We start from the raw sequence: 113,514 nt of genomic DNA on the forward strand, positions 1-113,514 counted from the left end.
ATCCAGAATGTCGTTGATGATGACCAGCAGGGATTCCGCCGAATCCCGGATCGTCGTGGCGAAGCTGCGCTGCTCGTCGTTCATCCGGGTGTCGAGCAGCAGGCCGGCCATGCCGATGACGCCGTTCATCGGCGTGCGGATCTCGTGACTCATCGTCGCGAGGAATTCCATTTTGATGCGCTGGCCATCCTCCGCCCGGTCCTTGGCGTCGCGCAGGGTTTGCTCGGCGCGCTTGTTGTCGGTGAGGTCGCGCAGGATGGCGGCGTAAAGCGGACCGGCGGCGGTCTTCACCTCGGCGACCGAGAAGGAGAGCGGGAAGAGATCGCCGTTCAGGCGGGCCGCCGTCAATTCCCGGCTGAAGCCGGTGCGGTAACGCTTCACTCCGGCGGCCATGTCGTCGATGAAGCGGTTTTGCGCCTCCCGCATCTCCGGCGGCAACAGGTCGCTGATGGACCGCCCGATCAGGCCGCCTGGCGGGCAACCGAAGATGCTGTGGGCGGCGGGGTTGGCGCTTTCGATGACGCCGTTCGGCCTTGCCGTCAGGATGCCTTCGACCGCCGTGTCGAGGATGGCGTTGAGGCGGGCGTTGCTTTCCTCCAACGCCGTGGCTTGGCGCCGCTGCGTCGCCATCGAGCGGGCCAGCAGGACGCCGAACAGCAGAATCAACAGGATGAAGCCGCCCGACAGCAGGGCCGCCTGCCGAAAATTGTCCCGCCACCCGGCCAACTCCTCCGCCTCGTCCACGCTGACGGACAAAACCAAGGGCCAAGTCGGGGTCGCCCGATAGGCGGTGATTCGGGCGGCGCCGTCCGCCCCGGCCTCGTCAAAGACGCCATGTTCGGCGTTGGGGAGCTTTTTCTGGAACAGGGTGGTTTGGGCGGCGGAATCGCCGATCTTCGCGCCGTTGGGCGGCTCGGGCGGCGGCTGCGCGATCAGGAGGGTTCCGTCATAGCGGTGGAGCGCGACGCGCTCGCCGTCTGACGTCTGGACCGCTTGGTAAAGACCCTGGAAATAGTCCGGGTTCACAGTGGCGACGACCACGCCCGTCAGCGCGCCGTCGGCGTCGCGCAGCGCCCGGCTCATCGGCAGCAGCCAGCGCCCGGACAGCTCGACGCCGCGATTGGCGGTCAGCAGGGTCCGTCCGAGAATCGGGTTGCCGATGACCAGCCCAGCGTTGCGGTCGCGCATGTGGGCGCGAAAGACGTCCCGCTCGGTCAGAAACAGCGCCTCGCGCGGCGCCCCGTCGGTGCTCAGCAACAGGCGTCCGGCGCGGTCGAGCAGGGCCAAAGCCCGCAGATGCGGCGAGCGGCGCAGGCGCTCCTTCAACAGCGCGGCGATCTCCCCCAACGCGGGATCGTTTCGCAAGAGATCGCTCTCGCCGATGCCGTCGACGATGGACGACAGGGTGACGTCCACCGATTGGATGGTGCGGGTGGTGGACGCCTCCAGCGCGCTGGTCAGGCTGGCCAGATTGGCCCGGGTCTGCTCCAGCGTGGTCCGGCGGATCACGGTGAACTGGTAGGTCAGATCGACCAGCAGCGCCATCACCGCCAACAGGGCGAACACCAGCACGCCGCCCTTGTGCAGGAACAAGCCCTTCAGATCAAGGACCGGGTTGGCTGTGGGGGCGGGGCTGGACAGAACGGCGTTCCAACGGCAAAAGGGAGGCAGGGGCCGCGCCGGGAAAATCCCCAAACGACCACCCGCGATTTTAGCAGCGCTTTCAGAATTCCGCAAAGCATACACTGCCGGAAGAGGCCGGACGATGCTATCGTCAATGATCCGGCGGCGTGGAAATCGTGATTGTTTTCAATATAGACCAGAGTTTCTCGGGAGGCGTTGGAATGAGAAAGCAAGCCATGCGTTTTCTTTCGTTCGTGATGATATCGTTCATTGTCCTTTCGTTTGGCGTTGGCGACGCGCAAGCGGGCGGAAGGTTGGAAAAAATTGCCATCGACAAGAAACTTCGTGTCTGCATGTGGCCCGATTATTACGCGATTTCGTTCCGCAACCCGCGCACCAACGCGTTGGAGGGGGTGGACATCGAGCTTGCTGGGGCGTTCGCCGCCGACCTTGGCGTGGCGCTGGAGTTTGTCGAAACCAGCTTTCCCCGCTTCATTGAGGATTTTCTGGCCGACCGCTGCGACATCGGCATGTTCGCCATCGGCGCCACCCCCGCCCGCGCCGAGAAGGTGTCGTTCAGCCAGCCCTATTTGCGCAGCGGCATCTACGCCGTCACCACCAAGACCAACGCGCAAATCCGCCGCTGGGCCGACATGGATCAGGAGGGCAACGTCGTCGTCGTTCAAAGCGGCACCTTCATGGACGGTTACGCGCGCAGCGCCATGACCCGCGCCCGCATCGTCGCCGTCGCCCGCCCGCAAGAGCGTGAGGAGGAGGTGCAGGCCGGTCGGGCCGACGCCTTTCTGACCGACTACCCCTATGGTCAAAGGATGCTGGCCTTCCACCCCTGGGCGCAGTTGATCGTCCCCGACCAGCCGGTGCAGCCCACCCCCTATGCCTACGCCGTCGCGCCGGGGGACGAGGCGTGGTTGGCGCGGGTCAACGCCTTCGTCGCCGCGATCAAGGCCGATGGCCGGTTGGCGGCGGCGGCGGCGCGTTACAAGCTGACGCCGATCATCGCGCGGGATTGACGGCGCAGGGTTGCCCAGCGGGCATGACGGTTGGCCCTTGGGATGGCTGGCCCTGTGGTAACATCCGCCCTCGGATGCAATCTGACCTATGGAGCGTGCGGTGATCCTGATTGGCCAATACGACTCCCCCTTCGTCCGCCGTGTCGCCATCGCCCTGCGGCTGTATGGCATGCCGTTCGAGCATCGGCCCTGGTCCGTGTTCGGGGACGCCGACGCGCTGGCCGCCTACAACCCGTTGAAGCGGGTGCCGACGCTGGTGCTGGACGATGGCGACGTGCTGATCGACAGCGCGATCATTCTGGATTGGCTGGACGAGATCGCCGGGCCGGAGCGGGCGCTGTTCCCCCGCAGCGGCGTGGAGCGGCGCCGCGCGCTGAAAATCGCCGCTCTGGCCATGGGGCTGGGGGACAAGGCGGTCAGTCTGGTCTATGAGCGGGTGATGCACGAAACCTCCTCCCAGATTTGGGTGGAGCGTTGCACCTCGCAGGTGTCCGGCGTGCTCGACGCGCTGGAGGCCGACCGGGCGGCGCGGCCCGGTCCCTGGTGGTTTGGCGAGCGCATCGGTCACGCCGACATCGCCGTCGGCTGCGTCCTGCGCTTCATCGGCGAGGCGCACCCCGCCGTCTTTGATCGTCAGCGCTGGCCAACCCTGGCCGCCCATTCCGACGCCTGCGAAGGGCTGGAGCCGTTTCAGGCCATCGCCCAACCCTTCTTCGTCAGCGCGTGATCCGATGGAAAAAGCCGGTCAGCGGGCGTTGTGCCCGCTGATCTCGGCGTGCAGGGGCTTGGTCTCCTCGAACTGGCGCTGCTGTTCGGGGCTGGCCTCTTTCTGGTGTTTGGCCTTCCAGTCGCCATAGGGCATGCCGTAGACGGCGATGCGGGCGTCTTCGTCGCTCAGCGTCACGCCGCGTTCCTTGGCGGCGGCGGCGTACCATTTCGACAGGCAGTTGCGGCAGAAACCCGCCAAATTCATCAGGTCGATGTTCTGCACGTCGGTTCGCTTTTGCAGATGCGCGACCAGACCGCGAAAGGCTGCGGCTTCCAGCTCGATGCGGGTCTGGTGGTCCAGGTCGGCCATGGGGGTCTCTCTCTATGTAAGGCTTTAAGGCTGAGATATAGGGGGCCGGTGCAGCGTGACCATCCGGCCATGGGGGTGAAAATCGCGGGAGCCGCCGCCGTTGGCGATCACGCGGGCCACCGCCGCCCGATCCTCGGCGACGAAACCGGCCAGCGATTCCACGCCATAGCGAAACAGGCGCGGGGTCAACGGCGTGCCGGGTCCGATCATCGCCACCCGCGCGCCCACCGCCAAGCGCAGCAGCCGGGGCAGGGTGCGGTTGGCGAAGGCCGACGCGGTGACGGCGACGGCGTCCGCCCCCGGCAACAGCCAATCGCAGGCGGGTTCAGGATGCTCCCCCGCGCGCGGGTTCATGTCGATGATGTGGGCGCGCGGCAGGCGTTGGGCGATTTGCGGGAAGCCGCCGATCACCACCACGCGGCCCTCCACCGCCGCGAAGAGATCCAGCCCGTTGCCCGGCGCGCCGGTCAGGTCCGGGCGGTTGTAATGGGCGTTGAGCGCGGCGACGCCGACGGCGATGTCCAGCGGATCCCAGGAGCGGGCGGCCAGCGTCGCCAGATCGCGCAAGCCACGTCCGGCCCAGCGCATGGCGTCTTCCGCGCTGGTGTCGGCGGATTGCCGGGCGGCGACGCCCAAGCCCTCGGCGGTTTCGACCAGCACCCATTTCGCGCCGATCACCACCTTGCGCACGTCGGCGTCGGCCACCCCGTTCAGCAGATCGTCGTAGAGGCGCTGCGGCCCCCACCAGCGCCACAGCGCGTCCTCCGTCGGCGTCAGCAGATCGGTGAAGCCGCCGGTGAAGCCCTGCCATTCGTTGAGAAAGCGGCTGCCAACGCTGGTCAGCACCGGGATCCCCTCGGCGATGCCGGACAGCAGCTCGTCCGCCAACCCGTCGCCCTGAGCCTCCAGACCGGCGAATTTGTTGACCACCAGCAGATCGACCCGCTCGGCCACGGCGCGGCGCACCGCTTGGCTGGCGTCGGCGACCCCGGTCGGATCGACCCGGCAGGATTGCGAGGCCCGGCCCAGCCGCTGTGTGATGTCAAAGGCGTGGCCGGTGGCGACGTCCACCAACTCCATCACCTCGGCGCAATCGTCGATGGCCCCATGGTTGCGCTGGACCAGCCCGCCGACGCGGAACCCCCGGCTCTTCAGCTCCGCCGCGAAGCCGTCGAGCAGCGTGTCCACCCCCGCCGAACCGGGGCCATGGACGACCGCGCCAGGACGCAACGGCGGAAGGGCGGCGGGGGGAAGCGTCATGGGCGGCGGATCCTTGGGGCAAGGGAACGCCGACGCGGGGGCCTCAGCCGCCGCGACGGATGTGGTAGACGAACAGGGCGCCGTGCGCCGGATCGGGCCGGGTTTCATGGGCGATCAGCGCGTTGTCGGTCGTGTTGCAGAAATGCTTGAAGTCGATGACCGAGGCGGGATCGGTGGCGTGCACGATCACCTCCTCCCCCAGCGCCATCTGGTCGAGCAGGGCGCGGGTGCGTAGGATTGGCAGCGGGCAATGCAGCCCGGTCACGTCAAGCTCTCTCACCGGCACCGCGCCCGCTCCCTGATTGGTTTGCGTGAAAACCCTCAACGCGGCCATGACTGTAGCCGGTTCCTCCGGCCATCTCCAGCCGGTTGCGCCGGGGCGGGCGGTTCGGCGCGCGCGCGGCTTGGCCGAACGGGCGGCTTGATCCCGGGGCGATGAGCGTTTATAGGCTCGCCCCTTTTGCGGATCCCGGACGTCTGGGCAGGACCGACGGTCAAGGAATGAGGCACGAGCGATGACGGCATGCGGCTTGGATTTCGGCACGTCCAACACCACGCTTGGGGTGCATGACGCCACGGACGGTTTTCGCCTGCTGGCGCTGGACGGGACGCGCACCACGCTGCCCACCGCCGTCTTCTTCGATTTCGAGGCGGACGCCGTGACCATTGGGCAGGCGGCGGTCGATTCCTACGTGTCGGGGGTCGAGGGCCGCTTGATGCGCTCGATCAAGTCGATGCTCGGCACCGATCTGATCGACGCCGACACCGCGCTGCGCAAGGGCCGCATCAGCTTCCGCGCCGTCATCGGCACCTTCCTGGACACGGTGAAGAAACGCGCGGAAACGACTCTCGGCCGCGAATTGGGCGACGTCGTGGTCGGACGCCCGGTCCATTTCGTCGATGGCGACGCGGCGGGCGACGCGGCGGCGGAGGAGACGTTGGGGGCCATCGCGCGGGCGGCGGGCTTCCGCCATGTCTCCTTCCAGTTTGAACCCATTGCCGCCGCGCTGGATTACGAACAGCAGGTGTCGGGCGAAGAGCTGGCGTTGATCGCCGACATCGGCGGCGGCACGTCCGACTTTTCCGTGGTGCGGATCGGGCCGGATCGGCGCGGCAAGGCGGACCGGGCGGGCGACATTCTGGCCAACGACGGCATCCGCGTCGGCGGCACCGATTTCGACCGCGACCTCAGCCTCGCCACCGCCATGCCGGAGTTGGGGCTTGGCAGCGCCCTGAAGCGGGTCGGGCTGCTGGCCCCCAAGAGCGTCTATTACGATCTCGCCACCTGGTCGAAGATCAATTTTCTCTACACCGCCAAGGCGCTGGCCGAGCTGGAGCGGCTGATGCGCGATTCGGCGGCGCCGGAGAAGATCGAACGCTTGATCGGCATTGTCGAACACCGCCAGGGCCACGCGCTGGCGATGGCGGTGGAGCGGGCCAAGATCGCCCTGTCCGACCATGACGAAACCCTGCTGGCGCTCGATTGGGGCGACGGGGCGCTGTCCTTGCCGGTGGACGTCGCGGGCTTGAATCGGGCGACCGGATCGCTGGCGGCGCGCATCGGCGCGCGGATCAGCGATTGTCTGGCCGACGCGGGCGTCACCGCCGACCAGATCGACGCGGTGTTCCTGACCGGCGGCTCCACCCTGCTGCCGCAGGTCCGCGCGGCGATTTTGGCCGAAGCGCCCGACGCCCGCGTGGTCGAGGGGAACATTTTTGGTTCCGTCGGGTTGGGTTTGACGGTCGAGGCGCAACGGCGTTACGGGGCCTGATGACGAACATTGCGTCGGCGATGATGGCGGGCGTGTGACATTTTAGAAAATTTGCCACACCCCACTTTTGCGACAGTATTTCCCCGAATCTTCAGGTATTTTGCCGACCGGAAATTCTCACCTGGGAATGTCCCAAGGCCACCTTTTGATCGCGGAAACCCCTTCGCAATGACCGTCGTTGCCCAGGCGCAGACTCACGGCGCCCCCCAGTCGCGCACCGAAACCCTGACCCCGACCACGATTCTGTCAAGCGCCGCGCCATCCGGCGCCGCGCCCTCAAACGCCGCCAAGGACCGCAAGGCCCAGGCGCGGTTGTGGGCGGAACGGTTGGCCGATTACAAGACTCCGGTGGCAAGGCGCAGCATCGGCCAGTTGGCCAGCACGCTGTTGCCGCTCGCCGGGCTGGTCGCGGCCATGGGCTACGCGCTGGAGGTCGGCTATTGGCTGTCCCTGCTGCTGGCGGTCCCGGCGGCGCTGTTCCTGACCCGCCTGTTCGTGCTTCAGCATGATTGCGGCCATGGCTCCTTCTTCAAGGCGGATTGGGCCAACAATCTGGTCGGCCGTTGCCTGAGCGTCTTCACCGTCACCCCCTATGAGGTGTGGCGCCGCGATCACGCCATCCACCACGCCACCTCGGGCAATCTCGACAAGCGCGGCACCGGCGACATCAACACCCTGACGGTGCGCGAGTATCTGGCGCTCAGCCGCTGGCAACGCTTCCTTTACCGCGCCTACCGCCACCCGCTGGTGCTGTTCGGCATCGGCCCGACGCTGCTGTTCATGTGGAAGTTCCGCTTTCCGCTGAGCGGGCAGGAGCGCGACGTCAAGGCGTGGATCAGCGTTTTGTCCACCAACGTGATGATTGGCGGCGGCTTGACCCTGTTCATGCTGGCCTTCGGCGCGTTGCAGGTTCTGATGATTTGGGCGCCGGTGGTCATCCTGGCGGCGACCATCGGGATTTGGCTGTTCTACGTCCAGCACCAGTTTGAAAACGTCTATTGGCGCAAACAGAAAGAGTGGGATTTCCACGAGGCGGCGATTGAAGGCTGCTCTTTCTACGATCTGCCGCGCTGGCTGCATTGGATGACCGGCTACATCGGCTATCACCACGTCCATCATCTGGCCTCGCGCGTGCCGAATTACCGCCTGCGCGATTGCCATCTGGCGATCCAGGATTTCCAGAAAGTCGCCAAGTTGGGGATTTGGGAGAGCTTCGCCACCGTCAAGCTGGCTCTGATTGATGAAGACAACCAGCGCATGATCGGGTTCCGCGACCTGCGGGCGGCGGCGTAAGGGGTTTTTGAACGGCCCCCACCCTTCATTCCCTCTCCCGCAAGCGGGAGAGGGTGGCCCGAAGGGCCGGGTGAGGGGTTCGCAAGAAAAAGCGGGTTCGCGACGACGAACCCCTCACCCTCCCCACGCGGACGCGTGGGTCCCCTCCCTCTCCCGCGTGGCGGGAGAGGGCAGTCGCAGGGGTGAGGTTACGATCCCACCATGCCGCGCAGGCGGTAGAGTTCGTCCAGCGCGGCGCGCGGCGTCAGGCTGTCGGGGTCGATGGCGCGCAGGGCCACTTCCACCGGCGACGGACCGCTGGGCGGCGGGGCGCTGTCGGTGGTCGGCGCGGGGGCGCGTTTCAGGGCGGCGCTGAACAGCGGCAAATCTTCGGCCAAGCGGTGGATCGCCGCGTTCTGGTCGCCCGATTCCAACAGCTTCAACACCGCTTCGGCCCGTCCGACCACCGCCGGGGGCAGCCCGGCCAGCTTGGCGACGTGAATGCCATAGCTGCGGTCGGCGGATCCCGCCGTGACCTCGTGCAGGAACACGACGTCGCCTTGCCATTCCTTGATCCGCATGGTGTGGCAGGACAGGGCGGGAAGCTTGGACGCCAGCATCGTCAGTTCGTGGTAATGGGTGGCGAACAGCGCGCGACAGCGGTTGACGTCGTGCAGGCTTTCCACGCAGGCCCAGGCGATGGACAGACCGTCGAAGGTGGCGGTGCCGCGCCCGATCTCGTCCAGAATGACCAGGGCGCGGGCGCTGGATTGGTTGAGGATGGCGGCGGTCTCCACCATCTCCACCATGAAGGTGGAGCGTCCGCGCGCCAGATCGTCCGCCGCGCCGACGCGGCTGTACAGGCGATCCACCGCGCCGATGTGGGCGCGCTCGGCGGGAACGAAGCTGCCGATCTGCGCCAGCACGGTGATGAGGGCGTTTTGGCGCAGAAAGGTCGATTTGCCCGCCATGTTCGGGCCGGTCAGCAGCCACAGCCGGTTGTCGGGGGCCAGATCGCAATCGTTGGCGACGAAGGGACCGGCGTGGGCGGCGTCCAACACCGCCTCCACCACCGGGTGCCGTCCGCCTTGGATCGAGAAGGCCAGCGAATCGTCGATGAGGGGCCGGGTGTAGCGCCGTTCCGCCGCCAATTCGGCCAGCGAGGTGGCGACGTCCAACTCGGCCAGCGCGTGGGCGGCCAGCGCGATGGCGTCGGCGCGGGCCGTCACCGCGTCCACCAACTCGTTGAACAGGCCGACTTCGACGGCCAGCGCCTTGTCGGCGGCCTCCGAAATCCGGCGCTCCAGGTCGGAGAGTTCCACGGTGCCGAAGCGCACGGCGTTCGCCATGGTCTGGCGGTGCATGAAGGTTTCCCGCCCCTTGCCGGTCATCAGCTTGTCGCCGTGGGCGGCGGTGACTTCAATGTGATAGCCCAGCACGTTGTTGTGCTTGACCTTCAGCGTCGGCACCCCGGCGAGGTCGGCGTATTTGGTCTGCAACCCGGCGATCAAACGGCGGCTTTCGTCGCGCAGCGTCACCAGCTCGTCCAGCGGATAGGAATAGCCGCGCGCGATGAAACCGCCGTCGCGCGCCAACAAGGGCAAGTCGGGGGCGAGCGCCTGGGCCAAGGTGCCGACCAATTCGCCATGCTCGCCCAGACGGCGATCCACCAGCGCCAAGCCTTCGGGCAGCGGGCTGACGTCGTTCAACAGTTGGCGGACGATGGCCGCCTGAATCAAGCCGTCGCGCACCGCCGCCAGATCGCGCGGGCCGCCGCGCCCCAGGGTCAGGCGCGACAGGGCGCGCTCCAAATCGGGGCAGCGGCGCAGAGTCTCGCGCAGACCGCCGCGCAAACGCTCCTCGGTCTGGGCGAACTCCACCATGTCCAGGCGGGCGGCGATGGCGGCGGGGTCGGTCAGCGGGGCCGACAGATGGGCCGACAGCAGCCGCGCCCCGGCCCCCGTCACCGTGCGGTCGATGGTGGCCAGCAGGCTGCCGCGCCGCTCGCCGGTCAGGGTGCGGGTCAACTCCAGATTGCGGCGGGTCGAGGCGTCGATCTCCATGACCGCGCCGGGGCCGACGCGGCGCGGCGGCGACAGGCGGGGAACCCGGCCCTTCTGCGTCAACTCGACATAGCCGACCAGCGCGCCCGCCGCCGCCACCTCGGCGCGGGTGAACAGGCCAAAGGCGTCCAGCGTGCCGACGCCATAGAGGCTTTGCAGGCGTTGCTTGCCGTTTTCGCTGTCGAAACGCGGGTTGGGTTGGATGGTCAAACGGGATTTCCATTCGCCCCACAGCTCGAACAGGTCGGGCTGTTGGGCGAGTTTTTCGGAAATCAGCACCTCTTGCGGGTCGAGGCGGCCCAGCGCCGCGCCCAGCCCCACGCGCTCCACCGGCTGGACCACCAGCTCGCCGGTGGACATCTCCAGCCACGCCAGCCCGACGCCGCCCGCCGTTTCCGCGATGGCCGCCAACCAGTTCGAGGAGCGGGAATCGAGCAGGCTGTCTTCGGTCAGCGTGCCGGGGGTGACGATGCGGATGACGCCGCGCTTGACCACCGATTTGGCCCCGCGCTTTTTGGCCTCCGCCGGGTCCTCCATCTGCTCGCAAATGGCGACGCGAATACCCTGGCGGATCAGGCGTTGCAGGTAATTTTCGTGGGAATGGACCGGCACGCCGCACATCGGGATGTCTTCGCCCAGATGCTGGCCGCGCTTGGTCAGCGCGATGTCCAACACGGCGGCGGCCTGCACCGCGTCCTGGAAGAACATCTCGTAGAAATCGCCCATCCGGTAGAACAGCAGGCAATCCGGGTGCGCCCGCTTGATCTCCAGATACTGCGCCATCATCGGCGTGGCGTCGGGCGGGATGACGATGTCGGCGGCGGTGTCGGACACGGCGGGAAACTCGACCTTGAAAGGGTAAGGGGCGGCGATGAGGCGGCGCACCCTAGCACGCGGTCCAGGCGGCGGCGACACGCTGCGAAGGGCGGCGGGCGCTGGGACAATCAGACGCGCGCGAATGATTGCGATTTCATCGGCTTGCCATTGACGGGCGCGCGCGCCGGGTCGTTCAATGGGGTGGTTCCGGCGGCGCGGCGCGCGCGCCGGTTCCTGAAAACAACGAATCAAACGACCGGGAGTCGGCCATCATGACGCAATCGACCACAGACGGCGCCCCCCGCGAGGTGCGGGAGGTCGTTGCCTTGTTCACCAGCCGGGCCGATTTCGACCAGGCGGTCGCCGCGCTGCTGGGGGATGGATTCGACCGTTCGGATCTGTCGATCCTGGCCACCCACACCTCGCTGGAAGCCGCCGACCCCAAGGCGGCCAAGCCGCGCGACGAGGCGTTGACCGGGCTGGTGGGCGAGTTGAAATACGCCTTCCCGCTGACCACCGCCGGGCTGATCGCCATCGTCGGCGGCCCCATCGAGGCGGCGGTCGCCGCCCTGGTCGCCGCTGGTTTGGGCGGCGTGGCGATCAAGGATTATCTGGACGAGCTGACCAGCCACCCCAAGCCGGACGAATTCTCCCGCGCGCTGGAGGCGGGCGGCGTCATCCTGTGGGTGGCGGTCACGGACGACGAGCATGAGTTGCGCGCCACGGCCCTGCTGGAGCGCGAGGGCGGGCAGAACGTCCATCTGTCGGCGCGCGAGGCGTAAGGCGAGGTCGCAGGAAAGCGGCGAGGGGCGGGCGGCGAGGGGCGGAGGGTCAGGCGACCATGTTCAGCGCCGCCCCGCGTTGCGCGTCCTTGCCGCTCAGCTTGCGCTTGATCTCTTCGGCGATCTCTTTTTCGATCGCTTCCCGTTTCTTGGAATCCATCGACTGGAGGTCCTCTTCGGACATCTTGTGACGGGCCAGCCAATCGTCGCGGATGCGCTGGGCGGGCGTCTTCTTCGCTTCGGCGAGGAAGGCGTCGGCGGCGCTGGTTTTCGGCGCGGCGACCTCGCCGTTTGACGCGCCGCTCTCGCTCGCGCCGCTCTTGGTCGTGGAACGGGTTTGGGCGTAGGGATTGGTCGCGTAGCTGGAATAGCCGGTGATCTGCATGGCGGGCGTCCCGAAACGGCGGGGTTCGCGCCGCAACCGGAAAGCCGGGCGACGCGCCGAAACGCCAAGCAGACATCATGCCAAAACAGAAAACTCTGTTGGAACAGAGCGTTGACCGGATGGTGGGAGGTCAAAGCCGCCGCGCGCGGGCAGGATCGCGCCGGTTGTTTTTTCCGGTGGGAAATTTCTTCCCAAGCGTCGCTTTCTTGCGTGAAGGCTCAAGCGGCGCGGGCGTGGCGGTGAATCTTGGGACATCCGGCGACTTGCAGCCCATGGGCCTTGAACTCGGCTTGCAGGATGGAGGCCCAGCCCATGCGGATGACCACCAGCTTGAAGCTGTCGGCGATGTCGCGCCCGGCGACCAGATCAGTGATCTGCCACATCAGCGTCTCGTCCACCGCCTTTGGGTAGAGCCGGGCGACCCGCAGCAGGCGGGCCATCAGCGCGGCGGGCGATTGCTGGCCGTCCAGCCCGCGTTCGGCCATGGTCAGGGCGTCGCCCAAGCCCGCCAACTCCCGCCGCCCGCTCTCCATGTTGCCGACCATGATCCACCGCCTTCTCGCCAACGCTGCCATTCATCCTGGTCTGGAAATCCAGACCGAACAGTGACGGCGGTCACAGGCGGGACGAATTTCAACCCAGATCCGCCCCTCCGCCATCAGGCGTGCCAAGGCCGGACTTTGCCGTTATAGTTCAAACGGTCTGTCCAGCCCGGACAGCCGATGATGTGAGGTCGGTTCCCTTCATGCTGTCCGCACGCGCCGCCGCGCCGCTCGCCCCGCCCAAGCCCCACACGATTCCCAACAAGCGCGCGATCATCTCGCGGCGAAAGCTGTCGGGCGAGCTTGAGGCGTTGGTGGCCGAACATGGCACGGGCGACAAACTCCGCCCCGCTTTGATCGCCTGCCTGCGCCGCACGCTCGCGGACGGGCGGGAGGAGGTGCGCAAGCGCTTCGAGGCGGGCGGCTCCGGCGAAGACTGCGTGCGGGAGAATTGCTATCTGGCCGACCGGCTGATCGGCTCGCTGGCCGATTTCACCGTTCTGCACATCTTCCCCACCGCCAACCCGACGTCGGGCGAGGTGTTCGACATCTCGGCGACCGGCGGCTATGGCCGGGGGGAGTTGGCGCCGGCGTCGGACATCGACCTTCTGTTCCTGCTGCCCTACAAGCGCACCCCGCGCGTGGAGCAGGTCGTCGAATACATGCTCTACATCCTGTGGGATCTGGGGCTGAAGGTCGGCCATGCGGTGCGCAGCGTGGACGAGTGCATCCGCCAGTCCAAGGCCGACGTCACCATCCGCACGGCGATCCTGGAATCCCGCTATCTCTGGGGGCCGGGCAAGCTGTTCGCCGAGCTGCGCAAGCGTTTCGACAAGGACGTCGTCATCGGCACCGGCCCGGAATTCGTCGAGGCCAAGCTGGCCGAACGCGACAACCGCCATTTGAAGATGGGCGACAGCCGTTACGTTCTGGAACCCAATCTGAAGGACGGCAAGGGCGGCCTGCGCGATCTGCAAACCCTGTTCTGGATCGCCAAATACCTCTACCGGGTCGAAGGCGTCGATGAGCTGGTCGGCAAGAAGGTGCTGATGCCGGAGGAGGCGCAGCGCTTCGCCAAGGCGCAGAACTTCCTGTGGACCGCGCGCTGCCACCTGCATTATTTGACCGGGCGGTTGGAAGACCGCATGACCTTTGACGTGCAGACCTCCATCGGCGCGCGCATGGGCTACACTGACCATGCCGGGACCAAGGGCGTCGAACGCTTCATGAAGCATTACTTCCTGGTCGCCAAGGACGTCGGCGATCTGACGCGCATCTTCTGCGCGGCGCTGGAAGCGGAATCGAAACGCCCGCCGAAATTCAACCTGCTGCGTCTGGCCACCGTCGCCCGGCGCAAGGACGTGGATGGTTTCGTCGTCGATGGCGAGCGGCTGAACGCGCGCGACGAGCGCCAGTTCAAGGACAAGCCGATCGACATGATCCGGTTGTTCCACACCGCCCAGATCAACGACATCGACGTCCACCCGAACGCCCTGCGCTCGATCACCCGTTCCCTGACGGCCATAGGGCCGAAACTGCGGTCGGACCCGGAGGCGAACCGGCTGTTCCTCGACATTCTGACCGGGATGAAGGATCCCGAAATCACCCTGCGCCGGATGAACGAGGCCGGGGTGATGGCCCGCTTCATCCCCGATTTCGGTCGGGTGGTGGCGCAGATGCAATACGACATGTACCACGTCTACACGGTGGACGAGCACACCCTGTTCGCCCTGGGCATCCTGCACAAGATCGCCGCCGGGGATCTGGTGGACGAGCTGCCGCTGTCGTCGGAGGTGATCCACAAGGTCGTTTCCAAACGCGCGCTGTACGTCGCCGTCCTGCTGCACGACATCGCCAAGGGGCGCGGCGGCGACCATTCGGTTCTGGGCGCGCGGGTGGCGGAAAAGCTGTGTCCGCGTTTGGGGCTGACGGCGGAGGAAACCGAAACCGTGGCGTGGCTGGTGCGTTGGCATCTGGCCATGTCGCACACCGCCTTCAAACGCGATCTGGAGGATGAGAAGACCGTCCGCGATTTCGTCGCCCTGGTCCAATCGCCCGAACGCTTGCGCCTGCTGCTGGTGCTGACGGTGGCCGACATCCGCGCGGTCGGGCCGCAGCGCTGGAACAATTGGAAGGCCGCGCTTCTGCGCGAGCTTTACAACCGTTCCGAAGAGGTGATGTCCGGCGGCATGACGGTGGAGGGGCGCGGGCGCCGCATCCAGGCCGCCCAAGCCGCCCTGCGCGACGAGCTGACCGACTTTGACGACGCGGCTTACGAGCATCACAAGACTCTCGGCTACCCCGCTTATTGGCTGGCCTTCGACACGGAGACGTTGGCCCACCAGGCCCGCATCCTGCGCGGGGCGGAGCGTGACAAGCGCGAGCTGACGGTGGACACCCGCATCGACCGCAACCGGGCGGTGACGGAGGTGACGATCTACGCCAGCGATCACCACGGCCTGTTCTCCCGCCTCGCCGGGGCCTTCGCCGCGTCGGGGGCGGACATCGTGGACGCCCGCATTTTCACCATGACCAACGGCATGGCGTTGGACGTTTTCTCGGTCCAGGACGCCGGGGCGGGTGGGGCGTTTGAGAGCGGCGACAAGCTGGCCAAGCTGTCGGTGATGATCGAACGGGTGCTGTCCGGGCAGTTGAAGCCGTTGCAGGAACTGGCGACGCGCAAGACCTCCCACGCCAGCCGCACCCGCGTCTTCCATGTGCCGCCGCGCGTGTTGATCGACAACGCCGCCTCCACCACCCACACGGTGATCGAGGTGAACGGGCGCGACCGTCCCGGCCTGCTCTATGATCTGACCCGCGCCCTGTCGAACCTGACGCTTCAGATCTCCTCGGCGAAGATCTCGACCTTTGGCGAGAAGGCCATCGACGTCTTTTACGTGAAGGACGTGTTCGGCCTGAAGGTGACGCACGACGGGAAGCTGGCGAAAATCCGCGAGCGTCTGTTGCACGCGCTGGCCGACCCGTCGGGCGAAGCCCCGCCCCCCGCCCCGGTCAAACGCGCCCGGACCAAGGCGGCGGAGGAGGAGGAACCGGCGTGAGCGCGTCCCTCTATGACACCGACTTTTACGCCTGGGCGAACGAGCAGGCGGCGTTGCTGCGCGCCGGAAAGCTGAGCGACGCCGACATCGCCCACATCGCCGAGGAGATCGAGAGCATGGGCCGGAGCGAGAAGCGCGAGCTGGTCAACCGCTTGGTCGTTCTGGCGCTTCACCTGCTGAAATGGCAGTTTCAACCCGGCTTGCGCGGCAACAGTTGGCGTTTGAGCGTTGAGGAGCAGCGTTACCGCCTGTCCAGCCACCTCGACGACAACCCAAGCCTCAAGGCCCGGCTCGATTCCGCCATTCAGGACGCCTACCGTCTGGCCTTGATCGAGGCGGAAAAAGAAACCGGCTTGCCCCGGCGGGTGTTTCCGGTGGAATGCCCCTACAGCTTCGCGCAGATGATGGACGCCGGTTTTTGGCCGGAACAGACCGATTGATCGGGTCAGCCCGATACGGAACGAACACAGGAGCACGCCGATGGCGATGCGGAGTTTGACGACCGAAGGCCAGGAGCAGTTGGCCGGAATCGCCCGCCGTCGCGGCGTCAGCGACGACGCGGCGCGGTCCATGCTGGCGGCGCTGACCAACGGCGGCGGAACCATGGCCCAATTCAACCACCCGGAATTCGGCGGGGCGGGGCAGTGGATGCAGGGCGGCATGACCATGGTCAGCGACCTGTTCAACAACGCGCTGAAGGCCACCGTGGACGGGCTGTGCAACGACCTTGCCGCCCTGCTGCTGAACCCGGCCCCGGGGACGTGGCGGGAGGACGCGGCGGCGCCGGGCTTTGGAAGCGGCTCGGGCGGCGGCTCGGGTGGTGATTGGTGGCCAAGCGGGTTGGGCGCGCCCAACGCCAGCGGCGCGCAGAATGATTTGCGTTACGCCTATTTCGCCGACGCGTGCCGTTTGGCGGTGGAGATCGCCGGGGCCTTGACCCTTTACGACACCGCCGACCACCGGATTTCCGGGGTGTCGCAGCAGCAGGGCCATGGCTGGACGCTGACCTTCACCAGCCAACACGGAACCGTGCCGCTGTCGTCGCTGCGGGTGGTCGATGGCGGCGGGCAGGCCGCGTCTTTATCGTCGCCCCCATGGGCGGAGACGCAGCCGATTCCACAGCAAGTCATCCAGCCTCAACCCGTCCAGCCCCAACCAACCCCGAACCAACCAACCCAAACGGGCGGGCCGTTGATTCTGGAGAACAGCGTCTGGTCCTTTGGTCCGGCGGAAGGGCGGGCGGTGACGACGCTCGCCTTGGCGGCGGATGGCGGCGTCACCGGCGGCGACGACGCGCGGGTGCGCTATTGGTCGGTGGAGGATGACGGGCTGACCTTTTACGACGCCGATGGTCGGCCATCGGTGCGCTTCGCTCTGCCAAGCGGCGGGATGCCCGCGTCCGGCTTGACGGGCCAAGACCCGAACCGGCCCGGACAGACCTATTTCCTGCGCTCCCCCACGGCGGCGACGCTGGACTCCCCCGCGCCGGTCGCGGCGCCGTCGGCGGCCTTGCCGGTCGATCTGACCGTCGGGGCGTGGAGCCTGGAGGATGTCGCGGGAAACCGGCTCTGCGGCCTGCGTCTTCTGCCCGATGGCCGGGTCGAGGGCGGGCGCGTTGGCGAGGCGGCGTGGCGGATCACCGGCCACAGCCTGGTCTTTCTGCATGGCAGCGGTCGCCCGACCGCGCGCTTTGATCTGTTCCAGTTCCGCGCCGGGCGTTGGACGGTGATCGGCGCGCCGCTGAACAACGAATCCGTCTCGCTGTTCCTCAAGCAAGCCTGATTCGCCACCCTCACCGCCGTTTCGGGCCGAACCGTTTGCGCGGCGCGCCCCGGAAACCGGCGGCGGGCGGCGGTTCGCGGCGGCGGGCGCGGGAGGCGAGTTTCTCCGACAGGCGTTGGCCGATGGCGTCGCGGGCGGCGCGCACGCGGTCGCGGTCGGGCAGGGAGTCGGGGAATTTGCGGGCGGCCCAGAAATACAGGTCGCAGGCGCGCGAATAGGCTTCCAGCGCGTCGGCCTCCAACCCGTCCAGCCGGTCGGGCATCAGGCGGGCCAGCGGCAGCCGCTCCCCCGCTTCGATGGCGTCGAGGATGGCGGCGAAGACGCGGGCGTCCGCCGCATCGTCCAGATCGGCGGGGGCGAGCAGCAAATCCAGGCGCTGGGACAGGCTCAAACGCCGGGAATCCACCAGCAGGGCGGCGCGGCGCAGCGCCGACAGGTCGGACAGGCGGAAGGGCGACCCGGCGGTTTTCGCCGCGCTGTTGCCCTCGGTGAAGCAATCGACCAGCAGGCGGGTTTCGGCCCCGCCGAGATGCTCGGCCAACCGGGCCAGCATGGCGCGGGACGGGCGCACCGGCAACGGCGCGTCGGCGCGCAGGCGCGCGTCGGGCCGCTCCAGCAATTGGCGCAGCGCTTGCGGCGTGCCGCGCCCGATGACTCCGTAAAACCCCTCCTCATGCTGGCCGAATCGCCCGGCGCGTCCGGCGATCTGCTTCACCTCGGTGGCGGTCAGCGGGCGGACGGACGTGCCGTCGAATTTTTCCAGCGCGGTGAACAGCACCCGGCGACAGGGCAGGTTCAGCCCCATGCCGATGGCGTCGGTCGCCACCACGACGTCGGCCTCGCCCGACAGAAAGCGCGCCGCCTCGCGGCGGCGAACGGCGGGGGCCAGCGCGCCATAGACGGCGGCGACCGACAGCCCGCGCGCCAGCAGCGTGTCGCGCACGCTGTGCACCTCGCGCCGGGAAAAGGCGATCAACGCGTCGCCCGGCTCCACCTCCGGCCAATCCAGGCGGCGGTCGAGCGGGGTCAGCGGCGTCTTGCGCTCCAGCTCCACCACCTCCAGCGGCTCGCCCAGATGGGCGGCGGCGCGCTCCACCAGCGGGCGGATCTCCGGCGCGCCCAGAATGAACAGGGTGTCGGCGGGAACCCCGATCAAGGCGGCGGTCCAGGCCCAGCCGCGTTCCGGGTCGGCCAGCATCTGGATTTCGTCGATCACCGCGACCTCGACCGGGCGGTTGGGATCCATCAGCTCGATGGTGGACGCGGTGTGGCGGGCGCCGGGGGTGCGGATCTCCTCCTCCCCCGTCACCAGGGTGGTTGGGGTTCCGTCGGCGTTCAGCCGTTCCATCACCTCCAAGGCCAGCAGGCGCAGCGGGGCCAGATAAACCCCGTCGCGGGCGGCGCGCAGCGCGGCGATGGCGCGGTGGGTCTTGCCGGAGTTGGTCGGCCCGATCACCAGAACCAGCTTGCGTTTCAGGCCGCGCGCGGTCGGGAACAGATGCTCGAAGCGGGAAAAATCGAAATGGCGGCTGACATAGGCCCGCCCGCGCCCCTCCGCCCGGTCGCGCCGCCATTGGTCGTGCTCCCGCTCCCAACGGTCGAGCAGATCGTCGGCGTCGAAGCGGTTGCGGGCGGCGCGCGACAGGCGGTCGGCGAAGGCGGCGAAAGTCCAGTCGTCGGGCGGCTCGCCAATCTCCTCGGCGTAGCGGCGCAGGGCGGCGGCGACGCGCGACAGGGCGTCTTCCAGCGCCAGAGTCAATGTCGGGTCTTGGGTCAGCCGCGCGGCCAGCGTGGCATCGTCCAGATCGGCCAGTTCCAGCGCGTCGAGCGTCCGGCTGGCCTGAAGCCGCACCGGCAGCGGCAGGCCGGGCCAGCGCAAGCAATCCTCGCGCACCGCCCGCACGCGGGTGCGGTCGTCGGCGGACAGCAGCGCCGCGCTTGCGTCCGGCAACGCCCGGCGGGCTTGCGCGAGCAGGGCGTCGCGCCGTTGCGCGCGGTCAACCCGGCCTTGGATTTCCAGCAGGATCCCGGCCCGGCGGTCGGCGGGAACCAGCAGGTCGCGCTTGCCCTTGGGCAGCGGCAACCCCAGCGCGACCAGCCCGCGCCCCTCGGCGTCGGACAGGCGGAGCAGCCCGGCGGCCCCCAGCGTCGTCACCTCCGGATGGGCGAGGGCGAGGTCGTGGATCAGATGCGGGTCGGCGGCGGGGAAGGCGTCGCCATCAGCGTCTTGGGCATTGGGGGCGTCGTCGGTCATCGCGGGGCGTCCTGGTCGGCGGCGCAATGGTGCAGGACGATGCCGCTGGTCGTCGCTACGTTCAGGGAGTCGAAATCGCCCGCCATCGGAATCCGCACGCTGCGGGCGCGGGCCAGCAGGGCGGGCGGCAGGCCCGGCCCTTCCGATCCGAACAGCAGGGCGGCGCGCGGTGGCGGGACCATCCGCGCCAGGGTTTCCGCCCCGCTGGGGCTGAGCGCCACCCCCTCGAACCCCAGGGCGTCGAGCAGGGCGAGCGGATCCTCCCCCGCCGTCAGCCGGGCGGTGGGAACCAGCAGCGTCGCCCCGACCGACACCCGGATCGCCTTGCGGTAGAGCGGGTCGCAGCAGCCGGAATCCAGAATGACCCCATCGGCGCCAAAGGCGGCGGCGTTGCGGTAGATGCCGCCGAGATTGTCGTGGTTGCCGATGCCGAACAGCATGACCACCCGCGCCCGCGCGGGCATGGCGGCCAGCAGATCGGCGGCGCTTGGCTGCGGCGCGCGCTCCCCCAACGCCAGAATGCCCCGGTGCAGCGGAAAGCCGACGATGCGGTCGAGCACGGCCTGCCCGGCGGCATAGACCGGCGTGTCGGCGGGCAGCTTGGCGAGCAGCGGCTCCAGCGCCGTCACCCGCTTGTCGGCCAGCAGCAGCGACCGCGCGCGATGGCCGGACGCCATCACAAGACTGCGCACCACCACGGCCCCCTCGGCGATGAAATGCCCGTCGCGCCCGACCAGATCGCGTTCCCGCACGTCGCGGTAGGCGGCGATGCGCGGATCGTCGGGATCGTCGATGGGAATCAGGATCGGCACGGGCGGCGACTCGCGATGGTCAAGGGGCAGGGCGGGCGGCAGGGCAGGGCGGGCGGCCCCATGCTTAGAGCATTCCGCCAAAGCTTTCCACGCCGCGCGGTCATCGTATAAAACAACGCTTCGATCCGTCCCTGTTTCCCCGGCAAGCTGGAGAGCGATTGTGAGTGCGTGCCAGGATCATCCGATGCGCTTTCGTTCCATCCTGCTCGGCGCGCTGTGCGCGTTGACGCTCCAGCCGACGTTCGCCATGGCGGCGGACGCGCCGTCGCCGGACCCCTCGGCGGTGTTGAGCGGGGTTCTGACGGTTGACGGCAAGCAAATCCCGCTGCCGGATGGCGAGTGGCGGCTGACGGGCCGCGCGGTGTTCTCGCCGCCGACCCTGGACAAGCCCGGCGCCGTGACCAGCCTCAGCCTTGTGCGCGTGCGCGACCAGAGCGTGGACGGGGCGGCGCTGATTCAGGTGGCCAGCCCCGGCGCCGATCCGCTGTGGGGCAAGGCCCCGGCCTGCGAGCGCACCGATTTGCCGCTGGCGCGCGTTCGTTACGCCTCCGACCATGACGGGTCTTGCGCCTGGGTCAGTCTGGTGGGGGCGGCGGACCGCGACACGCTTGATCCCGCTTGGGTGCAGACCTTGGGCGAGGTGGAGCGTCAGGGGTGGCGGTTGCCGGAGCGTTGGGCGACCGCCAGCTTTCGCGTCACCGACCCGCGCGACGCCCTTCAGGTCCGTTACGCCTTCGATGGCGGGGTGGGGAACGGAGAGGTTCCTGGAATCGCCCCGTCGGCGCCGGATTCTGGATGGGTGGACGCGGCGTGGGATCAGGTTGAGCGGGGATTCCGCAACCGGCTGGACGGGGCCTCCGCTTTGCCCAACTGGACCGCGACGCCGCCCACCGACGCCGGGTCAACCGAAAACGCCGAGGGTGGCGGGCTTGGCCGCACGATTTGGAAGACCATCACCTTTCGCGGCATCGTCACCACGCTGGATTTCTCGACCAATTACGCGGTGATCGGCGACGTCGCCGCCGCCGCCGGTCTGTCGGCCTTCGCCTTCGTCATCGGGCCATTTGTGTACATTGGTCATGAGTTGGCGTGGGAGCGTTTCGGCGGCCCGGTCGTTCGGTCGGTCGAGTTGCCCGGTTTGGGCGCGGATGGGGCGGGTACGCTCTGACCTTTGTCCGAAAGGTCATAGCATTTCTTGTGACGTTGAAACAAGTTCCGCCAATTTATGGCGGAGCTTAAAAATATATTATTCATTATTTGTTGTATTCGATCCGACAAAGCCCCATCTTGGGTGTGTCGATGAATGACCATATGACGTGACGAGGCGCAGATTTGCGCGGTCGCGTCGTGAATATGATCGAAAAACGCGAATTCGACGGCCTGCAAATCTTGCAGGAACGCCACTCCATGTCTTGAAGGAGGTTCCATGACAACGGGAACCGTAAAATGGTTCAACGGCCAAAAGGGTTTTGGCTTCATCGCTCAGGATGACGGCGGCAGCGACGCCTTCGTCCACATCAGCGCGGTCGAACGCGCTGGGTTGGGCGATTTGCGCGAAGGGCAAAAGCTGGAATTCGAGCTGGTGTCCGACCGCAAGAGCGGAAAGATGTCCGCTGAGAATCTCAAGTCTTTGGACTGACCCTGATGACGGCGACTCTGGACAACCGGAGATCGCCGACACCCACCATCGCCTTGTCGGCGCCGACCACGGATGTACTGGCGGCCCGACGGGCGACGAACGGTCAGAATGACGCCCGGCTCCAGGCCCGGCAGCCTCGGCCCCGAACCGCGTGACAGCGGCGGGGCCGTTTTCTTTTCACCATGACAGGAGATGACGCTATGGCCAAAGGACAGAAGCGGAACAATCGCGAAGTGCGCAAGCCGAAGGCGGCCAAGCCGGTCTCAGCCGTGCCGGTGGCGACCTTCCTGACCAAAATCGACACGACCGCGACCAAAGCGGTCAAGAAGAAGACGTGAGGCCGCCTTGTGGCGGTCGAACGGGCGGAGATTGAGGTTGTCCGCAAACCCTGGGGCCGCGCCGATCTGCGCCCCTGGAGCGGCATAAGCGACGCCGACGGTCCGGTTGGCGAGTTGTGGTTTCAGCGGTCGGATCGCGGGGCGCCGCCGACGGCCTTGTTGCTGAAGCTGTTGTTCACCACGCAACCGTTGTCGATCCAGGTCCACCCCGACGACGCCTTCGCCCGCTCCCTCGGGTTGGATCATGGCAAGACGGAGGCGTGGTTTGTCGTGTCGGCCAAGCCCGGCGCCACGGTCGGCGTTGGGTTGAAGCAGCCGATGACGTCGGCGGACCTGCGGGCGTCCATCGAAGACGGCTCGATCATCGACCGCATGCGGTGGCAAGAGGTGCGGGCGGGCGACGTGGTGTCCGTTCCCGCCGGAACCATCCACGCCATCGGCGCCGGTCTGGTGATCGCCGAAATTCAGCAGCGCAGCGACGCCACCTTTCGCCTGTTCGATTACGGGCGGGCGCGGGAGCGGCATGTCGATCACGCGCTGGCGGTCGCCCATCGCGGCCCGGCGGAACCACAGCCGCCCTTCCAACGTTTGACTGACGCGCGGACCCTGCTGGCCGTCAGCCCCTATTTCGTTCTGGAGCGCCTCAACCTGCCGGACAGCGGGACCTGGACCCTGCGCGCCACGGGGGAAAGCTGGCTTCTGGTGTTGCAGGGGCAGGCTCGCGTCGGCGCGCTGACCGTCGGCGTCGGCGAAGCCGTCTTTCTGGACGGCGCGCAGGCCGACCTGACCGTCGGGCCGGAGGGTTTGACCGCCCTGTTGGCGTATGTCGGAACGGTTTCCGATCCGACTCTTCTCTTCAACCGTGATGGGCGACAGGCCGTTTTGCCGCTCCGCATTCTGGAGGCGCAACCATGATCCCGCCAAGCCGTATCGCGTTTATCGGAAACTCTCTGCCGCGCCATTGCGGCATCGCCACCTTCACCACCGATCTGCAACAGGCGGTGGCGTCCTTTTGCCCCGGCGTGGACGCCGCCATCGTGGCGATGACCGACCAGGGCCACCGTTACGACTATCCGTCCACGGTGATCGCCGAGATCCACGACGCCAAGGCGGCGGATTATCTGCGCGCCGCCGATCTGCTGAACGCGGAAAAATTTGACGTCGTCAGCCTTCAGCACGAGTTCGGCATTTTCGGCGGGTCCGCCGGGGACCGGATTTTGCCCTTGCTGTCCCGGTTGACCAAGCCGGTGGTGACGACCCTGCACACGGTTCTGGCCGAGCCGACCGCCAAGCAGCGCGCGGTGATGGAGCGCGTGATCGCCCGCTCCGCCCGTCTCGTGGTGATGGCGGAAAAGGCGCGGGGGCTGTTGCGCGCGGTCTATCAGACCCCCGATGAGAAGATCGTCGTCATCCCGCACGGGATCCCGGATTTCCCCCTGGTCGGGTCCGCTGGCGCAAAGGCCGAGCTGGGCTTTTCCGACCGCACGGTGATTTTGACCTTCGGTCTGCTGTCCCCCAACAAGGGGATTGAGGTGATGATCGAGGCGATGCCCAACATCCTGAAAAGCCGCCCCGACGCCGTGTATGTGGTGCTGGGCGCCACCCACCCCAACCTCATTCGCGCCCAGGGCGAGGCGTACCGCGAGGGGCTGGCGGCCCGCGCGCGGGAGTTGGGGATCGCGGAGCATGTCGTGTTTCTCGACCGCTTCGTCGATCAGCCGACTCTGCTGCGCTTCATTTCCATGTGCGACCTCTATGTGACGCCCTATCTCAGCGAGGCGCAGATGACGTCAGGCACCTTGTCTTACAGCTTTGGCTTGGGCAAGCCGGTCGTCTCCACCCCCTATTGGCACGCGCAGGAGCTGCTGGCCGACGGCCGGGGCATCCTGGTTCCCTTTGGCGATTCCAAGGCCATTGGCGACGCCATCGCCGGGCTGTTGACCGACGACGGCCGCCGCCAGGCGATGGGCGAACGCGCCCACGCCGAAAGCCGTTCGATGGTGTGGGAACGGATCGCCGGACGCTATCAGGGCGTGTTCGAGGAGGTTCGCGACGAGCGGCGGCGGGACCAGCGTTCCGTCCAACCCCCGGCCTTGCTGGAGTTGGCCCGCTTTTCGCCGTCGCGTCCCCAGCAGGCCCCGCCGGAGATGCGGCTCGATCATTTTATGGCGATGTGCGACGACACCGGGCTGTTTCAGCACGCCGTTCATTCGGTGCCGGATCGCTCGCACGGCTATTGCGTCGATGACAACGCCCGCGCCCTGCTGCTGGCCTGCGCGCTCAACGCGCCCGGCGAAACGCGGCTGGCCGACGACGTGACCAGCCGTCTGGCCTCTTTCGTTCAACACGCCTGGAACCCGGACACCAAGCATTTTCGCAACTTCATGAGCTTTGAGCGGCGCTGGCTGGAGGATCGCGGGTCGGAGGACAGCCACGGGCGCACCATGTGGGCGCTGGGCGAATGCGCCCGCAGCGACGTCAGCCCGTCGCGACGCTCCTGGGCCGCCGCGCTGTTCGGGCAGGCCCTGCCCACCGTCATGGGCTTTGGCTCGCCGCGCGCCTGGGCCTTCACGCTGCTGGGGCTGGACGGCCATCTTGCCACCGGCGTGGTCGACGACGCGGCGGAGGAGTGCCGCTTGCGCCTCGCCAACCGGCTGATGGCGCTGTTGGCCTCGGTCGAAAGCAAGGATTGGGTGTGGTTCGAGGAGGGGTTGGCCTATGACAACGCCCGCTTGCCGCAGGCCTTGATCGTCACCGGCCAAGCCACGGAAACGCCCGCCTACGTCGCGGCGGGGCTGCGCAGCCTGCGCTGGTTGATGGCCCGGCAAACCGCGCCCGAGGGGCATTTCCGCCCGATCGGCTCCGACAGCTTCGGCGCGATCCGCCAAGCCCCGGAACCGTTCGACCAGCAGCCGCTGGAGGCGACGGCGGCGATTTCGGCCTGTCTGGCCGCTTGGCGGGTCGATGGCGACGCCGCTTGGCGGGCGGAGGCGGGAAGCGCCTTCGCCTGGTTCCTGGGGCGGAACGACCTGTCCGAGACGGTCGTCGATCTGGAAACCGGAAGCTGCCGGGACGGATTGCACAGCGACCGCCCCAACGAAAACCGGGGCGGCGAGTCGGTGGTGTCCTATCTGCTGAGCCTTGCCGAGATGCGCCGCGCTGTCCGCTTGAGCGGCCAACGGATGGAACGCAGCCCGTTGCAGGCGCTGCGGGTTTGATGCCGGAACGCCAATGACGCTCCGTATTGCGTTCTGACGCCACGCAGGCTTTTCCGCGCCTATGGGGGCGCCGCCGCCGCCGCCCCACTGCCGACGCCAGCGGGCGCTTGAAAGGTCCTTTCAAGCGCCCGCTGCTCCAACCCCCGCGACCTCATCCCCGCCGTGCGACCACCGGGAGTTGTTCCGTGACCCAACCGACCTTCTTCAACCGCCAAGCCTTGTATCTGCGCCCCGACCCAACCCGGGTGGTCGTGCGCCCCTTCCGACCGGCGACGGAGCCGCGCGACTTCAACCCGACCGACCGCACGCGGGCCAACCACATCGTTGAACGAATCCTGGGGCTGTCCCCGGAGATGGCGGACAGCCAACTGGCTGATGTGCTCGAAAATTTTCAAGGCCGCCATCGCAACTTGTTGGCCAGTTTTGATCGGCGTGCGAACGACATGGAGGCGGCCTTCGCCCCCACGCCGACTTCACCACGGTGCAGCGCCAACTGGTCGGCGCCTATTTCCTGCACGAATATTCGTTCGAGGCGTCGGCGCTGTTCAACCCCAGCATCGTCGTCCATCCCGACCAGACCGGCGCGCCGCCGGGCGGGTGTCGCTTCATCCTCAGCCTGCGCGCGGTGGGGGAGGGGCATATCTCCTCCCTGACCTTCCGATCCGGGACGATTTCGGCGGACGGCGGCGTGTCGGTCGATCCAACGGCCCGTCTGGCCTCGATCCCCGACGTGGAAAGCTGGACCTCCGGTCCCAACGGCGACGACGTCCGGGTGGTTTTCCCGGCGGACGAGGACATCAGCGAGCGGATCCTCTTCCCCATCACCGCCTCGCAATCCCACGGCATCGAAGACGCCCGTTTCGTGGAGTTCATGGAGGAAGGGCAACGGGTTTATTACGCCACCTACACCGCCTACAGCGGCACGGCGATCTGTTCCGAACTGATCGAGACCAGCGACTTCGTGTCCTTCCGCCTGTCGCCGCTGTCGGGGAACGCCACGAAAAACAAGGGAATGGCGCTGTTTCCCCGCAAGATCGACGGGCAATACGCGATGATCGCCCGCCAGGACAACGAGAACCTCTATCTGGTCCAGTCCAATTGCCTGCACAATTGGGACGGCGGCGTGGCCATCATGAAGCCGCAATACCCGTGGGAGTTCGTGCAGATCGGCAATTGCGGCTCCCCCATCGAACTGGATGAAGGGTGGTTGCTGCTGACCCACGGAGTCGGGCCGGTGCGCCGATACTCCATCGGCGCGGTTCTGCTCGACAAGACCGACCCCAGCAAGGTGCTCGCCCGATCCAAGGAGCCGCTGGTGCGGCCCAACCCGTCGGAGCGCGAAGGCTATGTGCCGAACGTCGTTTACACCTGTGGCGTGATGCGCCATGGCGAGCGTATCGTCCTGCCCTACGCGGTGTCCGACACTTTTTCCAATTTCGCCACCATCCCAATCGCCCAACTGCTGCAATTGATGGAGCCGGTCTGACGGCGGCCTTGTTTCGACCGTGAAGACTCCCCATGCTGCAATGCAGCATCCATGAGGAGTTCCGATCATGCCGAATCTCACGACCTTCTGGCGGGGCCTGCGCCGCCGGATTGTGGGGGAGGCGGTCGCGCCAGCGGTTCCAACCGGGCCGCTGCTGCTGCCCTCGCCGCCGCCGGAGGAGCCGCCGCCGCCTGTGCGTCGGCTGGCGCTGGCGCTTCAGGGCGGCGGCGCGCATGGGGCCTTCACCTGGGGCGTGTTGGATCGGCTGCTGGAGGAGGAGACGCTGGAGCTGGTCGGCGTCAGCGGGGCCAGCGCCGGGGCGATGAACGCCGCCATGCTGGCGCAGGGTTGGGCGCGCGGCGGGCGGGCCGGGGCGCGGGCCGAATTGGATCATTTCTGGGAGCGCATCAGCGAGGCCGGTCGTCTGGGGCCGATCCGCCCAACCCTGACCGCAAGGCTGTTCGCCCGCTGGAGCGAGCGGGTGGCCAGCGACCGCTGGAACATCGACAACGCCTTTGGCAGCCATCTGGTGGAGTGGGCGCGGCGCTGGGTGACGCCCTATCAGACGCAACCCGCCGACTTTCACCCCTTGCGCGCCCTGCTGACCGAGTTGGTCGAGCCGGAGTTGATCCGAAAATCCGGTCTGCGGCTGTTCGTCAGCGCCACCAACGTCCGCACCGGCGGGCTGACCCTGTTCGACGAGACGCAGATCGGCGTCGATCATCTGTTGGCCTCGGCCTGTCTGCCGCATTTGTTCCGCGCCGTGAGCATCGACGGCGTCGATTATTGGGATGGCGGTTACGTCGCCAACCCGGCGGTCAGCCCGCTGGTCGGCGCCTGTCCCGGCGCCGACATCGCCGTGGTGACGATCAACCCGTTGACCGCGCTGGAAACCCCGGAAAACCCCACGGCGATCGCCGAGCGCCTGAATCAGATCACCTTCAACGCCCCCCTGCTGACCGAGTTGCGGGCGATGATGGCCGACGCTGACGGCCCGCGCCTGCATCTGATCGAGGCCGACGACGCTCTGCGCGGTCTGGGCGTCTATTCCAAGCTGGTGACGGATTGGAGCTTTCTGTGCTGGCTGCGCGAAACCGGACGCCAGACGGCGGAGTTGTGGCTGCGCGACAATCTCGGTGCGGTCGGCGCGGAATCCACGTTGACGTTGCCTTGAAGCCTTGTCCGAACGAGTCTTTGTTGCGATGGTCCTTGGAAACATGGTCCTGAAACAGGGAGCCGGGGCGTGATTCTGTCGGGTTGGGGCCGTTACCCGAGTCTGGATTGCCCGGTGTTCCAGGCCCGCCACGAGGACGACGTCCGCCGACTGGTCGATGGCCGCGTCAGCGTGATCGCCCGTGGCGCCGGGCGGGCGTATGGCGACGCGGCGCTGAACGCCGACGGCGTGCTGTCGGCCTTGCCGATGAATCGCTTTTTGGCGTTCGATCCGGTCGCGGGGGCGCTGACCTGCGAGGCCGGGGTCGCTCTGGACGACATTCTCGACACGTTCGTTCCTCGGGGCTGGTTTCCTATGGTGGTTCCCGGCCTGCGGGCGGCGACCGTCGGGGGCGCGCTCGCCGCCGACGTTCACGGCAAAAATCACCATCGCGACGGCTGCTTTGGCGACCACACGCTGTGGCTCGACCTGTTGACCGCCGATGGCGGGGTGACGCGCTGCGGCCCGGATCGGGAGTCCCGCCTGTTTCGCGCCACGCGGGGTGGGATGGGGTTGACCGGAGTCATCCTGCGCGCGGCCATTCGTCTGCGCCGGATCGAGACGGCCGTGATCCGTCAGGAGACTCTGCGTCTGGCCGATCTTGATTCCGGTCTGGACGCGCTGGAGGCGTCGGACGATTGGACCTACAACGTCGCTTGGATTGATTGCCGGGCCAGCGGCAAAGGGTTTGGCCGTTCGGTGTTGACGCGCGGCGAGCATGCCCGCGTTGAGGAGTTGCCGCGCGCCCTGCGGGCCGACCCTTTGCGGCGGTCGCCGCCGCGCCTTGGCACGGTTCCCTGTGATCTGCCGCCGATTTTGGCGTTGAACGCCGTCGCCGCGCGGCTGTTCAACGAAGCCTATTTCCGGGCGTCGCGTCCGGGCGAGGCCCTGATCGGGCTGGACCGCTTCTTCTTTCCGCTGGATGGGCTGTCGGCGTGGAACCGTCTCTATGGTCGGGCCGGGCTGCTCCAGCATCAATGCGTGTTGCCCAGGGCGAGCGCGCGCGCCGGGCTGCGAGCGCTGCTGAATCGGATCGCCGCCACCGATTGCCGACCGTTGCTGGCGGTGCTCAAGCGGATGGGGCCGCGCCGGGGCGGCTTCCTGTCATTTCCGATTGACGGGCATTCTCTGGCGCTGGATTTTCCCGTTTCCCCGGCGTCGTTCGCCCTGTGCGACGATCTGGACGCCATCGTCGCGGATTGCGGCGGTCGGCTTTATCTGGCCAAGGATGCGCGCATGAGCGCCGCGACGATGCGGAAAGGCTATCCCGAGCTTGAGCAATTCGCCGAGGCGCGGGCGGCTTGGGACGCCGACGGGCGCTTTCGCTCCCGGCAATCGGAAAGGTTGGGGCTTTGAGCGGTCCTCCGTTGGCGTTGATCGTGGGGGCGACCTCCGACATCGCCCGGGCTGTGGCGTTGCGCTGGGCCGCGATGGGATGGTCGTTGATCCTCGCCGGTCGCGACATGGCCTTGTTGGAGCGTGACGCCGAGGATCTGCGCCTGCGTCATGGCGTCAGCGTCGCGACGCGCCGGATCGACGCCCTGGACACCGCCAGCTTTCCCGCCTTCGTCGCTGGGCTGCCGGGATTGCCGGACGTCGTGGTCTGTCTGGTCGGCGCGCTGGAGGACCAGCGCTGCGCCGAGGCCGATGGCGCGGTGGCGGAGCGACTGATGCGCGGCAATTTCATCGGCCCGGCCCTGTTGCTGGGGGAGATCGCCCATCGCATGGCGGCGCGGGGATCGGGGGTCGTGATCGGCGTCAGCTCCGTCGCCGGGGATCGGGGGCGCGCGGCCAATTATGTGTATGGATCGGCCAAGGCTGGCTTTTCCGCCTTTCTGTCCGGGCTGCGCGCCCGGATGAGTCGTTGCGGCTTGCGGGTCGTCACCATCAAGCCCGGCTTCGTCCGCACCCGGATGACCGAAGGCATGGCGTTGCCCCGTTTCCTGACGGCGGAGGCCGACGAGGTGGCGCGCGTGATCGCCGACGCGCCAACCCGTGGCCGCGACGTCGTTTACGCGCCCGGAATTTGGCGCTTGGTGATGTTCGTCATCCGCGCCCTGCCGGAAACACTGTTCAAGCGGCTGAGGCTGTGACCGGAATCATTGGTCGGCGTCGCCGCTCACCACCGCGAGGGCCGCTCACCAGGAGAGCATGGCGGCGGCCACCCCGCACAGCGCGATGAACGCCCCGCACAGGTGGCTGACCCGGTCGGACAGGGCGAAGGCGACGGGATCGTCGGGAAGGGCGTTCCGGTGGGCCAGCGCCAACAACCGACAGGTCCAAAAGAGAAAGGCCAAATCGGCGGCCCAAAGGATTTTTGGCGACGCGTACAGCCTCGCCGCCGTTTGACTTTCCGGATACAGAGCCAGAATGACGACGGCGGCGAAGCACCCGAGCGCCGCCAATCTTTCCAGCAACGGGCGGTCGCTCAGTCGGTAAGGGCGACCGGGCGGATCGCCCAACCCGGCCTGTTGTCGGATCGCGATTTCCGAAACCCGTTTGACCAGCGCCAGCCCGAAAAACAGACAGGCCGAAAAGGCGATCAACCAAGACGACAGAGCGACGCCGCACGCGACCGCCCCAGCGGCGAGCCGAGCGCCATAGAGGCAGGTCAGCGTCAGCGCGTCGAGGATGAACACCCGCTTCAGAATCGTGGAGTAGGCGATTGCGACGACGGCGTAGCCCCCCATGACCAGGGCGACGCCCGGTCCGGCCAACCACCCCAACGCCAAGCCGACGCACAACGCCGCCATCGACGTCGCCAAGGCCGAGGCGGGGGATATGATTCCAGCCGCCAGCGGTCGATGGCGTTTTTCTGGATGCGCCTGGTCATAGGGCAAATCGAAAAAATCATTGATGATGTAAATCGACGACGCGCAAAAACAAAAGCCTAAAAAAACCACGGTTAAGGTAAAAGCATCGGGAAAATTAAAATTGTGCGCGGCAAAAATCGGGATAAATACCAAAAAATTCTTTGGGAAATGGTGAATTCTGAATAATTTAATATAAATACTCAGTGGTGTAGAGTGATTTTTTTTATTTTCTCTCTCGAAAACTCCAGAATTTTCCATAGCCTCTATCATGAAAATTCACCATTTTTGGAATGCTGAGTTCAGCGTCTGCAATCGAACGATAGGATGATCGGTTGGGCGCCCGCTTCCGCGCAAGAGGGAAGTCCACATTCATGGCGTTAGCCGCCCGGTGTGTGAAGGTTGCTCTGCGCGTCGGGGTCGGCGTGGGTGAACCAGCCTTTGACCCGGCGCGACAGCCCGTCCAGATAGGTCAGGATCACCGGCACCACCAGCAGCGTCAGGATGGTGGAGGAGATCAGCCCGCCGATCACCGCGTGGGCCATCGGCGCGCGTTGCTGCGCGCCCTCGCCGATGCCCAGCGCCAAGGGGATCATGCCGAAGATCATCGCCATGGTCGTCATGATGATCGGGCGCAGACGGATGATTCCCGCCTCGATCACCGCCGCGCGCAGGTCGGCCCCCCGGGCCTGGGCCTGGTTGGCGAAATCCACCAGCAGGATGGCGTTCTTCGTCACCAGCCCCATCAGCATGATGAAGCCGATGGCGCTGAAGATGTTCAACGTTGATCCGGCGACCAGCAACCCCAAAAACACCCCGATCAAGGCCAGCGGCAGCGAGGCCATGATCGCCAGCGGTTGCAGGAAGCTGCCGAACTGCGAGGCGAGGATCAGGTAAATCAGGATCACCGCCAGCGCCAGCGCCTGGGCGGCGTAGCTGCTGGTTTCGGCGATGTCCTTGGTGGAGCCGCCGAAGACGATGCGATAGCCGGGCGGCAAGGCGATGCTGGCGATGGCCGCCTGCAAATCCTTGCCCGCGTCGCCCGCCGCGCGGCCCTGGACGTTGGCGTTGACGTTCACCTCGCGCTGAAGATCACGGCGGTTGATCTGCGAGGCCCCCAGCGTGGTGTTGACTTCGCTGACCTGCGACAGCGGGATCATGCGCGGCGTGCCGTTGGCGTCGACGCCGCCCGACAGATAGACGCGGTCGAGGTCGGAGCGGCCCACCCGGTCGCCTTCGGGCAGGCGGACGAGCACGTCGTAGCTTTCGCCGTCCGGCGCCTTCCAACTCGACACCTTGTCGCCAGCGAAGAGCGGGCGCAGGGTGGACGCCACCTGCGCGGTGCCGATGCCCAGATCGCTCGCCAGATCGCGGTCCAACCGCACCGACAGGGTGGGTTTGGCGGCTTTCAGGCTGCTGTCCACATCGACGAAGCCGGGGATGCGGCCCATGGCGGCGCTGACCTGTTTGGCGATGCGGTCCAATTCGGCGATGTCGCGGCCCTGCACCGACACCTGGATTTGCTTTTGCACGCCGCCGACGCCGGGAATGCCGACGCCGATGGTGATGCCGGGGATCGCCGCCAGCCGTCCCCGCAGCAGCGGGGCCAGATCGCTGGGCGAGCGTTTGCGCTGGTCGATGGGCTTGTAGCGCAGGAACAGGCTGCCCCGGTTGCGCCCCACCGACACGCCGGTGTTCACCGTGGCGTAGGTGTAGGCGATTTCGGGAAACTCGCGGATCGCCGCCTCCACCTGCCGCATCTTGGCGGCGGTGTAGTCGAGGGAGGAGCCGACCGGCGCCTCGACGTCGATCACCTGCTCGCCCAGATCGGCGGCGGGCACGAACTCCACGCCGATGCGCGGCACCAGCAGGAAACTGCCGACGAAGACGCCCAGCGCCAACAGCAGCACCAGCCAGCGCCAGCGCAGCGCCCAGCCCAACAGGCGGCCATAGCCGTGGGACACCGCGTCGAATCCGCGCTCGAAGGCGCGGGCGAAGCGTCCGAAGGGGCCGTTCCCGTGCCGCCCATGGGCCGCCGGGTCGTACCACAGGCTGGACAGCATGGGGTCGAGGGTGAAGGACACGAACAGCGAAATCAGCACCGCCGCCGACACCGTGATGCCGAATTGCAGGAAAAACCGCCCGATGATGCCGCCCATGAAGGCGACGGGCAGGAAGACGGCGACGATGGTCAGCGTGGTCGCCAGCACCGCCAGCCCGATTTCCGACGTGCCGTCCAACGCCGCCTGCCGGTGGCCTTGCCCCTTGCCGAGATGGCGCATGATGTTTTCGCGCACGACGATGGCGTCGTCGATCAAAATGCCAATGGCCAGCGACAGCGCCATCAGCGTCATGACGTTCAAGGTGAAGCCGAAGGCGGCCAGCACCCCGAAGGTTCCCATCACCGCCACCGGCAGCGTCAGCGCGGTGATGACCGTGCTGCGCCAGGATCCCAGAAAAATCATGACGATGAAGACGGTCAGGGCGCCGCCCTCGATCAGCGTCTTTTGCACGTTGTTCAGCGAGTTGGTGATCCCGCGCGAGGTGTCGCGCACCACCTCCATCGTCACGTCGGCGGGCAGGGCGCCGCCGCTTTTCAGCTCGGCGATGGCCTTGTAGAGACCGCGCGCCACCTCCACCGTGTTGGCGCCCTGCACCTTGACGATGTCCACCGCCAAGGCCGGGGCGCCGTTGAACAAGGCCAGGGAGTCTTGCTCCTCCTGCCCGTCGATCACCTCGGCCACTTGGCCCACACGCACCGGCGCGCCGCCGCGCCGGGCGACGATGAGGTCGAGCAGTTGGCGCGGCTCGCTCACGCGGCCATCGACCTGGACGACCCGCTCGGCCCCGTTGCCCGACACGGTGCCCGCCGGACGATCCTGATTTTCGTTGGTGACGGCGCGGATCACCTCGTCAACGCCGACGTTCAGCGCCTCCAGCCGTTCGGGCTTCAACCGCACCTGGATTTGCCGCTTCACCCCACCGGCGATGGTCGCCTTGCCGACGCCGCGCACGTTCTGCATGCGCTTCAACACGATCTGGTCGGCCAGCGTCGTCAGGTCGCGCAGGCCGCGCAGGTCGGATTTGACGGCGAGGGACAGGATGGGCTGATCGTCCGGGTTGAAGCGGGTGATCTGCGGATCCTTGACGTCGGCGTTGAAGGTGGCGCGGATGGCCGACACCTTTTCGCGGACGTCCTGAAGCGCCTGGGTGGAGGCGGTCTTCAGATCGAACTCGGCGATCACCACCGACTGGCTTTCGTAGGAGCGCGAGGTCAGCGTCTTGATGCCGGCGATGGTGTTGACCGCGTCCTCGATGGGCCGGGTCAAATCGGTTTCGACGGTTTCCGGGCTGGCGCCGGGATATTGGGTGGACACGACGACGATGGGGAAATCGACGTCGGGGAATTGATCGACGCCCAGGCGGTTGTAGGAAAACAGCCCAAGCACCATCAAGGCCACCATCATCATGGTGGCGAAGACCGGGTTGTCGACGCTGATGCGGGTGATCGGCATGGCGTTACGTTCCGATCACGGTGACGGCGCGCCCGGCGGTCAAGCCGGGCAGGTTGCCGCTCACGACGCGGTCGCCCTCGGCCAGCCCATCGACCTGCACCAGATCGCCGCGCGCCCACAGCCCGCGTCGGGTGACGGCCCGTCGCTCCGTGCGCTCGCCCGCGATGACCAGGACGAAATCGCCTTGCCCGTCGCGGCGGATCGCCACCGGGGGCAGGGCGAAGGCGGCCTCGGCCTCCGCCACCTGAACCTCGCCGCTGGCGAACATGCCGCCGCGCAGGGCGCCGTCGGCGTTGTCGGCGCTGATGTAAACCGGGATGGCGCGCGATCCCGCCCGCGTCATCGGGTTGATGCGGGCGATGCGGCCGGGAAAGACGCGCTCGCCAAAGCCCTCCACCCGCAACCGCACGCTCTGGCCGGTTTGCAGGCGGGCGACGTCGTCGGCGGGGACGGTGGCCTCGACCTCCACCCGGCTCAGATCGACGATGGTGAACATCGGGGCGTTGACCGCCAGATTTTCGCCGGGATGGACCGCGCGCGCCGACACCATGCCGTCGATGGGGCTGAGAACCACGGCGTCGCGCAGCGCCTTGCGCGCCAATTCAACCTGCGCGCTCAGCGCGCCGACCTGGGCCTGTTGGAACTGAAGGCTGCTTTGCGCCTGATCCAGATTGGTTTCCGACACGATGTCGTTCCGCCGCAAGGCCGCGCTTTTGGAACGGGTTTTTTCCGCCAACACCAACTGCGCCTTGGCCCCGTCCAGGTTGCTGAGCTTTTCGTTCAGCTTGGCGGTTAGGTCGGCGGTGTCGAAGCGGGCGAGAATCTGGCCCTTTTTCACCGCTTCCCCCTCGCGCACCGTCACCTCGACCAGCTTGGCGGCGACCTCCGATTTGACCGCCGCTTGCTCCATCGGGGCGACCGAACCGCTGAGCCGCGCCGTGTCCGACAGGCGGCGCGGGACCATGCGCGTCACCTCCACCGCCGCCAGCTCGACCGGGCGTTCAGCGGGGGGCGTGGCGGCGGGCGTCGTGGCGGTGGGCGGCGTTGTGGCCGCCGCGTCTCCGGCGGATCGGGCGCGCCAGGCGGCCCCGCCGCCCAGCGCCCCGGCGCCCAGCAGGGCGGCGACGAACAGAACCATCCACAGCCAGCGGACGCGGCGGCGCTTGGCCGGTGGGGCGGTCCGGGAGGGGGTGGTCATGGTCGGCGTGGTCATTGGGAACGTCCTGCGTTGACGGCGGCGGCCAAACACGGGCCTGTGGGACTCTGAATTTCGCCCGGATAAAAACAGATCCCGCGAAAAATCTCCACTGAATAGGTGTGATACGGATCTTCCGTCAAGGTTCCCATGAAATCGGAAGAATCGTCGGAGCGACAATGAATGCCGAACATTTGTCGAAAATTCCTATGCGCGTATGACGAACCAACGTGATGGAAAGTCTTCGACGGCCCCGGGGACGTTGTCGCTTGACACCGGGAGGCTCTGCATCGAAAAAGCATCTCGGCTTTTGCTTTCCAGCGCCCACAGCTATGGATGTGATCTCGTGATGAAACGTCCTCTTGCGACTCTTCCGGCTGTCGGCGCCTTTCTGTGTCTTGCGTTGGGGCTTGCGGGCTGCGCGACGGACGGCCAACAGGCGATGAATTCCTCGACGGAAACGGCCTATGTGCCTGATCCCAAAGATCCGTTGGGCCGTTGGGTGCCGTTGATCCGCGAGGCGTCCGAACGCCACGACATGCCGGAAAAATGGATCCGCGCCGTCATGATGCGGGAGAGCAACGGACGGGCGACCGCGAACAGCGGCAAGCCGTTGACCAGTTCGGCGGGGGCCATCGGCCTGATGCAGGTGATGCCCGGCACCTATGAGTTGATGCGTTTCCAATATGGCTTGGGGCCAAATCCCGCCGACCCGCGCGACAACATCATGGCGGGGACCGCCTATCTGCGGCAGATGTATGATTTGTTCGGCGCGCCGGGCTTCCTCGCCGCCTACAATTGCGGCCCGGCCTGCTACGCCGGGCATCTGGCGGGCAAGCAGAAGCTGCCGCGCGAAACCCGTCAATACATCGCCAGTCTGACGCCCGTGCTGCGTGGGTCCGCCCCGCGCACGCCGTCGCAATCGGCGGGCGCGTCGGCCATCGAGGTGGCCGTGGTTCCCAACGACGCGCCCAAGCCGCAGAAGGGCGAGGGGCAGGTGGTGGTGGCCATGGCGGTTCCCGACTCGGCCCCGATGGCGAAGGCGCCGGAGCGCACCGAAACCACCGTCGCGGTCAACAATATCGTGGTCGAGCCGAGACGCGCAGAGTCGCGCGCTCCGGTCACGGTCGAGGCGCCCGCCTTGGCCGTCGCCGCCGCTCCGGCTCCGCCGCCCGCTCCCATGCAGGTGGCCAGCGCCAGCCCGCAACCGCCGGTGCGCAGCGTCGAAACCCAAGTGGCCGAAGCGCTGTTGGCTCCGCAATCCGTCTCCGCCGGTCAACGGGTGGTCATCCGCTTCATCTCGCAGAACGCCAAAGGCTGCGGCAGCCTGACCGGCAAAGGCACCATGTGCGTGACGTTGGCCAGCGGGCCGGGGATGTAACCGCACCGTCGCAAGCCGCCGTCGCAAGCGACTTCCGCGCAAAGAAAAAGGGCGCTTCCGATGCCGGGAGCGCCCTTTCTTTATGGGGTCTTGCGTCTACCGCGCGTGTCTCAGGCGAAGGCCTTGTAGGCGATCAGCGTGAAGGTGTCGCGCACGCCGGGCAGGGTCTGGACATGGTCGGTGACGAACCGACCAATGTCGTCCTCCTGCGTCAGATAACATTTCATCAACAGATCATACTGGCCGGAGATGGAATGCACCTCCGACACCGCTTCGATCTGTTGGACGGCCTGATCGGCGACGCCGTAGGCCTTGCCCAACTCGCATTTGACCATGATGAAGATGGTCTGCACGCGATCAGCCCTCCTGGGAGTGCTCAGACGAGTCCACGACCACGTCCGACGAGACGCGCGGGCGGGCCGAGCGCAGCATGAAAGCGGGCATGTGATCGCCAAAGCCGATCACGACGCCGTCATCGTCGTCGTCATCGCGGCGGCGGGGGCGGTTGCGGTCACGGTCGCGATCCCGGCGCGGCTCGCCGTTACGGCGGGCCTCGGCGGCGGCCAGAGATTCGCGCGGTTGGCGCTCGTCGCGGATCGGACGCTCGGAACGCTCCTCGCGAACCGGACGTTCGGAACGCTCGTCGCGAACCGGACGGTCGTCGCGCACGGGGCGCTCCTCACGGACGGGACGTTCGGCACGGGCCGGGCGTTCGGCGCGCTCCTCGCGAACCGGGCGCTCCTCGCGAACCGGACGGTCCGTCCGCTCCTCGCGGGCGGGCCGCTGCTCGGCGCGTTCTTCTTGGGCCGGACGCTCTTCGCGCGGGCCACGGCTGCGGGCCTCGGGGCGACCGCGCCCGGCGCCGGCGCCGCGTCCGCCACGGCGGGGACGCACGGCATCCTCGTCGCCAAACTCGACCGTTTCGAGACCGTCGATGGCGATCATCGGAATCTCCCGTTTGATGAGGCGCGTGATCGCGCCAACGAGTTTCACGTCGTCCGGGGTGGCCAACATGAAGGCGCGGCCCTGCTTGCCCGCGCGCCCGGTGCGACCGATGCGGTGGACATAATCATCCGGGGTCAGCGGCACGTCGAAATTAAAGACGTGGCTCAAACCCTGGACGTCGATGCCGCGCGCCGCGACGTCGGAGCAGACCAGCAGCGCGATCTCGCCCTTTTTGAAGAGGTCGAGCGTCTCCGTCCGCTTGGACTGGACCATGTCGCCGTGCAGCGCGCCGACGTTGAAGCCGTGACGCTCCAGCGACTTTTGCAGCACCGCGATGTCACGCTTGCGGTTGCAGAAGATGAAGGCGTTTTTGACGTCTTCGGTCTGCAACAGATGGCGCAGCGCCTTGCGCTTGTCGACCTCTTGCACCAGCGACAGCGCCTGAGTCACCGTTTCCGCCGGAGAGGCGGGCGGGGCGACGGTGACTTCCTGCGCGTTGGACAGGAAGGCGTCGGCCAGACGGCGGATTTCCGGCGGCATGGTGGCGGAGAAGAACAAGGTCTGGCGCGTCTTCGGCAGCTTGCTGACGATCCGCTCGATGTCGGGGATGAACCCCATGTCGAGCATCCGGTCCGCCTCGTCGATGACGAAGACCTTGATGTCGTTCAGCATGATGTTGCCGCGCTCGAACAGGTCGATCAACCGCCCCGGAGTCGCGATCAGCACATCGACCCCACGGTCGAGCTTTTTGACCTGTTCGGAGAAATTCTCCCCGCCGATCAGCAAAGCCATGCTGAGTTTGTGGTATTTGCCGTAGGTTTCAAAGCTTTCCGAAACCTGGGCGGCGAGTTCGCGCGTCGGTTCCAGAATCAACGACCGGGGCATCCGCGCACGAGCGCGGCCCGAGGCCAACATGGTTATCATAGGCAGCGTGAAGCCAGCCGTCTTCCCGGTGCCGGTCTGCGCGCAGCCGAGCACATCACGGCCTTGCAGGACCCAGGGAATCGCCTGTTCCTGAATGGGCGTCGGCTGGGTGTAACCCTTGTCCTCGATGGCGCGCAGGACGTCAGGGCCAAGCCCAAGTTCCGAAAATAGCATCCAACCTGTTTCTGTTCTGGAGTTCGCAAATCGAGCGAGTAGCGCTCGACGCTCAGATAGTGCCGCAGAATAGGTAATCAAAGGCTTATGTCAATAGACGCGGTGTTGTCGGACCAAAAATAGAGGGTTTCGCGCCCATGCTTGGCGGAAAATCGTGGTTGGGATAGGCTGTTCCGCCGAGCGGCGCGCCGCCGTTCCTCGCTGAAGAGTGTCCGTCCATGATTCTCCGCGCCGAAGATTCGCTTTTGGTCGTCGTCGATGTGCAGGAACGTCTGCTGCCCGCCATCCACGAGTCCCCCCGCGTTCTGCGCAACGTCGACACCCTGCTGAAGGCCGCCGGGCTGTTGGGCGTGCCGGTGATTCTCACCGAACAATACCCCAAGGGGCTGGGGCGGACGGTCGAATCGGTGCGCGCCGCCCTGCCGGATGGGACGCCGACGGTGGAAAAGATCACCTTCGCCTGCACCGGCGAACCGGCCTTCAACGCCCTGGTCGAGGAATCGGGGCGCAAGCAGATCGTCGTCTGCGGGACGGAGGCGCATGTCTGCGTGCTCCAGACCGTTTTGGGGCTGCGTCAGGCCGGACAGGCGGTTTATTTGGCGGCCGACGCCGTGTCGTCGCGCACGGCGGACAACCACGCCGCCGCCGTCGCCCGCATGAGCGCCGCCGGGGTTCCCATCGTCACCACCGAAATGATTCTGTTCGAGTGGATGGAACGGGCGGGAACGCCGTTGTTCAAAGCGGTCAGCGCGCTGGTGCGGTGACGGAAAGGGACACAACGACGATGAGCGAGCAAAACTTGATCCTGTTGCCCGGCATGCCGCTGGACGCGGCGCTGTGGGCGCACCAAACCCGCCATCTGGCCGATGTCGCCGACCCGCAAGTTCCCGATCTGAGCGGCGATGATTCCGTCGCCGCGATGGCCGAGCGCGTGCTGGACTCGGCGCCGGAGCGTTTCGCCCTGGCCGGGCTGTCGATGGGCGGCTATGTCGCGTTGGAGATTCTGCGCTGCGCGCCGGAACGGGTGACTCGGCTGGCTCTGCTCGACACCAACGCCCGCCCCGACACGGCGGAGCAGACCGCCACCCGGCGCGAGGCGATGGCGCTCGCCCTCCAGGGCAAATATCGGCAGGTCATGCAGGCGGGGATGGCGCGTATGGTTCACCCCGACCGCTTGGCCGACCGCCCGTTGGTGGAGTCGGCGCTGGCGCAGATGGAGCGGGTTGGGGTGGACGGTTACATCCGCGAACAGACCGCCATCATCACCCGGCCCGACAGCCGCCCCAGACTGGCCGCCATCGCCTGCCCAACCCTGGTGCTGTGCGGGCGTCAGGACGCGCTGACGCCGCCCGCCCTGCATGAGGAGATGGCCGAGGCCATTCCGGGCGCCCGGCTGGTCCTGATCGAAGAGTGCGGCCATCTGTCGGCGATGGAGCAGCCGCAGGCCGTCACCGCGCTGTTGCGCGATTGGCTGTTGCGCCCCTGACGGCGGGATACTGACGGCGGGTCAGGGTTCAGTTGCGCCCGTGACGGGGGACAATCAGCAATCCGGGCCGCCGGCGCAAGTTTGGTCGGCCCGCCGTGTAGGGAAAAGAGACACCGTCATGTCGCTGACCAGTTGACGGAAATTCGGATCCTCCAGCCCCGTCGGGTGGTCGAGCCAGCCGGTGGCGGTGGTGAAGGCGCCGCCGCCCCGGCAGAAGGCCCCTTGCACCACCAATGTGCCGTCCGGCGGCAAAACCCCCGGCGGCAGGGTCGGAACGGCCCCCTCCTGGCACACCGACCAGCTTGGCAGGTTGCCCGTCGCGTTGAAGATCAACACCACGCGGTAATCGGGGCGGGCCGTGTCGTTGGGCGTCGTCGTCAGCGTGGTGTTGACGCCCATGATGCGGTCCTGCATCGACGGCAAAACCGCCTTGGCGAAGCTGGCGGCGTCGCCGCCGAAGGGCAGACCGTGCAAAACCACCCGCAAATCACGGTCGCTCGCGGCGTAGGCCACCTCCAGCAGCGTGTAGGCGGGCGTCGGGTCGCCCGCCACCACCCGCTCGGCGCAGCCGGACAGGCCAAGCGTGGCGGTTAGGGCGACCGCCGCAACCGTGGCCCGGCTGTGGGGCCATCGGGGGAAAAAGCGTGGGTTGGTCGTCATGGAACACCCCGGATCGGGAGAAGCGGCGGTTGACGCGCCGCTTCTCCCGATATGGCGCCTGTGGCGTGTCGCCGACAAGGGGCGATCAAACGTCTTTCAGCCAGCGACCGGCGACCAGCGCGACCAGCTCAGGGTAGTTGGGCCATTCCAGGCCAATCAGCGGCAATCCCAACTCGTCGATGATGCGCGCCACGCTGTCGTGAGTCAGCTCCAGGCCCAACGCCCGCGCCCGGCGGGCGATCACCATTTCCTGGCCCCAGATGTAAACCCGGCGGGCTTGGGTGTTTTCCGCCATGATCCGTGTTTGATCGACCCGATCATCGCCGTTCAGCGGCAACCAGATGTCGGCCATCAGCGTGTCGACCGGCGCGTCGCTTTTGAACTCCATCGCGCTGGCGTTGACGATTTCGATCTTGCGCGCGGCCTCTTCGGGAAGATTGCGAAAGGTGCCCAGCGTCTCGTTCATGGCGATCACCTCGGGATCCAACTCCACAACGGTGACGCGGCTGACCTCCGGTCGCAGCGCGGCGTTGATCGCCGCCCACCCCATCCCCATTCCGGCGACCAGGGTGTAGCCGGTGGACAGGCGGATGCCGATTTCCTGGCTTTCCATCTCCATCGGCGTGGTCGACATCCAGACTCTTTTGCTGCCGTCGTCGGCGAAGCGGGACAGCGCCGCCATGTTCTGGACCAGAGCGCTCTCGCTCCAATAGCCCCGAGACAGGTGCATGGGAGTGATGGTCATTTCCCAGCGATCATTCTTGATCGGCTGGTAGGTCGGAATGAACAAGTCCGTTTTGTATGGGGTGATCCCGATCATGCGCCTGCCTTAAACGTCAATGTCATCCGCTTTCACGAATTTGGCATTGTCCTGGATGAATTTGAAGCGCAATTCCGGGCGTTTCCCCATAAGATCTTCAACCAACGACCGGGTGCGCTCGCTGTCCTCGCGCTCTTCCGGGTCGGCGGCGTTGGGGACGACGACGCGCAGCAGGGTCCGTTTGATCGGATCCATGGTGGTGTCGCGCAACTGGGCGGGCATCATTTCGCCCAAGCCTTTGAATCGGCTGATGTCCGGCTTCTTGCCCTTGAATTGGCGGGCCAGAAGCTCGTCCTTGTGGGCGTCGTCGCGGGCGTAGACCTGCTTGTTGCCGTGGCTCAGGCGATAGAGCGGCGGCAGCGCCAGATACAGATGCCCGTTCTGAATCAGCCCCGGCATTTCCCGGTAGAAGAAGGTCATCAGCAGCGAGGCGATGTGCGCGCCGTCCACGTCGGCGTCGGTCATGATGATGACCCGCTCGTAACGCAGCTTGTCGCTGGAAAAATCCTTGCCGACGCCGCAGCCCAGCGCCTGGGTCAGGTCGTTCAACTCCTGATTCGCCTTCATCTTGTCGATGGAGGCGTTGGCGACGTTCAGGATCTTGCCGCGCAGGGGCAGGATCGCCTGGGTTTCCCGCTGGCGCGCCTGCTTGGCCGAACCGCCCGCCGAATCGCCCTCCACCAGGAAAATCTCGGTGCCTTCGGGGGAATTGCGCGAACAATCGGCCAGCTTGCCGGGCAGGCGCAGGCGGCGGGTCGCCGTCTTGCGGCCCAACTCCTTGGATTGCTTGCGCCGCGCCCGCTCCTCGGCCTTTTCGATCAACCGCTCCAACAGAGCGTTGGCCGAGGGCGGGTTGCCGGACAGCCAATGGTCGAAATGGTCCTTCACCGCCGCTTCGACCAGCTTTTGCGCCTCCGCCGTCACCAGCCTTTCCTTGGTCTGGCCCTGGAAATGCGGTTCGCGGATGAAGACCGACAGCAGGACGCAGGCGTCGCCCATCACGTCGTCGGCGGTGACTTGCCCGGCGCGCTTGTTGTTGGTCAGTTCGCCATAGCTTTTCAGGCCGCGCGTCAGCGCCGCGCGCAGGCCCGCCTCGTGCGTGCCGCCCTGCGGGGTGGGAACCGTGTTGCAGTAGGTGTGCGAGAAACCTTCGTCATCGTCGGGCCACGCCACCGCCCACTCAACCCGGCCCTGGCCGTTGGGGAAATCCAACGACCCGGCGAAGGGGGAGGGGGTGAGCGTCTTGCGGTCCTTCAGCGCCGCCGTCAGGTAATCGAGCAGGCCGCCGGGGAAATGCAGGGTTTCGGCGGCGGGCGTCGTCGCGTCAGCCGCCAACAGCGCCGGGTCGCAGCTCCAGCGAATCTCGACGCCCCGGTACAGATAGGCCTTGGAGCGGGCCAGCCGATAGAGCCGGTGCGGCTCGAAGCGGGCGGTTTCGCCGAAAATCTCCGGATCGGCGTGGAAACGGATGGTGGTGCCGCGCCGGTTGACGTTGCCCTTGTTGGTCAACGGCCCTTGCGGCGTTCCCCGGCTGTACTCCTGCACGTAAAGCTGCTTGTCGCGGGCGACTTCCACCGTCAGACGATCCGACAGGGCGTTGACCACCGACAGGCCGACGCCGTGCAGGCCGCCCGACGTCTCATAGACCTTGTTGGAGAATTTGCCGCCGGAGTGCAGCGTGGTCATGATGACCTCAAGCGCCGACTTGCCGGGGTATTTCGGGTGGTCGTCGATCGGGATGCCGCGCCCGTTGTCGCGCACCACAACCGTGCCGTCCAAGGTCAGTTCCAGGTCGATGCGGCTGGCGTGGCCGGCCACGGCCTCGTCCATCGCGTTGTCCAGAACCTCGGCGACGAGGTGGTGCAGCGCGCGGTCGTCGACGCCGCCGATGTACATGCCAGGGCGGCGGCGGACAGGCTCCAACCCCTCCAAAACCTCGATGTCTTGGGCGGAATAGCTGTCGGGCTTGCGGCCTGTGTTCTCGAAAAGATCGCTCATGGGGGCTATGGTAGGAATTTCGTCAGGGGTGCGCAAGCGCATCCTGTGGGGCTTATATACCGAGGCCACAAGCTTTGGTGCGTCAAATTTTCACGACAGCGAGGGTCCGATGAGCGAAGGCGCGGGATATGACTTCAACAATGGCCCGACGTTGCGGGCCATCGCCATGCCGGCGGACACCAACCCGAACGGCGACATCTTCGGCGGCTGGCTGTTGGCGCAGATGGATTTGGCGGGCGGCACCGTGGCGGTGCGCCGGTCTGGCGGCCGGGTCGCCACCGTCGGGATCGAGGCGATGACCTTCCACAAGCCGGTCTTCGTCGGCGACGAGGTGAGCTGCTTCGCCACGATGGAACGGGTCGGGCGGACGTCGATGCGGGTGCGCATCGAAACCTGGGTCCGCCGGGAACGCTCGGGCGCGGAGCCGATCAAGGTGACGGAGGGCGTCTTCACCTACGTCGCCATCGGCGAAGACCGCAAGCCGCGCGAGGTTCCGCCGGAGTGAGGGGCGGGCGGTTTGCCGAGCATTTTCCCCCTCCCTAACCCTCCCCCGCTTCGCGGGAGAGGGAACTCCGCTTCAGGCCGACAAGGCGTCTGTCTCCCTCTCCCGCGTGAGCGGGGGAGGGCCGGGGAGGGGGCCACGCCGCGCGCTCACCCCTCCGCGCAGCCCGGCGCCAGCCCTGGATCGCTGGCGAAGCTGCCGTCGTCCACCGTTTTGTCCGCGCCATAGTCCGGGTTGACCGACGCTTGCAGCGCGGCCAGCCGGTGGGCGGTGGCGACGTGGGCTTCGCGCTCGACGGCGCGGTAATGGTCGATGACCTGGGCGCCGAAGGCGGTCAGCACGGTGCCGCCGCCCTGGCGCCCGCCAACGGCGGCGCTGACCACCGGCTCGCGGAAGATGCGGTTGAGGTCGTCCACCAGCAGCCACGCCCGGCGGTAGGACATGCCCAGCGCCCGCCCAGCGGCGGAGATCGAGCCGGTGTCCCGGATCCGCTCCAACAGCATGATCTTTCCCGGCCCGATGGAACCGGCGGGATCGAAATCAATGCGGATGCGCATGCGGGTCATGCCGTGCTTCAGCCTTTCGAAAATCAACGCGCCGCCGAGGCCAACCCCTCGTCGCTCCAGCGCCCGGCGCGGAAGAAATCCTCCACCCGCGCCATCCAGGGATCAATATCAATCCCCGAGGCGTTCAGCCAGTCGCGGTTGAAGTAGGTGCCGCTGTAGCGTTCGCCCGGATCGCAGATCAGCGTCGCGACGCTGCCCCGCCGCCCCTCGCGCGCCATCTCGGCGATCAGGCTGATGGAGCCGATCAGGTTGGTGCCGGTCGATCCGCCGCAGGAACGCCCCAGCCGGTCGCGCAGAACCCAGGCGGCGGCGATGCTGGCGGCGTCGGGCACACGGATCATCCGGTCGATCACGCCGGGCTGGAAAGACGCCTCGACGGTCGGGCGGCCAATCCCCTCGATGCCCGATCCGCGCCCGACGGTCGCCGCCGGGTTGTCGTCGCGGAAGCCGTCGAAGAAGGCCGAATGTTCCGGGTCGGCGACGCAGACCCGCGTCGGCAGGCGGCGGTAGCGGACAAAGCGCCCCATGGTGGCCGAGGTGCCGCCGGTGCCGGCCCCGCAGACGATCCAATCGGGGGTCGGGTGCGGCTCGTGCGCCAACTGCTCGAAAATCGACTGGGCGATGTTGTTGTTGCCGCGCCAATCGGTGGCGCGCTCGGCGTAGGTGAACTGGTCCATGAAATGGCCGCCATTGTCGCGGGCCAGCCGCCGGGCCTCCGAACAGACCTCCGACGCTTGGTCCACCATGTGGCAGCGCCCGCCGTAAAACTCGATCTGGGCGATCTTGGCGGGGGAGGTGCCGCGCGGCATGACGGCGATGAAGGGCAACTCCAGCAACTGGGCGAAATAGGCCTCCGACACGGCGGTGGAGCCGCTTGACGCCTCGATCACCGTGGAGCCTTCGCGGATCCAGCCGTTGCACAGCGCGTAGAGGAACAGCGACCGCCCCAGCCGGTGTTTCAGGCTGCCGGTGGGGTGGGTGGATTCGTCCTTCAGATACAGCGTGATTCCCGGCGTGGCGGGCAGCGGCAGCCGCAACAGATGCGTGTCGGCGGAACGGTTCACGTCCGCCTCGATGCGCCGCAACGCCTCGTCAAGCCAGGAGCGGGGGGCGAAGGACGGGGTGGAAGGGTGGGCGGTCATGGAATCCTGTCCAGAAAACGAACTCATCCAGAGCGCGGATGGTTTCGGCGCTCACCCTATTCCACACCAGATATTCGGGCAATAGGGCGCCAGCAGGGACGCCCCGTCGCCCGATGATGAAGTCGCGTCCCGCCTTACCCCTGGCGGATGCGGGAGAGGAAGGTGGAGACTTCGGCCTGCATCCGTTCCGATTGGCTGGAGACCGCGCGGGCGGCGGCGGCGACCTCGGCGGACGCGCTGCCGGTCGCGGTGGCGTGGCTGCACACCATGGTCAGGCTGTTGGAGACCGAGGCGACGCCTTGGGCGGCCTCGTTCACGTTGGCGCTGATGTTGCGGGTGGCGGCCCCTTGCTCCTCGATGGCGGCGGAGATGCTCGACGCCACGCTGTTGACGGTTTCGATGACGCCGCCGACCCCGCGCATCGCCTCGACCACCGACGCGGTGGCCGACGTCATCGCTTCGATCTGCGCCTGGACGTCGTCGGTCGCCTTGGCGGTTTGGTTGGCGAGATTCTTGACCTCCGACGCGACGACGGCGAAGCCCTTGCCCGCTTCACCGGCCCGCGCCGCCTCGATGGTGGCGTTCAGCGCCAGCAGATTGGTTTGCGCGGCGATGCTGCGAATCAGGTCCACCACCTCAACCGTGCGCTTGGCCACGCTGTCGAGCTGTTCGATCAGTTGGTAGGTGCGGCGGACGTCCTCCACCGCGCGGCTCGAACCGGCGGTCGATTCGGCGACCTGCTGGGCGATTTCGCGGATCGACCCGGCAAGCTGTTCGGTCGCCTCGGCCACGGCGTTGACGTTGTCCGACGTGTGGCCGGACGCTTGGGCGGCGCTGTCCATCAGACGCGTGGTCTGCTCCGCCCCGCCGCTCATCGCGCTGGAGGTGGCGGTCAGCTTGCCCGCCGCGTCGGCGACGGAGCGGACGAGGCCGCCGACCGTGCGCTCGAAATCATCGGCGAAGCGGATCATGGCGGCCCGGCGTTCGGCGGCGGACTGGCTTTCCATCGCGGCCTGATTGGCGCGCAGCTGAGTCGCCTCAATGGCGGTCTGGCGGAGGATTTCGACCGATTGGGCCAGGGTTCCCACCTCGTCGCGGCGGTCGGCGCCCTCCACCTTGGTGGACAGGTCGCCCTTGGCGATGCTGCCGGTGGCGTCGCTCAGCCGGTTCAGTCCGGTGGAGATGCTCGACACCATGCGGAAGCCAAGGCCGCCCAGCAGCAGCGCGCCGACGATGGTCGCCGCCAGCGTTTCCAGCAGGACGGAGCGGAAGGCGGCGTCCACGTCGTCGATGTAGACGCCGGTCGCCAGCAGCCAGCCCCACGGCTCATACGCCACGGTGTAGACCAGCTTGGGCTGCGGTTCGGTCCCGGTCGCCTTGGGGAAATGGTAGGTCAGGAAACCGCCGCCGCCGCGCGACAGCCGGGCCAGTTCCTTCACCACGAAAACGCCGTTGATGTCCTTGAACTCGGCCAGCTTCCTGGTGCCTTCCACATCCGGGCGGATGGGGTGGAACATGTTCGTGCCGTCATACTCGTAGGCGAACATGTATTCGTTGCCGGAAAAGCGCAGGGGGCGCAGCGTGTCCTTGACGCGCTTTTGCGCCTCCTCCTTGCTGAACTCGCCCTTGGCGGCGCGCTCGTCGTAGGATTTCAGGATCGTGAGCGAGGATTCCACCACCGCCCGGATCGAGTTCTCATACCCGGCGACCATCATGGCTCGCTTGGCGTAGGCCGACCAAACGCCAGCCGCGAGGATGGCGACGATGAACAGCCCCTGAAGGATCAGGAGTTTCGCACGGATGCTGTGGACGGAAATGCGCATGGCGCCCTCTGCTGGTCTTGGTATTTTTTGTTTTAAAACAATGGTTTGCTGAGAATTCCGCTCGAATTCCCCGCTTGTCATGCGTGAAATCATACGGCTTATTTCAGAGACGCAACATACTAGGGTATACCCTGACGGGTGTTCTGTGACGGAATGCCGCGCTTGACTCGCGCCGGATCACCACAGGGTAAAGGCTGGTCAAACCGTACAAACCCACGCGGCGTCTTACTCAACCGCGCCGACTCTGGCAGACTGGCTTCCATGACGCTGATCGCTTATCCGCTCTCGGGAGCTTTGCCCGACATCCGCCCGGCCCGCGCCACGCGTGACTGGATCGACGCCCTGCCGGAGCAATATGGCTACCGCTGTTTGCCCCTGAACATCGCCAGCATGCATGGCTGGGAGGTGTGCAGCCCCTGCCGGGTGACGGCGGTGTGGAACGGCGGAACCGGGGTGGACGCCATCCAGGTGACGGCGGAGGAGGCGCACGCGCTGATCCCCGCCAGCCATTTCGGCAGCGGGGTGTTGACCTTCCACGTCGCTGTGCTGTTCCGCACGCCGCCGGGGGTCAATCTGATGGTCACGGGGCCGATCAACCACCCCAAGCATGGGATCATGGGGTTGTCGGGAATCATCGAAACCGATTGGTCGCCCTATCCCTTCACCATGAACTGGAAATTCACCGCGCCCGACGTGCCGGTGACGTGGGAGAAGGGGGAACCCTACGCCCATCTGATGCCGATCCAACGCGGTCTGCTGGAAAGCCTGGAGCCGGAGGTGCGCGACCTGGACAGCGACCCGGAGACGGCGGCGCAATACCGCCACTGGGCTGCCTCGCGCAGCCAGTTCAACGCCGATTTGCAAACCCCCGGCAGCAGCGCCGCGCAAGAGCGTTGGCAGAAGGGCTATTACCGGGGCAAACAGCCCGACGGCGGCGACGGCCCGCCCGACCATGAAATCAAGGTCCGGCCCAAGCCTTTTCCCGGACGATGATCGTCTGGGATCGTTTGGGGCGTCAATTGCGGCCTTGACGCATCCAGCGCCCAGCCTTGTTCGCGAAAGGCTGGTCTTTGCCCGACCAAAACGGTAGAAAATGCAACGGTTTGGCGTGGCAGGGGCGGGGCTGTTCCGAGAATGCAGCATTGGCTCGACGACGACGCGGCGCTCTGCTCGATCGAGATCTTGTCCGAGGCGGTCGAGCGCACCTGCGTTCCCGGCATTCTGGAACTGCGCATGCTGCGCAACGCCCTGCGCGAGGCGGTGAAGTCCAAGACCACGGAAGCGGTGAAGACCGCCTTTGGCATGTTCGCGCGGGTGGACCGCGATTACCGCCGCCGCATCGCGCATGAGGCGTTGACCTTGGCCGCTCAGCAAAAGGGCCGCTTCGCCCCGCGCGAACGGGTGGTTCGTCGGACGCGCATGGTGGTGTGAGGACGGCGCTCCGCTCCGCATGTCCATGGTGCGCTGGGGCTGGCCCCTGTATGGTCAGTGGGAACAACGATAGGGCAGGGGTTCAACCGATGGCCAGCGACACGACGACGACGGGATCCTCCGACGACGGGCGCATGATCGAAGAGCGCGCCTTGCGCGACGCGGCCATCGCCATCGCGCGGGCCGAGCATGGCGACCCCTTCGCGGTTCTCGGCATGCACCAGAGCGGGCCGGGCCAACCGATCGAGGTGCGCGCCTTCGTTCCCGGCGCCGAACGTCTGTGGGTGATCGACAGCGCCACCGGCGACGCGGCGGGGGAGGCCCAGCCCGTTCTGGCGGACGGCTTCTTCGCCGTCACCCTGACCGACCGGACGCAGCGCTTCCGCTACCGCCTGCGCGTCCAATTTCCGCTGGCGACGGAGGAGTTCGACGACGCCTACCGCTTCGGCCCGGTGCTGGGCGAGTTGGACATTCACCTGTTGGGCGAAGGCACCCATCTGCGCGCGTTCGAGCGGCTGGGCGCCCACCCGCGCGCCATCGACGGCGTTCCCGGCGTCGCCTTCGCCCTTTGGGCGCCCAACGCGCGGACGGTCAGCGTGGTGGGCGATTTCAACAATTGGGATGGCCGCCGCCTGCCGATGCGCCGCCGGGGCGTGTCGGGCCTGTGGGACATCTTCGTGCCGCACGCCGCCCCCGGCCAGCGTTACAAGTTCGAGGTGCGCGGCCCCGACGGCCATCTGATGCCGGCCAAGGCCGACCCCTACGCCTTCCAGGCGGAAATGCGCCCGCACACCGCGTCGGTCATCCATGGCCTGCCGCCCTATGATTGGCAGGATTCGGCGTGGCGGGAACGCCGCGTCCAAACATCCGACCGCAACGCGGCGGTGTCGATCTATGAGGTGCATCTGGGGTCCTGGGCACGGGCGCCGGAGGAGGGCGACTGTTTCCTGACCTATCGCGAACTGGCCGAGCGGCTGATCCCCTACGTCGTCGATCTGGGATTCACCCACATCGAACTGCTGCCGATCACCGAGCATCCCTTTGATGGTTCCTGGGGCTACCAGCCCATCGGGCTTTACGCCCCGACCAGCCGCCACGGCACGCCGGAGGATTTCAAGGAATTCGTGGATTCCTGCCACCAGGCCGGGTTGGGCGTGCTGCTGGATTGGGTGCCGGGGCATTTCCCGACCGATCCGCACGGGCTTGGCCTGTTCGACGGCACCCATCTGTACGAGCACGCCGACCCGCGCCAGGGCTTCCACCAGGATTGGAACACCCTGATCTACAATTTCGGGCGGCGGGAGGTGCAAAATTTCCTGCTGGGCAACGCGCTGTTCTGGCTCGACCAATATCGGTTGGACGGGCTGCGCGTCGACGCCGTGGCCTCCATGCTCTATCTCGACTACAGCCGGAAGGAGGGGGAGTGGATCCCCAACGAGTTCGGCGGGCGGGAGAATCTGGAGTCCATCGCCTTCCTGAAGCGGATGAACGAGCTGGTCTATGGCGAGCATCCCGGCGCGATGACGGTGGCGGAGGAATCGACCTCCTGGCCGATGGTGTCGCGCCCCACCTATCTGGGCGGTCTGGGCTTCGGCTACAAATGGAACATGGGCTGGATGCACGACACCCTGTCCTACATGCAGTGCGACCCGATCCACCGGCGCTACCACCACCACCAGATGACCTTCGGGCTGATCTATCAGTTCTCCGAAAACTTCGTCCTGCCGCTCAGCCATGACGAGGTGGTGCATGGCAAAGGCTCGCTGATCGAGAAGATGCCGGGCGACGAGTGGCAGAAATTCGCCAATCTGCGCGCCTATTACGGCTTCATGTTCGCCCATCCCGGCAAAAAGCTGCTGTTCATGGGGGCCGAATTCGCCCAACGCCGCGAATGGACGGAGGCGCAGAGCCTGGATTGGCATCTGCTGGACCAGCCGCTGCACCGGGGCGTCCATGACCTGATCCGCGACCTGAACCGCCTGTACCGCGAACTGGCCCCGCTGCACCGCACCGACTGCGATTCCTCGGGCTTCGAGTGGATCGAATCGAACGACAGCGAGAATTCGGTCTTCACCTTCCTGCGCAAGGCCGACGATTCCGGGCACATCGTGGTGGTGGTCTGCAACTTCACCCCAGTGCCGCGCCAAGGCTACCGCATCGGCGTGCCGCTGCCGGGCCGCTATGTCGAGCGGCTGAACACCGACGCCCCGGAATATGGCGGCGGCGGCGTCGGCAACGGCGGCGTGGTCGTGGCCGAACCGACAAGCTGGCATGGCCGCACCCACTCCCTGCCCCTGACCCTGCCGCCGCTGGCGACGCTGATTTTGGAGCGGTGGGAAGAATAACGCCTTTCTAATGATCGGCGCCGACGTTTAAGCAACCTTGACGGGGGCATGGGGAGGCTTTCTTATTTGATTGTTGCGCGTTCTTTCTGGAGACGGACTTTGTCGGAGGAGGCGCCGATGACTGAGAGCAAGCCGCCGCCATCCGCCGCCGACGTCGTCCAGACGTTGAGGGCGAACCGCGAGGCGTTGCGTCAGCGGGGCGTGCTTCACGCCTCCGTGTTCGGATCGGTTGTTCGTGGCGAGGCTGGCGCGGACAGCGACATCGACATCTTGATCGACATCGCCCCGGATCGGCCCATGGGGATGTTCGAGTACACGCGCGTCACGTTGGACATCGCCGATCTGTTCGACCGACCAACCGATGTGGTGGAGCGCAAACGCCTCAGCCCTGCGTTGCGGGACCGTGTGATTCGGGAATCCGTGGATGCCTTCTAAATCGCCGCGCAAGCGTCTTGAAGACATCGCCACCAACATTGCGGCCATCGACTCGTTCGTCGCCGGAATGGGCTTTGATGAGTTTTTGGCGGATCAAAAAACCTGTTACGCGGTTTTGCGCGCGCTTGAAATCATATCAGAGGCGTCGCGCCGATTGCCGGACGCAATCAAGGAGCGCCATTCCAACATTGATTGGCCTGCGGTCGCCGGGGCCGGAAACATTTACCGCCATGATTATGACAGCGTGGACGACGCCCGCGTCTGGCACACGATTAAAAACGAACTGCATCCTTTGAACGCGGCGATGATCGCCGAACTGGCGTTGCTGCGGGAGGTCGAATGATGACCGTTTCCGGACGCCGCCCTGATCGCAAGGTTTCCCCCTGATGCCCCCCATCACCGCCCGCACCGCCGTTTGGCCCGGCAAACCGCATCCGTTGGGGGCGACCTGGGACGGGTTCGGCGTCAATTTCGCGCTGTTTTCCGCCCACGCCGAGCGGGTGGAGCTGTGCCTGTTCGACAAGACCGGCCAGCGCGAGTTGGAGCGCGTGACCCTGCCCGAACACACCGACGAGGTTTGGCACGGCTATCTCCCCGACGCGCGGCCCGGCCAGCTTTACGGCTACCGCGTCCATGGCCCCTATGAGCCGGAGGAGGGGCATCGCTTCAACCCGAACAAGCTGCTGCTGGATCCCTACGCCCGCGCGCTGTTCGGCGGCTTCAAATGGTCGGACGCGCATTACGGCTATCGGGTCGGCTCGACGCGCGAGGATTTGTCCTTTGACCGGCGCGACAACGCGCGCGGCATGCCGAAATGCCGGGTGGTGGACGGCGCCTTCACCTGGGGGCATGACCGCCCCCGCCCGGTCCCGTGGAACGACACGGTGCTGTACGAAACGCACCCGCGCGGCTTCACCATGCGGCACCCCGACGTGCCCAAGCAGTTGCGCGGCACCTTCGCCGGCATGTCCACCGCCAGCGTGATCGAGCATCTGAAGGCGCTGGGCATCACCTCCATCGAACTGCTGCCGATCCAGGCGATGGCCGACGAGCAGCATCTGGTGACGCGCGGGCTGACCAATTATTGGGGCTACAACAGCATCGGCTTTTTCGCGCCCGAACCGCGCTGCATGAGCACCGGCGTGCTGTCGGAGTTCAAGACGATGGTCGCCCGCCTGCACGAGGCGGGGATCGAGGTGATCCTCGACGTCGTGTACAACCACACGGCGGAAGGCAACCATCTGGGGCCGACGCTGTCCTTCAAGGGCATCGACAATCTCAGCTATTACCGGCTGATGCCGGACAACCCGCGTTTTTACATCAACGACACCGGCACCGGGAACACGCTGAACTTCGCCCACCCGCGCGTGGTGCAGATGGTGATGGATTCCCTGCGCTATTGGGTGACGGAGATGCATGTCGACGGCTTCCGCTTCGACCTCGCCACCGTTCTGGCGCGCGAACCTTACGGCTTCGATCCCGGTTCGGGCTTTCTCGACGCCGTGCGCCAGGATCCGGTGCTGGCCGACGTGAAGCTGATCGCCGAACCGTGGGACGTCGGCCCCGGCGGCTATCAGGTCGGCAATTTCCCACCGGGCTGGGCCGAATGGAACGACCGTTACCGCGACACCGTCCGCCGCTATTGGCGCGGCGACGACGGCATGTTGCCGGAACTGGCCGGGCGCATCGCCGGTTCGTCGGATCTGTTTGAAAAGCGCGGGCGGCGGCCCTGGTCGTCGGTGAACTTCATCACCGCGCATGACGGCTTCACCCTGCATGATCTGGTGTCGTTCAACGACAAGCACAATTGGGCCAACGGCGAAGAGAACCGCGACGGCCATTCCGCCAACTGCTCCTGGAATCACGGGGTGGAGGGCGAAACGGCGGACCCGGCGATCAACGCCTTGCGCGCCCGGCAAAAGCGCAATTTGCTGGCCACCCTGTTCCTGTCGCAAGGCACGCCGATGATGCTGGCGGGCGACGAGATGAATCACAGCCAGGGCGGCAACAACAACGCCTATTGCCAGGACAACGAAACGACGTGGCTCGACTGGTCGCGCAAGGATCCCGGATTGCTGGCTTTCGTCCGCCGCCTGATCGCGCTGCGCAAGGCTCATCCGGTTCTGCGTCGCCCGGTCTTCCTGCATGGCAAGGACACCGCCGCCAACGGCCTGAAGGACATTGTTTGGTACAACAGCCATGGCGTGGAGAAGACCGCCGAGCATTGGCGCAACACGCAGGCGCGCTGCATCGCGCTGCTGCTGAACGGCCATGCCGGGCGCCATCTGGGCGTTGATGGGCAACCGCTGACCGATGGCGTGCTGCTGATCGTGCTGAACGCCCACGCCGAGGCGGTGGCCGTGACCCTGCCGGACGTGCCGGGCGGGCGGGGCTGGCGCTGCGCGCTCGACACCCGGCAAAAGGATGGGGCGGGGGAGGAGCGCATGCATCTGGCCGGACGCCCAACTCTGGTCGATGGACGAAGCGTTCTGGTCTTCACGCTGGTCGAGCAGCCGGGGCTGTGACGACAACCCGTCGCATGCGCCGCTTTGACCACTGGTGTTTGTTGGGGGAACGTTGTAACCGCAGCGGGTGAGACCAAACCATGCTAAGGTCGCAAAGCTTGTGACGCTTCGGGTAGGATGATGCCGGATTACGATTTCTCCCAGGTTGACGCCGCGATCATCGACCCGCAGGTCAACACCGCGCGGGTGTTCCGCGACGTGTTGGGGCGCATGAGCTTTCGCCGGATCGAACTGTTCGATTCGGTCAAGAGCGCCGTTGGCCTGCTGAGCGCGGGAACCCCCGACCTCATTCTGGTGGACGCCGATGGCGATGTGGACGAGGCGTTCCGCTTCGTCCGCGCCTTGCGCAACGAACCCAATGTTCCCAACAGCTTCACCGGCCTGATCGTCACCACCTGGGCGCCGACCCCAGCGCTGCTGGCCCGCGTCGCCAACGCCGGGGCGGATGATCTGTTGTTGAAGCCGGTCTCGCCCAAACAGGTGAAGGACCGCATCATCAGCCTGATCGAAGGGCGCAAGGGCTTCGTCGTCACCGCCGACTACACCGGCCCCGACCGCCGCAAGGCCCCGCGCGAAGGAACCCAGGTGCCGGTGCTCGACGCGCCCAACACCCTGCGCCTGAAGGCGTCCGGGCAATGGGCGCAGGCGACCGTGCGCGGGCTGATGGCCGAGGCCAACGGCTTCGTCACCACGCAAAAGCGCATGCGTGGCTCCATCCAGGTGGCGTTCCTCGCCGAATTCGCCATGCCCGGCCTGTCCCGCTCGACGCCGGAACGCTCCGCGCTCGACCATATCGGGCGGATTGGCGGCTTCATCGACGATCTGCTGCGCCGCTTGCCCGATGGCGGCGACCTCGCCCACATCGAAACGGTCGCCAAATCGGTCAAGCGTCTGGCGGAGAAGCTGCGCGGCCAGGCCGATCAAGGGACCGTTGAGGCCGACGACGTCGCGCAATTGCAAACCATGGCGCGGGCGCTGATGCAGGGGGTCGATCCCGACCGCTCGTTGACCGACATGACGCGCGAAGTGACCGCCGCCGTCACCGGCTACCGCGCCCGGTTGGAACAGATGGCCCAGGCCAAGGCCGCCGCCGCCGCGACCGCTGCCGCCAGCGCCGCCGGGGCGACGGAAAATCCGGCGACCGCCGCGCCACCGGCGGGAACCACGACGACAGCCTCCGCGCCGGGGCCGTAACGCGCCATCGGCTGATTTGTGTGCGCCTGCAACACGCTTGGGCTGGACGGCGTGACCGGCTCGGGTGATCCTTGATGGGTGGCGGGCGTTGTGTCGGCGTGGCTTTCGCGCCGCGCTTCCGTCCGTCGCACGCGTCCGAACATATGGCGGGGAAACTGGATGAGCGCTCTCGACCGGCTGGCCGATTTCGTCGGGATTGAAACCTTCTACCACGATATTTGGGGCAACCGGCGCGAGACATCGGCGGCGACCAAACGGGCGCTGGCCGGGGCCATGGGGCTTCCCGCCGCCAGCGACGCCGAAGCGGAAGCCTCGTTGCGCGATGTCGAACAGCGCGCGTGGCGCCGTCTGTTGCCGCCGGTGCGCGTGGCGCGGGACGGGCAGGGGATTGAACTGCCGCTGTCCCTGCCGGTCGGTCTGGACGCCGCCGCCCTGTCCTGGGTTCTAGAGATCGAGGGCAGTGACGCTCCCCACACCGGCGGCCAGACGGTCGGCAGCTTGCCGCGTTCGGAAACCGCCACGCTGGACGGGCAGGGGTTCGAGCGGCGCATCCTGCCCCCCGATGTCTTCGCCGGGGCGCCGCAGGGCTATCACCGGCTGAGCGTGACCGTGCGCCCGACCGACGGCGGGGCGGAATTGACCGGCGAAACCCGGTTGATCGTCGCCCCGGCCCGTTGCCTGACGGTGGAGGAGGTGATCCCGTCGGGCCGCAGTTGGGGGATCGGGCTGCAACTCTACGCGCTTAAGTGTGAAAAAGACTGGGGCTTGGGCGATTTCGGCGGGCTTGGCCTGTTCGCCGAAACGGCGGGCGCGCTGGGCGCCGGGCTGGTCGGGCTGAATCCGCTGCACGCGCTTTATCCCGCCGACCCGCACCACATCGCGCCCTATTCGCCGTCCAGCCGCAGCTTTCTCAACATCCTCTACATCGACGTGAACGGCGTGCCCGAACTGGCGCTGACGCCAGCGGCGCAAAGCCGCATCGCCTCGCCCGACTTTCAGGAGGCTGTGACCGCCGCCCGCGCCGCCGAATTGGTGGACTATCCGGCGGTGTCGGCGCTGAAGCTGCCGCTGCTGGAAACGCTCCACGCGACCTTCCAGGCGCTTCCCGCCGATCACCCGCGCAAAATCGCTTTCGCCGCCTTCCGTCACGAGATGGGGGCCGCCTTGCAACGCCACGCGCTGTTCGAGGCGCTGCACGAGCATTTCTACCGGCAGGACCCTGCGCTGTGGCTGTGGCGGGCGTGGCCAGCGGCCTACCAGACCCCCGACAGCCCGGAGGTTCAGGCCTTCGCCGAGACCCACGCCGAGCGCGTCGGCTTCTACGCCTATCTGCAATGGGAGGCCGATCGCCAGTTGGGCGAGGCCGCCGCGCGCGGGCGGGCCGCCGGGCTGGGGTTGGGCTTCTACCGCGACCTTGCCGTGGCGGCGCACCCTGGCGGGGCGGCGGCTTGGGGCGACGCGGGGATTTTGGTCCAGGGGGCCAACGTCGGCGCGCCGCCCGACCAGTTCAATCTGAAGGGCCAGAATTGGGGCCTGTCGCCGCTGTCGCCCTTGGGGCTGCGCGAGGCGGCCTATCAACCCTTCGTCGAGCTGCTGCGCGCCAACATGCGCCACGCCGGGGCCTTGCGCATCGACCATGTGATGGCCTTGCAGCATTTGTTCTGGATCCCGGAGGATGGCAGCGACGGCGCCTATGTGATGTACCCGCTCGACGATCTGCTGGGCATCGTGGCGTTGGAAAGCCGTCGCAACCATTGCGTGGTGATCGGCGAGGATCTTGGCACGGTGCCCGACGGCTTCCGTCCAGCGCTGGAACGGACGGGCGTGCTGAGCTACCGCGTCTTGTATTTCGAGCGCAACGCCGACGGCGGGTTCAAGCCCCCCAGCGATTACCCGGTCAACGCCATGGCCACTGTCAGCACCCATGATCTGGCGACCTTCAAGGGCTTCTGGACCGGGCGGGATCTGGAATGGCGGCAAAAGCTGGACCTCTACCCCAACCCGGAAAGCCGCGACAAGGACGGCTGGGATCGCGGCGTGGACCGCTGGCGGCTGCTGCAAGCCCTGTCAGGGCAGGGGCTGCGCCCGGCCAGCTACCCCAGCGACGAGGGCAGCCAGCCCTACCGCCCGGAGCTTGCCGCCGCCCTGCACGGCTATCTGGTCCGCACGCCCTCCCGCATCGTCATGGTGCAGATCGAAGACATGCTGGGCGAGGTCGAGCAGCCGAACCTGCCGGGAACCGTCGATCAGCACCCGAACTGGCGCCGCCGCCTGTCCCACCCGGTCGAGGCGTTGGCGGGCCTTTCTGACGCGCGACAAATTGTCGCACCCTTGCGAGACGCTCTCACTGGTCAGACCGGCGCAAGCGTCGCTAAATGAGCGTCAAGGGCGGACTGATCTGAATTACGCCGTTGTTTCAAGCACTTGCGACGCATTCGCAACATTGTTTGGCCAACGAGCAAACCGAATGGAGAGTTTGGCATGAAGGGTGATCCCACCATCATCAAGCACCTGAACACGGTGCTGACGAACGAGCTGACCGCGATCAACCAGTATTTTCTGCACGCACGCATGCTGAAGAACTGGGGCCTGCTGCGTCTGGCCGACAAGGTCTACAAGGAATCGATCGAGGAGATGCGCCACGCCGACAAGCTGGTCGAACGCATCCTGTTCCTGGAGGGCCTCCCCAACCTTCAGGACCTGCACAAGCTGAAGATCGGCGAAGAGGTGCCGGAGATGTTCATCGCCGATTTGGCCATTGAACTGCACAACCGCGCCATCCTCCAGGCCGGCATCACCGACTGCGAGAGCCTGAAGGACTTCCAGAGCCGCGAGATCTTCGTGGAAATCCTGGACGACACCGAAGAGCACATCGACTGGCTGGAAACCCAGCTCGACCTGATCCAGCGCGTCGGCCTGAGCGGCTACCAGCAGCAGCACATGCACAGCGCAAGCTGAGCCAAACCCACGCGGCAACGCGCGGCATGGCCGACGTCTCCCCGACGTCGGCCATTTTTTTGTCTTTTTTCCGAGGCTAACGAGAAAAAACGCTAGGCAAGGCAAAACCCCACTGCTATAAGCCCCCCCACACCACGGGGAACGGCGAACGAGCCGCCCCGGTGACGGTCTGGGGGATCGTCTAGCGGTAGGACAGCGGACTCTGACTCCGCCAGCCTAGGTTCGAATCCTAGTCCCCCAACCAACCTTTTCCCTTTGAAAATCAAAGAGTTGGCCGAGGCCCCCAGCAGGGGCTACTTGGCGGTTTTACAGTTTGCGGCGTCTGGTTTTACAGTCGTCTGTTCGCTGTTCACCCCCTCCAGCTTGGCGATGGCCGAGCGGGCGCGGCGCTTCTGGTCGGCCGACTGGGTGTAGCGGGCGACCATCGCCTCGGTCTTGTGGCCGGTGATCGACATGATGTCGCGGGTGTCGCAGCCGGCATCGGCCAGCGCCGTGGCGGCGGTGTGGCGCAGGCCATGGAAGGTGAGGCTCTTGCCGATCTTCCCGCTCATCTCTAGAGCATCGCGCGTGAAATCTGAATCGAAGGCTTGCGTTTGTTTTTTCGCCATGATTCACGGTAGTTGGAGGTGAAATATGGGTCAGAGCTATTCGTCGGATCTTCGTGTTCGGATTTACGGTGAGATCGAGCAAGGCGGGTCACGCCTGGCAGCGGCGCGTCGGTTTGACCTGAGCGCCAGCACGAGCATCCGCCTTGCCCAGCGGATGGCGACGACGGGATCGCTGGAACCAGCGCGGCAAGGACGTCCGCCGGGAGGCGGCAAACTGGCTCCGCACGCCGCGCTTCTGATCGGTTGGGTGGAGGCTCAGGGCGACATCACCATGCCGGAACTGGCGGCCAAGCTGAAAGCCGAGCGCGGGGTCACGGCTCACCCCGCCTCGCTGTCGCGCTTCCTGATCGCCAGCGGCTTCACCGTCAAAAAAAACAGTGCTGGCGACCGAAGCCGGTCGCGCTGATGTCGCTGATGACCGTCGGACGTGGCGAAGCCACCGCCAGCCCCGGATGCGCGAGGAACCGGATCGGTTGGTGTTCCTCGACGAAACCGCCACCACCACCAAGATGACCCGGCTGCGCGGGCGAGCCAAGCGCGGCCAGCGGTTCAAGGCCAAAGCGCCATTCGGCCATTGGGGAACCCAGACTTTCATCGCCGCCTTGCGTTGCGATGGAGTTGCCCTGGAAAAGTGGAGAGCCTTTTGAGACAACAAGGCGGATCAGGAGGCCTCCATCAGCACACCCAAACAGCGGAAAGTTACGGAAGAGTTCAAGCGTGAAGCGGTGCGGCTGACCGAGACGAGCGGTCGGACTGTGGCGCAGGTCGCCAGTGATCTGGGGATCGGCAAATCGACGCTGACGCGGTGGAAAACCCAATTCAAAGAAGCCGATATTCTGTCTGGTCCTCACGACGACGTGCAAAAGGAACTGACGCGACTTCGGCTTGAAAATAAAATTCTCCGTCAGGAACGAGATCTCTTAAAAAACGCGGCGGCCTTCTTCGCCAAGGAAACAAGTCGATGATTTATGAAGCCATCGACGCGAAGAAGGCTGAAACACCCGTCCATCGCGGTTGCCGTCTTTTTGGGGTGAGCATGAGCGGATATTATGCCTGGAAACGTCGCCAGCCCAGTCGTCGTCAATACGACGACATGATTTTGCTCGCTCATGTCCGAAACCATTTTGCTCTATCGCATGAAACCTACGGATCCCCCCGAATGCATGCTGAGTTGAAGGCTGACGGTGTGAGCGGCGGTCACCATCGGATCGCCCGCCTGATGCGGGACAACGGCATGAAAGCGCTGCAAAAAAGACGATACAAGAAGACGACCGACAGCGACCATGGGGGCCCGGTCGCGCCGAATGTTCTGGATCAGGATTTCAGCGCCGACGCGCCGAACCAAAAATGGGGAGCCGACATCTCCTACATTTGGACGGTCGAAGGCTGGCTGTATCTCGCCATCGTGGTGGATCTGCATTCCCGCCGAATCATCGGTTGGGCCACGAGCGACCGAATGAAGAAAGATTTGGCGATGAGAGCGCTGCGAAGAGCCATCGCTTTGCGCAGTCCCCCGAAGGACGCTATCCATCACTCGGATCGTGGAAGCCAATATTGCTCAGCAGATTATAAGAAAATACTGAAAGATGGCGGCTTTGTCCTATCAATGAGCGGAAAGGGGAATTGCTACGACAACGCCATGGTTGAAACGGTGTTCAAGACGCTGAAGGCTGAACTTATCTGGAGAACAATTTTTCTTTCCAGATCAGCGGCCAAAATCGCCATTGGACGCTGCATCGACGGGTTCTATAATCCTGTGCGGCGACATTCGGCGCTCAGTTACAAAAGCCCATGCGATTTCGAGGCTGCGGCATAGCCCAAAGCCAAAGGCTCTCCACTTTTCCAGGGCAACTCCAGGCTTGGCTTCATCGCGGTCAACGTCATGGAACCGGGCGTCGGGCTGCACGCGACCAATCTGGCGATGAACGACAGCGTCAGCAAAATTGCCGGCAACGCCAGCAACTTCACGGCGGTCGGCTTCTTCCTCAGCATCATTCCGCATTCGATGGTCGACGCCTTCGCCAAGGGCGAGATTCTCCAGGTTCTGCTGATTTCGGTTCTGACCGGCGCGGCGCTGAGCGTTGGCGGGGCGAGCCGCGAGTCCGGCCTGATCCGGGGAATCGCCGAGGCGCAGGACGTGCTGTTCCGCATTCTGGGCTTCATCATGCGGTTGGCCCCCATCGGCGCGTTCGGGGCCATCGCGGCGGCGGTCGGCGCCTTTGGCGCGGCGACGCTGCTGTATCTGGCCAAGCTGGTCGCGCTCTATTGGGCGACGTCGCTGTTCTTCGTCATTGTCGTTCTGGGCTTGGTCACGGCCTCAATCGGGCTGTCGATCTTCAAGATCATCGGGCTGATCCGTGATGAACTGCTGATCGTCTTCGGCACGGCGTCGAGCGAGGTCGTCCTGCCCCGGTTGATGGGCAAGCTGGAAAAGGCCGGTTGCGACGGCGCCATCGTCGGCTTCGTGGTGCCCAGCGGTTACAGCTTCAATCTGGACGGCACGTCGATCTACATGGCGATCGCCATCGCCTTCATCGCCCAGGCTACCGACACGCCCTTTTCGATGTGGGAACAGGCGGGGGTTCTGGCCATCCTGATGCTGACGTCGAAGGGCGGCACGACGGTGGCGGGCGGCGCCTTCATCAAGCTGGCGGCGACGCTGCAAACGGTGCGGACCCTGCCGCTGAACGGTCTTGGCCTGTTGTTCGGCGTGGACCGCCTGATGGCGACCTGCACCGCCCTGACCAACGTGGTCGGCAACACGGTGGCGACCTTCTACATCGCCAAATGGGAAAAGGCGTTCGATCAGGCGAAATGGGACGCCTATCTGGCCGGGGATGCCGACGATCTGGACGTCAATCCCGCCCACGCCGCCCACAGTGACCACGCGGCGGTTGCGGCGGCCTCCTCCACCGGCGTCCGTTGAGGAAACGCGGCGATGTCAGCCCTCCTCGCTCTCCTCCCGGTCATCGATCATGCGGGCGCCCGCCCAATCGCCCGCGCTGACCAGACCGGCCACGCAACGGCGCAGAATGCGGGCAAGCTCCAGCGTCAGCCACGCGGCTTTCGCCTCTTGCGGCGTGCCCAGGCAAATGGTCGAGGTCAGGCTGGGCCGTTCGATGGGGCGGGCGACCAACTCGCCGCGCGCCACCTCCAGAGAGACCCCGGCGAAGGTTTGGATGGTGGCGCCAAAGCCATGCTTCACCATCGCCTTCATCAGCGGAACGCTGTCCACCTCGATGGCCAGATTGAGGCGGATGTTGTGCTGAAGCGCAGCGCGTTCCAGCAGGCGGCGGTTGCTGTGGGGCAGGCTCGGCAGGACGAGCGGGATGTCGGCGATGTCGCGGAAGGCGATGGCCCCCGGCCCCGCCGCGTCGTGACCGGGCGGCGTGACCAACACCATCTGTTCGTGCAGGATCGGGCGCAGATCGATGCCGTCCAGCGGCATCGGGTTGTGCAGAACGGCGATGTCGATGCGGCGGTCGAGCAGCCATTCCTCCAGCAGAGTGCTGATTCCTTCGCGGGCGATCAGGGTGGCGTCGGGCCAGAGTTCCCGAAAGATCTTGTAGATTTCGGGAACGATCAGCAGGCCGGAGGTCGGCGGCACGCCGACCACGACCTGACCGGCGAAGTTGCGCTTGCAGCCTTTGACGGCGTCCAGCGTTCGGGCGAAATGGTCGATCAAATCCTCGGCCTGGGCCAGCAATTGCGCCCCGGCTTCGGTGATTTCAACGCCCCGGCCATGCCGGACCAGCAGTTGGACGCCCAACTCGTCCTCCAACTTCTTCAACTGTCGGCTCAAGGCCGGTTGGGCGATGTTCAGGCGGGTGGCGGCGCGGCTGAAGCTGCCCGCCCGGGCGATCTGAACGAAGTAGCGCAGTTCCCGGATGTCCATCGCGTGTTTCCTCCCGAGGGCTTTCTTGGGCGCGGGGTCGGGTTGATGTGTAGATCATTAATTGGTCGATGTCATCCACGGCATTTTAAAATAAAAAATCTGCATTATTCTTGATGAATCGAGAGTAATTTGGAGTTTTATTGAGTATCAACAGGCGCGCCTCTTGCCAAAGGGCCGCCAGGGGAGAGAAAACCATGAGGGTCCGTGATCTGTCACGCGACGACATGACCGACGCGCAACGGCGCGTCGCCGACGAAGCGGCGTCCGGCAAGCGCGGGCGCGTTCCGGCGCCGTTGCGCGCCTGGCTGCACAGCCCGGAGATGGGCGCGCGGGCGCAGAAGCTCGGCGAATTCCTGCGCTACGACACCTGCCTGGGGCCGCGCCTGTCGGAACTGGCGATCATCATCACCGCCCGTGTCTGGACGTCGCATTACGAATGGCATGTTCACAAGCGCGAGGCGCTGAAAGCCGGGCTGGAACCGGCGATCATCGACGCCATCGCCGCGCGCGCCACGCCCGACATCGCCGATGAAAAGGGCCGCGTGGTCTACGGCTACGTCACGGAACTGCACCGCGACCATGGTGTGTCGGACGACACGCACGCCGAGGCCGCGCGGGTTCTGGGCGAGCAGGGCGTGGTCGAACTGGTTGGTTTGCTTGGCTATTACACGCTGGTCGCCATGACGCTGAACGCCTTCGACATCGGGCTTCCCGACGGCGAGGCGACTGAGCTGGAGCCGTAAGGCGGCTCAACCCCCACCGATTCATCGGCATCCGTCCCGGTCGCGCCGGGGGGATGCCCACACCGCAGAGCATCAGGAGAATTCATCATGGCGGGACGGCTGCAAGACAAGGTCGCCATCATCACGGGCGCGGGCTGTGTCGGGCCGGGCTGGGGCAATGGCCGCGCCGCGTCGGCGATTTTCGGGCGGGAAGGGGCCAAGGTGTTCGCCGTGGATTTGCGCGCCGAGGCGATGGAGGAAACCGTCGCCGCGACCCGTGAGTTGGGCGGCGAGATCACCACGCACACCTGCGACGTCACCGACAGCGCGCAGGTCGCCGCCATGGTGCGGGCCTGCGTCGAGCGATACGGGCGGGTCGATGTGCTGGTCAACAATGTGGGCGGTTCGGCGGCGGGCGGCGCGGTCGCCCTGTCGGAAGAGGCGTGGGACCGCCAAATCGACTTCAATCTGAAAAGCGTGTTCCTGGCCTGCAAGCACGTGATCCCCGAGATGGAGACGGTCGGCGGCGGCGCCATCGTCAACACCGCCTCGACCTCCGGCTTGCGCTGGACCGGGTCGGCGCAGGTGGCCTACGCCTCGGCCAAGGCGGCGATCATCCAATTCTCGCGCGTGACGGCGGTTGAATACGCCAAGAAGAACATCCGGGTGAACACGGTGGTTCCCGGCCAGATGCACACGCCGATGGTGGAAACCCGGCTGGCCGGTCAACGGTCCGGCGGCAACGTCGCCAGCCTGCTGCAATCGCGGCTGGCCCGCATTCCCATCGGCTTCATGGGCGACGGGCGCGACACCGCGCACGCCGCGCTGTTTCTGGCCTCCGACGAGGCGCGCTTCGTCACCGGAACCGAGATTGTCGTCGATGGCGGCATGACCGCGCGGTGCGATTGAGGAGTTTGCCATGACCACGGATTCCTTGCCCTCTCACCCAATCCCCGATGGTCCGCCGCCGATGGCGAACCCGCGCAAGCCCGACACCGGGCTTCCCGCCGGGGCGTGCGACGCCCACTGCCACATCTATGGGCCGTTTGACCGCTTCCCGCTGCCGCCGGATCGCAGCTTCACCCCCAACGAGGCCCCGGAAACGGCGCTGCGCCGGTTGCACGATCACCTTGGCTTTGATCGCGCGGTCATCGTGCAAAGCCAGGGTCATGGGCTGGATCATGAGCCGCTGCTCGACGCCTTGGCCGTCGGGCAGGGCCGCTATCGCGGCGTGGCGTTGCTGCGTCCGGGCAGCAGCCCGGAGCTTGTCCGCCGCTTTGACGTGGCGGGGATCTGCGGCGTCCGTTTCAGCTTCATGCCGCATTTGGGCATGCCGGATCTCGACGCGGTGCGCGCGGTGATCGCGCTGGTCGAACCCTTTGGCTGGCACGTCGCCATCCATGTCGCCGGAACCGGGCTGTTGGACATGGAGAGCTTCATCCGTTCGATCCCGGCGCCGGTGGTGATCGACCACATGGCCCGTCCCGACATCGCCGAGGGGCCGAACGGTCCGGTGACGGAAACGCTGTTGCGTCTGCTCGACAGCGGGCGGGTCTGGCTGAAGCTGAGCGGGGCGGAACGCCTGTCCAAGGCCCACGCGCCCTATGACGACGTCGCGCCGATGGCGCGCCGCCTCGTTGGGCACGCGCCGAACCGCCTGCTGTGGGGCAGCGACTGGCCGCATGTGAATCTGCACGGCCCGATGCCTGACGACGGCGATCTGGTCGATTTTCTGGGCTGGGTGACGACAGCGGCGGATCGTCAGGCGATCCTGGTGGACAACCCCACCGAATTCTTCGGTTTCCCGGCTTTGCCTGCGGGCCGTTGAGCGGCGTTCGCCCCGGTTCGTCCGGTTGCGGTCGGCGCGCTTGGCTCAAGCGCGCCGACATCTTTTGACGTTTCAAAACACCGAGGTGGCCATGACAGCCGTTCCGCTCGACGGAGAGGCCGCGCCCGCGCGCGCGTCCAAGGAGGCGCTGCTCAAAAGCGCCGTTTCCAAGAACATCATCCAACTGATTCCCATTCTGGCGATCGCCTATTTTTTCAACTACATCGACCGGACCAACGTCGGTTTCGCCGCGCTGACGATGAACCGCGATCTGGGGCTGAGCAACGCCCAGTTTGGGGCCGCCGCCGGTCTGTTCTTCGTCGGTTATTGCCTGCTGGAGGTGCCGAGCAACCTCGCGCTGTACCGTTTCGGCGCCCGGCGCTGGCTGGCGCGGATCATGATCTCCTGGGGGCTGCTGTCGGCGGCCTGCGCGCTGGTCAACGGGCCGACCAGCTTTTACATCCTGCGCATCGCCACCGGCGCGGCGGAGGCCGGATTCTTTCCCGGCGTGCTGTTTTATCTCTCCTGCTGGTTTCCGGCGGAAAGCCGGGTGCGCGTTCTGGCCTGGTTTCTGATCGCCATTCCCGTGTCGTCGGTGATCGGCGGGCCGCTGTCGGTGGGGATTTTGGCGCTGGACGGCATGGCCGGGTTGAAGGGCTGGCAGTGGCTGTTCATTCTGGAAGGCATCCCCGCGTGCCTGATGGGGGTCATCACGCTGGTCAAGCTGCGCGACGATCCGAAGGACGCCGATTGGCTGACCGAGGATGAGCGCGCCGTTCTGATCGAGGCGTTGGCCCAGGAGAGCGCCAGCCGTCCGAAGAAGAATTTCCTGGCCGCCATCCGGGATCGGAAGGTCATCATCCTGACCGGCATCCTGTTCAGCTATTGGATCGGCATCAACGGCATCGCGATCTGGCTGCCCTTGATCCTCAAGACTCACGGGTTGAACAATCTGGAGGTCGGCTTCCTGTCCGGCGCCCCATATCTGGTCGCCGCCGTTGCGATGATCTTTTGGGCGCGCTTCATGGAGAAGACCGGCCAGTATCTGCTGAACATGGTGGCGGCGTGCCTGCTGGCGGGCGCGGGTTTGGCCTTCTCCGTGTTTTACGGATCGCTCGCCCCGGCGATGGTCGGTTTGACCATGGCGGTGATCGGGTTGAGTTCCGTGCGTCCGGCCTTCTACAGCCTGCCGTCGCGCTATCTCACCGGCGCGGCGGCGGCTGGCGGTCTCGCCTTCATCAACTCGGTCGGCAGCCTGGGCGGCTATGTCGGGCCTTGGATGGTCGGCGTCCTGAAGGACGAGACCGGATCCTTCGAGGCCGGAACGCTGGCGATGGCCGGAATGCTCGTGGTCGCGGCGGCGCTCACCCTGCTGCTCAAGCGGGTGGCGCGCGAGAACTGACCAACGCTTTGTCTCTCTCGAAAACCAAGAACATCTCAGGAAGGAAGCGTTTCATGAAACGGACTCTGCACCGTCTGTCCATCGCGGGAATCGCGGGCGCGGCGTTGGTCGGCGCGGCCATGCCGGCTTTGGCCAAGGACGCGTTTGTCAGGACGGAACCACGCGTTTGGTGGTGAAGCCGTCGGCGATGCGCGCGCCGTCGCTGTCCCGGCGGATCTCGAACCAATGGGACAGGGACGCCGCGCCGTCGCGGCGCTCGCCGCACAGCCGCACGGTCAGGCGGTCGCCGGGGTTGATGTTGCCGTGATAGAACAGGTCGCGGTCGGTGGTGACGGCGTTGGCGCTGACGTCGCGGAACAGCGCCCATTCCGCGCGGTCCAGGATCGACTGGAAGGACGCGAAATAGAGGAATCCGGCCCCGTTGAAATCCCCGTGCGGGCATGGGTCGATGGTGACGCTGGCCAATTCTTGGCGGTCGGCGCGGTGGAAACCGCGATGCTCGCGCCAATCCTGCCGCCGGAAACGCTGGCACAATGGGGCGAGGGATGAGTCCGATCCCGCATCCGCCAGCATCGGCGGGCAGGGGTGGGGCAGGGCGCGCAGAACGCTGCGGTTGTCGCCCGCCACGGCGCGGCGCAAAAAGATCGACAGCAGAGTCAGCGTGGCGACCGGGCGTCCCTCCACCGTCACGGTCTGGACGCTCTGATACTGGGTGCGGGACACCCGCGCGATTCGCCCGGCAAAGCGCAGCCGGTCATGCTCGGCCACCCGGTTGAGCGCGCCGCCGCTGAGCCGCAGGCCGGTGAAGGTGGCGTAGAGCGTCGCCCCATCACGGTCGCGAAAGGCCGGAACCGGCAGCCCTAAGGCGTCGGCCAGCATCAGCCAATGGCGGTGCCCGGCCTCTTTCAACAGCCAGTTTTCCGACAGCCCGTTGCGGGAAAGCTGCGGCATCCCCAGCGTCACAGCGTCGGACCCAGCGTCGCGTGGGGCGTCGCGTGGGGCGTCGCGCGGGGAAGGGCCGGGCGCGAGCGGCGCTGGCAGGGCGTGGAGCATGGCGCAAAGCCTCCGTGGCGTGAAACGGGATCAGGCGAAGGGATCAGGCGAAGGCGACGACCCGCACCAGGGCCGCCGGATCCTCGGCGAAGTCAGCGGCTCGCGCGTCGATGTCGGCGATCTGGCGCGCGGCGCGCGAGCAGGGGAAGCCGTAGCGCGCCGCCACCCGGTCGCTGGCGATGGTCAGGGCGGTTCGGCTGATCCGGGCGAAATCGGCCACGGGATAGGCCGCGCCGACGCTCAGATGCTCCTGCACGACCAGGGACGGCGAATAGCAATCGGACAGCGCGCCGTCCGGCCATTGGACGCGGAAGATCATTTCAGGCATGGGCAAGGCTCCGCTGCTGGGTGAGGAGGGCGTGGTAAGCGTCGAGGTGGCGGCGCGCGCAGGCGTCCCAGCCGAACCCGGCGGCCCGGCGCAAACCGGCGGCGCGCAGCCGTTGCGCCGTGGCGGGATGCAGGATGTCGGTCATCGCGGCGGCGATGGCGGCGGGGTCGAGCGGGTCCACCCACAGGGCGTCGCTGGGGCGCAGATGCTCGGTGAAGGGGGCGATGGCGGGAACGATGGTCGGCGTGCCGCTCGCCATCGCTTCGAGAACCACCAGCCCGAAGCCTTCGCGCAAGGACGGGAAAACCAGCGCGTCGGCCAGCCGGAACAGGGCGGGCATGTCGGCGTCGGGCAGCGGGCCGGTGCGGATCACCGACGCGGCGGCGGCGGGGTTGCGGTCCAGCAGCGCCTCGAAGGCGCGGGCCTCGCCGCTGTGGTCGAGCAGGGAGGCGCCACCGGCGATGACCAATTGGGCGTCGGGCCGGGTTTGTTTGGCGATCAGGAAGGCGTCGAGCAGGCGGGCGCTGTTCTTGCGCGCCTCCACCCCGCCGACCGACAGGAAGACCGGGCCGTCGGCCAGTCCCAGCCGCGCCCGCAAGGCGCCGTCGTTCGGCCCGGCCTGCGGGGAAAAGCGCGTCCGGTCCACGCCGTTGCCGACCAGCAGAGCCTCGACGCCGTGGTCGCGCGCCAGGATCTCCCGCCACAGATGGCTGACGCAGAACACGCGGTCGGCGTTGGCGATGGCCCGCCATTGCCGCGCCTCGACGGCGGGATCGGCGAAGCGGTCGAGATGGTGGACGGTGTAGAAATAGCCGGGGATGCGCCCGGCCTCGCGCAGGCAGGCCAGGGCGTTGCCGCTGATGCCGTCCTGCGCGTGGTGGATGTCGTGGCGGGCGGCGTCGCGTCGCGTGAAGAAGGCCAGATAATCGGCGATGCGCGTCTCGACCAGTTTGGCCAGCCCGCCTCCCGCGATGGGGCGGGCGGGAACGCCGACGGCGCCGCAGCGGGTGGCGCGGAAGAAGCCGCCGCCGCTGGGGTCGGGCGCGTGGACCACGGCGCGGTGTCCCAGCGCGGTCAACGCCTCGGCCAGTTCCAGCGCGTGGACCACGCCGCCGCGCGGGTTGGTGGAATGGGTCAGCAGGGCGATGGAGAGGTTTTTGGCGGATCGGCTCATGACGCGGTCGTCCTGCGGCGCGGGCCGCAGCCGATCAGCGGGCTGTCGGCGAAATCCCAGACCGGCAGGGCCTCCGCCCCGTCGGTCAGAGTCAGGGTGGTGGCGTCCTCCACCGTGCCGATGGCGGCGCAGCTCAGGCCGCGCGCCTGGAAACGGGCGGCGACGGCGGCGCAATCCTCCGGCGCGACGCTCAACAGAAAGCCGAAGCTGGGGAAGGACAGCAGCCAGCGGTCGAGCGGCACGCCGTCCGGGCGGGGGATCGCCCGCAGGTCGATGCTGCCGCCGACGCCCGAGCATTCCAGCAGCATCAGCGCGGTGCCGACCAGTCCGGCCATGCTGATGTCCTTGGCGGCGCGACACAGCCCATCCTCGGCCAGTTCGGGCAGCAGGGCCAGATCGCCGCGCAGCCGCTCCGCCGGGGCGGCGGTGGCGGCGTCGAAAAAGGGGTTGGGGTCGTGGTAACGGCCCCGCAGGTCGATGGCGGCCATCAGCCGGTCGCCGGGCCGGGCGTCGTGGCTGGTCAGCAGCCGTTTGCCCGCCCGCCCCAGAATGGCGACGGCCAGTTGCGCCCGGTCGTTGCGGGTGTTGGAATGGCCGCCGACCACCGGCACGCCATAGGCCGCCGCCGCCGCCCGCAAGCCGTCGAGGATCGGTTGCGCGTCCGCCGCGCCGTTGCTCCACAGCGCGTCCACGACGGCCAGCGGACGCCCGCCCATCGCGGCGACGTCGCTGACATTCACCATCACGCCGCACCATCCGGCGAACCAGGGTTCGGCGGCGACGAAGCCGTTGACGAAGCCCTCGGCGGCGAACAGCAGATGGCCGTCGCCGTCGGGGATCGCCGCGCAATCGTCGCCCAAGGCGACGCCTGTAAAATGGTCGCCTAAGGCGACGCCGGATGCCGTATCCAACGCCTGTGGGACCGCCAGCGCCGACACCACGGCGTCGATGTCGCGCTTGTGGGCGAAGCCGGGGCTGGCGCGCAGGGTGGCGATCAGGCTGGACAAGCCGCTCATGCCGCCCTCCGCGTCAGCGTCAGAAAGCCCTGGGCGCCGTCCGGCCAGGGCGGGTAATGGGACAGATCGGCCTGCATGCGGTGGTGCGGGCGGCCGTGCAACTCCACCTCCTCCAGCGTCGTCCAGCGCAGGCGACGGAACAGCAGGGCGTTGCGGCTTTGCACATGAGCCTGGAAACAATGGCAGCCGCGCGCCGTCGCGGTTGAGACGGCCAGCCGGATCAGCGAGGCCCCCAGGGAGCCAACCCGGCGATGCTCCTCCGCCACCGCCAGCCGGGAGCCGATCCACAGACCCGGTTCCGGCTGGTGGATGCGCACGGTCCCCACCACCGCGTCGGGCATGCCGCACAGCTCGGCCAGCGCGACGATGGGGATGGCCTGGGCGTCGATGGCGTCGCGGTCGTCGCCGTCGAACAGCCCCTGTTCGACGCAGAATACCTGACGGCGCAGGGCCGCCGCCCCGGCGACCTCCCACGCCTGGGTGGCCAGCTTGACCCGGTGGGCGCTGGCGACGAAGGGGGGCGGCGGGCCATCCATCATGGCGGACTCCTCATGCGGCGGGGGCGGTTAGGAGTGGGCGGTCAGGCGGCGACGGATTCGCGGGCGTTCCGCCGCGCGTCCATGACTCCGGCCAGATGGGCGGCGTCCTCGGCGACGCCGAGGAAGCGGCCCGACCCCCAGGTGTGGAGCCAGGGCAGGCCGATGAAATACAGCCCTTCCACCGGAGACACGCCCCGGTCGTATTTCGGCGCGCCGCGACCGTCGAAGACCGGCAGCTCGATCCAGGAATAGTTGGGGCGGAAACCGATGGCCCAGACGATGGCGCTGATGCCCCGCGCGGCGCAATCGACGGCCAGCGGCGTGTCCTGCGGCTGCCAGACCGGAACGAACGGCTCCTCAACCGGCGCGTCGATGGCGTTGGCGTCGATGAAGGCGTCGATGTCGCGGCGGATCGAGACATAGACGTCGTCGGCGTCGTCGAGGTTGGTCGCCAGATCGTCGGCGAAGCGGACGGTGGACCCATCAATCCCCGCCATGCTGCCATAGAGCGACACCCCATCCCGCGCGAAGCGGCGCAGGTCGATTTCATGGCCGCGAGCGCGGCCCGACAGGTAATGGTTGGTCTTTTCCTTGGCCTTTTCGCCCTGCGGGTGCTTGTCGATGGTCATGGCGTAATAGCCCATCTCCATCAGCCATTCGGTGGCCTCCTTGCCGCGATAGACGCGGGGGGAGCGGGGGGCCGGGCCGACGCACAGATGAACCTTGCGCCCGGCCAGATGCAGATCCTCCATGATCTGCACGCCCGACTGGCCGGATCCGACGACCAGAACCTCGCCCGGCGGCAACTGGTCCGGGTTGCGGTAATCGACCGAATGGATCTGGGTGACGGATTTGTCCAGCCCATGGGCGTAGGGCGGGACGATGGGCACGTCATAGCCGCCGGTGGCGACCACCACATGGTCGGCGGTCAGCGGCCCGGTGCTGGTGTCGATCTCCAGAACGCCGGACTTGCCGCGCCCGACGCGGGTGACGGCGACGCCCTCGCGGATCGGCGGATCGACCATGCGGGCGAAATCCTCCAGATAGGCGACGATTTCGTCCTTCAGCATGAAGCCCTTGGGATCATTGCCGTTGTAGGGGAAATCGGGCAGGCGGCATTGCCAGTTGGGGGTGACGAGGCAAAAGCTGTCCCAGCGGTCGTTGCGCCAGGAATGGGCGATGCGGTTCTTTTCCAGGACCAGATGATCGACGCCGCGCTTTTTCAGCTCGTGGCTGACCGACAATCCGGCCTGTCCGCCGCCGATGACGACGACGGGATAATGGGTGGCTTTGGTCATGGCAGGGAACTCCGCTTACTCTTCAAAGGTGGACAGGGAGGAGCAGGCGCCGCATTTGCCGCAGCCGGCCTTGCTGTCGGCGGCGCGCAGCCCCGCCTGTTTCAGCATCGCGCCCAGCGGGGCGAGCAGCGCCCGCATGAAGGCCGGGCTGGGGGCCGGGTGATCCTCCAGCGGCGTGCCGGACACCGGGACGAAGGGGACGACGAAGGGATAGACGCCCATCCCGATCAGCCGTTCGGCCATCGCCAGAATGGCGTCCGGCGCGTCGCCCAGCCCGGCGAGGATGTAGGTAGAGACCTGACCGCGCCCGAACACCGGCACGGCGGCGGCGAAGGCGTCGAAATAACGCTCCAGCGGCACCGACGCCTTGCCCGGCATGATGCGGGCGCGGATCTCCGGCGTCACCGCTTCCAGATGCATGCCCAGCGTGTCGATTCCGGCGTCGTGCATGCGCCGGAACCAGACGTCGTCGTCGGGCGGTTCGCATTGCCCCTGGATCGGCAGATCGACGGCGGCCTTCACGGCGGCGGCGCTCTCGCACAGGATGGCGGCGCCGCGATCCGGGGTGGGCGGCGTGCCGGTGGTCATCACCATGTGGCGGACGCCGTCGAGCAGCACAGCGGCGCGCGCCACCTCGGCCAATTGTTCGGGGGTCTTGCGCAGGATGGTGCGGCCTGCCGCCAGCGACTGCCCGATGGAGCAGAATTGGCAGGTCTTGGTCCGGCTCTGGTAACGAACGCAGCTTTGCAGAACGGTGGTGGCCAGCACGTCGGCGCCATGCAGCACCGCGATTTTCTGGTAAGGCACGCCGTCGAGCGTTTGCAGCCCGTAAAAGCGCGGCTGGCGGGGAAAGCGGATCGCGCCGACGGCCAGACCGTCGCGCCGCACCACGCTGGTTCCGTCCGCGCCCAGATGGTCGGCCTGGTAGGGGGAGTCGAAGGCGCCCGCCGTGTGGACCGGCACCATCACGGTGCGCCCATCGATGGTGACGGCCTTGTGGTCGCTTGGCCCCGCCCCGCCGCGTCGGCTGGGCGCCCCGGCGCGCGGGTCAGCCAGCCGGATGCCGAAGGACTGCAACTCGCTGATGAGCAGGCTCGCCGAGGAGGGGGAAGCGGTTGTCGTCATGGTCGGTGTGCTCCTTTTCAAGCGGCGCAACGGGCGAAATCGTGGTCGTCATCGGCGTCGCCGGACGGTTGTCCAGCCGCAGCGACAGCAATTCGGGGCGGGCGTAATGGCCGACCGAATCCATCATCCGCTTGCGCTTGGTGATGAGGCTCATGTCGAGGTCGGCGATCAGAATCCCCTCGCCCGAGGTCAGCGGCGGCACGACATGCTTGCCTTCGGGGGAGACGATGGCGGTCATGCAGCCGCCGCGCAGGGCGTTTTGCAAACCCGCGTCGGGGGTGATGGCGGCGATCTGCGCCTCGGTCAGCCAGCCGGTGGCGTTGACGACGAAGCAGCCCGATTCCAGCGCGTGGTGACGGATCGTCACCTCGATCTGATCGGCGAAGATTTGACCGACCAGCGAGCCGGGGAACTGGGCGACGTGGATCTCCTCATGCTGCGCCATCAGGGCGTAGCGGGCGAGCGGGTTGTAATGCTCCCAGCAGGCCAGCGCGCCGATGCGGCCCACCGCGCTGTCCACCACGGTCAATCCGGCGCCGTCGCCCTGGCCCCAGATCATCCGCTCGTGATAGGTCGGGGTGATCTTGCGCCGCTTCAGGATCAGGCGCCCGTCGGCGTCGAAGACCAGTTGGGTGTTGTAGAGCGAGCCGTGATCGCGTTCGTTGACCCCGAGAACGACGACCACCCCATGGGAGCGCGCCGCCGCCGCCACGGCGTCCGTGACCGGACCCGGAACCACCACCGCGCGTTCGTACAAGGTCAGATGATCGGCCCCGGCCAGAACGGGCGGACGCACGAAGGAGAAATAGGGGTAATAGGGAACGAAGGTCTCCGGGAAGACCACCAGTTCCGCCCCCTTGCCCGCCGCCTCGGCGATGGCCTGGCAGACCCGCCCGACCGTGCCGTCGGCGCTGTCCAGGTCCGGCGCGATCTGCACCGCCGCGACCCGCACATTTCGTTTCTCCGTCATGATCCGCCCTCCGGTCGCCGCGCTTACAGGGTCCAGGTGTTCAAAATGAATGCATTCGCTTTCCGGTGGAGCAGGACGATGTCCAGCACATCCAGCGGATTGATCGGTCGGATGCCGGGGATCAACGCGCCCTCGCCATGGCCGTACAGCGCCTGGAGCGCGAAGCGGCAGGCGTAGACCTTGCCGCCCTCTTCCATGAACTTGACCAACTGCTTGTTGATCGCCTGATGGCCGGGGAACGCCTCGTCGCCCAGCGTCGGGAAGCCGCGCTGCACGCCCAGCGTCACGCCCGGCCCATAGAGCAGAACCGAGGTCTCAAAGCCCTTGCGCAGCAGGCGCGTGGCCTGGAGCAGGTTGACGAGGCCGATGGAGCCTTCAAACGCCACGGTGTGGAAGGTGACGAGCGCCTTTTCTCCCGGATCGGCCTTGACGTCCTCGAACACCTTCTCTTCGTAATCGACCAGAACATCGCCCTTTTGGTTCGCGGGCTTGGTGACTGCGGGCATCTCTCATCCTCCTTAGCGTCGATGGATCCGGCGTGGGCCGCCGGAGGGTTCCGCCGAAGCGACCGGATGGCCGTTCGGGGTGTTTCCAGTCATTAGCAAGCGGCGTGCCAGTCGATTTTGGTCCATAATGACCTTCTAATGCAGTCGATAAAGCCTAAGTGAATGGAAATAATGAGGCCAATGATTGTATTGATTGGATCTTTGGATGCTGCATCATGCGTGGGCGGACGCTGATTAATTGCCGGGCAACCCGCCGATGTGCGGTCAAAATAGGCAGAAATAAGCGGTCATTGATGACTGGATCGCCTGGACAAGCGACGGGAGGAGACCGCTTGCGCAAGCCGCCTCGGTGTGGCCCCAGCGCCGGGAAAACCTTGAACGGTCACGGCTGCGGCGATGGGAAGCGGCGGGTTGTGGAACGGTTGCCAGACGGGTGCGACCCGCCTAGGATGCGCGCCGACGTCCGGCGCGGCCTGCCTGCGGATCGGGCGTTGCCCAGTTTGGATCCACACGCCGCCGGTCCGTGACCGCAGCCGCCAGCCAAGGTTCCGCACCGTCGATGCCGCCGTCCCCCCATCCGTGGCTGCCCCGTATCCGCGCCAGCGAGAAGCCGCGCTACCTCGCCATCGCCGACGTGATCGCCGAGGAGTTGCGGCAGGGGCGTCTGACCCCCGGTGATCGCCTGCCGCCGCAACGGTCCTTGGCGGACGCGCTGGAACTGGACTTCACCACCATTGCCCGTGGCTACAGCGAGGCGCAGCGGCGCGGCCTGATCGAATCCCGCGTCGGCAACGGCACCTTCGTGCGCGATCTTCCCGCATCCTTCCTTTTGCCGACGCCGGTCCAGGCCGAGCGCGCGGCGCCCACCCCCTGCCAACCGGCCCCTTGCCAGCCGGTGGCGCGGGGGGCGCGGCCCCGGCGGCCCGCTGACCTCTCAATGAATCTGCCGCCTGAAATCGAGGATCCGGTCCTGCTCGCCCGTATGCGTCAGGGGCTGGCCGAGGTTGCCGAGGATTTGGTCGGCGTGCTGCGCTATCAAGAGTTCGGCGGCGCGCCGGAAGACCGTCAGGCCGGGGCCGACTGGTTGGCCCGGCGTGGGCTGATCGCGCCGCTGGATCGGTTGCTCGTCTGTCCGGGCACGCACAGCGCGCTGTTGGCGGTGCTGGGGTCGCTGGCCAAGGCGGGGGATGTGGTGTGCGCCGAGGCGCTGGCCTATCCCGGCTTGCGCGGGCTGGCGGCGCAATTGGGGCTGGAGTTGATCGGCTTGCCGCTGGACGCGGACGGCATCCGGCCCGACGCCTTCGCCGAGATCTGCCGAACCCGCGCGCCCAAGGCGCTCTACTGCAACCCGACCCTGAACAACCCGACGACGATCACCAGTTCCCTGGACCGCCGCGCCGCCTTGATCGAGATCGCCCGCCGTCACAACGTCGCGATCATCGAGGACGACGCCTATGGCGCCTTGCCGGTCGGCGGGCCGCCGCCTTTGGCGGCGCTGGCCCCCGATCTGGTGTTCCACATCGCCGGTCTGTCGAAGAGCCTAGGCGCTGGTCTGCGCATCGCCTATCTGGTGGCGCCCGAGGCCCGGCGCATGTGGCAATTGTCCGCTTATCTGCGCGCCACCACGGTGATGGCGTCGCCGCTGACGGCGGCGCTGGCTACGCGCTGGATCACCGACGGAACCGCCGACGCGATGCTGGACGCCGTCCGCGCCGAAGCCGCCGCGCGGCAAAGCTACGCCCGACAGGTTTTGCCCGTGACCGACACCGGATCGAAGCCGGAAGCCTTCCATCTTTGGCTGCCGCTGCCGCCGGATTGGAGCCGGTCGAGCTTCGCCGCCACGTTGCGCGCGTCCGACATCGGCCTTGTCGTCAGCGACGCCTTCGCCGTCAGCGGCCCGCCGCCCGAAGCGGTGCGGGTCTGTCTGGGCGGCGGCGGCGCGGCGGAGATCCGCAGCGCGCTCGACAAGATCGCGCACACCCTGTCGCAACCCCCGGAATTCGCCTCGGCCTTTTTGTGAGGTCCGCGCGCAACAGCCGGTGGCGCTCAATAGCCCAGCGCGCAGCCGTCCTTGCGGTGGTCGGAGCCGCCGAACAGGGTTCCCGTTTCCCAATCGATGGCGATGGCCTGGGCGCCGCCGATGGCCCATTTCGGGGGCTGGATTGTGAAGCCCCGGCGGGTCAGCTCCTCGCCAACCGTCGCGCGCAGGGCGGCTTCGGTTTCGACGGTTCGGGTGCCGGGCAAAGGGAACAGGCGGGGCAGGTCGATGGCGCTTTGCAAATCCAGCCCGTAATCGAACAGCTTGGACAGAAGATGGGCGTGGCCCATCGCCTGATAATGCCCGCCCATCACGCCGAAGGTCAGACTGACGCGCCCCTGCTCCGTCACCATGCCGGGAATGATCGTGTGCATCGGGCGTTTGCCCGGCGCGACGGCGTTCGGATGCCCCTCGACCAGCGAGAAGCTTTGCGCCCGGTTGTGGAACAGCACGCCCGAGCGCGGGGCCATCAGCCCGGAGCCATAGGGGTGGAAGATGGAGTTGATGAAGCTGACGGCGTTGCGGTCCTTGTCCACCACGGCGATGTACACGGTGTCCTTGTGCTCCACCGCGTCGAACGGCTCGTCGATCTCCACCGCGCGGGTCGGGTCAATCAAGGCTGCCAAGCGGTCGGCCAGCGCGTCGGACAGCAGACGCGCGGTCGGATCGTCGGCCATGGCCGGGTCGGCGAGCGCGGCGTCGCGCGCGGCGTAGGCCAGCCGCGTCGCCTCGATCTCGGCGTGCAGATTGTCGGCGCTCAACGGATCCCCGCCGGGGGAGAGGCGCGACAGGATGTTCAAAATCATCAGCGCGATGACGCCCTGGCCGTTCGGCGGGCATTCATGGATGGTGCGGCCCCGGTATTGGGTTTGGATCGGCGTCACATAGGCGCCCTGGGTGGCGGCGAAATCCTCCAGACTGTGGAAACCGCCCGCGCCGCGCAGGAACGTCACCATGTCTTCGGCGATGGCGCCCTTGTAAAAAGCGTCGGGGCCGTCGCGGCCAATCGCCTCCAGCGTGTCGGCCAACAGCGGTTGCCGTTGCAGCGCGCCGACGCCGGGGGCCTTCCCATCCGTCAGGAAGGTGGCGCTGGCGGTGGGATCCCCGCGAAGCAGCGCCGTTTGCAGGGCGAGGTCGTGGGCCACGCGCGGGGTGATGGCGTAGCCGTCCCGCGCCAAGCCGATGGCCGGGGCGAGGATCTTGCGCAGGGGCAGGCGGCCATGGTCGGCGACCAGACGCGCCCAGGCCTCCACCGCGCCCGGCACGGTGACGGCGTGGGGCGATTGGCGGTCGATGGCGGTCACGCCCGCCGCGCGCAGACGCTCCAAACTCATGGCGGCGGGGGCGCGGCCCGACCCGTTGTAGGCGCGGATGTCGCCGCCGCCCCCCGGTGCGATCAAGGCGAAGCAATCGCCGCCGACGCCGGTGGACCCAGCCTCGACCACGCTTTGCACGGCGCAGGCGGCCACGGCGGCGTCCACCGCGTTGCCGCCCGCCTTCAGGATGTCGATCGCCGTCATGGTGGCGGTTGGGTGCGAGGTCGCCGCCATGCCGTTGCGGCCCACCGCCAACGACCGTCCAACCTGTTCAAAGTTCCGCATGGTCAGGATTTGGCTCCCCGCCCTTGAGTTGTCTGTTGTGTGTTGCGTGTTGGTTGTCGTGCGCTGAGGACGCATGAGGTTACGCTTTGGGCCGCCCCTGTTCCACCCAAGTCAGCGTGTCGTCCAGCGCCGCGCCGATGCGCGCGACCAGATCGCTGACCTGAGCGGCGGTGATGATGAGGGGCGGGCAGAGATGCACCATGTCGCCCATCGCGCGGGTGATGACTCCATGGGCCAGCGCCCGTTTGCCAACATGCGCGGCGACCCCAAGCGACGGGTCGAACGGCGTCTTCGTCGCCTTGTCGCTCGTCACCTCCAGCGCGCCGATCAACCCCATGCCGCGCACGTCGCCGACCAGCGGGTGATCGGCGAGAGCGCGCAGGGCCGATTGGAAGCCGGGGGCGATGTCCCGGACATGGCCGACGATGTCGCGCTCCTCATAGATCTTCAAGGTTTCCAGCGCGACGGCGGTCGCCACCGGATGACCACCATAGGTGAAGCCATGGCCGAAGGTGCCGATGGCCCCGCTCTGGTCACGGACGGCGGCGTAAATTTTCTCATTCACCATCAGCGCCGAAATCGGCTGATAGGCGGCGGACAACTGCTTGGCCATCGCCATCATGTCGGGTTCCAGGCCGAACGCCTCGGTCCCGAACATCGTGCCGAGACGACCGAAGCCGCAAATCACCTCGTCGGCGATCAGCAGGATGTCGTATTTGCGCAAGACCGCCTGGATCTTGGCGTAATAGGTCGGCGGCGGCACGATGCAGCCGCCCGACGCCATCAGCGGTTCGGCGAAGAAGGCGCCGACCGTGTCCGGTCCCTCGCGCAGGATCAGCGCCTCCAGCGACTCCGCGCAGCGGGTGGCGAAGGCCTCCACCGTCTCGCCGGGCAGGCCATGGTGGTAGAAGCTGGGGCAATCGGTGTGGAGAATGCCGGGAAGCGGCAGGTCGAAGGCCTTGTGGGTGTAGGGCAGGCCGGTCAGGCTGGCCGAGGCGACCGTCACCCCGTGATAGGCGCGCTGGCGGGAAATGATCTTCTTCTTCTGCGGCTTGCCGATGGCGTTGTGATAGTACCAGACCAGCTTGATGGCGGTGTCGTTGGCCTCCGACCCGGAGTTGGCGAAGAACACTTTCGACATCGGCACGGGGGCCAGGGCGATCAGCCGTTCCGACAGCTCGATGGCCGTCTCGTGCGAGCGCCCGCCAAAGCTGTGATAGAAGGGCAGGGTTTGCATCTGCCGATGGGCCGCCTCGACCAGCCGGGATTCGCTGAAGCCGAGCGAGGCGCAGAACAGGCCGCTCAAGCCTTCGATGTAGCGGTTGCCGTCGCGGTCGATCACATGGATGCCGTCGCCGCCCGCCAGCACCAGCGGCCCTTCCGCCTCGTGGACGACCGCGTTCGTGTAGGGGTGCAGGATATGGGCGACGTCGCGCGCCTCCAGCGAGTTGGCCCGCTGCGTGGTGGAAAGCTTCATTTTTTCTCTCCCGCCGACTGGGGTCGGCCTTTGGTTTCAGGGTTGCGCGCGTTTGATGAATTGGCGGAAGCGGTCGGTGCGGGGATGGGCGAACATCTCTTCCGACGGGCCTTCCTCCTCCACCAGACCTTGGTGCAGGAACAGGGTTCGGGTCGAGACGTGGCGGGCGAAGCCCATTTCATGGGTGACGACCAGCATGGTCCGGCCCTCTTCCGCCAGCCCGCGCATGACCTTCAGCACCTCCCCCACCAGTTCGGGGTCGAGGGCGGAGGTCGGTTCGTCGAACAGCAGAACCTCCGGGTGGGTGGCCAGGGCGCGGGCGATGGCGGCGCGCTGTTGCTGACCGCCCGACAGCACCGCCGGGTAGTCGTGCCGCTTGGCCGCCAACCCGACCTTGTCGAGCAAGGCTTCGGCCTCCTCGACGCAGTCCTTGCGGGGACGGCCCTGCACATGCACCGGGGCTTCGATGACGTTTTCCAGAATGGTCCGGTGGGACCACAGATTGAAGCTCTGGAACACCATGGCGGCGCGGGTGCGGACGCGGGTCAGTTGCGCCGGATCGGCGGGGACGGAGCGGCCATCGCTCCGTTGCCGCATCCGCACATGCTCGCCGCACAGGATGACGTCGCCGCTGTCGGGCGTTTCCAGGAAGTTGACGCAGCGGAGCAGGGTCGATTTTCCCGAGCCGGACGAGCCGAGGATCGACACCACGTCGCCTTCGTTGGCCTTCAGCGAGACGCCTTTCAGAACCTCGATCAGGCCGAAACTCTTGCGCAGCTTCACCAGCGCGATCTTCTCGACGGGTTTGGGGCGCCGCTGGGTTGGCGGCGCAATGTGCAGGGCCAGCGGCGGGCGTGTCGTCGCCATCATGCGGGGGTTCCGTTCTTGCGGGTGGTCGACAGCCGCCATTCCAGCAGCAGGACCGCGCGGGTCAGGATGAGGGTCAGCGCGAGGTAGATGAGTCCGGCGCAGGCGAAAATCTCAATCGACCGATAGGTTTCGGCGATCATCTTGCTGGCCAGTCCCGTCACCTCCATCATTGTGATGATCGACGCCAGGGAGGTGGCCTTCACCATCAAAATCAGTTCGTTGCTGTAGGCGGGCAACGCCTGCCGAATGGCCAGCGGCAGGATGACCCGCCGCAAACGCAACAGCGGGCGCATGCCGCAGGCGGTGGCGGCCTCCAACGCGCCGGGCGGAACCGACCCAAGCCCGCCCCGGATGATCTCGCTGGCGTAGGCCGCCGTGTTCATCGCCATGGCGAGAACGGCGCACCAATAGGGATCTCGGAAAAAGCTCCACAAACCAAGCTCTTGCAGGGTTGGGCGGAATTGCCCCAGGCCGTAATAGATCATGAAAAGCTGGATCAGCAGTGGCGTGCCCCGGAAGACGAAGACATAGGCGCGCGCCGGGGCGGACAGCAGCAGCGACCCCGACGCCTGCATCAAGGTCAACATCAGCGCCCCGCCGCCGCCGAGCAGGATCGAACTGACCGCAAGCTCCAGCGTCAGCGGCAGGCCGCCGAGCAGAGTGAGCAGGGTCGTCTGCAGAAAGGCGAAATCCATCAGGCCCTCCGGAACGGGCGCAGCGACCGGGTTTCGGCCCAGCGGAAGACCTGCCCCGACACCGAGGTGATGACGAGGTAGAGAACAAGGGCGGCGGAATAGAACAGGAAGGGCTGCCGGGTGGACCCCGCGCCGATCTGCGCCGCCCGCAGCAACTCCACCAGCCCGATCACCGAGATCAAGGCGGAATCCTTCAGGATGAGCTGCCAGACATTGCCCAATCCGGGCAGGGCGTGGCGCAGAACCTGCGGAACCAGAATACGGCGGAACATCAGGACATTCCGCATCCCGGCGGCGCGGGCGGCTTCGATCTGTCCGCGCGGGATGGCGTTGAAGGCCCCACGGAACACTTCGGCCTGATAGGCGGCGGACACCACGCCCAGCGCCAGGGTTCCGGTCAGGAAGACGGGCAGCCCGATGAAGCCGTCGTAACCGGCGGCGTGACCAGCCCAGGACAGAAGGCCGCTGCCGCCAAAATAGAACAGATAAATGACCAGGAGATCGGGAACCCCGCGCAGAATCGTGGTGACGGCGTCGGCCAGGGAACGGAGGACCAGCCCGCCGCCGATCCGGGCGTGCGCCAAGACGGCGCCGAACAGCGCGCCGACGGCCAACCCCGACAGGGACAGGGCGACCGTCATCAGGGCGGCGGACAGCAGGGGCTTGCCCCAGCCGTTCGGCCCCAGGAAAAGGTCGAAGGACGGCATCGCGTCGCGTTCCTTCCAGAATCATGGCGGAGAGGTCCGACGCGGCGGTGGACGCGCCGCGTCGGGGGTGGTCCGCAATGGAACGCCTCAGTTCAGGCTGGTCTTCAGCCACTTCTGGGCCAGCTTCTCGATGGTCCCATCGGCCTTGGCCGCCTGGATCGCCGTGTCGAACATCGCCTTCAGCGTGGCGTCGTCCTTGCGCAGGCCAACGGCGATGCCCTTGCCGAACACGCCGCCGACGAAGGTTGGGCCGGCCAGCGTGTAATTCTTGTAGTCTGGCTTCAGCAAAAGCGCGGTCAGAGAGCTTTTTTGCGCCATCACCCCGTCGATGCGGCCCGCCTGAAGGTCCAAATCATGCTGTTCGGTCGTCTTGTATTCGCGGACGGTGACGGACCCTTTGAGGTAGCTGTCGAGGAAATCGGTGTTTTTGGTCCCGGTCTGGGCGCCGATGGATTTTCCCTTCAGCGCGGCGGCGACGGGGGCCAGGGCGGCGTTGACCGCAGCGGGGTCGCCCCCCAGATCGACCGTGCTGTTCGCGCCGGGCAGCTTGGCGAGCGGGCCGCTTTTTTCCACCATGAAGGCGGCGGAGGTCGGGGCGTAGGGTTCGCTGAAGCTGATGACGCCCAAACGCTTTTCGGTGACGATCAACGAGGCCATGATCGCGTCGAATTTCCGGGCGTTCAACGCCGGGATCAGACCATCCCAATCCTGCGCGACGATGGCGCAGGTCACGCCCATCCGGGCGCACAGGTCGTTGGCCAGATCAACTTCCAACCCCTCCAGCTTGCCGCCCGCGCTGGTGAAGTTCCAGGGTTCGTAGGAGCCTTCGGTGGCGATGGTGATGGCGGTTGGTTTGGTTTGCGCGACCGCGCCGGTGGTGGCGACGGCGGCGGTGGCGAGCAGAACGGCGACCGTCAGAAAGCCTGTTTTCATCATGGATTTTCCCTGTTCATGGGGTGTGTTTTTTCGGACTGCGGGCCTTGTTTCGCCCGCTTTGCGGCGTGCCTTGGGGCGTCGCCGTTGGTTGGTTTGGCGGCGTCAGCCGCCGCCGCGTCTCCGTCGGGCGTCCGCCGCCAGACAGAGAATCTCGAAAAGGACTTGCGCGGCGATCTGCGCGGTGTTGCTGGTGGGGTCATACGGCGGCGCCACCTCCACCACGTCGCCGCCGATGATGTCGGCCCCGGACAACCCGCGCAGCAGCGCCAGCGCCTGCGACGAGGTCAGGCCGCCAACCTCCGGCGTGCCGGTCCCCGGCGCGAAGGCGGGATCCAGCCCGTCCACGTCGAAACTGACATAGGTCGGGCCGTCGCCGATCACCTGACGCGCCCGGTCGATCACCGCGCGGACGCCCATCGCCTCCACCTCTTCGGCGTGGATGACCGTCATGCCGGAGGCGAAGGAGAATTCCCAAAGATATTCCGAATTTCCGCGAATGCCGATCTGAACGGTGCGTTCGGGGTCCAAAACGCCGTCGAGAACGGCCTGTCGGAAGGGGCCGCCATGGTGAAATTTGCAGCCCTCGAACGAGCCGCCGGTGTCGCAATGGGCGTCGATGTGGATCATGCCGACCCGGCGGTCCCGTCCAATCGCGCGTAAGATGGGCAGACTGACCGAATGGTCGCCGCCAACCCCCAGCGGAACGGTTCCCGCCGCCACCATCCGCCCGACGAAATCCTCAATGTCCACATGGGCCTGGGCCAGATCGAAGCGGCTTTGGAACGGAACGTCGCCGACGTCGGCCACGGCGAACAGGCCGGACGGGACCAGTCCCAACACATGTTCGTAAGGGCCGACCCGCTCCACCGCGCGCACCGCCCGTGGCCCGAAACGCGCGCCGGAGCGGTTGGTCACGCCCAAATCCATTGGGATCCCGTACAGCGCCAGATCAACGCCCGCGAAATCCTGCGCCGCGTCGGGACGGTGCGGAGCCTTCAGCAAGGTGGCGATTCCGGCGAAAGGGGCGGGCCGCTTGTCGCCATCCTGAAAGACCAGCGACGCGACCTTGGCGAAGGCCGGATCCGTCACCTCATTCCCGGCGGCGTCGGCGTAGCGGCGTCGCAGACGCTGCAACTTCTCATCCGTGAACACACGCGTCTCCTGTCTCGCCGCCCAGCGCGGGGCGCGGATGCGGCAGCCGGTCGATGGTCGTGGCGCTCGTCCCTGCGTCTGTCTGGCCGGATGGGGTCCGGCTCTGCCAATTCCTTGTCAAACAAGCGCTTTCTGTGGCGCGCCCTTGACGGATACAAAATCGTATACAATCTTGGATCCGGTGACAAGCCCCTTTCCGGTGCGCTTGCCGGGGCGGCGGATAGGCCGTATCAAAGGGTGAGAGCGTGAGAAAACCGATGAGTGTGACGATGACGGCGACCGACAAGACCGAACCGGACCAGTCCGTGCGCCAGAAAACCTATGGCGAACTCAAGGCGCTGATCCTGTCCGGTCGTCTGCGCCCGTCGGAACGCTTGTCGGAAAGCCGCTTGGCCGAACGTTTGGGAGTCAGCCGGACGCCGCTGCGCGAAGCCCTGATGAAGCTGGAAAAGGAAGGGCTGGTGGTGGGCCAGCGCAACGTCGGCTACACGGTGGTCGACGTCGATTTGCCGACGGTGCGCAATCTGCTGGTCGTCCGGCAGGCGTTGGATGTGTGCGCCGCCGAACTGGCCTGCGTCGCCGCGACGGAGGAGGATTTCGACCGAATCCGCGCGATCATCGCGGAGATGGAGGAGTTGAACGGCTCCACCAGCGGGACCAGCGTGGACGCCGCCCGCGTGCTGGAGCTGGGTTTGCGCATTCACAAGGTGATCGCCGAGATCACCCGCAACGAGGCGCTGATCCGGGTGACGGACCAGATTTATCAACAGCTTCAACTGGCGCTGTTGCTGGAGGTTCTCTGGGTGGATCTGCATGATTCGGGGCTGGCGGAGCACCAGGACATCGCCAACGCGCTGTACGCCCGCGATCCGGCGGCGGCGGGGCGGGCCGCCCGGCTGCATGTGCAGCACAGCTTGGAAAACATGGCCAAGATTCAGGAGCTGTTCGAATTGCGCCGCGCCGCCGCCGTTCCATAATCCGCGCGTGACGCGGGCGCTGGGTGGCCTTGTCCTCGCCGCCCAGCGCCGACATCCTGCTTTTTAGAAGGTTACGATGGCGGTGATTTCCGCCAACGTGGTGTCCTTGCGCCCGCCCAACTGCTGGCGACCGCCTTCACCGGCGAAGAAGCGGCCAACCGCGCCGCTGACCAGAAGATTGGGCGTCGCCTGCCAATCGACGGCGAGGTTGACCTCGTTGCCGAAAGTGCTGGAGGTCACGCCGGTCGGCTTTTCATTGAAGCGGAAATTGTAGAACAGCCCGGTCAACGTCACCGTTTCCGACGGCTGCACGGCAATTTGGATGTTGTTGACCGACAAGTTGGAATTGACGTTGGGGAAATACTGCCCGGCGATTTCACCCTGCAACCAGGTTCCCCAGCGCGGGAAGGCGAGGTGCAAGGGGTCGAAGGCTTCGTTTTTCGCCGTGCCGCTCTTGTCGCCGCTGAAGCTGCTGTAGCGGTAGCTCAAGCGGGGCGTCCAGGGGAGATCCGACAGGGTGTAGGCGGCTTCCCCGTACCAGGCGCTGGCGTCGAGTTTGGTCGCCGAGCGGTTGTTGCGCTCCTTCACATACTCCGCCGACAGGCTGAGATCCGGGACGTTCGGCACGAAGGCGCCCTGCGCGCGCAGGCTGACAATGTCCATGCCCTTGCGCGACGCCAACCGGGAGTCGTCGATGTTCATGTAGGAGCCGCCGACGACCAGCTTGCCGTCCACCCCGCCCCGCCATTCCAGATTTCCGCCATAAATGACGTCGGAGAAGCTGTTCTTGTCGCTTTTCAGGCGAAAGAGGTCGAGGTGGACCGGCTTCACGTCAACCCGCGCGACGACGCTGGACAGGCCCCAGCCCCGACGCGGGCCAAGCCAGTAGCCGCCCATCCGCCCGGTGTCGAAAGTGCCGTCGCCAATGATGAAGCCGTCGCCGATCGTGAAGGGTTGGCGCCCGACGCTGACGTCGATGGCGTTGTCGCCCAGGCTGGGGAACAGGCTGCCCGACTTCCAACCGAGGAACAAATTGTCGACGTCGAAGCGGCCCTGCCGTCCCTGGACGTTGCCGCCCGCGTCGCCATCGCCGCCGGTGCCGCTGCCGACGATGCGGAAGCCGGTGTAGAGCGCGCCGACGGAGTCAGAATTGACGGTCACTTTGCCGCTGGGGGCGATGAAGGCCTCGGTCCAGTTGCGGTCCTTTTGCACGCCGCCATCGGGCTTGCGAACGCCGGCGCCAAGATTGGCGCTGCCGACGCTGAGCGCCGCGATTCCGGCGGTCAAGCCGCCTTCGACGGTCACGTTGCCCTGCTCCAGCAGGGTGACGTCCGCCTGCGCGGCTTGCGGCAGGGCGAGAAGCGCGGTGCTGACCAGGCACAGGGCTTTGAGCAGGCGCGCGCCGGGGTGCGGCGCGACGCGGGATGCGTTGCACATGGAAACCTCGTCTGTTCAATTTTGTGGGTGATTGGGACGGCGGCGGCCGTCGGCGTTTCGCCTTCGGTTCCGCCGCCGCCTTGGCGTACGCGTTTAGGTGGGATCGACGCCGACGACGCCCTTGATCTCCAGGAACTCGGCCAGACCGAATTCGGCGTATTCACGCCCGTTGCCGGATTGTCCGTAACCACCGAACGGCGCGCTGGGATCCCAGGCCGGGCCGTTCAGGTAGATGGTTCCCGCCCGCAACCGCCGGGCGACGGCGCCCGCCCGCTTCGGGTCGCCGGACTGCACGTAACCGGCCAGCCCATAGACGGTGTCGTTGGCGATGCGGATCGCGTCCTCCTCGTCCTGGTAGGTCAGGATGGACAGGACCGGGCCGAAGATTTCCTCGCGCGCGATGGTCATGTCGGGCGTCACGCGGCCAAAGATGGTCGGGCGGATGTAATAGCCGCGCTCCAGCCCGGCGGGACGGCCGGTTCCGCCGATCAGCAGGTCGGCCCCTTCGGCGACGCCAACCTCGATCATGCGTTGGATCTTCTGGAACTGCGTCGCGTTCGACACCGGGCCGAGCGCGCTGGCGGGGTCGAGCGGATCGCCGACCGTGATGTCGGCGGCGGCGGCGACCGCCAGTTCGGCGACCGCCTCATACTGCGCCGCCGACACCAGCAGGCGGGTCGGCGCGTTGCAGGATTGGCCGCTGTTGCTGAAGCAGCGCTGCACCGCCTCCGTCACCGCCTTGGGCAGATCGGCGTCGGGCAGGATGATGTTGGCGGATTTGCCGCCCAGCTCTTGCGTCACCCGCTTGACCGTGTCGGCGGCCAGCTTGGCGACGGCGACGCCCGCGCGGGTCGATCCGGTGAAGGACACCAGGTCGATGTCCGGGTGCGCGGCGATGACCTGGCCGACGCCCGGTCCGTCGCCCTGGACCAGATTGAACACGCCGGGGGGAACGCCCGCCGCGTGCATCACCTCGGCGAAGATGGCGGCGTTGACCGGGGCCAACTCGCTGGGCTTCAGAACCATGGTGCAACCGGCGGCGATGGCGGGGGCCACCTTGCAGACGATCTGATTCATCGGCCAGTTCCACGGCGTGATGAATCCGGCGACGCCGGCCGGCTCCCGCAGGATCCGCAGGTCGCCCCGCTTTTCCTCGAACGCGAAGGAGCGGGCCGTCTTGATCGTCTGGTGCAGATGCGCCGCGCCGATTCCGGCCTGGACCTGACGGGCGAAGCCCTGCGGCGCGCCCATTTCCTGGCTCATCGCGTCGCCAAGATCGGCGATGCGGGCCTCATAGGCCGCCAGAATGGCCACAAGAAGGTCAATGCGCTCCGTCGGGGTCGTCTGCGAAAAGCTGGCGAACGCCCGCCGCGCCGCCGCCACGGCGCGGTCCACGTCGGCGGCATTGCCAAGCGCCACTTGGGCGAAGGCCTCCTCGGTCGCCGGGTTGATGACGTCGATCAGGCGCGGCGCGTCGGGCGCCGTCCATTGACCGTCGATGTAGAACTGGGTGGTGTTCGCCATGGGATGTTATCCGTGAGACAGGGAGTGAGACGAAGCCTGGACCGTTTCGCCGGTCGAGCGCCAGCGCGCCCAACCATAGGCCGCCGCTGAGACCAAAAACAAAGCGACGCCTTCGACCACGACGGCGCCATAGCCGCTCCAATCAATGGTGTAACCCGCCAGCAACGGCCCCAGCGCGGCGCCGCCGCCGATAATCATGTTCGACAGGATGACCATGGCGCCGTGTTCATCGGAGTCGGCCAGCGCGGCCAGCAGCATCGGCAGCAGAAAGGCCCAGAGGATTTGCAGCAGGATCGTGGCGGCGGAGAAGGACAGGTGATCCTTGGTCAGCGCCAGCGCCGCCAGACAACCGATCAAACCGACGTAGCTGCCGATGGACCAACGGCCTTGCCAAGCGCTTCCGCCGGTGTAAGAGGCCAGGAAGGAGCCGATGACGCTCACTCCCATCGCGCCGGAGGTCAGGATGCCGATTTCGGCTTCGGAAAAGCCGATCTCGGAACCGGGGATGCCCAGAAAGGCCCAGCCGCCGCCGATGGCCACGTAAAAGCAGAAGATCGCCAGCATGTTCAAACGGGCCGCCGGGCGCGTCGGCTGGCCGTCCGCTTGCGGCGGCAGCATTTTGTCGGCCTGGAAGCCGTTCAAAAAGGGCAGGGCGACCAGGGCGGCCAGGGCGAGCGCGCCGTAAAGGCCGCCCAGCCCGGTTTTGGGGAACAGGTCGGGCAGATACAGCAGGCCCGCCGCCGCCGTCACCGTCTGCCCGCCGGTCCAGAAGGCGAAGGAGCGCGGCGGGTTTTCCGACCGCGCGGCGGCCAGCAGGCACACCACCGACAGAACGCCGCCCGCCGCCCCGGCGACGACGCGCGCGGCGAGAAACCAAGAGATCGTGGTGGTGGCCGCCGACAGCAGATTGGCGAGGATGAAGACCAGCGTCGCCAGCGCGACCAGACGGCGCGGGGTCATCGCGCGCAGCATCCGCACCGCCGGGATCGAAATCAGCGAGGCGCCGGCGAGTTCACCGGCCATCAACAGGCCGATGGTTCCCGGCGACCAGTCCATTTGAACGGCCATCTGCCCGGCGATCACCGGCGAGATCAAAAAGGTGTAAGGTCCGACCAGGCCGAACAGCGTGATCGCGGCCACCGACAGATGGCTGTCGCTGGGCGCCGTTGAAGAGTTCATGCTCTGTCTCCCAGATTGCTTTGTGCCGATTGTTCCTGTTCAACGGCATTCCTTTTTCAGCCAAGGGTTGGGCGTGGCCGCTGGAATGTCCATGTCGTTTTCTGCTTCATCATAAGCGTCGGCGAAAACCGGGCGCGCCGTCGATCCTTCCGGGTCGGACGCGGCCAATCTCCACGATCAAAGACCGCGCGGTTCCTGATCCACGAGGGTCGATTTTGGCCCTGTCGCAAAAATATAGTCAAATGACCAAATCGTTTGACCAAGATGCAGAGGGGGTGATATCGGTGTCAAGAGAAACATGAACAAAAAAAGCCCCGCTCGGCTGTGAACAGGCGCCGTCACCGGCGCGCCGACGGGGGAGGCCGAACGACAAGGGAATGAGCGAACATGAGCAAGGACGCTTCCTGGCATTCCGACTCCGCGCGCACCGACTCCTCACATACCGACTCCTCACCGTCCGAACCCTGGCGCTGGGACGCCGTGACCCTGGCCGGACGGCTGGCGCGGCGCGAGTTGTCGGCGCGCGAGGCTGCCCAGAGCTGTCTGGATCGGCTGGACGCGGTGAATCCGCAGATCAACGCGGTGGTCGATGATCCGCGCTGCTCCGCGCTCGCCGCCGCCGATCAGGCCGACGCGCGGGCCGCCACCGGCGCGGCCTTGCCGCCGCTGCATGGCGTGCCGGTGACGACGAAGATCAACGTCGATCAGATCGGCGCGGCCACCACCAACGGCGTCAGCGCCTTCACGGGCTTGATCGCCGACAGCGACAGCCCGCCCATCGCCAATCTGCGCAAGGCGGGCGCGGTGTTTGTCGGGCGGACCAACGCGCCGCCCTTTTCCCTGCGCTGGTTCACCGACAACGAGCCGCATGGGCTGACGTTGAATCCCTGGGATCCGACGCGCAACGTCGGCGGGTCGAGCGGCGGCGCGGCGGCGGCGGTGGCGACGGGCGTCGGCCCGATCGCCCATGGCAATGATCTGGCCGGGTCGGCCCGACTGCCCGCCAGCGCCTGCGGCGTCTATGGTCTGCGGCCCACCACCGGACGCGTTCCCGCCTTCAACCCGACCGGCAAGGCGGAACGGTCGCTGTGCCTGCAATTGGGGGCGACGCAAGGGTTGTTGGCCCGCTCGGTGCGGGACATCCGCTTGGGGTTGTCGGCCATGAGCGCCCGCGACCCGCGCGATCCCTGGTGGGTTCCCGCCCCGCTGGACATGGACGGCGACCGGGACACGCAGCGGGTGGCGCTTTACACCGGCGAGTCGGACTATGACGTCGATCCCGCCGTGTCCGCCGCCCTGCGGCAGGCCGGGGATTGGCTGAGCGACGCCGGTTACAGCGTGGAGGAGGCGGAGCCGCCCCGCTTCGTCGAAGCGGCGGATCTGTGGATGACCCTGCTGGGCAACGAGATCCGCAGCCCGGCGATGCAGGCGGCCTTGGCGCTGGGCGACGATGGCTTGCGGCGGTCCCAGGATCTGACGATCCAGTGGGCGCCCGCGCTGTCGGCGGACGAGATGCTGGCGGGCTTGGCGACGCGGACGACGCTGCAACGCGCCTGGACCCTGTTTTTCGAGCGTTACCCGCTGCTGCTGGTTCCCACCTCCTGGCGGCTGCCCTTCCCTGTGGCTCATGACGTGGCGGGGCCGGAGGAGGCGCGGGAGATTCTGCGCGCGCACAGCCCGTGCAGCGCCACGGCCATGCTGGGCGTTCCGGCGATCTCCGTTCCGGTCGCGCGCGCGCCGCTGCCCATCGGGATTCAACTGGTCGGGGCGCGTTTCCGCGATGGGCTGTGTCTGGCCGCCGCCGCCGCGTTGGAGGAGCGCATTGGCGCGATCCGCCCCATCGACCCGGTGGGGTTGTCAAAAACGCTCGTATGAACTGGTCGTTTGACCTATTTTCGGTTCCCCGCTGATCCACTTGAGATCGGCGCCGGTCTTGTCGTCGTGGGAAGGGGAACCGAATCGTGTTGCGGAGTCCAAAAAGTGAGGAAAAGCGCGAAGCGATCTTGCAAGCGGCGGTCGCCGTCATCGCCAAGAATGGCGTGCATGGCGCCACCACGCGGAAAATCGCCGCCGAAGCGGGAATAAACCTCGCCACGCTGCATTACCAGTTCGAGAACAAGGAAGCGATTCTGCTCAGCGTTCTGGGCCATCTGGCCTCGAAATACCGGCAGAATCTGGAGCAGACCTTTGACAAGCCGGAACCCTTGCGGGACCGGATCGACCGTCTGCTGACCCATATCTGGGGGGAGATCCAGAAGAACCCGCACGAGCAACTGACGCTGTTCGATCTGACGCTCTACGCCCTGACCACGCCGGGATCGGAATGGATGGGGAAGAAGAAGTACGACGAGTATCAGTTGCTCTACCGGGACGCTCTGGCCTCCTCCAGCGAAATCACCGCCGGTTCGTCGGAGATTGATCTCGACGCCCTGACCAACTTCATCTTCACGGGCTTCATCGGGATCGTTCTGCAATGGCTGGCCACCGCCAACACGCCCCGCGCGCGGCAGCAGATCCAAACCCTCGTCACCGCCGCGCAGCGCGTGTTCCTATGATCCATCCCTGAATCATTCGGAGACACCATGGCCTCTTCACCCCTGCACATCGCCATCATCGGCGCCGGTTTCGCCGGGCTGACCGCCGCGCGCGCCCTGAAGGCCGCCGGTCACACCGTCACCATCCTCGAAGCGCGGGACCGGGTGGGCGGACGCGTCCACACCAAGGCGGCGGCGGATGGAACGCCGGTGGACGTCGGCGGGCAATGGATCGGTCTCGGCCAGGACCGGGTTCTGGCGCTGGCCGAAGAGTTGGGGGTTGAGACCTTCGCGTCCTATGAAACCGGCGAAAATCTTTGCCTGTTCAACGGCGAACTGATGCGTTTCTCCGGCATTCTGCCGCCCCACGCGCCCGAAGCGGTGGCTGAAACGGAGGCGACCTTCCAGGCGCTGGACGAATTGGCGGCGACGGTGGACGCGGAGCGGCCCTGGACCTCGCCAAACGCGAAGGAACTGGACAGCCAGACTTTCGAGGCGTGGATCGAACGCACGGCGACCGGGCCGGAGGCGCGTTTCTGGATGCGTTTCCTCGCCAAATCGGTTCTGGCAGCGGATTCGCGCGAGCTGTCGTTGCTGCATGTGCTGTTTTATGTGAAGTCCGGCGGCGGGCTGGCCAGCCTCATCAGCATGTCGGGCGGCGCGCAGGAGCGGCGCTTCACCCGTGGCGCCCAGCATCTGGCCGAGCGTCTGGCCGAGGATGTCCAGGCGGAGTTGCGCCTCAACACGCCGGTCCTGGCGTTGCATCAGGACGGTCACGGCGTCGTGGTCGAGCATGCGGGCGGCTCCTTGCTGGCCGACCGGGTGGTGGTGACGTTGCCGCCGACCCTGGCCGGTCGTCTGCGCTATTCCCCCGCCTTGCCCGGCGCGCGCGACCATCTGACCCAGCGGATGCCGATGGGCGCCTGCATCAAGATCCAGTGTTTCTATGCCCGGCCCTTCTGGCGTGACGCGGGCCTGTCCGGCATGGCGATCAACGAGTCCGGGCCGATCAGCCTTGTCTATGACAACTCCCCGGCCTCCGGCGCGCCCGGCGTTCTGGTCGCCTTCATCGAGGGGGAGGAGGCGAAGGAATGGACCAACCGCAGCGCCGCCGACCGTCAAGCGGCGGTTCTGGACGCGCTGGTTCGCCTGTTCGGCCCGGCGGCGGCGGACATTCAGGAATACATCGAGCAATCCTGGCTGGAGGAAGAGTTTTCGCGTGGCGGCTATGGCGGTTTTCTGGTGCCCGGCGCCTGGACCACGTTGGGACCGGCCTTGCTGCAACCTTGCGGCCGCATCCATTGGGCCGGGACCGAAACCGCCAGCCAATGGGCGGGTTACATGGATGGCGCGATCCGGTCGGGCGAGCGCGTCGCGGCGGAAATTCTGGCCGTTTCGACGGCTCAATAACGTCTGGCCGTTTCAGCGGCTCAAAAACGATTGAACAGGGAAAGCTTTCCATGGTTGACAGCGCGAAGCTCGCTCGCCTGCGCGAGCGTTACGGCGCGGCCTCGCCCGCCGATTTCTTCGATCCCCATTTCCAACAGGTCGCGGCGGCGGTGTTCCAGGGGGCCGAGGCGCCCCGCCCGCCCTACAGCGACGTGGGCACGCTGCTGGACGCGCCGCTGCGCCTTGATCTTGCCGCGTTGCCCGATTTCGGCGGGCTGGACATGGCGCTCATCGGCATTCCGCTGGATTTGGGCGTGACCAACCGGGCGGGCGCCCGCTTTGGCCCGCGCGCCGTGCGCGGCGTGGACCGCATCGGCCCCTACGACCATGTGCTGCGCATGGCCCCCGCGACCGAGATCAAGGTGGCGGACATCGGCGACGTGCCGTTTGGCAATTACCTCAGCCACGACTCCTGCCACGCCGACATTCAGGCGTTCTACGGGCGGATCAAGGACGCCGGGGTGATTCCGTTGAGCGTCGGCGGCGATCATTCCGTCAGCGCGTCCATTCTGAAAAATCTGGGCCGGTCGGAGCCGGTCGGCCTGATCCATTTCGACGCCCATTGCGACACCAGCGGCGTCGGCGACGGCGCCCGTTTCCACCACAGCGGCCCCTTCCGCACGGCGGTTCTGGACGGCGTTCTCGACCCGGACCGGACCATTCAGATCGGCATCCGGGGCAGCGCCGAGTTCTTTTGGGAGTTCTCCTACGAATCCGGCATGACCGTTTTGCACGCCGAGGACGTCCAGGAGATGGGCCTGAAGGCCGTGATCGCCAAGGCGCGCGCGGTGGTTGGGGACGGGCCGGTCTATGTGTCGTTCGACGTCGATTGCCTGGATCCGGTCTTCGCCCCCGGCACCGGCACCCCGGAGGTCGGTGGCCTGACCTCGCGCGAGGCGTTGACCATTTTGCGTGGGCTGGACGGCTTGGACGTGATCGGCGCCGACGTGGTGGAGGTCGCGCCGCAGTATGACCCGACCAGCAACACCGCCCAGGTGGCGGCCCAGATCCTGTTTGTGGAATTGTGCCTCGCCACACGGGCCTTGCAGCGCCGCCGACAGGGCGGGTGACGGGGACAAACCCAGATGCCGCCCCCATCCCCGATCCAAAGGGGGGATGAGGGCGGCCTTGGAGAATCCTTGTCAGGGCGTGTCGAGGAGCGAGCCTTCGCTCAATGGGCGAGCGTCGCCGACGCGCGGATCGGCTCGCCCGCATCGCCCCGGCGGCGCAGGGTGAACACGGCGACCGACGCCAGCAGGGCGGGCGCCACGGCGGCCAGGATGACGCCCTGCGCGCTCCAACCGGCGCCCAGCAGCGCGCCGCCCGCCACTGGGCCGATGATCGAGCCGATGCGGCCGACGCCCAGCGCCCAACCCACGCCGGTCGAGCGGATCGCCGTCGGGTAGATTCCGGCGGCCAGCGCGTTCATGCCGATCTGCGCGCCGACCACGCCGAAACCCGCCAGGAAGATCGCGGGCATCAGCAGCCACAAGTCGTGCGCGCCATAGGCCACGCCGACGATAAACAGGGCCGACGCGGCGTAGGCGCTTCCCAGCACCAGATGCGGGTTCATGTGGTCGATCATCCGGCCCAGGCACACGGCGCCGACGACGCCACCCAAATTCAGCACGGCGGTGGACAGGATCGCCGTTTGGATCGGCATGCCGCTGCTGCGCAGCAGGGACGGCAGCCAATTGACCAGGAAATACATGACCAGCAGATTCATAAAGAAAGCGGCCCACAGCAGCAGGGTGGTGCGGGCGCGGCCCTCCTGGAACAGTTGGACGACGGTGAAGCCGCTCGCCTTCGGTTCGTTCAAGGCGTAGATGGTCTCGGCGGTGGCCGGTGCCGCGCGTTCGGGATCCAGGCGGCGCAAAATGCCGTCAATCCGCGCCGCCGGGGCGCCGCTGGCGACCAGATAGCGAACGGATTCCGGCAGCCAAACTACCAGAACCAGCAGCACCGCCAACGGCGCGACGCCGCCGACGATGAACACCGACGGCCAACCATAGGCGGCGATCAACGGGGCGCTGATGACGCCGCCGACGGTCGAACCAAAGGGAAAGCCGCAAAACATGACCGTCACCAGCGTGGCCCGCAGCCGCGTCGGCGCGTATTCCGAGGTCAGCGCGATGATGTTGGGCATGGCCCCGCCCAGCCCGACGCCGGTCAAAAACCGATAGACCAACAGCTCGTTCATCGACCCAGCCCACGCCGTCACCAGCGAGAAGACGCCGAAGATCAGCATCGACAGCAGGATGACGCTTTTGCGCCCGAAGCGGTCCGCCGCCGGGCTGAGGATGAAGGCGCCGACGGTCAGACCGGCAAGGCCGGCGCCGAAGATCGGGCCGAAACCAGCGACGCTCATCCCCCAATGTTCGGCGATGACCGGCGCCACATAGGCGATGGCCTGCGTGTCGAAACCGTCCAGAAGCGCGATCAGCGCGCACAGCGCGGTAATCATGAATTGAAACCGACCGAACCGCGCGCGTTCAATGGCGGCGGTCACGTCAATGACGTGCTGCTTGGGCATTGTGCCCTCCCGTTTGTTTGCGTTGTTTGGTGGTCAGATCGGATCGTTGTCCGACCGACCGGCGGGCGTCTCGAAACCGCCGGTCGGATGCCTCCCCTGCGCGGAGAGGGTTCAGCCGCGCGCTTCGCGGTAAAGGCCCAGCTTTTCCTGCGCGGTGCGGTCGGAATAGGCGAACAGGACAAGCTCGCGGTCGGCCTGGAACGTCACCTCGTCCCAACTGGGCGCGACGATGACGTCGCGTTCGGAAAGGGTGAAGTCTTTGGATCCGATGCGGGCGTGGCCCTGTCCCTCGACGACGACGAACACGGTCCCGTCGGTGGAGCGGCGCGGTTTGGTGGCGAACCCCCTGGGCAGCAGGCGGACATGAGCCGAGATGGTCGGCATGACCGCCTCGCCGTCGAACGGGTTCAGGAACTCCAAAGCGTGGCCGATCCAGGGATCCGGCGTCTCCGCCGCCGCCAGCGCGGCCAGACTCGCCCGCCATTCCAGGTAAGGGTAGTGGAACAGCGGCTGATGGGCCGGTCGGCGGTCGGCGGTGGCGCCGCGCAGCGGGCGCATGTTGCGGCCATAGCGGGCCAAACTGTCGCCGGGCCGCACGGTTTCGGGGTGGGCGGGTTGCCCCAACTGCTCGGCGAAGCTGGCGTCGAAATGGCGGACGGTCGGAATGTCCAGCCCGTCCAGCCAGATCATTGGCTTGGATGACTCGTTGCCGTGGTCGTGCCATTGCCAGTTCGGAGTCAGCACGAGGTCGAAGGGGTTCATCACCACCTTTTCACCATCCACCGACGTGTGGGCGCCGCCGCCCTCCAGGACGAAGCGCAACGCGCATTGGCTGTGGCGATGGCAGGGGGCGATTTCGCCGGGCAGGATCAATTGCAACCCGGCGTAGAGGCTGGTGGTGATTCCGGCGGTCCCCGGCGTGCCGGGATTCTCCAGGATCAACACGCGGCGTTCGGCCTTTTCCGCGCTGATGAGATCACCGGCGCGCAGCAGATAGGCGCGGGCCGTGTCGTAATCCCAGCGGGCCGCCACGGTCGGCGCGCGCGGCGTCGGCGTGACCAGCGCGCTCAGAACCTCCCACAGCGGGTAAAGATGCTGGGGCCGCATCTCCTCATACAGAGCGTGGAGTTGGGTGGCGTTGTCGTTGCTCAAGCTGGGGGAATGGCTGTCGGGCGACATGGCGGCGGCTCCCTATGCGACCTGGACGTGGAGGAATCCGTCCTCCAGCTTCACCGGGAAGCTGCGGAGCGCGACGGTGCAGGGCGCGCCGACGGCGGCGCCGGTGCGGACGTCGAACAGGCCCTGGTGCAACGGGCATTCGATCAAATGCCCGTCCAGATAGCCGTCCGACAGAAAGGCCTGCCCATGGGTGCAGACGTCCGACGTGGCGTAATAAACGCCGTCCACGGCGTAGAGGGCGAGGCGCTGGCCGCCAGCCTGCGCGCGCGCGACTCCATCCCGCGTGACGGCGGCGGCTTCGATGGTTTTGACCCAGGTGACGGTTGTGGTCATGGCGGCTTCCTCAGGCGGGATAGATCAGGCTGTTGGCGATCATCTCGCTGTCGAAGACGACGACCCGCTCCTTCAAGAGCAGGCGCCCGTCCTCTTCAACAAGGCGGTCGTGGCAGACGCCGCACAGCAGGATGGTGGGCTGCTGGTCGATCAAGGTTTGGACCATCAGCAGATTGTGGCGCGTCCGCACGCCGTCGCCGTCCGCCGTCACCCGCAAGGGGCCGGGGAACCGGCGGCAATAGCGCGGCGCGTACATCTGGGTGCGCAGCAGCCCGGTCACGCGGTCTTGCAACATCCCCCGGCTTTCCGCCTGGATGGTGCTCAGCGTGTGGCCTTGCTCGAAATTTTCGCGCGGGATCACGCGGTACAGGCAATCCTCGGTGAAGAGGTTCGGCCAGTCCTCCAGACGCACGTCGTCCAGAATGTCGTAATAGCCGTCGTAGAAGTCGCGGATTCGGGCGCGCGACAGCGGTTCGTCGTTGGGCATCGTCAAAGCGCTCATAGCCCCATCACCTCGCGCCAATAGCGGTACATGCCGCGAATCGCCGTTTCTGTGACCATGTGGTCGGTGGGCGCGATCTCGTGGCCGCCCATCGTCACCAGCGCCTCTTCGTCGGGGGAGGGGGTGAAGCCCTGCTGGCACATTTCGATCACCTCGCCATCGTCGGCGGACACGAAACCGGCGGGGCCGAACAGATTGGCCTGACGCTGGCGCCGCCGCTTCATCTCCGGCGCGTCGTCGGCGTAGCACCAGTGCGTCCAATGGAAATCAAAGCCGTTCGGCCCCTTGGGCACGATCTGGCGGGTGGTCAGCGAATTGACCTGCTGTTGCAGGATGACGCTGGGGAAGACGGTTATCATGCCGACCGTCTCGTCGCCGGGAAACTCGTTGACCACGTCGAGGATGCGCGGGTCGGCGAGCTTTAGGTCGCCCTGGAAATTGCGCATGTCGGCGGTGACGTCGTTCATCTCCTGCGCGCCCTTGCGGCTGATGAGGATGCCGTGGCGCCCGGTGTCGTCCATGTCCACCGCCGATTTTTGATCGGCGCGGAACAGCCCGAAGGTGACGAAGAACACATGCAGCAGACCCGCGTGGTAGGGGTCCTTGATGTTCTCCATCATCAGCTTCCAGTTGCCTGGAATGTGCTGACGGTTGTAGCCCAGAATCTCCAGCTTCCGACCGTCGTAGACGCGGGTGTAGTGCGCCCAGAATTTTTCGCCGAGATACTCCCGGAAGGGCGGCGTCTCCTCGGAAAAGGTGGCCCAGACCACGCCGTTGACCAGCTCGACCCGCAGGCGGCGCAGCCCGTGCTTGGACGGGTCGAAATCGGCGGGCATGCCGCCCTGGCGGCGCACGCCGCGCCGGAAGGGAACGCCCATCAACTCGCCGCGCAGGTTGTAGGCCCATTGGTGATAGGGGCAGAGCAGATCCTTGGTGTGGCCGGAGCGGGTCTGGCAGAACTTCACGCCGCGATGGGCGCAGCGGTTTTCCACCACGCTGATTTCATCCTCGGCGCTGCGCACCACAATCACCGGCTTTTCGCCGAGAATCGTCGTTTTGAAATCGCCGACCTTCGGGATTTCGGCCTCCAGGCCGCAATAGAGCCAATGGGGGCCGTACCAGACGCGCTCCAACTCCCGCCGGTAGACCGAGTCATCGGAATAGACCCAGTAGGGGATCTTGGACGCGCCGTCCGCGTCCCAGCGGCGATCAAGGCGGTCGTCGGGGAAAGGTCCAGTCGGATGCGGCGCGCCGTCCGTCGGCCTTTCCAGATGTGTGGTGTCCGGGGCCATCGTTCCTCCGCTCGTCTTTGCTGGCGTGTTTGCTGGCAATGCGTATTGCATATCGTGCGATGATTTGTATATTGCGCAAAGACGACGTCGCGTCAAGGGCGGATCATTCGCTCTCACGACAGTTCGTCAACAAAGGGTCTGACGGGAAAACCCCAGGCCCGCCGCACAGGAGGACAAGGGCGATGAGCGCAGGCGTGATCGTGGTGGGGGCTGGACAGGCGGGCGGGCGGGCCGCCCTGCTGCTGGCGGAACGCGGCTATTCCGGCCCGGTGACGGTGATCGGGGCGGAGGCGTCGCCGCCCTACGAACGCCCGCCCTTGTCCAAGGAGATGCTGGCCGACCCCAACCTTCCCCCGCCGCTTCTCGCCCCCATGGAAGCCTATGAGCGGCAGGGCGTCACGCTGCGTCTGGGCTGCCGGGTCACGGCCATCGACCGCGACGCGCGGCGCGTCATCCTCGACGACGGGGCGCTGCTGCCTTACGACCGGCTGATCCTGGCGACCGGCGGGCAACCCCGGCAGTTGCCCTTCGCGCTGGAACGTTTGCACGCGCTGCGCACCATCGACGACGTCCGCGCCATCGCGGCGCGGGCGGACGCGGGCGGCTCCGTCCTGGTGATCGGCGGCGGCGTGATCGGGCTGGAGGTGGCGGCGACCCTGCGCAAGCGCGGGCTGGCGGTCACGGTGCTGGAGGTCGGATCACGGGTGCTGGGCCGCAATTTTCCGGCCCCGGTCGCCCGTGTGATAGCCGAGCGTCATGTCGCCGAAGGGGTCGATCTGCGCACCGGCTTGCGCGTGCGAACCTTGACCGAGGATGCGGCGGGCGTCCACGCGACGCTGTCGGACGGGGCGACGATCACCGCCGATTTCGCGGTCGCGGGCATCGGCATCACGCCGGACACCGCGCTGGCCCAGGCTTGCGGGCTGGTGATCGACGACGGAATCCTGGTGGATTCCGACATGCGCAGCTCCGATCCCAGCGTTTTCGCCATCGGCGACATCGCGGCGCTCCCGGGGCCGGAGGGGCGGCCAACCCGTTGCGAAACCTGGCAGAACGCCAACGTCACCGCCGAACGCGCCGTCGCCGCCATTCTGGGCGAGAGCGTCCCACCCGGCGAGGCGAGCTGGTTCTGGACCGACCAATATGACCTGAACGTTCAACTGACCGGCGACACCGTGGATGGCCGCGTCGTCGAACAGCGGGCGAGCGTCGCCGACGGGCGCCTGTTTCTGGTGCTGAAGGGCGACCGGCTGATTGGCGCCGCCGCGATCAACGCCGGGCGCGACATGAGCGTCTGCCGCCGTCTGGTCGCCGCTGGCGCCCGTTTGCCGGACGCGATGACCGAGGCCGCCCTGTTCGACGCGCGCGCCGCGCGCGCCCTGCTCACGCCTGTTCCGGCCAGCGCCCGCCCAGTCGATGCGTGATCGCGCGGCAGGCGGCGATCAACCGCTCCCTCACCTGCGGGTCTTCGTCGGTTCGGAAGCTTTGCGAGGCGATCACCGACACGACCAGGAGCAATTGGCCTTGCAGGTTGAACACCGGCGCGGCGCAGGCCCGCAGACCCGGAATGGTGGTGCCGTCAACCCCGGCGCTCATCTCCCGCCGCGCCTGCTGGCGGATGGCGTCGATGTCGATTGGGCCGTCGGTGCGGTCGCGCGCCAGTTCGCGCTGGAGCGCATCGGACACGAAGCTTTCGTTCAGGAAGGACAGGAAGATTTTTCCCGTCGCCGATTGGATCAGGGGCAGGCGCGACCCGATGGTGAGCGTCGTGTAAATGGGCGGGGAGCCGGGATACCAGCGCACGACGGTCGGGCCAAGGTCGGCCCAGACCGCAAGCTGCACGGTGCGCCCGGTCGCCTCCACCAGCTCTTGCGCGACGCGGCTCGCCTGCTCGAACACGTCGAGCCGCGCCATGGCGGCAAGGCCCAATTGCAGCGCGCCGCTGTGCAGATCATAGAGCGCCGTCGCCGGATCCTGCCGCAGGAACCCGGTGTTGACGAAGCTGGCGAGGTAGCGGTGCGCCTGGCTGGGCGACAGATCGCTGGCCTTGGCGATTTCGGTCATCGAGCTGGGGCGACCGAGACGGACCAGCGCGTCCAGCACGCCCATGCCGATCTCCACCGATTGAATGCCCTTGCGCTTCGTCGCCTTGTCGCCCGCCGCCATGCCGCTCGCCTCTGTCCAATCCCCGGCGATCCAACCGCCGACAGGGGCGGCACCATAGCGCGGCGGGGCGGCGCTGCCCATCCCCCCGGCTGCCGCGACGACGGGATGCCGCACCCAAACCAAAGAACGAACGACAGGAGATCATCACGATGAAGGTTTACGGCTATTTCCGGTCGTCGGCGTCCTATCGGTTGAGGATCGCGCTCAACCTGAAGGGGCTGACCGCCGAACAGAGCTTCATCCATCTGCGCAAAAGGGAGCAGACGGCGCCCGACTATCTGGCCGTCAACCCGATGGGGCTGGTGCCGTCGCTGGTTGAGGGCGACCGGACTCTGACCCAGTCGCTCGCCATCATCGAGTATCTGGAGGAAACCCACCCCGACCCGGCGCTGTTGCCGCGCGATCCGCTCGACCGCGCCTGGGTGCGGTCCATCGCGCAGGCCATCGCCTGCGACATCCACCCGATCAACAATTTGCGGGTCTTGAATCACCTGCGCGACCAACTCGGCCTGGATGAGGGCGCGCGCAACGCCTGGTACGCCCATTGGGTGGCCGAGGGGTTTCGCGGGGTGGAAGCGATGCTGTCGGCCAGCCCGCGCCCCGGCGTCTTCTGCTTTGGCGAGACGCCAACCCTGGCCGACGTCTGCCTTGTTCCGCAGGTGATGAACGCCGAACGGCTGAACTGTCCGCTCGACGATTACCCCACCATCCGCCGCGTCGCGGCGGCGGCCCGCGCCTTGCCCGCCTTCCAGGCGGCGGAACCCGACCGTCAGCCCGACGCCGAATGACCCTGTCCAACACCGCTCAAACACACACCGGAGGAAAACCTGTCATGACCGAGTATCTGTTCGCCCCCGCCGCGATTCCCGCCGCCCCGATCCAGGGCGAGGCGACGCTCTTCCCGATCAACCGCATCTTCTGCGTCGGCCGCAATTACGAGGCCCACGCCCGCGAGATGGGCGTCGAAGTTGACCGTGAAGCGCCCTTTTACTTCACCAAAAGCTCCAGCGCCTATGTGCCATCGGGGGCCACGGTCGCCTATCCGCCCGCGACCGAGAATTATCATTACGAGATGGAGTTGGTCGTCGCCATCGGCAAACCAGCCTTCCGCATCGCGCGGGATCAGGCGTTGGACGTGGTCTATGGCTACGCCTGCGGCCTCGACATGACCCGGCGCGATCTGCAACTGGTCGCTCGCGCCAAGCAACGCCCGTGGGACATCGGCAAGGATTTTGAGGAATCGGCCATTCTGTCGGACATCGTCCCGGCGTCCGTCTGCGGGCATCCGTCCAGTGGCGCGCTGGAGCTGCGGGTCAATGGGCAAACCCGGCAGTCCACGGACCTTGATTTGTTGATCTGGTCGATCCCGGAGCTGATCGCCCATCTGTCCACGCTGTATCATCTGCAACCGGGCGACCTGATTTACACCGGCACGCCGGAGGGCGTTGGGGCCGTTCTGCCCGGCGACCGCGTCGAAGGCTCCATCGCCGCTGTCGGCTCCATCGCCTTGACCATCGGCGATCCGGCCTGAACCTGAGCGGCGCCCTCCAGACGACCAGCGCCCTTGGCCGGGCGGCGGATCTCTGGAGGGCGTCTCCTCAACAGGCGTGGCTCTTCGTGTGGAGCCGCCGCCGTCCCCAGCCCGCTTGATGATTCACCAAATCATGAATGTTCTCATGAAGGCTGTTGGGAGTTTTCATCAAACGATGACGCTGCGTCGCAGCGAAAAAGCTCCGCGTCGCAGCGTGTGGGTTTGTTCCGCCATTGAACATTATGGGAAATAACAGTTCTGCACAGCGATAATCATTAAACGCCCCGATCCGGCACGCCGCTTGCTCTTACCGGCGATGAGACGGGGAACGGGGCCAGCGCCCCTCCACCCCGGCCTGCGACGCCAGAGGGAGGATGATGCTGTGACGGGCGACGAGGAAAATTCCTGCTTTCTAAACGCGGCGGTTTGGACCGACCGCCTGTTTGACGGAACTTGGTTGTTGTCGGGCGGTGGAACGCGCGACGTTCACGAACCGGCGACCGGAGCCACGCTGACCCGCGTCGGGTTGGCCAACCCGCAAGACGTCGCGGCGGCGGCGAAAGCGGCGGCGGCGGCGCAACCCGCCTGGGCGGCGCTGCCCGCCCGCGACCGCGCCGCCGTGTTCCGTCGCGCGGCGGACGCGCTGGAGCGAAACGCCGAGGAGTTGGTCCGCTTCATCGTCCGGGAAACCGGCTCGATTCCCGGCAAGGGTCAGCATGAGGTGCGGGAGGCGATCACCATCCTGCACCGCGCGGCGGCGATGCCGCTGGAGGCGGTCGGCCAATTGCTGCCCGCCGCGCCCGGTCATTTGAGCATGGCGCGGCGCGTGCCGCATGGCGTGGTCGGCGTCATCTCGCCCTTCAATTTTCCGCTGATTCTGTCGTTGCGCGCGGTCGCTCCGGCGCTGGCCGCTGGCAACGCGGTGGTGCTGAAGCCCGACCCGCGCACGCCGGTGACGGGCGGCTTCATCATCGCCCGCGCCTTTGATGAGGCCGGATTGCCCAAGGGGGTTCTGCACGTCCTGCCCGGCGGGGCCGACGCGGGCGAGGCGCTGGTGACGGATCCGCACATCCGCATGATCGGCTTCACAGGATCGACCAACGTCGGGCGGCGCATCGGCGAGTTGGCCGGGCGCCATCTGAAGAAAACCGCCCTGGAGTTGGGCGGCAAAAGCGCGCTGATCGTTTTGGAGGACGCCGACCCGGAACGGGCGGCCAGCAACGTCGCCTGGGGCGCTTATCTGCATCAAGGACAGATCTGCATGGCCTCGGGCCGCATCCTGGTGCAGGAACGCATCGCGCCCGCGTTGATCGCGCGGCTGGTGGAAAAGGCCAGCCGCCTGCCGGTCGGCGATCCGGCGAGCGGGGCGGTGGCGCTTGGCCCGTTGATCGACGCGGGCCAGCGCGACCGCGTTCACGCCATCGTGCAGGACAGCGTCGCGGCGGGCGCCCGTCTGGAATCCGGCGGCACCTTCGAGGGGCTGTTCTACCGTCCGACCGTGCTGTCGGGCGTGCGCCCCGGCATGCGCGCCTTTGAGGAGGAGGTGTTCGGCCCGGTCGCCACCATCGCCACCTTCGGCGATGACGACGAGGCGGTCGCCCTGGCCAACCGCACCGATTACGGGCTGTCGGGCGCGGTGATCTCGCCCAACCTCGCCCGCGCCATGGCCATCGCCGAGCGGCTGAACACCGGCATGGTCCATGTCAACGACCAGACGGTGGCCGACGAATGCGTCAATCCCTTTGCCGGGCGTGGGGCGTCGGGCAATGGCGGCGCGGTCGGCGGTCCCGCCGATTGGGAGCAATTCACCCAATGGCGCTGGACGACCGTCAAGCCGACGCCCCCCGCCTATCCGTTTTGAGGAGGACCGGCATGCGCATTCAAGCCGCCGTCGCCCGCATTGCCAAAGGGCCGCTGTCGATTGAAAGTCTGGAGTTGGAGGAGCCGCGCGACGACGAAATTCTGGTCCGCGTCGTGGCGACCGGCGTGTGTCACACCGATCTGGTGGTGCGCGACGGCGTGCTGCCGACCCCGTTGCCCGTCGTGCTGGGCCATGAGGGCGCCGGCGTGGTCGAGCGCGTCGGGCGGGCCGTGACCAAGGTCAAGCCGGGGGATCCGGTGGTGATGACCTTCAACTCCTGCGGAAGCTGCCCAAGCTGCGCCGACCACGCGCACAGCTATTGCCACGAGTTCTTTCCCCGCAACTTCTTCGCCGCCCGCCCCGACGGCACCACGGCGTTGTCGCGCGACGGGGAGCGCGTCCACAGCCATTTCTTCGGCCAGTCCTCCTTCGCCAGCCACGCGATTTGCCGGGAGCGCAACGTCGTCAAGGTTCCCGCCGACGCGCCGTTGGAGCTTCTCGGGCCGTTGGCCTGCGGGGTGCAGACGGGGGCCGGGGCGGTGATGAACGCGCTGGCGGTGTCAGCGGGCCAATCCATCGCCGTGTTCGGCACGGGATCGGTCGGCCTGTCGGCGGTGATGGCGGCCCGCGTGGTCGGCGCGACCACCATCGTCGCGGTGGACACCAACGACGCCCGCCTCGCCTTCGCGCGGGAGGTCGGGGCGACCCACGCCTTCAACCCGAAGGAGGGCGGCGTCATCGAACGGATTCTGGCGCTGGGCGGGGCCGGGCTGAATCACGCGCTGGACACCACCGGACAGGCGGCGGTGATCCGCGACGCCATGGCCTGCTTGGCCCCGCGCGGTTGTTGCGGCGTGCTGGGCGCCTCGCCCATGGGCAGCGAGATCACGCTGGATCAGGTTCATTTCATGAGCGGCGGGCGGCGGTTGATCGGTATCGTCGAGGGGGACGCCAATTCCGACAGTTTCATCCCGACGTTGATTGAGCTGCAACGGCAGGGCCGCTTTCCGTTCGACCGGATGATCCGCGCCTACCCCTTCGCCGCCATCGAGGAGGCCATTCACGACATGGAGGCCGGGCGGACGATCAAGCCGGTTTTGATGATGTGATCCAACAGCCTTTCCACCGAATCCTCGCCGCTTGAGACCAAAGAAAAAGGGCCGCCACCCCACCAAGGCGGACCCAGCAACGCAACCATCAAGACAGGGAAACGCACTGCATGAAACGGCTTTTTCTTGCCGGGACGGCGCTGGTCGCCGTCACCGTTGGCCCGGCGCTGTCCGCGCGGGCTGAAAATTTCACCTTTGACGATTCCGATTTCAAGATCAGTTGGGACAACACGGTCAAATACAGCACGGCCTATCGCCTGAGCGACCCCAAGGCGTCGATGCTGACCGACACCAACCTTGACGACGGAAACCGCAACTTCAAGGCCGGTTTCACCTCCAACCGCGCCGACATCCTGTCGGAACTGACGGCGGGAACGCGCGATTATGGGTTTCGGGTCAGCGGCGCGGCGTGGTTCGACACGCTTTATCTGCGCGGCAACGACAATGATTCCCCCGCCACCGCGAACCCGACCAGCGTCGCCAACGACCGTTTCACCGGGGCGACGCGCACCGTCCATGGCCGCAACGTCGAGCTGATGGACGCCTTCGCCTATGGCAATGCCTCGCTGGACGACACGCGGTTGACGGGTCGGCTGGGGCGGCACTCGTTGATTTACGGCGAAAGCCTGTTTTTCGGCGCCAACGGCGTCGCCGCCGCCCAGCAGCCCATCGACCTCATCAAGCTGCTGAGCGTGCCGAGCACCCAGTTCAAGGAGGTGCTGTTGCCGGTCTGGCAGGCGTCGGGCACCGTGCAACTGCGTGAAAACCTGTCGGTCGGCGGCTATTACCAACTGCAATGGCGCAACACGCGCCTGCCCGCGTCGGGCAGCGCTTTCAGCACGGCGGATTTCGTCGGCGCCGGCGCGGAGCGGATCGTCGTCGGCGGCCCGGTCCTGCCCGGCGGCGGCCCGGCGGCCTTCTGGCGCGGCAAGGACATCAAGGCGCGCGACAGCGGCCAGTTCGGCGCGCAGGTGCGCTACACGCCCGAAGACACCGATTACGAGTTCGGTCTCTATTTCGCCCAGTATCACGACAAGACGCCGCAGCTCTATTTGGTTCCCAGCGCCAACCCGACCGCCGCGCAATTGCGCTCCGGCAACCTCGGCGAATTGCGCCATGTCTACCCCGAAGACGTCCGCACGGTCGGCGCCAGCCTCAGCACGGTGGTTGGCCGCGCCAACGTGGCGGGCGAAGTGTCCTATCGCTGGAACGCGCCGCTGGTCAGCGACCCGCAAACCGCGCTGCCGGGCGTGCTGGCCGACAACAAGGATCACCCGCTTTACGCCGTTGGCCGGACGCTGCACGCGCAAGCCTCGGCGATCTACGCCTTCACGCCGAACGACCTGTGGGACGGCGCGTCGGTCGCCGCTGAAATCGCGTGGAACACGCGGGTCGGCATCGACAAGAACCCGGCGGCGCTGGATCCCAACAGCACCCGCTCGGCGCTGGGCATCCGTGGCGTCTTCACGCCGACCTATTTCCAGATCGCCAACGGGCTGGACGTCAATGTTCCCATCGGTTTGGGCTACACGCCCTATGGCCGGTCCTCCGCTGTGGGCAATTTCAACGGCGGCGCGTCGCGCGGCGGCGACATCAGCGTCGGCGCTGACTTCACCTATCAATCGACGTGGAACTTCGGCATCAACGCCACCCACTATTTCGGCCCGGCGGGAGTCCTGCTGACCGCCGCCGATCCGACGGCGACGCCGGTGCAACGGCTGACCTTCAAGCAGACGATGAAGGGGCGCGATTTCGTCGGCGCCTATCTGAAGCGCTCGTTCTAAGACTGAATTCCAGGAGCATCTCCATGAAATTGACCACGGTTCTGGCTGCCGCTGGCGCGCTTCTCTGCGTCCAGACCGGCGCCGCGCTGGCCTTTGTCACCGCTGAAGAAGCGGCGAAGCTTGGCTCCTCCCTCACCCCGATGGGCGCGGAGCGGGCGGGCAACAAAGAGGGGACGATTCCCCGCTGGGAGGGTGGCTACACCAAGCCGCTGCCCGGCTACACGCCGGGCGCGCCGCGCCCCGACCCGTTCGCCGCCGACAAGCAGACCCTGTCGATCAGCGGCAAAAACGTTGGCCAATACGCTGAGAAGCTGAGCGACGGCACGCGCGCCTTGCTGGCGAAATACCCCGCCATGCGGCTGGACGTCTACCCGACCCGCCGCAGCGCCGCCGCGCCGCAATGGGTCTATGACAACACCGCCAAGAACGCGACCCGCGCGAAATTGAGCAGCGACGGCTTCGGCGTCGAGGGCGCTTATGGCGGGATTCCCTTCCCCATTCCGGCCAACGGCTATGAAGCGATCTGGAATCACCGGCTGGGTTGGCTGGGCGAGAGCGCGGAATATTCGCTCGGCACCTGGGTGGTGACGCCGGACGGCAACAAGGTGCAGCCCTCGGCGGGCGACGAGTATCTGCAATACCCCTATAATTACAAAGACGGCGATCTCGGCTCCTACAAGGGAATCTATCAGTACGGCAAATTCATCCAGAGCCGTCCGGCCTCGCGCGCGGGCGAAGCGATTTTGGTGCATGAGCCGTCCAGCGCCGAGAAGGCCCGCGCCATCTGGCAGTATCTGGTTGGTCAGCGCCGGGTGCGCCGCGCCCCGTCCGTCGCCTACGACACGCCCGATTTCGTGACCTCCGGCGTTGGTTTCTTCGACGAAGCCTTCATGATGTTCGGCCCGGTCGATCACCATGAATTCAAGCTGGTCGGCAAGAAGGAACTCTATGTTCCCTACAACAACAACCGCGCGGCGGCGGCGGATCCCGACAAGCTGCTGGGCGGCCAATTCCTCAACCCCGATCTGGTGCGCTGGGAGTTGCACCGCGTTTGGGTGGTTGACGCGACGCTGGCCGAGGGCAAGCGCCACGTCGTGCAGAAGCGCCGCTATTACCTGGACGAGGACAGTTGGCAGATCCTGATGTTCGACGGCTGGGACGCGCAAGGCCAGTTGTGGCGGCACAACTACACCCTGACCCTGCTGGCCCCGGACCTTCCGGCCCTGATCGGCACGGTGATGTGGGGCGGTTATGACCTGCGCACCGGCTCCTACTATCTGAACGCGGCGTCGAACGGTCTGCCGACCCAGTACAAGGCGGTCGCCCGGCGTCCCAACGAGGCGTTCAGCCCCGACGACCTCGCCGGACGCAGCGTCCAGTGACCCTGTCGGCTCCCGAATCTGTTCAGGATGAGCGCGCATGAAGATCCGCTTTCCCCTTGGGCGTTTTCTGGCGGTGGCGGTTGTCTCCATCGCTGGCGCGGCCTTGCCCGGCGGCGTCCGGGCGGCTGACGCCGATTATCCGGTGCTGTCGCAACCGGCCATCGTCTCGCCAAAGGCGGCGGGCGCGGCCATGCTGGGGCTGGCGCGCGCCGGTCAACGGCTGGTCGCGGTGGGCGAGCGCGGCATCATCCTGCTGTCCGACGACCAGGGCGGGCGTTGGCGGCAGGCCCGCGTTCCGGTCAGCGTCAGCCTGACCGCCGTCCGTTTCGTCACGGAACGGACGGGTTGGGCCGTCGGCCATTTCGGCGTGGTGTTGCGCAGCGACGACGGCGGCGAAAGCTGGGTCAAGCAGTTGGACGGCGTCGCGGCGGCGCGGTTGGCCGAACAGGCCGCCTCGCAGATGGCGCAACAGGGGCTGCCTGAGGCGGAGCGGTTGCGGGAGTCCTCCCTGCACCTGGTCGAGGAGGGGCCGGACAAGCCCTTCCTCGACCTCTTTTTCGCCAACGAGCGCGACGGCTTCGTCATCGGCGCCTACAACCTGATATTCCGCACCCGCGACGGCGGCCAGAGTTGGACGCCCTGGATGAGCCGTTTGGAGAACCCGAAAGGGTTGCATCTTTACGGCGTCGCGCAGGGCGGCGGCGGCGAACTTTACATCGTTGGGGAGCAGGGCTTGCTGCTGCGCTCCACCGATGGGGGGGAGCGGTTCGCGGCGCTTCCCTCCCCCTACAAGGGAAGCTGGTTCGGCGTGCTGTCGACGGGGGAGGGGAGCGTTCTGGCCTATGGCCTGCGCGGCAGCCTCTACCGCTCCACCGACCGGGGCGAAAGCTGGCGGGCCATCGACACTGGGGTCGCCAGCGGTCTCGGCGCCGGGCTGGCGCTGGGCGACGGAACGCTGGTGCTGGCGAGCCAGACCGGCGATCTGCTGACCAGCCGAGACGGCGGCGCCAGCTTCCAGCCCGCCGCCGGGCGGAAGCTGCCCGTGACCGCGCTGGCCGAACGCGCGGACGGGCGTTTGGCCGTCGCGAGTTTGCGCGGGGTGTTGTCGCTTGACCCGCCAGCCTCCCTGGATTCCCCCCTCAACGCCCCGGCGAAAGGAGCCGTCCGATGAAAGCGGATGACGTGATGGACCATCAGCCGGTGGTCGCCCGGCTGGAGGATTTTGATCCGGCGTCGGGCGACCGTCTGGAACGCGCGCTGTTCAACCACCGCCCGCTGGTCGTTCTGTTGTGTCTGCTCGCCACGCTGTTGCTGTCGGTGGCGGCGGTGCGTCTTGGTCTGAACGCCAGTTTCGAGAAGACGATTCCCGCCCGCCATCCTTTCATCGTCGCCTATCTTGAACACCGCGCCGATCTGGGGGGCTTGGGCAACGCCGTGCGCATCGCGGTGGAAACCACGGGCGAGAGCATCTTCGACGCGGGCTATCAGGACACGCTGCGGCGGATCAACGACGAGGTGTATCTGCTGCCCGGCGTGGATCGTCCCTTCATGAAGTCGCTGTGGACCCCGACCACCCGCTGGACCGCCGTGACCGAGGATGGCGTCGATGGCGGCACCGTGGTGCCGGAGGGGTATGACGGCTCGCCGCAAAGCCTGGACGCCCTGCGCGCCAACGTCGAACGGTCGGGCGAGGTCGGGCAGTTGGTCGCCATCAATTTCCGCTCCAGCGTGCTGTTCGTCCCGTTGCTCGACGCCGATCCGCAGACCGGCAAGCCGCTGGACTACCGTCGGCTTTCCGACAGCCTGGAGGACATCCGCCAGCGTTATCAGAGCGACCGGATCCGCATCCACGTCACCGGCTTCGCCAAGGTGGTCGGCGATCTGATCGAGGGGCTGGAGCAGGTGATGCTGTTCTTCCTGCTGGCGGTGGTCATCGCTGGCGGGGTTGTGTTCGGCTACACCCGCTGCGTCCGCAGCACGCTGCTGGTCGTCGCCTGTTCGCTGGTGGCGGTGGTGTGGCAGTTCGGGCTGCTGGCGCTGACGGGCTATGAGTTGGATCCTTATTCGATTCTGGTGCCCTTCCTGGTCTTCGCCATCGGCATGAGCCACGGCGCGCAGAAGATGAACGGCATCATGCAGGACATCGGGCGCGGCACGCACAAGGTGGTGGCGGCGCGCTACACCTTCCGCCGCCTGTTCCTGGCCGGGTTGACGGCGCTGCTGTGCGACGCCGTCGGCTTCGCCGTGCTCATCATCATCCCCATCCAGGCGATTCAGGATCTGGCGGTGATCGCCAGCATCGGCGTCGCCGTGTTGATCTTCACCAACCTGATCCTGCTGCCGATCCTGCTGTCCTACCTCGGCGTCAGCCCGCGCGCCGCCGCGCTCAGCCTGAAGAAGGACGAGCAGGACGGGCCGGAGCGTCATTGGCTGTGGCGGACGCTGGATCTGTTCACCCGGCGCGGTTGGGCGGCGGCGGCCATCGTCGTTTCGGCGGGGCTGGCGGTCGGCGGTTACGCGGTCAGCCTGGATTTGAAGGTCGGCGACCTCGACCCCGGCGCGCCGGAACTGCGGGCCGACTCCCGCTACAACCGCGACAGCGCCTTCATGGTCGCCAACTACGCGGCGAGTTCGGACATTTTCGTTGTGATGGTCGAAACGCCGACCGACCGTTGCACCAGCTACGCCACCTTGTCGGCGGTGGACCGGCTGGCCTGGTCGCTGGAGCAGTTGCCCGGCGTGGAGGCGACCCACTCGATGGCCGGTCTTAGCAAGCTGGCCGGGGTTGGCTACAACGAGGGGAACGTCAAATGGTATGAGCTGATCGCCAACGACAGCGCGCTCGGTTCCGTGCAGAATCACGCCCCGCGCGAGCTGTTCAACAAGGGCTGTTCGCTCCTGTCCCTCTACGTTTATCTCCAGGACCACAAGGCCGACACGCTGGCCCGCGTCGTCGCGGCGGTGGAGGGCTTCGCCGCTCAAAACAACGGCCCGAACCTGCGCTTCGTGCTGGCCGCCGGGAACGCCGGGATCGAGGCCGCGACCAACATCGTCGTGCACAAGGCGATGCGCGAGATGCTGCTGTGGGTTTATGGCGCGGTGGTCGTCCTGTGCTGGATCACCTTCCGCTCCTGGCGGGCGGTGCTGGTGGCGGTGCTGCCGCTGATGCTGACCTCGATCCTGTGCGAAGCCTTGATGGTCTGGCTGGGCATGGGGGTGAAGGTGGCGACCTTGCCGGTCATCGCGCTGGGCGTCGGCATCGGCGTGGATTACGCGCTGTATGTGCTGAGCGTTATGCTGGCCCATCTGCGCCAGGGGGCGAGCCTGTCGGAGGCCTATTACCGGGCGCTGCTGTTCACCGGGCGGGTGGTGATGCTGACCGGCGTCACGCTGGCCGTCGCGGTGGCGACCTGGGTGTGGTCGCCGATCAAGTTCCAGGCTGACATGGGCATTCTGCTGGCCTTCATGTTCCTGTGGAACATGCTGGGCGCGCTGGTTCTGCTGCCCGCGCTGGCCTGCTTCCTGCTGCCCAAGGCGTCCCGCCCGGC

100 protein-coding genes and 1 tRNA gene (2 of these 101 cut by a window edge) are annotated in these 113,514 nt (G+C 66.7%); 54 read left to right on the plus strand and 47 right to left on the minus strand.

Annotated elements, in window-relative coordinates:
* A protein-coding gene (locus D3877_RS02100; protein ID WP_238474685.1) for a response regulator crosses the window boundary here: on the minus strand, nt 1-1,695 show its beginning. It extends 1,854 nt beyond the left edge of the window; the window shows 1,695 of its 3,549 coding nt (coding positions 1-1,695); its start codon is at nt 1,693-1,695; the stop codon falls past the left edge of the window.
* Between the two features lie 281 nt (nt 1,696-1,976).
* On the opposite strand from D3877_RS02100, the gene D3877_RS02105 reads away from it, so the two are divergent.
* Complete coding sequence (locus D3877_RS02105) at nt 1,977-2,654, plus strand: substrate-binding periplasmic protein (RefSeq protein WP_238474686.1); 678 nt, start codon at nt 1,977-1,979, stop codon at nt 2,652-2,654.
* 100 nt (nt 2,655-2,754) lie between these two features.
* On the plus strand, nt 2,755-3,381 hold the full coding sequence (locus D3877_RS02110; RefSeq protein ID WP_119830730.1) for a glutathione S-transferase family protein: 627 nt from the start codon (nt 2,755-2,757) through the stop codon (nt 3,379-3,381).
* Nucleotides 3,382-3,399: 18 nt separating this feature from the next.
* Here D3877_RS02110 and D3877_RS02115 read toward each other — a convergent pair whose 3' ends face one another.
* The 3 genes from D3877_RS02115 to D3877_RS02125 are packed head-to-tail and all read right to left on the minus strand — an operon-like array spanning nt 3,400 to nt 5,272.
* On the minus strand, nt 3,400-3,732 hold the full coding sequence (locus tag D3877_RS02115) for a DUF1244 domain-containing protein (protein WP_119829123.1): 333 nt from the start codon (nt 3,730-3,732) through the stop codon (nt 3,400-3,402).
* A 24-nt stretch (nt 3,733-3,756) separates the two neighbouring features.
* A complete protein-coding gene (locus D3877_RS02120) occupies nt 3,757-4,992 on the minus strand; it encodes a DUF2478 domain-containing protein (RefSeq protein WP_119829124.1) in 1,236 nt (411 codons plus the stop codon).
* A 43-nt stretch (nt 4,993-5,035) separates the two neighbouring features.
* On the minus strand, nt 5,036-5,272 hold the full coding sequence (locus D3877_RS02125) for a sulfurtransferase TusA family protein (protein ID WP_238474687.1): 237 nt from the start codon (nt 5,270-5,272) through the stop codon (nt 5,036-5,038).
* A gap of 235 nt (nt 5,273-5,507) precedes the next feature.
* Between D3877_RS02125 and D3877_RS02130 the strand changes: the two genes are divergently transcribed.
* Both D3877_RS02130 and D3877_RS02135 read left to right on the plus strand, forming a co-directional pair.
* Nucleotides 5,508-6,764, plus strand: coding sequence for an Hsp70 family protein (locus D3877_RS02130; RefSeq protein WP_119829125.1), 1,257 nt, complete (start codon nt 5,508-5,510; stop codon nt 6,762-6,764).
* Between the two features lie 168 nt (nt 6,765-6,932).
* Complete coding sequence (locus D3877_RS02135) at nt 6,933-8,057, plus strand: fatty acid desaturase (RefSeq protein WP_119829126.1); 1,125 nt, start codon at nt 6,933-6,935, stop codon at nt 8,055-8,057.
* Between the two features lie 188 nt (nt 8,058-8,245).
* Here the strand turns inward: D3877_RS02135 and mutS are convergent, their stop codons facing one another.
* Nucleotides 8,246-10,885, minus strand: coding sequence for a DNA mismatch repair protein MutS (mutS, locus tag D3877_RS02140; protein WP_119830732.1), 2,640 nt, complete (start codon nt 10,883-10,885; stop codon nt 8,246-8,248).
* 302 nt (nt 10,886-11,187) lie between these two features.
* Between mutS and D3877_RS02145 the strand changes: the two genes are divergently transcribed.
* Entirely contained in the window at nt 11,188-11,697 is a 510-nt protein-coding gene (locus D3877_RS02145) for a hypothetical protein (protein WP_119830733.1), read from the plus strand.
* A gap of 49 nt (nt 11,698-11,746) precedes the next feature.
* Here the strand turns inward: D3877_RS02145 and D3877_RS02150 are convergent, their stop codons facing one another.
* Together D3877_RS02150 and D3877_RS02155 are read right to left on the minus strand one after the other, a co-directional pair.
* Entirely contained in the window at nt 11,747-12,082 is a 336-nt protein-coding gene (locus tag D3877_RS02150) for a hypothetical protein (protein ID WP_119829127.1), read from the minus strand.
* Nucleotides 12,083-12,300: 218 nt separating this feature from the next.
* Complete coding sequence (locus tag D3877_RS02155) at nt 12,301-12,627, minus strand: hypothetical protein (protein WP_238474688.1); 327 nt, start codon at nt 12,625-12,627, stop codon at nt 12,301-12,303.
* A gap of 200 nt (nt 12,628-12,827) precedes the next feature.
* On the opposite strand from D3877_RS02155, the gene D3877_RS02160 reads away from it, so the two are divergent.
* Genes D3877_RS02160 through D3877_RS30100 form a run of 3 tightly spaced genes read left to right on the plus strand, consistent with a single transcriptional unit; the run spans nt 12,828 to nt 17,465 of the window.
* Nucleotides 12,828-15,683, plus strand: coding sequence for a [protein-PII] uridylyltransferase (locus tag D3877_RS02160; RefSeq protein WP_119829129.1), 2,856 nt, complete (start codon nt 12,828-12,830; stop codon nt 15,681-15,683).
* A complete protein-coding gene (locus tag D3877_RS02165; RefSeq protein WP_119829130.1) occupies nt 15,680-16,123 on the plus strand; it encodes a DUF29 domain-containing protein in 444 nt (147 codons plus the stop codon). Before D3877_RS02160 ends, D3877_RS02165 begins: the two co-directional genes overlap by 4 nt.
* A 40-nt stretch (nt 16,124-16,163) precedes the next feature.
* A complete protein-coding gene (locus D3877_RS30100; protein WP_199720676.1) occupies nt 16,164-17,465 on the plus strand; it encodes a hypothetical protein in 1,302 nt (433 codons plus the stop codon).
* A gap of 10 nt (nt 17,466-17,475) precedes the next feature.
* On the opposite strand, the gene D3877_RS02175 is transcribed toward D3877_RS30100, so the two are convergent.
* Together D3877_RS02175 and D3877_RS02180 are read right to left on the minus strand one after the other, a co-directional pair.
* Nucleotides 17,476-19,719 carry a helicase-related protein gene (locus tag D3877_RS02175; RefSeq protein WP_119829131.1) on the minus strand — a complete coding sequence of 748 codons (2,244 nt, stop codon included), beginning with the start codon at nt 19,717-19,719 and terminating at the stop codon, nt 17,476-17,478.
* Complete coding sequence (locus D3877_RS02180; RefSeq protein ID WP_119829132.1) at nt 19,716-20,531, minus strand: TrmH family RNA methyltransferase; 816 nt, start codon at nt 20,529-20,531, stop codon at nt 19,716-19,718. The genes D3877_RS02175 and D3877_RS02180 overlap by 4 nt, the downstream gene beginning before the upstream one ends.
* Before the next feature lie 184 nt (nt 20,532-20,715).
* On the opposite strand from D3877_RS02180, the gene D3877_RS02185 reads away from it, so the two are divergent.
* The 9 genes from D3877_RS02185 (at nt 20,716) to D3877_RS02220 (ending at nt 30,518) form a co-directional block, all read left to right on the plus strand.
* Entirely contained in the window at nt 20,716-21,699 is a 984-nt protein-coding gene (locus tag D3877_RS02185; protein WP_158599763.1) for a DUF2061 domain-containing protein, read from the plus strand.
* Between the two features lie 258 nt (nt 21,700-21,957).
* Nucleotides 21,958-22,170: a cold-shock protein gene (locus D3877_RS02190; protein ID WP_119829134.1), complete on the plus strand. Its 213-nt coding sequence runs from the start codon at nt 21,958-21,960 to the stop codon at nt 22,168-22,170.
* Nucleotides 22,171-22,370: 200 nt separating this feature from the next.
* Nucleotides 22,371-22,508 carry a hypothetical protein gene (locus D3877_RS30105; RefSeq protein ID WP_199720677.1) on the plus strand — a complete coding sequence of 46 codons (138 nt, stop codon included), beginning with the start codon at nt 22,371-22,373 and terminating at the stop codon, nt 22,506-22,508.
* Nucleotides 22,509-22,517: 9 nt separating this feature from the next.
* Nucleotides 22,518-23,423 carry a class I mannose-6-phosphate isomerase gene (locus tag D3877_RS02195; RefSeq protein ID WP_119829135.1) on the plus strand — a complete coding sequence of 302 codons (906 nt, stop codon included), beginning with the start codon at nt 22,518-22,520 and terminating at the stop codon, nt 23,421-23,423.
* The gene (locus D3877_RS02200; protein ID WP_119829136.1) at nt 23,420-25,726 is read left to right on the plus strand and encodes a glycosyltransferase family 4 protein; all 2,307 of its coding nucleotides are present in this window, start codon (nt 23,420-23,422) and stop codon (nt 25,724-25,726) included. The genes D3877_RS02195 and D3877_RS02200 overlap by 4 nt, the downstream gene beginning before the upstream one ends.
* A gap of 481 nt (nt 25,727-26,207) precedes the next feature.
* Nucleotides 26,208-27,212: a glycoside hydrolase family 130 protein gene (locus D3877_RS02205; protein ID WP_238474689.1), complete on the plus strand. Its 1,005-nt coding sequence runs from the start codon at nt 26,208-26,210 to the stop codon at nt 27,210-27,212.
* A 67-nt stretch (nt 27,213-27,279) separates the two neighbouring features.
* On the plus strand, nt 27,280-28,386 hold the full coding sequence (locus tag D3877_RS02210; RefSeq protein ID WP_119829137.1) for a patatin-like phospholipase family protein: 1,107 nt from the start codon (nt 27,280-27,282) through the stop codon (nt 28,384-28,386).
* Between the two features lie 69 nt (nt 28,387-28,455).
* A complete protein-coding gene (locus D3877_RS02215; protein ID WP_119829138.1) occupies nt 28,456-29,781 on the plus strand; it encodes an FAD-binding protein in 1,326 nt (441 codons plus the stop codon).
* Complete coding sequence (locus D3877_RS02220; protein ID WP_119829139.1) at nt 29,778-30,518, plus strand: SDR family oxidoreductase; 741 nt, start codon at nt 29,778-29,780, stop codon at nt 30,516-30,518. The genes D3877_RS02215 and D3877_RS02220 overlap by 4 nt, the downstream gene beginning before the upstream one ends.
* A gap of 45 nt (nt 30,519-30,563) precedes the next feature.
* Here the strand turns inward: D3877_RS02220 and D3877_RS02225 are convergent, their stop codons facing one another.
* From D3877_RS02225 to D3877_RS02235, 3 genes are all read right to left on the minus strand, one after another.
* On the minus strand, nt 30,564-31,508 hold the full coding sequence (locus D3877_RS02225; RefSeq protein WP_119829140.1) for a UbiA family prenyltransferase: 945 nt from the start codon (nt 31,506-31,508) through the stop codon (nt 30,564-30,566).
* A 107-nt stretch (nt 31,509-31,615) separates the two neighbouring features.
* A complete protein-coding gene (locus D3877_RS02230; protein ID WP_119829141.1) occupies nt 31,616-34,750 on the minus strand; it encodes an efflux RND transporter permease subunit in 3,135 nt (1,044 codons plus the stop codon).
* A gap of 4 nt (nt 34,751-34,754) precedes the next feature.
* On the minus strand, nt 34,755-35,963 hold the full coding sequence (locus D3877_RS02235) for an efflux RND transporter periplasmic adaptor subunit (RefSeq protein WP_238474690.1): 1,209 nt from the start codon (nt 35,961-35,963) through the stop codon (nt 34,755-34,757).
* Between the two features lie 331 nt (nt 35,964-36,294).
* Here D3877_RS02235 and D3877_RS02245 point away from each other — a divergent pair, with 331 nt between their 5' ends.
* Nucleotides 36,295-37,326, plus strand: coding sequence for a lytic transglycosylase domain-containing protein (locus tag D3877_RS02245; RefSeq protein ID WP_119830735.1), 1,032 nt, complete (start codon nt 36,295-36,297; stop codon nt 37,324-37,326).
* A gap of 110 nt (nt 37,327-37,436) precedes the next feature.
* On the opposite strand, the gene D3877_RS02250 is transcribed toward D3877_RS02245, so the two are convergent.
* Nucleotides 37,437-37,679, minus strand: a complete 243-nt coding sequence (locus tag D3877_RS02250) for an Lrp/AsnC ligand binding domain-containing protein (RefSeq protein WP_119829143.1) — start codon at nt 37,677-37,679, stop codon at nt 37,437-37,439.
* A 4-nt stretch (nt 37,680-37,683) separates the two neighbouring features.
* Nucleotides 37,684-39,369, minus strand: coding sequence for a DEAD/DEAH box helicase (locus D3877_RS02255; RefSeq protein WP_119829144.1), 1,686 nt, complete (start codon nt 39,367-39,369; stop codon nt 37,684-37,686).
* Between the two features lie 218 nt (nt 39,370-39,587).
* On the opposite strand from D3877_RS02255, the gene D3877_RS02260 reads away from it, so the two are divergent.
* Nucleotides 39,588-40,133: an isochorismatase family protein gene (locus D3877_RS02260; protein ID WP_119829145.1), complete on the plus strand. Its 546-nt coding sequence runs from the start codon at nt 39,588-39,590 to the stop codon at nt 40,131-40,133.
* Between the two features lie 20 nt (nt 40,134-40,153).
* Nucleotides 40,154-40,855 (plus strand): alpha/beta fold hydrolase, encoded by a 702-nt coding sequence (locus D3877_RS02265; protein WP_119829146.1) that lies wholly within the window; start codon nt 40,154-40,156, stop codon nt 40,853-40,855.
* A gap of 54 nt (nt 40,856-40,909) precedes the next feature.
* Here the strand turns inward: D3877_RS02265 and D3877_RS02270 are convergent, their stop codons facing one another.
* From D3877_RS02270 to parE, 3 genes are all read right to left on the minus strand, one after another.
* Entirely contained in the window at nt 40,910-41,515 is a 606-nt protein-coding gene (locus D3877_RS02270) for a hypothetical protein (protein WP_119829147.1), read from the minus strand.
* An 85-nt stretch (nt 41,516-41,600) separates the two neighbouring features.
* A complete protein-coding gene (locus tag D3877_RS02275; RefSeq protein ID WP_238474691.1) occupies nt 41,601-42,260 on the minus strand; it encodes a hypothetical protein in 660 nt (219 codons plus the stop codon).
* An 84-nt stretch (nt 42,261-42,344) separates the two neighbouring features.
* Nucleotides 42,345-44,333 carry a DNA topoisomerase IV subunit B gene (parE, locus tag D3877_RS02280; RefSeq protein WP_119829149.1) on the minus strand — a complete coding sequence of 663 codons (1,989 nt, stop codon included), beginning with the start codon at nt 44,331-44,333 and terminating at the stop codon, nt 42,345-42,347.
* Between the two features lie 109 nt (nt 44,334-44,442).
* Here parE and D3877_RS02285 point away from each other — a divergent pair, with 109 nt between their 5' ends.
* On the plus strand, nt 44,443-44,838 hold the full coding sequence (locus D3877_RS02285) for an acyl-CoA thioesterase (protein ID WP_119829150.1): 396 nt from the start codon (nt 44,443-44,445) through the stop codon (nt 44,836-44,838).
* 146 nt (nt 44,839-44,984) lie between these two features.
* On the opposite strand, the gene D3877_RS02290 is transcribed toward D3877_RS02285, so the two are convergent.
* From D3877_RS02290 to D3877_RS02300, 3 genes are all read right to left on the minus strand, one after another.
* Nucleotides 44,985-45,401 (minus strand): winged helix-turn-helix domain-containing protein, encoded by a 417-nt coding sequence (locus tag D3877_RS02290; protein ID WP_119830736.1) that lies wholly within the window; start codon nt 45,399-45,401, stop codon nt 44,985-44,987.
* 23 nt (nt 45,402-45,424) lie between these two features.
* Nucleotides 45,425-46,543, minus strand: coding sequence for a PLP-dependent cysteine synthase family protein (locus D3877_RS02295; protein WP_119829151.1), 1,119 nt, complete (start codon nt 46,541-46,543; stop codon nt 45,425-45,427).
* Nucleotides 46,544-46,677: 134 nt separating this feature from the next.
* Nucleotides 46,678-48,366 (minus strand): methyl-accepting chemotaxis protein, encoded by a 1,689-nt coding sequence (locus D3877_RS02300; protein WP_158599765.1) that lies wholly within the window; start codon nt 48,364-48,366, stop codon nt 46,678-46,680.
* A 261-nt stretch (nt 48,367-48,627) separates the two neighbouring features.
* On the opposite strand from D3877_RS02300, the gene D3877_RS02305 reads away from it, so the two are divergent.
* The 10 genes from D3877_RS02305 (at nt 48,628) to D3877_RS02350 (ending at nt 59,498) form a co-directional block, all read left to right on the plus strand.
* Nucleotides 48,628-49,359 (plus strand): DUF6065 family protein, encoded by a 732-nt coding sequence (locus tag D3877_RS02305; protein ID WP_119829153.1) that lies wholly within the window; start codon nt 48,628-48,630, stop codon nt 49,357-49,359.
* Nucleotides 49,360-49,500: 141 nt separating this feature from the next.
* A complete protein-coding gene (locus D3877_RS02310; protein ID WP_119829154.1) occupies nt 49,501-49,797 on the plus strand; it encodes a hypothetical protein in 297 nt (98 codons plus the stop codon).
* A 137-nt stretch (nt 49,798-49,934) separates the two neighbouring features.
* Nucleotides 49,935-52,142, plus strand: a complete 2,208-nt coding sequence (gene glgB, locus D3877_RS02315; protein WP_199720748.1) for a 1,4-alpha-glucan branching protein GlgB — start codon at nt 49,935-49,937, stop codon at nt 52,140-52,142.
* A 117-nt stretch (nt 52,143-52,259) separates the two neighbouring features.
* The gene (locus tag D3877_RS02320; protein ID WP_119830738.1) at nt 52,260-52,577 is read left to right on the plus strand and encodes a nucleotidyltransferase family protein; all 318 of its coding nucleotides are present in this window, start codon (nt 52,260-52,262) and stop codon (nt 52,575-52,577) included.
* On the plus strand, nt 52,567-52,920 hold the full coding sequence (locus D3877_RS02325) for a HepT-like ribonuclease domain-containing protein (RefSeq protein ID WP_119829155.1): 354 nt from the start codon (nt 52,567-52,569) through the stop codon (nt 52,918-52,920). The genes D3877_RS02320 and D3877_RS02325 overlap by 11 nt, the downstream gene beginning before the upstream one ends.
* A 43-nt stretch (nt 52,921-52,963) precedes the next feature.
* On the plus strand, nt 52,964-55,102 hold the full coding sequence (glgX, locus tag D3877_RS02330; RefSeq protein ID WP_119829156.1) for a glycogen debranching protein GlgX: 2,139 nt from the start codon (nt 52,964-52,966) through the stop codon (nt 55,100-55,102).
* Nucleotides 55,103-55,219: 117 nt separating this feature from the next.
* Complete coding sequence (locus D3877_RS02335) at nt 55,220-56,296, plus strand: response regulator (RefSeq protein ID WP_238474692.1); 1,077 nt, start codon at nt 55,220-55,222, stop codon at nt 56,294-56,296.
* A gap of 159 nt (nt 56,297-56,455) precedes the next feature.
* On the plus strand, nt 56,456-58,675 hold the full coding sequence (gene malQ / locus D3877_RS02340; RefSeq protein ID WP_119829157.1) for a 4-alpha-glucanotransferase: 2,220 nt from the start codon (nt 56,456-56,458) through the stop codon (nt 58,673-58,675).
* 102 nt (nt 58,676-58,777) lie between these two features.
* Complete coding sequence (gene bfr, locus D3877_RS02345) at nt 58,778-59,254, plus strand: bacterioferritin (RefSeq protein WP_119829158.1); 477 nt, start codon at nt 58,778-58,780, stop codon at nt 59,252-59,254.
* A gap of 170 nt (nt 59,255-59,424) precedes the next feature.
* A tRNA-Gln gene (locus tag D3877_RS02350) sits at nt 59,425-59,498 on the plus strand.
* A 49-nt stretch (nt 59,499-59,547) separates the two neighbouring features.
* Here D3877_RS02350 and D3877_RS02355 read toward each other — a convergent pair.
* Nucleotides 59,548-59,862, minus strand: a complete 315-nt coding sequence (locus tag D3877_RS02355; protein ID WP_119829159.1) for a tyrosine-type recombinase/integrase — start codon at nt 59,860-59,862, stop codon at nt 59,548-59,550.
* 25 nt (nt 59,863-59,887) lie between these two features.
* On the opposite strand from D3877_RS02355, the gene D3877_RS02360 reads away from it, so the two are divergent.
* The 4 genes from D3877_RS02360 to D3877_RS02375 all read left to right on the plus strand — a co-directional run bounded on the left by D3877_RS02360 (nt 59,888) and on the right by D3877_RS02375 (nt 62,788).
* Nucleotides 59,888-60,268 carry a transposase gene (locus tag D3877_RS02360; RefSeq protein WP_147395076.1) on the plus strand — a complete coding sequence of 127 codons (381 nt, stop codon included), beginning with the start codon at nt 59,888-59,890 and terminating at the stop codon, nt 60,266-60,268.
* Nucleotides 60,269-60,314: 46 nt separating this feature from the next.
* The gene (locus D3877_RS02365; protein ID WP_119829161.1) at nt 60,315-60,509 is read left to right on the plus strand and encodes a transposase; all 195 of its coding nucleotides are present in this window, start codon (nt 60,315-60,317) and stop codon (nt 60,507-60,509) included.
* A 27-nt stretch (nt 60,510-60,536) separates the two neighbouring features.
* Nucleotides 60,537-61,678, plus strand: a protein-coding gene (locus tag D3877_RS02370; protein WP_119829162.1) for an IS3 family transposase whose coding sequence is annotated in 2 segments (ribosomal slippage) — nt 60,537-60,807 and nt 60,807-61,678 — 1,143 coding nt in all. Because the reading frame shifts where the segments join, the coding sequence is not laid out codon by codon here.
* 51 nt (nt 61,679-61,729) lie between these two features.
* The gene (locus D3877_RS02375) at nt 61,730-62,788 is read left to right on the plus strand and encodes a cation:dicarboxylate symporter family transporter (RefSeq protein ID WP_274379619.1); all 1,059 of its coding nucleotides are present in this window, start codon (nt 61,730-61,732) and stop codon (nt 62,786-62,788) included.
* Between the two features lie 15 nt (nt 62,789-62,803).
* On the opposite strand, the gene D3877_RS02380 is transcribed toward D3877_RS02375, so the two are convergent.
* On the minus strand, nt 62,804-63,757 hold the full coding sequence (locus D3877_RS02380; protein ID WP_119829163.1) for a LysR family transcriptional regulator: 954 nt from the start codon (nt 63,755-63,757) through the stop codon (nt 62,804-62,806).
* Nucleotides 63,758-63,951: 194 nt separating this feature from the next.
* Between D3877_RS02380 and D3877_RS02385 the strand changes: the two genes are divergently transcribed.
* From D3877_RS02385 to D3877_RS02400, 4 genes are all read left to right on the plus strand, one after another.
* The gene (locus tag D3877_RS02385) at nt 63,952-64,500 is read left to right on the plus strand and encodes a carboxymuconolactone decarboxylase family protein (protein WP_119829164.1); all 549 of its coding nucleotides are present in this window, start codon (nt 63,952-63,954) and stop codon (nt 64,498-64,500) included.
* 87 nt (nt 64,501-64,587) lie between these two features.
* A complete protein-coding gene (locus tag D3877_RS02390; protein WP_119829165.1) occupies nt 64,588-65,388 on the plus strand; it encodes an SDR family NAD(P)-dependent oxidoreductase in 801 nt (266 codons plus the stop codon).
* A gap of 10 nt (nt 65,389-65,398) precedes the next feature.
* Nucleotides 65,399-66,307 (plus strand): amidohydrolase family protein, encoded by a 909-nt coding sequence (locus D3877_RS02395; RefSeq protein ID WP_199720679.1) that lies wholly within the window; start codon nt 65,399-65,401, stop codon nt 66,305-66,307.
* 91 nt (nt 66,308-66,398) lie between these two features.
* Nucleotides 66,399-67,709 (plus strand): MFS transporter, encoded by a 1,311-nt coding sequence (locus tag D3877_RS02400; RefSeq protein WP_119830740.1) that lies wholly within the window; start codon nt 66,399-66,401, stop codon nt 67,707-67,709.
* A gap of 147 nt (nt 67,710-67,856) precedes the next feature.
* Here the strand turns inward: D3877_RS02400 and D3877_RS02405 are convergent, their stop codons facing one another.
* From D3877_RS02405 to D3877_RS02445, 9 genes are read right to left on the minus strand one after another with little or no spacing between them, the layout of a single operon-like run.
* On the minus strand, nt 67,857-68,762 hold the full coding sequence (locus D3877_RS02405) for a Pnap_2097 family protein (RefSeq protein ID WP_119829167.1): 906 nt from the start codon (nt 68,760-68,762) through the stop codon (nt 67,857-67,859).
* Between the two features lie 43 nt (nt 68,763-68,805).
* Nucleotides 68,806-69,090, minus strand: a complete 285-nt coding sequence (locus D3877_RS02410) for an MSMEG_0570 family nitrogen starvation response protein (protein WP_119829168.1) — start codon at nt 69,088-69,090, stop codon at nt 68,806-68,808.
* Complete coding sequence (locus D3877_RS02415) at nt 69,083-70,264, minus strand: MSMEG_0565 family glycosyltransferase (protein ID WP_119829169.1); 1,182 nt, start codon at nt 70,262-70,264, stop codon at nt 69,083-69,085. Before D3877_RS02415 ends, D3877_RS02410 begins: the two co-directional genes overlap by 8 nt.
* Entirely contained in the window at nt 70,261-71,280 is a 1,020-nt protein-coding gene (locus D3877_RS02420) for a sll0787 family AIR synthase-like protein (RefSeq protein ID WP_119829170.1), read from the minus strand. The genes D3877_RS02415 and D3877_RS02420 overlap by 4 nt, the downstream gene beginning before the upstream one ends.
* On the minus strand, nt 71,277-71,819 hold the full coding sequence (locus D3877_RS02425; RefSeq protein ID WP_199720680.1) for an MSMEG_0567/Sll0786 family nitrogen starvation N-acetyltransferase: 543 nt from the start codon (nt 71,817-71,819) through the stop codon (nt 71,277-71,279). The genes D3877_RS02420 and D3877_RS02425 overlap by 4 nt, the downstream gene beginning before the upstream one ends.
* Nucleotides 71,820-71,860: 41 nt before the next feature.
* Nucleotides 71,861-73,117, minus strand: a complete 1,257-nt coding sequence (locus D3877_RS02430; RefSeq protein ID WP_119829171.1) for an MSMEG_0569 family flavin-dependent oxidoreductase — start codon at nt 73,115-73,117, stop codon at nt 71,861-71,863.
* Between the two features lie 15 nt (nt 73,118-73,132).
* Nucleotides 73,133-74,242, minus strand: a complete 1,110-nt coding sequence (locus tag D3877_RS02435) for an MSMEG_0568 family radical SAM protein (protein WP_119829172.1) — start codon at nt 74,240-74,242, stop codon at nt 73,133-73,135.
* Nucleotides 74,166-75,212 carry a Nit6803 family nitrilase gene (locus tag D3877_RS02440; protein ID WP_119829173.1) on the minus strand — a complete coding sequence of 349 codons (1,047 nt, stop codon included), beginning with the start codon at nt 75,210-75,212 and terminating at the stop codon, nt 74,166-74,168. Before D3877_RS02440 ends, D3877_RS02435 begins: the two co-directional genes overlap by 77 nt.
* 23 nt (nt 75,213-75,235) lie before the next feature.
* On the minus strand, nt 75,236-75,718 hold the full coding sequence (locus D3877_RS02445; RefSeq protein WP_119829174.1) for an MSMEG_0572/Sll0783 family nitrogen starvation response protein: 483 nt from the start codon (nt 75,716-75,718) through the stop codon (nt 75,236-75,238).
* A gap of 559 nt (nt 75,719-76,277) precedes the next feature.
* On the opposite strand from D3877_RS02445, the gene D3877_RS02450 reads away from it, so the two are divergent.
* Complete coding sequence (locus D3877_RS02450; protein WP_119829175.1) at nt 76,278-77,738, plus strand: aminotransferase-like domain-containing protein; 1,461 nt, start codon at nt 76,278-76,280, stop codon at nt 77,736-77,738.
* 26 nt (nt 77,739-77,764) lie between these two features.
* On the opposite strand, the gene D3877_RS02455 is transcribed toward D3877_RS02450, so the two are convergent.
* The 7 genes from D3877_RS02455 to speB (D3877_RS02485) all read right to left on the minus strand — a co-directional run bounded on the left by D3877_RS02455 (nt 77,765) and on the right by speB (D3877_RS02485) (nt 85,176).
* Nucleotides 77,765-79,357, minus strand: a complete 1,593-nt coding sequence (locus D3877_RS02455; RefSeq protein WP_119829176.1) for a gamma-glutamyltransferase family protein — start codon at nt 79,355-79,357, stop codon at nt 77,765-77,767.
* A 79-nt stretch (nt 79,358-79,436) separates the two neighbouring features.
* Nucleotides 79,437-80,834, minus strand: a complete 1,398-nt coding sequence (locus tag D3877_RS02460) for an aspartate aminotransferase family protein (protein ID WP_119829177.1) — start codon at nt 80,832-80,834, stop codon at nt 79,437-79,439.
* A 36-nt stretch (nt 80,835-80,870) separates the two neighbouring features.
* The gene (locus D3877_RS02465) at nt 80,871-81,701 is read right to left on the minus strand and encodes an ABC transporter ATP-binding protein (RefSeq protein ID WP_119830742.1); all 831 of its coding nucleotides are present in this window, start codon (nt 81,699-81,701) and stop codon (nt 80,871-80,873) included.
* Nucleotides 81,701-82,399 carry an ABC transporter permease gene (locus D3877_RS02470; RefSeq protein WP_119829178.1) on the minus strand — a complete coding sequence of 233 codons (699 nt, stop codon included), beginning with the start codon at nt 82,397-82,399 and terminating at the stop codon, nt 81,701-81,703. Before D3877_RS02470 ends, D3877_RS02465 begins: the two co-directional genes overlap by 1 nt.
* Nucleotides 82,399-83,106 (minus strand): ABC transporter permease, encoded by a 708-nt coding sequence (locus D3877_RS02475; RefSeq protein WP_119829179.1) that lies wholly within the window; start codon nt 83,104-83,106, stop codon nt 82,399-82,401. Before D3877_RS02475 ends, D3877_RS02470 begins: the two co-directional genes overlap by 1 nt.
* 87 nt (nt 83,107-83,193) lie before the next feature.
* Nucleotides 83,194-84,042 (minus strand): transporter substrate-binding domain-containing protein, encoded by an 849-nt coding sequence (locus D3877_RS02480; protein WP_238474694.1) that lies wholly within the window; start codon nt 84,040-84,042, stop codon nt 83,194-83,196.
* A 102-nt stretch (nt 84,043-84,144) separates the two neighbouring features.
* Complete coding sequence (speB, locus tag D3877_RS02485) at nt 84,145-85,176, minus strand: agmatinase (RefSeq protein ID WP_420796877.1); 1,032 nt, start codon at nt 85,174-85,176, stop codon at nt 84,145-84,147.
* Between the two features lie 275 nt (nt 85,177-85,451).
* Here speB (D3877_RS02485) and D3877_RS02490 point away from each other — a divergent pair, with 275 nt between their 5' ends.
* On the plus strand, nt 85,452-86,171 hold the full coding sequence (locus tag D3877_RS02490) for a GntR family transcriptional regulator (RefSeq protein ID WP_199720682.1): 720 nt from the start codon (nt 85,452-85,454) through the stop codon (nt 86,169-86,171).
* Nucleotides 86,172-86,234: 63 nt separating this feature from the next.
* Here D3877_RS02490 and D3877_RS02495 read toward each other — a convergent pair whose 3' ends face one another.
* The 3 genes from D3877_RS02495 to D3877_RS02505 form a co-directional block, all read right to left on the minus strand.
* Nucleotides 86,235-87,608: an alginate export family protein gene (locus D3877_RS02495; protein WP_119829182.1), complete on the minus strand. Its 1,374-nt coding sequence runs from the start codon at nt 87,606-87,608 to the stop codon at nt 86,235-86,237.
* Between the two features lie 93 nt (nt 87,609-87,701).
* Nucleotides 87,702-89,132, minus strand: a complete 1,431-nt coding sequence (locus tag D3877_RS02500) for an aldehyde dehydrogenase family protein (RefSeq protein WP_119829183.1) — start codon at nt 89,130-89,132, stop codon at nt 87,702-87,704.
* A 6-nt stretch (nt 89,133-89,138) separates the two neighbouring features.
* Entirely contained in the window at nt 89,139-90,311 is a 1,173-nt protein-coding gene (locus tag D3877_RS02505) for an MFS transporter (protein WP_119829184.1), read from the minus strand.
* A gap of 387 nt (nt 90,312-90,698) precedes the next feature.
* Here D3877_RS02505 and D3877_RS02510 point away from each other — a divergent pair, with 387 nt between their 5' ends.
* The 4 genes from D3877_RS02510 (at nt 90,699) to speB (D3877_RS02525) (ending at nt 95,364) form a co-directional block, all read left to right on the plus strand.
* A complete protein-coding gene (locus D3877_RS02510) occupies nt 90,699-92,186 on the plus strand; it encodes an amidase (protein WP_119829185.1) in 1,488 nt (495 codons plus the stop codon).
* 86 nt (nt 92,187-92,272) lie between these two features.
* Complete coding sequence (locus D3877_RS02515) at nt 92,273-92,866, plus strand: TetR/AcrR family transcriptional regulator (RefSeq protein WP_238474695.1); 594 nt, start codon at nt 92,273-92,275, stop codon at nt 92,864-92,866.
* Nucleotides 92,867-92,893: 27 nt separating this feature from the next.
* On the plus strand, nt 92,894-94,255 hold the full coding sequence (locus D3877_RS02520; protein WP_119829187.1) for a flavin monoamine oxidase family protein: 1,362 nt from the start codon (nt 92,894-92,896) through the stop codon (nt 94,253-94,255).
* A gap of 50 nt (nt 94,256-94,305) precedes the next feature.
* Nucleotides 94,306-95,364, plus strand: coding sequence for an agmatinase (gene speB / locus D3877_RS02525; RefSeq protein WP_119829188.1), 1,059 nt, complete (start codon nt 94,306-94,308; stop codon nt 95,362-95,364).
* Nucleotides 95,365-95,465: 101 nt separating this feature from the next.
* On the opposite strand, the gene D3877_RS02530 is transcribed toward speB (D3877_RS02525), so the two are convergent.
* The 5 genes from D3877_RS02530 to D3877_RS02550 all read right to left on the minus strand — a co-directional run bounded on the left by D3877_RS02530 (nt 95,466) and on the right by D3877_RS02550 (nt 100,133).
* Nucleotides 95,466-96,827: an MFS transporter gene (locus D3877_RS02530; protein ID WP_119829189.1), complete on the minus strand. Its 1,362-nt coding sequence runs from the start codon at nt 96,825-96,827 to the stop codon at nt 95,466-95,468.
* Nucleotides 96,828-96,938: 111 nt separating this feature from the next.
* Nucleotides 96,939-98,006 carry a gentisate 1,2-dioxygenase gene (gene gtdA, locus D3877_RS02535; protein WP_119829190.1) on the minus strand — a complete coding sequence of 356 codons (1,068 nt, stop codon included), beginning with the start codon at nt 98,004-98,006 and terminating at the stop codon, nt 96,939-96,941.
* A 12-nt stretch (nt 98,007-98,018) separates the two neighbouring features.
* On the minus strand, nt 98,019-98,339 hold the full coding sequence (locus tag D3877_RS02540) for a non-heme iron oxygenase ferredoxin subunit (protein WP_119829191.1): 321 nt from the start codon (nt 98,337-98,339) through the stop codon (nt 98,019-98,021).
* Between the two features lie 10 nt (nt 98,340-98,349).
* Nucleotides 98,350-98,841 carry an aromatic-ring-hydroxylating dioxygenase subunit beta gene (locus tag D3877_RS02545; protein WP_119829192.1) on the minus strand — a complete coding sequence of 164 codons (492 nt, stop codon included), beginning with the start codon at nt 98,839-98,841 and terminating at the stop codon, nt 98,350-98,352.
* Nucleotides 98,838-100,133 (minus strand): aromatic ring-hydroxylating dioxygenase subunit alpha, encoded by a 1,296-nt coding sequence (locus tag D3877_RS02550; protein ID WP_199720683.1) that lies wholly within the window; start codon nt 100,131-100,133, stop codon nt 98,838-98,840. The genes D3877_RS02545 and D3877_RS02550 overlap by 4 nt, the downstream gene beginning before the upstream one ends.
* Before the next feature lie 182 nt (nt 100,134-100,315).
* Between D3877_RS02550 and D3877_RS02555 the strand changes: the two genes are divergently transcribed.
* Complete coding sequence (locus tag D3877_RS02555; RefSeq protein WP_119829193.1) at nt 100,316-101,557, plus strand: NAD(P)/FAD-dependent oxidoreductase; 1,242 nt, start codon at nt 100,316-100,318, stop codon at nt 101,555-101,557.
* Here the strand turns inward: D3877_RS02555 and D3877_RS02560 are convergent.
* Nucleotides 101,517-102,380, minus strand: a complete 864-nt coding sequence (locus tag D3877_RS02560) for an IclR family transcriptional regulator (protein WP_238474696.1) — start codon at nt 102,378-102,380, stop codon at nt 101,517-101,519. The genes D3877_RS02555 and D3877_RS02560 overlap by 41 nt on opposite strands.
* Before the next feature lie 68 nt (nt 102,381-102,448).
* On the opposite strand from D3877_RS02560, the gene maiA reads away from it, so the two are divergent.
* From maiA to D3877_RS02600, 8 genes are all read left to right on the plus strand, one after another.
* Nucleotides 102,449-103,087, plus strand: a complete 639-nt coding sequence (gene maiA, locus D3877_RS02565; RefSeq protein WP_119829194.1) for a maleylacetoacetate isomerase — start codon at nt 102,449-102,451, stop codon at nt 103,085-103,087.
* Between the two features lie 44 nt (nt 103,088-103,131).
* Nucleotides 103,132-103,830, plus strand: a complete 699-nt coding sequence (locus tag D3877_RS02570) for a fumarylacetoacetate hydrolase family protein (RefSeq protein WP_119829195.1) — start codon at nt 103,132-103,134, stop codon at nt 103,828-103,830.
* A 382-nt stretch (nt 103,831-104,212) separates the two neighbouring features.
* Nucleotides 104,213-105,691: a benzaldehyde dehydrogenase gene (locus D3877_RS02575; protein WP_238474697.1), complete on the plus strand. Its 1,479-nt coding sequence runs from the start codon at nt 104,213-104,215 to the stop codon at nt 105,689-105,691.
* 11 nt (nt 105,692-105,702) lie between these two features.
* A complete protein-coding gene (locus tag D3877_RS02580) occupies nt 105,703-106,800 on the plus strand; it encodes an NAD(P)-dependent alcohol dehydrogenase (RefSeq protein ID WP_119829197.1) in 1,098 nt (365 codons plus the stop codon).
* A 110-nt stretch (nt 106,801-106,910) separates the two neighbouring features.
* A complete protein-coding gene (locus D3877_RS02585) occupies nt 106,911-108,584 on the plus strand; it encodes a DUF1302 domain-containing protein (RefSeq protein WP_119829198.1) in 1,674 nt (557 codons plus the stop codon).
* Nucleotides 108,585-108,607: 23 nt separating this feature from the next.
* Nucleotides 108,608-109,966: a DUF1329 domain-containing protein gene (locus D3877_RS02590; protein WP_119829199.1), complete on the plus strand. Its 1,359-nt coding sequence runs from the start codon at nt 108,608-108,610 to the stop codon at nt 109,964-109,966.
* Between the two features lie 37 nt (nt 109,967-110,003).
* Nucleotides 110,004-111,137 carry a WD40/YVTN/BNR-like repeat-containing protein gene (locus D3877_RS02595; RefSeq protein WP_119829200.1) on the plus strand — a complete coding sequence of 378 codons (1,134 nt, stop codon included), beginning with the start codon at nt 110,004-110,006 and terminating at the stop codon, nt 111,135-111,137.
* Nucleotides 111,134-113,514 carry the 5' portion of an efflux RND transporter permease subunit gene (locus D3877_RS02600; protein WP_119829201.1) on the plus strand. The gene runs 40 nt beyond the window's last position, so the window shows 2,381 of its 2,421 coding nt (coding positions 1-2,381); its start codon is at nt 111,134-111,136; its stop codon lies beyond the right edge, outside the window. The genes D3877_RS02595 and D3877_RS02600 overlap by 4 nt, the downstream gene beginning before the upstream one ends.

The organism is Azospirillum cavernae (assembly GCF_003590795.1).
Classification (GTDB): domain Bacteria; phylum Pseudomonadota; class Alphaproteobacteria; order Azospirillales; family Azospirillaceae; genus Azospirillum; species Azospirillum cavernae.

What these genes read in the sequence shown, in the direction of transcription:
- D3877_RS02105 (WP_238474686.1), top strand. Translation starts at nt 1,977, where the DNA reads ATGTGGCCCGATTATTACGCGATTTCGTTCCGCAACCCGCGCACCAAC.
- D3877_RS02115 (WP_119829123.1), bottom strand. Translation starts at nt 3,732, where the DNA reads ATGGCCGACCTGGACCACCAGACCCGCATCGAGCTGGAAGCCGCAGCC.
- D3877_RS02120 (WP_119829124.1), bottom strand. Translation starts at nt 4,992, where the DNA reads ATGACGCTTCCCCCCGCCGCCCTTCCGCCGTTGCGTCCTGGCGCGGTC.
- D3877_RS02130 (WP_119829125.1), top strand. Translation starts at nt 5,508, where the DNA reads ATGACGGCATGCGGCTTGGATTTCGGCACGTCCAACACCACGCTTGGG.
- D3877_RS02135 (WP_119829126.1), top strand. Translation starts at nt 6,933, where the DNA reads ATGACCGTCGTTGCCCAGGCGCAGACTCACGGCGCCCCCCAGTCGCGC.
- mutS (WP_119830732.1), bottom strand. Translation starts at nt 10,885, where the DNA reads ATGATGGCGCAGTATCTGGAGATCAAGCGGGCGCACCCGGATTGCCTG.
- D3877_RS02145 (WP_119830733.1), top strand. Translation starts at nt 11,188, where the DNA reads ATGACGCAATCGACCACAGACGGCGCCCCCCGCGAGGTGCGGGAGGTC.
- D3877_RS02150 (WP_119829127.1), bottom strand. Translation starts at nt 12,082, where the DNA reads ATGCAGATCACCGGCTATTCCAGCTACGCGACCAATCCCTACGCCCAA.
- D3877_RS02155 (WP_238474688.1), bottom strand. Translation starts at nt 12,627, where the DNA reads ATGGTCGGCAACATGGAGAGCGGGCGGCGGGAGTTGGCGGGCTTGGGC.
- D3877_RS02160 (WP_119829129.1), top strand. Translation starts at nt 12,828, where the DNA reads ATGCTGTCCGCACGCGCCGCCGCGCCGCTCGCCCCGCCCAAGCCCCAC.
- D3877_RS30100 (WP_199720676.1), top strand. Translation starts at nt 16,164, where the DNA reads ATGGCGATGCGGAGTTTGACGACCGAAGGCCAGGAGCAGTTGGCCGGA.
- D3877_RS02175 (WP_119829131.1), bottom strand. Translation starts at nt 19,719, where the DNA reads ATGACCGACGACGCCCCCAATGCCCAAGACGCTGATGGCGACGCCTTC.
- D3877_RS02185 (WP_158599763.1), top strand. Translation starts at nt 20,716, where the DNA reads ATGCGCTTTCGTTCCATCCTGCTCGGCGCGCTGTGCGCGTTGACGCTC.
- D3877_RS02190 (WP_119829134.1), top strand. Translation starts at nt 21,958, where the DNA reads ATGACAACGGGAACCGTAAAATGGTTCAACGGCCAAAAGGGTTTTGGC.
- D3877_RS30105 (WP_199720677.1), top strand. Translation starts at nt 22,371, where the DNA reads ATGGCCAAAGGACAGAAGCGGAACAATCGCGAAGTGCGCAAGCCGAAG.
- D3877_RS02200 (WP_119829136.1), top strand. Translation starts at nt 23,420, where the DNA reads ATGATCCCGCCAAGCCGTATCGCGTTTATCGGAAACTCTCTGCCGCGC.
- D3877_RS02210 (WP_119829137.1), top strand. Translation starts at nt 27,280, where the DNA reads ATGCCGAATCTCACGACCTTCTGGCGGGGCCTGCGCCGCCGGATTGTG.
- D3877_RS02225 (WP_119829140.1), bottom strand. Translation starts at nt 31,508, where the DNA reads ATGATAGAGGCTATGGAAAATTCTGGAGTTTTCGAGAGAGAAAATAAA.
- D3877_RS02230 (WP_119829141.1), bottom strand. Translation starts at nt 34,750, where the DNA reads ATGCCGATCACCCGCATCAGCGTCGACAACCCGGTCTTCGCCACCATG.
- D3877_RS02235 (WP_238474690.1), bottom strand. Translation starts at nt 35,963, where the DNA reads ATGACCACGCCGACCATGACCACCCCCTCCCGGACCGCCCCACCGGCC.
- D3877_RS02245 (WP_119830735.1), top strand. Translation starts at nt 36,295, where the DNA reads ATGAAACGTCCTCTTGCGACTCTTCCGGCTGTCGGCGCCTTTCTGTGT.
- D3877_RS02255 (WP_119829144.1), bottom strand. Translation starts at nt 39,369, where the DNA reads ATGCTATTTTCGGAACTTGGGCTTGGCCCTGACGTCCTGCGCGCCATC.
- D3877_RS02260 (WP_119829145.1), top strand. Translation starts at nt 39,588, where the DNA reads ATGATTCTCCGCGCCGAAGATTCGCTTTTGGTCGTCGTCGATGTGCAG.
- D3877_RS02265 (WP_119829146.1), top strand. Translation starts at nt 40,154, where the DNA reads ATGAGCGAGCAAAACTTGATCCTGTTGCCCGGCATGCCGCTGGACGCG.
- D3877_RS02270 (WP_119829147.1), bottom strand. Translation starts at nt 41,515, where the DNA reads ATGACGACCAACCCACGCTTTTTCCCCCGATGGCCCCACAGCCGGGCC.
- D3877_RS02275 (WP_238474691.1), bottom strand. Translation starts at nt 42,260, where the DNA reads ATGACCATCACTCCCATGCACCTGTCTCGGGGCTATTGGAGCGAGAGC.
- parE (WP_119829149.1), bottom strand. Translation starts at nt 44,333, where the DNA reads ATGAGCGATCTTTTCGAGAACACAGGCCGCAAGCCCGACAGCTATTCC.
- D3877_RS02285 (WP_119829150.1), top strand. Translation starts at nt 44,443, where the DNA reads ATGAGCGAAGGCGCGGGATATGACTTCAACAATGGCCCGACGTTGCGG.
- D3877_RS02290 (WP_119830736.1), bottom strand. Translation starts at nt 45,401, where the DNA reads ATGACCCGCATGCGCATCCGCATTGATTTCGATCCCGCCGGTTCCATC.
- D3877_RS02295 (WP_119829151.1), bottom strand. Translation starts at nt 46,543, where the DNA reads ATGACCGCCCACCCTTCCACCCCGTCCTTCGCCCCCCGCTCCTGGCTT.
- D3877_RS02300 (WP_158599765.1), bottom strand. Translation starts at nt 48,366, where the DNA reads ATGCGCATTTCCGTCCACAGCATCCGTGCGAAACTCCTGATCCTTCAG.
- D3877_RS02305 (WP_119829153.1), top strand. Translation starts at nt 48,628, where the DNA reads ATGACGCTGATCGCTTATCCGCTCTCGGGAGCTTTGCCCGACATCCGC.
- D3877_RS02310 (WP_119829154.1), top strand. Translation starts at nt 49,501, where the DNA reads ATGCAGCATTGGCTCGACGACGACGCGGCGCTCTGCTCGATCGAGATC.
- D3877_RS02320 (WP_119830738.1), top strand. Translation starts at nt 52,260, where the DNA reads ATGACTGAGAGCAAGCCGCCGCCATCCGCCGCCGACGTCGTCCAGACG.
- D3877_RS02325 (WP_119829155.1), top strand. Translation starts at nt 52,567, where the DNA reads ATGCCTTCTAAATCGCCGCGCAAGCGTCTTGAAGACATCGCCACCAAC.
- glgX (WP_119829156.1), top strand. Translation starts at nt 52,964, where the DNA reads ATGCCCCCCATCACCGCCCGCACCGCCGTTTGGCCCGGCAAACCGCAT.
- D3877_RS02335 (WP_238474692.1), top strand. Translation starts at nt 55,220, where the DNA reads ATGATGCCGGATTACGATTTCTCCCAGGTTGACGCCGCGATCATCGAC.
- malQ (WP_119829157.1), top strand. Translation starts at nt 56,456, where the DNA reads ATGAGCGCTCTCGACCGGCTGGCCGATTTCGTCGGGATTGAAACCTTC.
- bfr (WP_119829158.1), top strand. Translation starts at nt 58,778, where the DNA reads ATGAAGGGTGATCCCACCATCATCAAGCACCTGAACACGGTGCTGACG.
- D3877_RS02355 (WP_119829159.1), bottom strand. Translation starts at nt 59,862, where the DNA reads ATGGCGAAAAAACAAACGCAAGCCTTCGATTCAGATTTCACGCGCGAT.
- D3877_RS02360 (WP_147395076.1), top strand. Translation starts at nt 59,888, where the DNA reads ATGGGTCAGAGCTATTCGTCGGATCTTCGTGTTCGGATTTACGGTGAG.
- D3877_RS02365 (WP_119829161.1), top strand. Translation starts at nt 60,315, where the DNA reads ATGCGCGAGGAACCGGATCGGTTGGTGTTCCTCGACGAAACCGCCACC.
- D3877_RS02380 (WP_119829163.1), bottom strand. Translation starts at nt 63,757, where the DNA reads ATGGACATCCGGGAACTGCGCTACTTCGTTCAGATCGCCCGGGCGGGC.
- D3877_RS02385 (WP_119829164.1), top strand. Translation starts at nt 63,952, where the DNA reads ATGAGGGTCCGTGATCTGTCACGCGACGACATGACCGACGCGCAACGG.
- D3877_RS02390 (WP_119829165.1), top strand. Translation starts at nt 64,588, where the DNA reads ATGGCGGGACGGCTGCAAGACAAGGTCGCCATCATCACGGGCGCGGGC.
- D3877_RS02395 (WP_199720679.1), top strand. Translation starts at nt 65,399, where the DNA reads ATGACCACGGATTCCTTGCCCTCTCACCCAATCCCCGATGGTCCGCCG.
- D3877_RS02400 (WP_119830740.1), top strand. Translation starts at nt 66,399, where the DNA reads ATGACAGCCGTTCCGCTCGACGGAGAGGCCGCGCCCGCGCGCGCGTCC.
- D3877_RS02405 (WP_119829167.1), bottom strand. Translation starts at nt 68,762, where the DNA reads ATGCTCCACGCCCTGCCAGCGCCGCTCGCGCCCGGCCCTTCCCCGCGC.
- D3877_RS02410 (WP_119829168.1), bottom strand. Translation starts at nt 69,090, where the DNA reads ATGCCTGAAATGATCTTCCGCGTCCAATGGCCGGACGGCGCGCTGTCC.
- D3877_RS02415 (WP_119829169.1), bottom strand. Translation starts at nt 70,264, where the DNA reads ATGAGCCGATCCGCCAAAAACCTCTCCATCGCCCTGCTGACCCATTCC.
- D3877_RS02420 (WP_119829170.1), bottom strand. Translation starts at nt 71,280, where the DNA reads ATGAGCGGCTTGTCCAGCCTGATCGCCACCCTGCGCGCCAGCCCCGGC.
- D3877_RS02425 (WP_199720680.1), bottom strand. Translation starts at nt 71,819, where the DNA reads ATGATGGATGGCCCGCCGCCCCCCTTCGTCGCCAGCGCCCACCGGGTC.
- D3877_RS02430 (WP_119829171.1), bottom strand. Translation starts at nt 73,117, where the DNA reads ATGACCAAAGCCACCCATTATCCCGTCGTCGTCATCGGCGGCGGACAG.
- D3877_RS02435 (WP_119829172.1), bottom strand. Translation starts at nt 74,242, where the DNA reads ATGACGACAACCGCTTCCCCCTCCTCGGCGAGCCTGCTCATCAGCGAG.
- D3877_RS02440 (WP_119829173.1), bottom strand. Translation starts at nt 75,212, where the DNA reads ATGACGGAGAAACGAAATGTGCGGGTCGCGGCGGTGCAGATCGCGCCG.
- D3877_RS02445 (WP_119829174.1), bottom strand. Translation starts at nt 75,718, where the DNA reads ATGCCCGCAGTCACCAAGCCCGCGAACCAAAAGGGCGATGTTCTGGTC.
- D3877_RS02450 (WP_119829175.1), top strand. Translation starts at nt 76,278, where the DNA reads ATGCCGCCGTCCCCCCATCCGTGGCTGCCCCGTATCCGCGCCAGCGAG.
- D3877_RS02455 (WP_119829176.1), bottom strand. Translation starts at nt 79,357, where the DNA reads ATGCGGAACTTTGAACAGGTTGGACGGTCGTTGGCGGTGGGCCGCAAC.
- D3877_RS02460 (WP_119829177.1), bottom strand. Translation starts at nt 80,834, where the DNA reads ATGAAGCTTTCCACCACGCAGCGGGCCAACTCGCTGGAGGCGCGCGAC.
- D3877_RS02465 (WP_119830742.1), bottom strand. Translation starts at nt 81,701, where the DNA reads ATGGCGACGACACGCCCGCCGCTGGCCCTGCACATTGCGCCGCCAACC.
- D3877_RS02470 (WP_119829178.1), bottom strand. Translation starts at nt 82,399, where the DNA reads ATGGATTTCGCCTTTCTGCAGACGACCCTGCTCACTCTGCTCGGCGGC.
- D3877_RS02475 (WP_119829179.1), bottom strand. Translation starts at nt 83,106, where the DNA reads ATGCCGTCCTTCGACCTTTTCCTGGGGCCGAACGGCTGGGGCAAGCCC.
- D3877_RS02480 (WP_238474694.1), bottom strand. Translation starts at nt 84,042, where the DNA reads ATGATGAAAACAGGCTTTCTGACGGTCGCCGTTCTGCTCGCCACCGCC.
- D3877_RS02490 (WP_199720682.1), top strand. Translation starts at nt 85,452, where the DNA reads ATGAGTGTGACGATGACGGCGACCGACAAGACCGAACCGGACCAGTCC.
- D3877_RS02495 (WP_119829182.1), bottom strand. Translation starts at nt 87,608, where the DNA reads ATGTGCAACGCATCCCGCGTCGCGCCGCACCCCGGCGCGCGCCTGCTC.
- D3877_RS02500 (WP_119829183.1), bottom strand. Translation starts at nt 89,132, where the DNA reads ATGGCGAACACCACCCAGTTCTACATCGACGGTCAATGGACGGCGCCC.
- D3877_RS02505 (WP_119829184.1), bottom strand. Translation starts at nt 90,311, where the DNA reads ATGAACTCTTCAACGGCGCCCAGCGACAGCCATCTGTCGGTGGCCGCG.
- D3877_RS02510 (WP_119829185.1), top strand. Translation starts at nt 90,699, where the DNA reads ATGAGCAAGGACGCTTCCTGGCATTCCGACTCCGCGCGCACCGACTCC.
- D3877_RS02520 (WP_119829187.1), top strand. Translation starts at nt 92,894, where the DNA reads ATGGCCTCTTCACCCCTGCACATCGCCATCATCGGCGCCGGTTTCGCC.
- speB (WP_119829188.1), top strand. Translation starts at nt 94,306, where the DNA reads ATGGTTGACAGCGCGAAGCTCGCTCGCCTGCGCGAGCGTTACGGCGCG.
- D3877_RS02530 (WP_119829189.1), bottom strand. Translation starts at nt 96,827, where the DNA reads ATGCCCAAGCAGCACGTCATTGACGTGACCGCCGCCATTGAACGCGCG.
- gtdA (WP_119829190.1), bottom strand. Translation starts at nt 98,006, where the DNA reads ATGTCGCCCGACAGCCATTCCCCCAGCTTGAGCAACGACAACGCCACC.
- D3877_RS02540 (WP_119829191.1), bottom strand. Translation starts at nt 98,339, where the DNA reads ATGACCACAACCGTCACCTGGGTCAAAACCATCGAAGCCGCCGCCGTC.
- D3877_RS02545 (WP_119829192.1), bottom strand. Translation starts at nt 98,841, where the DNA reads ATGAGCGCTTTGACGATGCCCAACGACGAACCGCTGTCGCGCGCCCGA.
- D3877_RS02550 (WP_199720683.1), bottom strand. Translation starts at nt 100,133, where the DNA reads ATGGCCCCGGACACCACACATCTGGAAAGGCCGACGGACGGCGCGCCG.
- D3877_RS02555 (WP_119829193.1), top strand. Translation starts at nt 100,316, where the DNA reads ATGAGCGCAGGCGTGATCGTGGTGGGGGCTGGACAGGCGGGCGGGCGG.
- D3877_RS02560 (WP_238474696.1), bottom strand. Translation starts at nt 102,380, where the DNA reads ATGGGCAGCGCCGCCCCGCCGCGCTATGGTGCCGCCCCTGTCGGCGGT.
- maiA (WP_119829194.1), top strand. Translation starts at nt 102,449, where the DNA reads ATGAAGGTTTACGGCTATTTCCGGTCGTCGGCGTCCTATCGGTTGAGG.
- D3877_RS02570 (WP_119829195.1), top strand. Translation starts at nt 103,132, where the DNA reads ATGACCGAGTATCTGTTCGCCCCCGCCGCGATTCCCGCCGCCCCGATC.
- D3877_RS02580 (WP_119829197.1), top strand. Translation starts at nt 105,703, where the DNA reads ATGCGCATTCAAGCCGCCGTCGCCCGCATTGCCAAAGGGCCGCTGTCG.
- D3877_RS02585 (WP_119829198.1), top strand. Translation starts at nt 106,911, where the DNA reads ATGAAACGGCTTTTTCTTGCCGGGACGGCGCTGGTCGCCGTCACCGTT.
- D3877_RS02590 (WP_119829199.1), top strand. Translation starts at nt 108,608, where the DNA reads ATGAAATTGACCACGGTTCTGGCTGCCGCTGGCGCGCTTCTCTGCGTC.
- D3877_RS02595 (WP_119829200.1), top strand. Translation starts at nt 110,004, where the DNA reads ATGAAGATCCGCTTTCCCCTTGGGCGTTTTCTGGCGGTGGCGGTTGTC.